The 114,948-nt window shown below is 65.3% G+C and carries 107 protein-coding genes and 6 pseudogenes (2 of these 113 running past the window's edge); 69 read left to right on the top strand and 44 right to left on the bottom strand.

Annotated elements, in window-relative coordinates; genetic code table 11:
• The 8 genes and pseudogenes from NM2_RS01025 to NM2_RS52840 all read right to left on the bottom strand — a co-directional run.
• Nucleotides 1-363, bottom strand: partial view of a Rieske 2Fe-2S domain-containing protein gene (locus tag NM2_RS01025; RefSeq protein WP_067662503.1) — the 5' end (the start) only. Its footprint begins 642 nt before the window's first position; only the first 363 of its 1,005 coding nucleotides appear in the window; it begins with the start codon at nt 361-363; its stop codon lies off the left edge, out of view.
• Between the two features lie 139 nt (nt 364-502).
• Nucleotides 503-721, bottom strand: a complete 219-nt coding sequence (locus NM2_RS51240) for a hypothetical protein (protein ID WP_245717777.1) — start codon at nt 719-721, stop codon at nt 503-505.
• 31 nt (nt 722-752) lie between these two features.
• A pseudogene (locus NM2_RS52855) lies at nt 753-911 on the bottom strand (class I adenylate-forming enzyme family protein); the annotation flags it as partial.
• A gap of 621 nt (nt 912-1,532) precedes the next feature.
• On the bottom strand, nt 1,533-1,724 hold the full coding sequence (locus NM2_RS47060; RefSeq protein WP_281182366.1) for an SDR family oxidoreductase: 192 nt from the start codon (nt 1,722-1,724) through the stop codon (nt 1,533-1,535).
• Between the two features lie 57 nt (nt 1,725-1,781).
• Nucleotides 1,782-2,180 (bottom strand): aldehyde dehydrogenase family protein, encoded by a 399-nt coding sequence (locus NM2_RS52495; protein ID WP_305781653.1) that lies wholly within the window; start codon nt 2,178-2,180, stop codon nt 1,782-1,784.
• Nucleotides 2,181-2,235: 55 nt separating this feature from the next.
• A pseudogene (locus NM2_RS52850) lies at nt 2,236-2,923 on the bottom strand (aldehyde dehydrogenase family protein).
• A pseudogene (locus NM2_RS52845) lies at nt 2,898-3,218 on the bottom strand (aldehyde dehydrogenase family protein); the annotation flags it as partial. The pseudogenes NM2_RS52845 and NM2_RS52850, both read right to left, overlap by 26 nt.
• A gap of 149 nt (nt 3,219-3,367) precedes the next feature.
• A pseudogene (locus NM2_RS52840) lies at nt 3,368-3,514 on the bottom strand (transposase family protein); the annotation flags it as partial.
• A gap of 661 nt (nt 3,515-4,175) precedes the next feature.
• Between NM2_RS52840 and NM2_RS01015 the strand changes: the two are divergent.
• Genes NM2_RS01015 through NM2_RS00975 form a run of 9 tightly spaced genes read left to right on the top strand, consistent with a single transcriptional unit; the run spans nt 4,176 to nt 13,462 of the window.
• The gene (locus tag NM2_RS01015; RefSeq protein ID WP_245717797.1) at nt 4,176-4,994 is read left to right on the top strand and encodes an MlaE family ABC transporter permease; all 819 of its coding nucleotides are present in this window, start codon (nt 4,176-4,178) and stop codon (nt 4,992-4,994) included.
• Nucleotides 4,995-5,849, top strand: coding sequence for an ABC transporter permease (locus tag NM2_RS01010; RefSeq protein ID WP_067662496.1), 855 nt, complete (start codon nt 4,995-4,997; stop codon nt 5,847-5,849).
• Between the two features lie 3 nt (nt 5,850-5,852).
• The gene (locus tag NM2_RS01005) at nt 5,853-7,148 is read left to right on the top strand and encodes an MlaD family protein (protein ID WP_067662493.1); all 1,296 of its coding nucleotides are present in this window, start codon (nt 5,853-5,855) and stop codon (nt 7,146-7,148) included.
• Nucleotides 7,145-8,182, top strand: a complete 1,038-nt coding sequence (locus tag NM2_RS01000; protein ID WP_067662490.1) for an MCE family protein — start codon at nt 7,145-7,147, stop codon at nt 8,180-8,182. Before NM2_RS01005 ends, NM2_RS01000 begins: the two co-directional genes overlap by 4 nt.
• A gap of 39 nt (nt 8,183-8,221) precedes the next feature.
• Nucleotides 8,222-9,238 carry an MCE family protein gene (locus NM2_RS00995; RefSeq protein ID WP_369690287.1) on the top strand — a complete coding sequence of 339 codons (1,017 nt, stop codon included), beginning with the start codon at nt 8,222-8,224 and terminating at the stop codon, nt 9,236-9,238.
• Nucleotides 9,235-10,341 carry an MCE family protein gene (locus NM2_RS00990; RefSeq protein WP_067662485.1) on the top strand — a complete coding sequence of 369 codons (1,107 nt, stop codon included), beginning with the start codon at nt 9,235-9,237 and terminating at the stop codon, nt 10,339-10,341. The genes NM2_RS00995 and NM2_RS00990 overlap by 4 nt, the downstream gene beginning before the upstream one ends.
• 56 nt (nt 10,342-10,397) lie before the next feature.
• Entirely contained in the window at nt 10,398-11,447 is a 1,050-nt protein-coding gene (locus tag NM2_RS00985) for an MlaD family protein (RefSeq protein ID WP_245717776.1), read from the top strand.
• On the top strand, nt 11,444-12,751 hold the full coding sequence (locus tag NM2_RS00980) for an MlaD family protein (RefSeq protein ID WP_084530349.1): 1,308 nt from the start codon (nt 11,444-11,446) through the stop codon (nt 12,749-12,751). The genes NM2_RS00985 and NM2_RS00980 overlap by 4 nt, the downstream gene beginning before the upstream one ends.
• Nucleotides 12,752-12,793: 42 nt before the next feature.
• Nucleotides 12,794-13,462 carry an Rv1363c family protein gene (locus tag NM2_RS00975; protein ID WP_245717775.1) on the top strand — a complete coding sequence of 223 codons (669 nt, stop codon included), beginning with the start codon at nt 12,794-12,796 and terminating at the stop codon, nt 13,460-13,462.
• 17 nt (nt 13,463-13,479) lie between these two features.
• Here NM2_RS00975 and NM2_RS00970 read toward each other — a convergent pair whose 3' ends face one another.
• The gene (locus NM2_RS00970) at nt 13,480-13,647 is read right to left on the bottom strand and encodes a hypothetical protein (protein WP_157120824.1); all 168 of its coding nucleotides are present in this window, start codon (nt 13,645-13,647) and stop codon (nt 13,480-13,482) included.
• A 54-nt stretch (nt 13,648-13,701) separates the two neighbouring features.
• A complete protein-coding gene (locus tag NM2_RS00965) occupies nt 13,702-14,535 on the bottom strand; it encodes a coniferyl-alcohol dehydrogenase (protein ID WP_067662476.1) in 834 nt (277 codons plus the stop codon).
• Nucleotides 14,536-14,949: 414 nt separating this feature from the next.
• Between NM2_RS00965 and NM2_RS00960 the strand changes: the two genes are divergently transcribed.
• Nucleotides 14,950-15,648, top strand: a complete 699-nt coding sequence (locus NM2_RS00960; RefSeq protein WP_245717774.1) for a TetR/AcrR family transcriptional regulator — start codon at nt 14,950-14,952, stop codon at nt 15,646-15,648.
• Between the two features lie 85 nt (nt 15,649-15,733).
• On the opposite strand, the gene NM2_RS00955 is transcribed toward NM2_RS00960, so the two are convergent.
• Nucleotides 15,734-16,498: an SDR family oxidoreductase gene (locus tag NM2_RS00955; protein ID WP_067662473.1), complete on the bottom strand. Its 765-nt coding sequence runs from the start codon at nt 16,496-16,498 to the stop codon at nt 15,734-15,736.
• 357 nt (nt 16,499-16,855) lie between these two features.
• Between NM2_RS00955 and NM2_RS00950 the strand changes: the two genes are divergently transcribed.
• The 8 genes from NM2_RS00950 to NM2_RS00915 are packed head-to-tail and all read left to right on the top strand — an operon-like array spanning nt 16,856 to nt 24,838.
• Nucleotides 16,856-17,848, top strand: a complete 993-nt coding sequence (locus NM2_RS00950) for a dihydrodipicolinate synthase family protein (RefSeq protein ID WP_067662470.1) — start codon at nt 16,856-16,858, stop codon at nt 17,846-17,848.
• A gap of 16 nt (nt 17,849-17,864) precedes the next feature.
• On the top strand, nt 17,865-18,986 hold the full coding sequence (locus NM2_RS00945) for an acyl-CoA dehydrogenase family protein (RefSeq protein WP_067662467.1): 1,122 nt from the start codon (nt 17,865-17,867) through the stop codon (nt 18,984-18,986).
• A complete protein-coding gene (locus tag NM2_RS00940) occupies nt 18,986-19,963 on the top strand; it encodes an acyl-CoA dehydrogenase family protein (RefSeq protein WP_067662464.1) in 978 nt (325 codons plus the stop codon). The genes NM2_RS00945 and NM2_RS00940 overlap by 1 nt, the downstream gene beginning before the upstream one ends.
• Nucleotides 19,960-20,775 carry an enoyl-CoA hydratase/isomerase family protein gene (locus tag NM2_RS00935; RefSeq protein ID WP_067662461.1) on the top strand — a complete coding sequence of 272 codons (816 nt, stop codon included), beginning with the start codon at nt 19,960-19,962 and terminating at the stop codon, nt 20,773-20,775. The genes NM2_RS00940 and NM2_RS00935 overlap by 4 nt, the downstream gene beginning before the upstream one ends.
• Entirely contained in the window at nt 20,772-21,536 is a 765-nt protein-coding gene (locus NM2_RS00930) for an SDR family NAD(P)-dependent oxidoreductase (RefSeq protein ID WP_067662458.1), read from the top strand. Before NM2_RS00935 ends, NM2_RS00930 begins: the two co-directional genes overlap by 4 nt.
• Nucleotides 21,533-23,176, top strand: a complete 1,644-nt coding sequence (locus NM2_RS00925) for an AMP-binding protein (protein ID WP_067662455.1) — start codon at nt 21,533-21,535, stop codon at nt 23,174-23,176. The genes NM2_RS00930 and NM2_RS00925 overlap by 4 nt, the downstream gene beginning before the upstream one ends.
• Nucleotides 23,173-23,985, top strand: a complete 813-nt coding sequence (locus NM2_RS00920) for an acyl-CoA thioesterase (RefSeq protein WP_067662452.1) — start codon at nt 23,173-23,175, stop codon at nt 23,983-23,985. The genes NM2_RS00925 and NM2_RS00920 overlap by 4 nt, the downstream gene beginning before the upstream one ends.
• 10 nt (nt 23,986-23,995) lie before the next feature.
• On the top strand, nt 23,996-24,838 hold the full coding sequence (locus NM2_RS00915; protein ID WP_067662449.1) for an enoyl-CoA hydratase: 843 nt from the start codon (nt 23,996-23,998) through the stop codon (nt 24,836-24,838).
• 203 nt (nt 24,839-25,041) lie between these two features.
• Here the strand turns inward: NM2_RS00915 and NM2_RS00910 are convergent, their stop codons facing one another.
• The 3 genes from NM2_RS00910 to NM2_RS00900 are packed head-to-tail and all read right to left on the bottom strand — an operon-like array spanning nt 25,042 to nt 29,076.
• Nucleotides 25,042-26,652 carry a class I adenylate-forming enzyme family protein gene (locus NM2_RS00910; RefSeq protein WP_067662446.1) on the bottom strand — a complete coding sequence of 537 codons (1,611 nt, stop codon included), beginning with the start codon at nt 26,650-26,652 and terminating at the stop codon, nt 25,042-25,044.
• Complete coding sequence (locus NM2_RS00905) at nt 26,652-27,884, bottom strand: cytochrome P450 (protein WP_245717773.1); 1,233 nt, start codon at nt 27,882-27,884, stop codon at nt 26,652-26,654. Before NM2_RS00905 ends, NM2_RS00910 begins: the two co-directional genes overlap by 1 nt.
• A 7-nt stretch (nt 27,885-27,891) precedes the next feature.
• Nucleotides 27,892-29,076, bottom strand: coding sequence for an amidohydrolase family protein (locus tag NM2_RS00900; protein ID WP_067662440.1), 1,185 nt, complete (start codon nt 29,074-29,076; stop codon nt 27,892-27,894).
• A 165-nt stretch (nt 29,077-29,241) separates the two neighbouring features.
• Between NM2_RS00900 and NM2_RS00895 the strand changes: the two genes are divergently transcribed.
• The gene (locus NM2_RS00895) at nt 29,242-30,279 is read left to right on the top strand and encodes an acyl-CoA dehydrogenase family protein (RefSeq protein ID WP_067662437.1); all 1,038 of its coding nucleotides are present in this window, start codon (nt 29,242-29,244) and stop codon (nt 30,277-30,279) included.
• A 4-nt stretch (nt 30,280-30,283) separates the two neighbouring features.
• Nucleotides 30,284-31,450 (top strand): acyl-CoA dehydrogenase family protein, encoded by a 1,167-nt coding sequence (locus tag NM2_RS00890; protein WP_067662434.1) that lies wholly within the window; start codon nt 30,284-30,286, stop codon nt 31,448-31,450.
• Between the two features lie 28 nt (nt 31,451-31,478).
• On the opposite strand, the gene NM2_RS00885 is transcribed toward NM2_RS00890, so the two are convergent.
• Nucleotides 31,479-32,273: an SDR family NAD(P)-dependent oxidoreductase gene (locus NM2_RS00885; protein ID WP_067662431.1), complete on the bottom strand. Its 795-nt coding sequence runs from the start codon at nt 32,271-32,273 to the stop codon at nt 31,479-31,481.
• A gap of 30 nt (nt 32,274-32,303) precedes the next feature.
• Nucleotides 32,304-33,068 carry an SDR family NAD(P)-dependent oxidoreductase gene (locus tag NM2_RS00880; RefSeq protein WP_067662428.1) on the bottom strand — a complete coding sequence of 255 codons (765 nt, stop codon included), beginning with the start codon at nt 33,066-33,068 and terminating at the stop codon, nt 32,304-32,306.
• Between the two features lie 132 nt (nt 33,069-33,200).
• On the opposite strand from NM2_RS00880, the gene NM2_RS00875 reads away from it, so the two are divergent.
• Genes NM2_RS00875 through NM2_RS00865 form a run of 3 tightly spaced genes read left to right on the top strand, consistent with a single transcriptional unit; the run spans nt 33,201 to nt 37,227 of the window.
• Nucleotides 33,201-34,862 (top strand): thiolase C-terminal domain-containing protein, encoded by a 1,662-nt coding sequence (locus NM2_RS00875; protein WP_067662425.1) that lies wholly within the window; start codon nt 33,201-33,203, stop codon nt 34,860-34,862.
• Nucleotides 34,863-34,878: 16 nt separating this feature from the next.
• Complete coding sequence (locus tag NM2_RS00870; protein ID WP_067662422.1) at nt 34,879-36,078, top strand: acyl-CoA dehydrogenase family protein; 1,200 nt, start codon at nt 34,879-34,881, stop codon at nt 36,076-36,078.
• A 39-nt stretch (nt 36,079-36,117) separates the two neighbouring features.
• Complete coding sequence (locus NM2_RS00865) at nt 36,118-37,227, top strand: acyl-CoA dehydrogenase family protein (protein ID WP_067662419.1); 1,110 nt, start codon at nt 36,118-36,120, stop codon at nt 37,225-37,227.
• 63 nt (nt 37,228-37,290) lie between these two features.
• On the opposite strand, the gene NM2_RS00860 is transcribed toward NM2_RS00865, so the two are convergent.
• A complete protein-coding gene (locus NM2_RS00860; protein WP_067662416.1) occupies nt 37,291-37,485 on the bottom strand; it encodes a hypothetical protein in 195 nt (64 codons plus the stop codon).
• A 98-nt stretch (nt 37,486-37,583) separates the two neighbouring features.
• Between NM2_RS00860 and NM2_RS00855 the strand changes: the two genes are divergently transcribed.
• Both NM2_RS00855 and NM2_RS00850 read left to right on the top strand, forming a co-directional pair.
• Entirely contained in the window at nt 37,584-38,777 is a 1,194-nt protein-coding gene (locus NM2_RS00855; protein WP_067662414.1) for a thiolase family protein, read from the top strand.
• Between the two features lie 41 nt (nt 38,778-38,818).
• Nucleotides 38,819-39,403 (top strand): TetR/AcrR family transcriptional regulator, encoded by a 585-nt coding sequence (locus NM2_RS00850; protein WP_084530398.1) that lies wholly within the window; start codon nt 38,819-38,821, stop codon nt 39,401-39,403.
• A 70-nt stretch (nt 39,404-39,473) separates the two neighbouring features.
• Here NM2_RS00850 and NM2_RS00845 read toward each other — a convergent pair whose 3' ends face one another.
• Nucleotides 39,474-39,719 (bottom strand): hypothetical protein, encoded by a 246-nt coding sequence (locus NM2_RS00845; RefSeq protein ID WP_157120823.1) that lies wholly within the window; start codon nt 39,717-39,719, stop codon nt 39,474-39,476.
• A gap of 58 nt (nt 39,720-39,777) precedes the next feature.
• On the opposite strand from NM2_RS00845, the gene NM2_RS00840 reads away from it, so the two are divergent.
• The 7 genes from NM2_RS00840 (at nt 39,778) to NM2_RS00810 (ending at nt 45,193) form a co-directional block, all read left to right on the top strand.
• Nucleotides 39,778-39,984, top strand: coding sequence for a hypothetical protein (locus tag NM2_RS00840; protein ID WP_157120822.1), 207 nt, complete (start codon nt 39,778-39,780; stop codon nt 39,982-39,984).
• Between the two features lie 42 nt (nt 39,985-40,026).
• Complete coding sequence (locus NM2_RS00835) at nt 40,027-40,224, top strand: ferredoxin (RefSeq protein WP_067662402.1); 198 nt, start codon at nt 40,027-40,029, stop codon at nt 40,222-40,224.
• Between the two features lie 284 nt (nt 40,225-40,508).
• Nucleotides 40,509-41,636, top strand: coding sequence for an amidohydrolase family protein (locus NM2_RS00830; RefSeq protein WP_067662399.1), 1,128 nt, complete (start codon nt 40,509-40,511; stop codon nt 41,634-41,636).
• Between the two features lie 10 nt (nt 41,637-41,646).
• Entirely contained in the window at nt 41,647-42,207 is a 561-nt protein-coding gene (locus NM2_RS00825) for a DoxX family protein (protein ID WP_245717771.1), read from the top strand.
• Nucleotides 42,208-42,218: 11 nt separating this feature from the next.
• A complete protein-coding gene (locus tag NM2_RS00820) occupies nt 42,219-42,506 on the top strand; it encodes a hypothetical protein (protein WP_245717770.1) in 288 nt (95 codons plus the stop codon).
• Between the two features lie 10 nt (nt 42,507-42,516).
• Nucleotides 42,517-44,037, top strand: a complete 1,521-nt coding sequence (locus NM2_RS00815; RefSeq protein ID WP_067662393.1) for a class I adenylate-forming enzyme family protein — start codon at nt 42,517-42,519, stop codon at nt 44,035-44,037.
• The gene (locus tag NM2_RS00810) at nt 44,030-45,193 is read left to right on the top strand and encodes a thiolase family protein (protein ID WP_067662390.1); all 1,164 of its coding nucleotides are present in this window, start codon (nt 44,030-44,032) and stop codon (nt 45,191-45,193) included. The genes NM2_RS00815 and NM2_RS00810 overlap by 8 nt, the downstream gene beginning before the upstream one ends.
• 606 nt (nt 45,194-45,799) lie before the next feature.
• Here the strand turns inward: NM2_RS00810 and NM2_RS00800 are convergent.
• Nucleotides 45,800-47,023, bottom strand: coding sequence for a cytochrome P450 (locus NM2_RS00800; RefSeq protein WP_067662384.1), 1,224 nt, complete (start codon nt 47,021-47,023; stop codon nt 45,800-45,802).
• A gap of 125 nt (nt 47,024-47,148) precedes the next feature.
• On the opposite strand from NM2_RS00800, the gene NM2_RS00795 reads away from it, so the two are divergent.
• Nucleotides 47,149-48,222, top strand: coding sequence for an NHL repeat-containing protein (locus NM2_RS00795; protein ID WP_245717769.1), 1,074 nt, complete (start codon nt 47,149-47,151; stop codon nt 48,220-48,222).
• 6 nt (nt 48,223-48,228) lie between these two features.
• On the opposite strand, the gene NM2_RS47045 is transcribed toward NM2_RS00795, so the two are convergent.
• The gene (locus NM2_RS47045) at nt 48,229-49,131 is read right to left on the bottom strand and encodes a TetR/AcrR family transcriptional regulator (RefSeq protein ID WP_169816079.1); all 903 of its coding nucleotides are present in this window, start codon (nt 49,129-49,131) and stop codon (nt 48,229-48,231) included.
• A 46-nt stretch (nt 49,132-49,177) separates the two neighbouring features.
• On the opposite strand from NM2_RS47045, the gene fabG reads away from it, so the two are divergent.
• The 3 genes from fabG (at nt 49,178) to NM2_RS00775 (ending at nt 52,647) form a co-directional block, all read left to right on the top strand.
• Nucleotides 49,178-49,897 carry a 3-oxoacyl-ACP reductase FabG gene (gene fabG / locus NM2_RS00785; RefSeq protein WP_067662378.1) on the top strand — a complete coding sequence of 240 codons (720 nt, stop codon included), beginning with the start codon at nt 49,178-49,180 and terminating at the stop codon, nt 49,895-49,897.
• A 272-nt stretch (nt 49,898-50,169) separates the two neighbouring features.
• On the top strand, nt 50,170-51,405 hold the full coding sequence (locus NM2_RS00780; RefSeq protein ID WP_067662375.1) for an ABC transporter substrate-binding protein: 1,236 nt from the start codon (nt 50,170-50,172) through the stop codon (nt 51,403-51,405).
• A 30-nt stretch (nt 51,406-51,435) separates the two neighbouring features.
• A complete protein-coding gene (locus NM2_RS00775) occupies nt 51,436-52,647 on the top strand; it encodes a CaiB/BaiF CoA transferase family protein (RefSeq protein ID WP_084530345.1) in 1,212 nt (403 codons plus the stop codon).
• Between the two features lie 56 nt (nt 52,648-52,703).
• Here the strand turns inward: NM2_RS00775 and NM2_RS00770 are convergent, their stop codons facing one another.
• Together NM2_RS00770 and NM2_RS00765 are read right to left on the bottom strand one after the other, a co-directional pair.
• Complete coding sequence (locus NM2_RS00770; protein WP_245717768.1) at nt 52,704-53,402, bottom strand: TetR/AcrR family transcriptional regulator; 699 nt, start codon at nt 53,400-53,402, stop codon at nt 52,704-52,706.
• Nucleotides 53,371-54,204 (bottom strand): alpha/beta fold hydrolase, encoded by an 834-nt coding sequence (locus tag NM2_RS00765; protein ID WP_067662366.1) that lies wholly within the window; start codon nt 54,202-54,204, stop codon nt 53,371-53,373. The genes NM2_RS00770 and NM2_RS00765 overlap by 32 nt, the downstream gene beginning before the upstream one ends.
• 241 nt (nt 54,205-54,445) lie before the next feature.
• Here NM2_RS00765 and NM2_RS00760 point away from each other — a divergent pair, with 241 nt between their 5' ends.
• Both NM2_RS00760 and NM2_RS00755 read left to right on the top strand, forming a co-directional pair.
• Nucleotides 54,446-57,187, top strand: a complete 2,742-nt coding sequence (locus tag NM2_RS00760) for a branched-chain amino acid ABC transporter permease/ATP-binding protein (RefSeq protein WP_067662363.1) — start codon at nt 54,446-54,448, stop codon at nt 57,185-57,187.
• A complete protein-coding gene (locus NM2_RS00755) occupies nt 57,187-57,897 on the top strand; it encodes an ABC transporter ATP-binding protein (RefSeq protein ID WP_067663223.1) in 711 nt (236 codons plus the stop codon). Before NM2_RS00760 ends, NM2_RS00755 begins: the two co-directional genes overlap by 1 nt.
• Before the next feature lie 86 nt (nt 57,898-57,983).
• Here the strand turns inward: NM2_RS00755 and NM2_RS00750 are convergent, their stop codons facing one another.
• A complete protein-coding gene (locus NM2_RS00750) occupies nt 57,984-59,513 on the bottom strand; it encodes an aldehyde dehydrogenase family protein (protein ID WP_084530344.1) in 1,530 nt (509 codons plus the stop codon).
• Between the two features lie 177 nt (nt 59,514-59,690).
• Between NM2_RS00750 and NM2_RS00745 the strand changes: the two genes are divergently transcribed.
• Nucleotides 59,691-60,263 carry a hypothetical protein gene (locus tag NM2_RS00745; RefSeq protein WP_245717767.1) on the top strand — a complete coding sequence of 191 codons (573 nt, stop codon included), beginning with the start codon at nt 59,691-59,693 and terminating at the stop codon, nt 60,261-60,263.
• A gap of 125 nt (nt 60,264-60,388) precedes the next feature.
• Nucleotides 60,389-61,295: pseudogene (locus NM2_RS00740) on the top strand (alpha/beta hydrolase).
• Nucleotides 61,296-61,508: 213 nt separating this feature from the next.
• Here the strand turns inward: NM2_RS00740 and NM2_RS00735 are convergent.
• Complete coding sequence (locus NM2_RS00735) at nt 61,509-62,252, bottom strand: alpha/beta fold hydrolase (protein WP_067662360.1); 744 nt, start codon at nt 62,250-62,252, stop codon at nt 61,509-61,511.
• Between the two features lie 313 nt (nt 62,253-62,565).
• Nucleotides 62,566-62,820: a hypothetical protein gene (locus tag NM2_RS48620; protein ID WP_157120820.1), complete on the bottom strand. Its 255-nt coding sequence runs from the start codon at nt 62,818-62,820 to the stop codon at nt 62,566-62,568.
• 208 nt (nt 62,821-63,028) lie between these two features.
• Here NM2_RS48620 and NM2_RS00730 point away from each other — a divergent pair, with 208 nt between their 5' ends.
• From NM2_RS00730 to NM2_RS00715, 4 genes are read left to right on the top strand one after another with little or no spacing between them, the layout of a single operon-like run.
• Entirely contained in the window at nt 63,029-64,261 is a 1,233-nt protein-coding gene (locus NM2_RS00730; RefSeq protein ID WP_067662357.1) for a cytochrome P450, read from the top strand.
• Nucleotides 64,258-65,055 (top strand): SDR family NAD(P)-dependent oxidoreductase, encoded by a 798-nt coding sequence (locus tag NM2_RS00725; protein ID WP_067662354.1) that lies wholly within the window; start codon nt 64,258-64,260, stop codon nt 65,053-65,055. The genes NM2_RS00730 and NM2_RS00725 overlap by 4 nt, the downstream gene beginning before the upstream one ends.
• Complete coding sequence (locus NM2_RS00720) at nt 65,052-66,770, top strand: thiamine pyrophosphate-binding protein (protein WP_067662351.1); 1,719 nt, start codon at nt 65,052-65,054, stop codon at nt 66,768-66,770. Before NM2_RS00725 ends, NM2_RS00720 begins: the two co-directional genes overlap by 4 nt.
• A gap of 42 nt (nt 66,771-66,812) precedes the next feature.
• Nucleotides 66,813-67,796, top strand: a complete 984-nt coding sequence (locus NM2_RS00715; RefSeq protein ID WP_067662348.1) for a zinc-binding dehydrogenase — start codon at nt 66,813-66,815, stop codon at nt 67,794-67,796.
• A gap of 24 nt (nt 67,797-67,820) precedes the next feature.
• Here the strand turns inward: NM2_RS00715 and NM2_RS00710 are convergent, their stop codons facing one another.
• The gene (locus NM2_RS00710) at nt 67,821-68,504 is read right to left on the bottom strand and encodes a TetR/AcrR family transcriptional regulator (RefSeq protein ID WP_218025817.1); all 684 of its coding nucleotides are present in this window, start codon (nt 68,502-68,504) and stop codon (nt 67,821-67,823) included.
• A 150-nt stretch (nt 68,505-68,654) separates the two neighbouring features.
• Here NM2_RS00710 and NM2_RS00705 point away from each other — a divergent pair, with 150 nt between their 5' ends.
• The 8 genes from NM2_RS00705 (at nt 68,655) to NM2_RS50805 (ending at nt 76,281) form a co-directional block, all read left to right on the top strand.
• Complete coding sequence (locus NM2_RS00705; protein WP_067662345.1) at nt 68,655-69,704, top strand: 2,3-butanediol dehydrogenase; 1,050 nt, start codon at nt 68,655-68,657, stop codon at nt 69,702-69,704.
• Nucleotides 69,705-69,847: 143 nt separating this feature from the next.
• Entirely contained in the window at nt 69,848-70,042 is a 195-nt protein-coding gene (locus NM2_RS00700; protein ID WP_067662342.1) for a ferredoxin, read from the top strand.
• Nucleotides 70,039-71,238 carry an NAD(P)/FAD-dependent oxidoreductase gene (locus NM2_RS00695; protein WP_067662339.1) on the top strand — a complete coding sequence of 400 codons (1,200 nt, stop codon included), beginning with the start codon at nt 70,039-70,041 and terminating at the stop codon, nt 71,236-71,238. Before NM2_RS00700 ends, NM2_RS00695 begins: the two co-directional genes overlap by 4 nt.
• Complete coding sequence (locus NM2_RS00690; RefSeq protein WP_084530342.1) at nt 71,235-72,470, top strand: NAD(P)-binding domain-containing protein; 1,236 nt, start codon at nt 71,235-71,237, stop codon at nt 72,468-72,470. The genes NM2_RS00695 and NM2_RS00690 overlap by 4 nt, the downstream gene beginning before the upstream one ends.
• Nucleotides 72,467-73,681, top strand: a complete 1,215-nt coding sequence (locus NM2_RS00685; protein WP_067662336.1) for a cytochrome P450 — start codon at nt 72,467-72,469, stop codon at nt 73,679-73,681. The genes NM2_RS00690 and NM2_RS00685 overlap by 4 nt, the downstream gene beginning before the upstream one ends.
• 253 nt (nt 73,682-73,934) lie before the next feature.
• Nucleotides 73,935-74,507: an SDR family oxidoreductase gene (locus tag NM2_RS47040; protein ID WP_084530396.1), complete on the top strand. Its 573-nt coding sequence runs from the start codon at nt 73,935-73,937 to the stop codon at nt 74,505-74,507.
• Between the two features lie 77 nt (nt 74,508-74,584).
• The gene (locus tag NM2_RS50810) at nt 74,585-75,484 is read left to right on the top strand and encodes a transposase (RefSeq protein ID WP_218025815.1); all 900 of its coding nucleotides are present in this window, start codon (nt 74,585-74,587) and stop codon (nt 75,482-75,484) included.
• Entirely contained in the window at nt 75,397-76,281 is an 885-nt protein-coding gene (locus tag NM2_RS50805; RefSeq protein ID WP_218025814.1) for a transposase, read from the top strand. Before NM2_RS50810 ends, NM2_RS50805 begins: the two co-directional genes overlap by 88 nt.
• Before the next feature lie 35 nt (nt 76,282-76,316).
• Here NM2_RS50805 and NM2_RS00675 read toward each other — a convergent pair whose 3' ends face one another.
• Nucleotides 76,317-76,949: a TetR/AcrR family transcriptional regulator gene (locus tag NM2_RS00675; RefSeq protein ID WP_084530341.1), complete on the bottom strand. Its 633-nt coding sequence runs from the start codon at nt 76,947-76,949 to the stop codon at nt 76,317-76,319.
• Nucleotides 76,950-77,046: 97 nt separating this feature from the next.
• Here NM2_RS00675 and NM2_RS00670 point away from each other — a divergent pair, with 97 nt between their 5' ends.
• The 5 genes from NM2_RS00670 to def all read left to right on the top strand — a co-directional run bounded on the left by NM2_RS00670 (nt 77,047) and on the right by def (nt 82,331).
• On the top strand, nt 77,047-78,591 hold the full coding sequence (locus NM2_RS00670; RefSeq protein ID WP_067662330.1) for an MFS transporter: 1,545 nt from the start codon (nt 77,047-77,049) through the stop codon (nt 78,589-78,591).
• A gap of 508 nt (nt 78,592-79,099) precedes the next feature.
• Nucleotides 79,100-79,252: a hypothetical protein gene (locus NM2_RS48615; RefSeq protein ID WP_157120819.1), complete on the top strand. Its 153-nt coding sequence runs from the start codon at nt 79,100-79,102 to the stop codon at nt 79,250-79,252.
• Nucleotides 79,253-79,614: 362 nt separating this feature from the next.
• Nucleotides 79,615-80,682 carry an IS110 family RNA-guided transposase gene (locus NM2_RS00660; protein WP_067663208.1) on the top strand — a complete coding sequence of 356 codons (1,068 nt, stop codon included), beginning with the start codon at nt 79,615-79,617 and terminating at the stop codon, nt 80,680-80,682.
• A 35-nt stretch (nt 80,683-80,717) separates the two neighbouring features.
• The gene (locus NM2_RS00655) at nt 80,718-81,641 is read left to right on the top strand and encodes an IS3 family transposase (protein ID WP_157120818.1); all 924 of its coding nucleotides are present in this window, start codon (nt 80,718-80,720) and stop codon (nt 81,639-81,641) included.
• Nucleotides 81,642-81,761: 120 nt separating this feature from the next.
• Nucleotides 81,762-82,331: a peptide deformylase gene (def, locus tag NM2_RS00650; RefSeq protein WP_067662327.1), complete on the top strand. Its 570-nt coding sequence runs from the start codon at nt 81,762-81,764 to the stop codon at nt 82,329-82,331.
• An 858-nt stretch (nt 82,332-83,189) separates the two neighbouring features.
• Here def and NM2_RS00645 read toward each other — a convergent pair.
• From NM2_RS00645 to NM2_RS52835, 3 genes and pseudogenes are all read right to left on the bottom strand, one after another.
• Entirely contained in the window at nt 83,190-84,386 is a 1,197-nt protein-coding gene (locus tag NM2_RS00645) for a cytochrome P450 (protein ID WP_067662324.1), read from the bottom strand.
• A 181-nt stretch (nt 84,387-84,567) separates the two neighbouring features.
• The gene (locus NM2_RS51220) at nt 84,568-85,242 is read right to left on the bottom strand and encodes a zinc-binding dehydrogenase (protein ID WP_245717765.1); all 675 of its coding nucleotides are present in this window, start codon (nt 85,240-85,242) and stop codon (nt 84,568-84,570) included.
• 15 nt (nt 85,243-85,257) lie between these two features.
• Nucleotides 85,258-85,485: pseudogene (locus NM2_RS52835) on the bottom strand (alcohol dehydrogenase catalytic domain-containing protein); the annotation flags it as partial.
• A gap of 468 nt (nt 85,486-85,953) precedes the next feature.
• Here NM2_RS52835 and NM2_RS00635 point away from each other — a divergent pair.
• Nucleotides 85,954-89,313 carry a protein kinase domain-containing protein gene (locus NM2_RS00635; protein WP_369690286.1) on the top strand — a complete coding sequence of 1,120 codons (3,360 nt, stop codon included), beginning with the start codon at nt 85,954-85,956 and terminating at the stop codon, nt 89,311-89,313.
• A 13-nt stretch (nt 89,314-89,326) separates the two neighbouring features.
• Here the strand turns inward: NM2_RS00635 and NM2_RS00630 are convergent, their stop codons facing one another.
• From NM2_RS00630 to NM2_RS00605, 6 genes are all read right to left on the bottom strand, one after another.
• Entirely contained in the window at nt 89,327-90,052 is a 726-nt protein-coding gene (locus NM2_RS00630) for a FadR/GntR family transcriptional regulator (RefSeq protein WP_067662318.1), read from the bottom strand.
• A gap of 415 nt (nt 90,053-90,467) precedes the next feature.
• Entirely contained in the window at nt 90,468-91,250 is a 783-nt protein-coding gene (locus tag NM2_RS00625; RefSeq protein WP_067662315.1) for an enoyl-CoA hydratase/isomerase family protein, read from the bottom strand.
• A gap of 20 nt (nt 91,251-91,270) precedes the next feature.
• Nucleotides 91,271-92,440 carry a thiolase family protein gene (locus NM2_RS00620; protein ID WP_067662312.1) on the bottom strand — a complete coding sequence of 390 codons (1,170 nt, stop codon included), beginning with the start codon at nt 92,438-92,440 and terminating at the stop codon, nt 91,271-91,273.
• Nucleotides 92,437-93,978, bottom strand: a complete 1,542-nt coding sequence (locus NM2_RS00615; RefSeq protein WP_067662309.1) for a class I adenylate-forming enzyme family protein — start codon at nt 93,976-93,978, stop codon at nt 92,437-92,439. The genes NM2_RS00620 and NM2_RS00615 overlap by 4 nt, the downstream gene beginning before the upstream one ends.
• A complete protein-coding gene (locus NM2_RS00610) occupies nt 93,975-94,400 on the bottom strand; it encodes a Zn-ribbon domain-containing OB-fold protein (protein ID WP_245717763.1) in 426 nt (141 codons plus the stop codon). Before NM2_RS00610 ends, NM2_RS00615 begins: the two co-directional genes overlap by 4 nt.
• A complete protein-coding gene (locus NM2_RS00605) occupies nt 94,397-95,263 on the bottom strand; it encodes a hypothetical protein (RefSeq protein WP_067662303.1) in 867 nt (288 codons plus the stop codon). The genes NM2_RS00610 and NM2_RS00605 overlap by 4 nt, the downstream gene beginning before the upstream one ends.
• A 253-nt stretch (nt 95,264-95,516) precedes the next feature.
• Between NM2_RS00605 and NM2_RS00600 the strand changes: the two genes are divergently transcribed.
• The 3 genes from NM2_RS00600 (at nt 95,517) to NM2_RS00590 (ending at nt 97,867) form a co-directional block, all read left to right on the top strand.
• Nucleotides 95,517-96,281 (top strand): SDR family NAD(P)-dependent oxidoreductase, encoded by a 765-nt coding sequence (locus NM2_RS00600; protein WP_067662300.1) that lies wholly within the window; start codon nt 95,517-95,519, stop codon nt 96,279-96,281.
• A complete protein-coding gene (locus NM2_RS00595; protein ID WP_067662296.1) occupies nt 96,278-97,063 on the top strand; it encodes a crotonase/enoyl-CoA hydratase family protein in 786 nt (261 codons plus the stop codon). The genes NM2_RS00600 and NM2_RS00595 overlap by 4 nt, the downstream gene beginning before the upstream one ends.
• A 78-nt stretch (nt 97,064-97,141) precedes the next feature.
• A complete protein-coding gene (locus NM2_RS00590; protein ID WP_067662292.1) occupies nt 97,142-97,867 on the top strand; it encodes a FadR/GntR family transcriptional regulator in 726 nt (241 codons plus the stop codon).
• 114 nt (nt 97,868-97,981) lie between these two features.
• On the opposite strand, the gene NM2_RS00585 is transcribed toward NM2_RS00590, so the two are convergent.
• The 5 genes from NM2_RS00585 to NM2_RS00565 form a co-directional block, all read right to left on the bottom strand.
• The gene (locus NM2_RS00585) at nt 97,982-98,338 is read right to left on the bottom strand and encodes a Rieske (2Fe-2S) protein (RefSeq protein ID WP_067662290.1); all 357 of its coding nucleotides are present in this window, start codon (nt 98,336-98,338) and stop codon (nt 97,982-97,984) included.
• Between the two features lie 63 nt (nt 98,339-98,401).
• On the bottom strand, nt 98,402-99,577 hold the full coding sequence (locus NM2_RS00580) for a thiolase family protein (RefSeq protein WP_067662287.1): 1,176 nt from the start codon (nt 99,575-99,577) through the stop codon (nt 98,402-98,404).
• A complete protein-coding gene (locus tag NM2_RS00575; RefSeq protein WP_067662284.1) occupies nt 99,574-100,743 on the bottom strand; it encodes an acyl-CoA dehydrogenase family protein in 1,170 nt (389 codons plus the stop codon). Before NM2_RS00575 ends, NM2_RS00580 begins: the two co-directional genes overlap by 4 nt.
• 77 nt (nt 100,744-100,820) lie before the next feature.
• A complete protein-coding gene (locus NM2_RS00570; RefSeq protein WP_067662281.1) occupies nt 100,821-101,780 on the bottom strand; it encodes a PDR/VanB family oxidoreductase in 960 nt (319 codons plus the stop codon).
• 31 nt (nt 101,781-101,811) lie between these two features.
• A complete protein-coding gene (locus NM2_RS00565) occupies nt 101,812-102,954 on the bottom strand; it encodes an amidohydrolase family protein (protein ID WP_067662278.1) in 1,143 nt (380 codons plus the stop codon).
• A 225-nt stretch (nt 102,955-103,179) separates the two neighbouring features.
• Between NM2_RS00565 and NM2_RS00560 the strand changes: the two genes are divergently transcribed.
• The 3 genes from NM2_RS00560 (at nt 103,180) to NM2_RS00550 (ending at nt 106,164) form a co-directional block, all read left to right on the top strand.
• On the top strand, nt 103,180-104,670 hold the full coding sequence (locus NM2_RS00560) for an aldehyde dehydrogenase family protein (protein WP_067662275.1): 1,491 nt from the start codon (nt 103,180-103,182) through the stop codon (nt 104,668-104,670).
• Between the two features lie 67 nt (nt 104,671-104,737).
• Nucleotides 104,738-105,958, top strand: a complete 1,221-nt coding sequence (locus tag NM2_RS00555; RefSeq protein ID WP_067662273.1) for a cytochrome P450 — start codon at nt 104,738-104,740, stop codon at nt 105,956-105,958.
• Between the two features lie 5 nt (nt 105,959-105,963).
• Nucleotides 105,964-106,164 carry a ferredoxin gene (locus NM2_RS00550; protein WP_067662270.1) on the top strand — a complete coding sequence of 67 codons (201 nt, stop codon included), beginning with the start codon at nt 105,964-105,966 and terminating at the stop codon, nt 106,162-106,164.
• A 154-nt stretch (nt 106,165-106,318) separates the two neighbouring features.
• On the opposite strand, the gene NM2_RS00545 is transcribed toward NM2_RS00550, so the two are convergent.
• Entirely contained in the window at nt 106,319-107,107 is a 789-nt protein-coding gene (locus NM2_RS00545; RefSeq protein ID WP_067662267.1) for an amidohydrolase family protein, read from the bottom strand.
• 1,003 nt (nt 107,108-108,110) lie between these two features.
• On the opposite strand from NM2_RS00545, the gene ltrA reads away from it, so the two are divergent.
• Together ltrA and NM2_RS00535 are read left to right on the top strand one after the other, a co-directional pair.
• The gene (gene ltrA, locus NM2_RS00540; RefSeq protein WP_067662264.1) at nt 108,111-109,541 is read left to right on the top strand and encodes a group II intron reverse transcriptase/maturase; all 1,431 of its coding nucleotides are present in this window, start codon (nt 108,111-108,113) and stop codon (nt 109,539-109,541) included.
• A gap of 93 nt (nt 109,542-109,634) precedes the next feature.
• On the top strand, nt 109,635-110,864 hold the full coding sequence (locus NM2_RS00535; protein WP_067662261.1) for an IS110 family RNA-guided transposase: 1,230 nt from the start codon (nt 109,635-109,637) through the stop codon (nt 110,862-110,864).
• Nucleotides 110,865-110,887: 23 nt separating this feature from the next.
• Here the strand turns inward: NM2_RS00535 and NM2_RS00530 are convergent, their stop codons facing one another.
• Nucleotides 110,888-111,637 (bottom strand): SDR family NAD(P)-dependent oxidoreductase, encoded by a 750-nt coding sequence (locus NM2_RS00530; RefSeq protein ID WP_067662258.1) that lies wholly within the window; start codon nt 111,635-111,637, stop codon nt 110,888-110,890.
• 229 nt (nt 111,638-111,866) lie between these two features.
• Here NM2_RS00530 and NM2_RS00525 point away from each other — a divergent pair, with 229 nt between their 5' ends.
• From NM2_RS00525 to NM2_RS00515, 3 genes are read left to right on the top strand one after another with little or no spacing between them, the layout of a single operon-like run.
• Nucleotides 111,867-112,298: an SRPBCC family protein gene (locus NM2_RS00525; protein WP_067662255.1), complete on the top strand. Its 432-nt coding sequence runs from the start codon at nt 111,867-111,869 to the stop codon at nt 112,296-112,298.
• A 49-nt stretch (nt 112,299-112,347) separates the two neighbouring features.
• Nucleotides 112,348-113,502, top strand: a complete 1,155-nt coding sequence (locus tag NM2_RS00520) for an acyl-CoA dehydrogenase family protein (protein ID WP_067662252.1) — start codon at nt 112,348-112,350, stop codon at nt 113,500-113,502.
• Nucleotides 113,502-114,548 (top strand): acyl-CoA dehydrogenase family protein, encoded by a 1,047-nt coding sequence (locus NM2_RS00515; RefSeq protein ID WP_067662249.1) that lies wholly within the window; start codon nt 113,502-113,504, stop codon nt 114,546-114,548. Before NM2_RS00520 ends, NM2_RS00515 begins: the two co-directional genes overlap by 1 nt.
• Nucleotides 114,549-114,631: 83 nt before the next feature.
• On the opposite strand, the gene NM2_RS00510 is transcribed toward NM2_RS00515, so the two are convergent.
• Nucleotides 114,632-114,948, bottom strand: partial view of a DUF8020 domain-containing protein gene (locus tag NM2_RS00510; protein WP_067662246.1) — the end only. The gene runs 385 nt beyond the window's last position; 317 of the gene's 702 nt are visible here — the last part of the coding sequence; its start codon lies off the right edge, out of view; its stop codon occupies nt 114,632-114,634.

The raw sequence follows: 114,948 nt of genomic DNA, 5'->3' as shown, positions 1-114,948 counted from the left end.
GCCCTCGGAATCGTGCCAGATGTAGATCGAGTCGTTGCGTTCGGTAACCGGCCACGCCCGCACGTGCCGGACCCGGTTCGGCTTGTCGTGGTAGGGGATGTGCGTATTGCGGCCATCGCCGTTCCACATCCAACCGTGGAAGGGGCACTGAATATCGTTTTCGACGACGCACCCGCCGTGCCCCAGATGGGCGCCCAAATGCTGGCAGTGAGCGTCGAGGACCCGGACTCGGCCATCGTTTCCTCTGAATGCGACGAGTTCGGTGCCGAAATAGTGCAGGGCCTTGACGTCGCCGTTCCCGAGGTCGGCGGACCAAGCGACCTGGAACCAGCCGGTGGGCCGAGCCGACGGAAGATCAGTCATCTCAGACTCCTTTCGAGTGCACCCACCATGGCACCTTTTGACAAAGTTGTCAAAAAGTGAGAGTAAGACTTGCTGTTAGTTAGGAATCTCGGTCGCGTGACGGTAATAACCAGTGTTATAGAGATCTTGTCAGTTTTGACTATTTCGACAAATTCCCGTCCTCGAGGGGCTGGACGCGACGCGCCGGGATGTCCCGGAGGATGTCGTGCTTGACCAGCTTGCCCATGGGACTCCGTGGCAGATTGCTGACGAGTTCGATGTGTTCGACATGTTTGAAGCGGGCGAGTCCGGCGCGCCGGCATGCCTCCACGAGCTCGGCGAGCAGGGGAGGGGCGTCGGGAATCCTTGGCCACGACAACGGCGCAGACTCGCTCGCCGCGGGCGACGGGGAGTCCGACCACCGCGATATCGACGATCTTCGGGATGGCGACCAGTGCGCTCTCGACTTCCAGGGCCGAGATGTTCTCACCGTTTCGGATGATGGTGTCCTCGAGGCGGCCGACGATCCGCACGTGTCCGTCGGACGGCAACGGGGCCCCGCCGCCCATGGCGAACCGCAGGTCCGGAAGCACGGGCTCGTCTCCGTGAGCTTCGTGGGCCGCGATGTAGGCGTGGAAGAACGGGGTCATCACCGATTTATCGGTGTGTACCACCGTCTTGGGGCGCGGGCGTCCACACGATGTTGCCGAGGGAGAGAACATCCCGCTCTGACATATGTGAACTCCGAGCTACTTGACATTAGTGTCAAAAATGACACCTACATCGGCCGACCCGGAATTGCGAGAGGCCGGAGCGAGGCGCGGGCATCTGTGTACCCGACTCGGCACATCGCATCGGTGAACCGGCTCGTCTATCTGTGGTTCCCGTCCGATGCCCTGTCGGGTAGGTGGCATCAGCTTTGGCCGAACCGTATACGTGAGACGGGGCGCCTCCAATTCGTTTGCAGGACAACGCAACAGTGAGGTTGTGGTGAGCCGGGGTGTCGCCGGTGATCGCATTTCGCCGACACCGATCGTCGAGCGGCTGGATCTCGCGGCTGAACCGTATGGCGCTGTGGCGGTGAGCGACTGGATGGCGGCGGCGCCGTCGAGCTCATCGACCTGATCCGGGGTGGTCGAACAGCGGCGCCGACACATCGCACATGTAGGCGTGGTGCGGGCTGTTGCGGCTCAGCTTGTCGCGTAGCCGCCGTTGATGGGGATGGTCTGCCCGGTGACCCAGGATGCGTCTTGTGACGTCAACCAGGCAATCGCCGCCGCGACATCGCTCGCCGTACCCAGTCTGGGGACGATGTAGGCCTTGAGCTGCCGCAACCTCATGTCGGATGACTCGTCCAACCTGGCATTGTTCTGGGTGGCCAACGACAGGGTGTTACAGGTAGATCCCGTTGCGACCCACTTATTTGGCCACCGACCGCATCAGCGCGGGCCCGGCGCCCTTGGACGCCGCGTAGGCGCCCAGGTTGCGATCACCGACACGCGGATTCCGAACTGATCGTGATGCTCCCTCACTCGATCCACCATTGAAGCGTGCAGGCCGGGAGGTTCGCCACCGCGGCGATGGCCACGGGCCACCGACCGGTAATGGGTTCGCATGGAAATCCCTACGCGATGGGTTGGAGACGGACGAAGACGTTTTTGGTCTGGAGGAACTCGTAGAGCCCTGGCTTCTTCCTCGCTGTCGAACGGGGTGATCGACAGCACCGGGCCGAACACCTCGTGTTGGGCGACGCTGCTGTAGGTGTCGACATCGGCCAATAGCGTGGGCTCGATGAAGTAGCCGCCTGCGAGGTCGGGAGCGAGGCTGGAGGGATCCACCGCGTGTCCGCCGACCCCGATTCGAGCGGAATCTCTGCTCGCCGCCTGTGCGACGCTACGCAGAATCCTCGTTGGCCGTCTTGTTCATCACCGGCCCCAAGGTGGTCTCGGGCGCGAACGGATCGCCGACACGGAGTGCGGAGATCGCGGTCGCGGTCGCGGAGACAACCTCGTCATAAACGTCGCGGTGCACCAGCATTCGGGTGGCCAGGACACAACCCTGCCCGGCCATCGTGAAACACGATTGGATCGACATCGCCACGGTCGCTTCGAGATCGGCGTCCGGAAAGACTAGGTTCGCCGATTTGCCGCCGAGTTCGAGGACGACCGGTTTCAGCGTGTGCCGCGCGGCGTCGAGGATTTTGCGTGCCGTCGGTATCCCGCCGGTGAAGGAGATCTTTCCGACGCCGGGATGCCGGACGAGGCGGTCGTCGGCCTCCGGGCAGCACATGCAGAACCCCTTGCGGCAGGCCCGCTTCCAGCACGAGTTCGGCGAACCGAGCGACGGCGTAGGGCGCCAGTTCGGGTGTTTTCAGGACGACGCAATTGCCTGCGGCCAGGGCTGGGGCCACTTTCATCCCGACGGACACCATGGGGCCGTTCCAGGTGAGAATGATGCCGACCACGCCATAGGGTTCGGCGGTGGTGTAGTCGAAGCCGGCATTGAACGCGGGCGTCAAGGGAATGGTGGCGCCTTGCCATCTTGTCGGCCCAGCCGGCGTAGTAGCCGAACCAGGCAGCACACACGTAGGACAGCGCGGTCGAGGTCGCGATGGGGTGGCCGAGCTCTGCGGTAGTGAGTCTGCTCAGCTCGGGAAGGTTGGCCTCGACCAGATCTTCGACGCGCTGCAGAATTCGGCGGCGTTTGTCGGGCGACACGGCGCGCCATGCAGGGTATGCGGCCTGCGCTGCGGCGACAGCCGCGTCGACTTCGTCGGCCCCGCACATCGCGACGGTGCCGTTGACTCGACCGGTGGCGGGTCCGAGTGCCGCAGCACATGCGCGAGCTCGACCGAACTCCCACCCCCGTGCAGCCACTTCGGTGGCCTGGCCCGTGGCGCGGCCGGTGCTCGCCGACCGGGGTACTCCGGGGAGGTGGCAGGCCCGGTAGACGATGTTGGGGATGGGCCCCGTCCAGGCACCGGTCCGGCGAAAGTCCTTTTCCTGCAGTCGAAGTTGTCGCAGAAGAATCGGTGTGCCCGTGATGCGATCACAACTTGGCGACCGGTGGCCGTCGTATCGGACAACCGCCGCCGATAGCGGCTGTGGACCCGTCGAGACAGCGTCGAACAACTCGGGCAGCCAACTGGTTCGTCACCTGTGGCGACCTCGATGCGGACCGTGGAGCCGACATCACGAACCGCACCGACAACAGCCCATCCAGGTGCGGGAACAAGACGCTCGGCACACCGGATCAGAACACCAGCACATGATCAACCATTGAGCGCCCCAACGCATCTCGCACAGGGGGAATCGCCAAGTGCGCGCCGGATCCCTTCTGGCGTCCGGCAGCGGGTCGGTGAGTATGGGCAGCGGATCGCTGCCGGTCACCGCGAAGCCGTGGAGCCGTGCTGTGCGGGGGCGCTGGCGCAGTCCTTCTTGCGGGGTCGCCGCCCGAACGACTGGGCGCTGCGAGCCTATGCCGACGCACATGACCATAGAACGTGATACTCGCTTAATTAGACTGAGGATTGCGTGTGGTGCAAGTCATACTCTACTATCTTGATAGCCGGACTGCGCTGATGAGTGTAGTCCATTATCGCAGATTGCAGGAGGCTTCAGATCATCCACAGGCGGTTGTTGCTTCGTCGTCGACAGGACGCCGACGAGGCCGACCACCGGACCGGGCGGCGAGTATCGGTATCGCTGAGTTCCGGGTGCTCAATGTTCTTGCGTTTCGAAGGGTGATTGATTGTGGAAGGTCCAACGGCGATCCTCGATCGAAGCGATCCGGCGGGTGCGGGACATCGCCAGCCGGATGCGGCGCGGAATGCGCTGGGTGAGATCGCACGGTGGGTCCGAGGCTATTTCCGGCGTCATCCGATCGCATCGCTGGAAACGGTTGGTGGCCAGTGCATGCTGGGCATACGAACGATCCAGTACCTGGTCATCGATACCGTGAGGGTTCGGTTTCCATTCGAAGAGTTCGTCAGTCAGGCGGCGTTCATGGCGTCGACCGCCGCTTTGCCGACGATGTTCGTCGCCATTCCGATCGGCGTGACCTTATCTATTCAATTCGGCCTGCTGGCCGGCCAGGTAGGTGCGACGTCTCTGGCGGGAGCCGCCAGTGGTCTTGCTGTGATCAAACAGGGCGCCCCGATGGTGGCGGCTCTGTTGATGGCGGCCGCTGTGGGATCGGCGATATGCGCGGACCTCGGGTCGCGCAAGATCCGGGACGAGATCGATGCGATGGAGGTCATGGGCATCTCAGTGATCCGTCGGTTGGTCGTGCCGCGGTTTGCTGCGGCGGTTGTGGTCGGTCTCGCCTTGACAGGTCTTGTCTGTTTCGTTGGATTTCTGGCCGGATATCTGTTCAACACGTTCGTGGAGAACGGGACGCCGGGCAGTTTTGTGGCCACTTTCGCGTCCTTCGCTACGGTCGGCGATCTTGTGCTGACGATGATCAAGGCCATTGTATTCGGAGCGATCGTGGCGGTTGTCGCTTGTGACAAGGGGCTGACCACCCGCGGGGGGCCCGCTGGTGTCGCCAATTCCGTGAACGCCACCGTAGTCGCGTCGATCCTGCTTCTGATGATCGTGAACGTCGTTTTCACGCAGATGTATGTCTTGCTGTTCCCGCGGACGGGGTTCTAGATGGCGTCACGCTACTATCCGCCGGGTGTCAAACCGCTGATCACGGCGGTCGCCGAGCAGGGAACCATCGTGATGCGGTTCGGGCACATGGTGACATTCCTTGCGCGTGCAATAGCGTCCGTTCCAACGACGCTGCGCCATTACCCGAAGGAGTTCCTACGGATCCTTTCCGACGTGACCTGGGGAAACGGCTCGATCGTCGTAGGCGGCGGCACCGCGGGTGTGATGGTCGTTCTCGGGGCCTCGGCGGGGGCGATCGTCGGAATCGAAGGCTACAACGCGCTGCATCTGCTGGGGCTGGGACCCGCCACCGGATTGGTGTCATCGACCGCGGCGACCAGGGAACTGGCTCCGATCATGGCCTCACTGGCGTTTTCGGCCCAGGCGGGCTGCCGATTCACCGCACAGCTCGGGGCAATGCGAATCTCCGAAGAGATCGATGCCATGGAAGCGCTTGCCGTCCGGCCCATCCCGTATCTGGTCACGACACGTCTGATGGCATCGGTGGGAGCGGTGATTCCGCTGTATCTCGTATGCCTGGCGATGAACTATATCGCTGTCCAGGTGGTCGTCGAGGTTGCCAACGGCGTGTCGGCAGGCACCTACGAGCACTATTTCCGCTTGGTGCTCAGCGCAACAGATATCGTCTACTCGCTGCTGAAAGCGATCGTGTTCGTGGTCATCACTTCCACCATTCAGTGCTATTACGGATACTATGCATCCGGTGGCCCCCAGGGGGTGGGTATCGGAGCGGGGCTTGCCATGCGGGCCAGCATTTCAACCATGATCGTCATGAATCTGTTGCTGACCATGGCGTTTTGGGGCATCGACGCCGGTGCAAGGCTCGGTGGATAACCCATGCCTATTCTATTCGAGGCCGACGGCCGGGGCCCTTCCGGTACGCAACTCGTACTGCGCGGAATCGGTGCGATAGCGGTCGCGGCGCTGATCGTCACCGCAATGCTGGTGAAGATGGAGGGCGGATTCGACAAGAAAGTCGAGGTTGCCGCCGCGTTGGTCGACGTGGGTGACGGCCTGCCGGCCAAATCCGATGTGAAATTCCGAGGCGTCTTGGTCGGGATGGTCAAGGATGTGACGCCGTCGATAAACGGCAATCCCAACTATGTCTATATCGATTTGAAGCCGGAGTATGCGGTCAAGATTCCGCGGACCGTGACCGCGCGCGTCGTGCCGAGCAACGTCTTCGCGGTCTCGTCCATTCAGCTCGTCGATCACGGCGCCGCGCCGCCTCTGGCGTCGCACGCGGAAATCCCGCAGGACCAGAGTCTTTCGACTGTGCAATTGCAGACCGCATTGACCAAGCTCCGCGACATCGTCGCCGCCACCACCCGGATCGGCACCAACCCCACCGTCGGCATGCTGGCCGCTGTCGCGGCGGCGACCGACCGCCGGGGCGCCGATATCGTGCGTGCCGGGGCACAGTTGGACCGGATCACCCGCGAACTGGACGGGGTCTTGGCCCCGAACGGCGAGCCGGGAACGCTGGACACGTTGACGACCGCCATCCACGGTCTGCAATCGTCGGCCCCCGATCTACTGGATGCGTTACATCACGCCGTCGTCCCGATGCGCACGTTGGCGCAGAAGAGAGATGCCTTGACCAGTCTGCTCTCAGCGGGCTCGAACACGCTCTCGACAGTCGGCACAGCACTCGACAACAACACCGACAAGCTCATCGGCATCACGACCCAACTGTCGCCGGTGGTCGGTGTAATCGCCGCCGGTGGTACGCAATTCGCGCCGATCGTCACCAGGGTCAAGATCATCTCGGACAAGTGGTCCAGCCAGTTCTGGCCGCCGGGAGCAAATACCGGAACCGGTAAGTTCCTGCTCGAATTCACGCCGCACACGACGTACTCGCGAGCCGACTGTCCACGCTACGGTGCCCTGGCCGGTCCGAGCTGTGCGACGGCGCCGGCCACGTACTCGCGGCCGGTGATCCCTGCTGAGGCACTCTCCCCCAGCGATGCCTTCGGCGGCAATGTCGGTCCGGTGGGCAGCCTGCAGGAAAAGAAAATATTGAACGGAATCCTCGGCGACGATGCGAATACGGCCTCCGAAATCCTGCTCGGCCCGTTGGCCAGAGGCAGTACAGTTCATATCGCGCCCGAGGCGGAAAGCGGGTCCCGATGAGTTATCGCAAGCCCTTGATCGGTCTCGCCGTGTTCCTGGCGATCTCCCTAGCCCTCACATGGACGGTCCTCGTTACTCTCCAACGTAGTGTCCAGGGCTCCACGAAATCGTATACGGCAGTATTCACCGACGTGTCCGGCCTTACTGTCGGAGACGATGTTCGGATGGCCGGGGTCCGGGTCGGCCGAGTGGATTCGATTGCGCTCGACGGAACACTCGCGAGGGTCAGCTTTCGCGTACAAGACGATCAAGTAATGTATGGGAACACCAAGGCATCGATCACATATCAGAATATCATAGGCCAGCGTTATCTCGGTTTATCGCTCGGGAATTACAACGATCCGCGAGTATTGCCCAACGGCGGCGAAATACCCCTGTCACATACGGAGCCGTCGTTCGATATCTCCCTGCTGCTGAACGGGTTCGAGCCCCTGTTCAGTGTCCTCGACCCGAAACAGGTGGACAACATCACCACCGCGATCGTCCAGGCGCTGCAGGGGAATGCGGGGTCGGTCACGACCCTCGTCGCCGAGACGTCGAAAATCGCCGAATCCTTCGCCGGTCCGGACCGGATTCTGGGCGATATCATCGTGAATCTCGACACCATCGTTCGCGCTCTCGCACAGCAGAGCGGCAATATCGGCACGGTGATCACGCAGGCTCGTACGATATTCGACCAATTATCGAACAAGCGCGCGCAGTTGATGAATTCGCTGGATTCCATATCATCCGTCGTGGGGCGGGTGTCGACCATCGTCGGGAACGTCCAACCGGATCTACAGCAATTGCTCAATCGGGAGCCTGGCTTCACGAAACACTTCCTGGACAAAAAGGATGCGTTCGACTATTTCGGCTCCAATCTCCCGCTGATGTTGAAGGGCATCGCCCGCGTAAGCCAGGAGGGTGCCTACGTCAATGCATACGTCTGCGATTTCAATGTCACTCTCATGCCCGCGCTGACCACGCTCATTCCCACGATCGTCTCCATGGCGACGCCGGCAGGCCGGCCCACGCACTCTGAAATCTGTAGGTGAACCATGTTCAGGAGTTTAGTTTCGAGGTGTATCCGGACCGTGCGGCGACCGGTCGAGGAGCACAGCAAGCTGAGCCTCGGCCTCATCAGCGTCACAGGAATCGTCGCGGTGCTGGTCGCAGCGCTGCTGATCACATCTGCCGGCGTGGGCGATGTCCGCTACGAAGCCGAATTCGCGCAGGCCGCACAGATCAGCGCCGGGGACGCGGTCACGATCGCCGGTGTCCCGGTCGGAACGGTCGATGGGGCCCGGCTCGAAGGAGATCACATCGTCGTGACGATGAAGATCGGGAAGAATGTGGCGCTGGGCGCCGATACGAAGGCGTCTATCAAACTGACGACCTTGCTCGGATCCCGGTATATCGAACTCCGGCCGATCGGTCGAGGCAGCATTCCGGATCATCGGATCAGAATTTCCAACACCGTTGTGCCCTACGACCTGCCGCAGCTTCTCGAAAATACGACGACGCTGTTCGAGCAGGTCGATGCCGATAAGATCGGCCAGCTGATGACGTCTCTGTCGAACCAGCTGGCGGGTACACCGGCGCTGATACCGCAGGTGCTGCGGAATATCCAGAACCTGTCCTCGGTGCTCGCCGAACGGCGTGGTCAGATCGGATCCCTGCTTGCCAGCACTACACAGGTGACCAATGTTGTCCGCGGACAACAAGCCGACCTCGGTGCCCTGGTCGAGAACGGAACGGCGATGTTGCAGGAGATCGTGTCCCGGCGGGCAATGGTCCAACAACTCTTCGATGCAACGACCAAGCTGGTGGGTCAACTGCACACCATCGCGGTGGAGGACCGTCCGGAGATCGACAAGTTGATCACGAACTTGAATGCGTTCCTTCAGACTCTCGCGAACAACGACCAGCTACTGCGCAACAGTCTGCAGATACTCCCGGTTCCGCTGCGAAATTTCGCGAATGCGACGGGCTCCGGGAACGAGATGGAGTTCAATGCTCCCGCCGGTCCGCTGATCGACTCCTGGATGTGTGCGATCTCCGGTCGTGCCAAGCAACTGAGCATGCCGCCCTACCTGAGGGACTGCAAATGAGGCGCCGGTTTTCGATCACCAAGCTTGCCGTGATCGTAGCTGTGGCCGCAATCGGTTTCTCCGGTGTCCGCGCCGCGACCGCGGACGACCATGAGATGACGATCACCGCGCAATTCGACAATGGCGCCGGGCTGTATATAGGGAACACCGTCGCGGTCCTCGGCCTGCCGGTTGGGAAGGTGACGCAAATCGTTCCGGAGGGTACGTCGGTCGGGGTGACGATGCAGATCGATGCGATGGTGAAGATTCCCGCGACGGCGCAGGCCGTCACGGTATCGACATCGGTGCTGACGGACCGGCACGTCGAGCTCACACCGGTATACCGGGGCGGACCGGTGCTTCGGAACAAGGACTTCCTCGGTCTCGACCGCACCAGGACCCCGGTCGACTTCGACCGGTTGCTGGCCATGGCCGACAAGATGTCGCTCCAGCTCCAGGGCGACCGGAAGGGCGGCGGCCCGATTGCCGGACTGCTCGATGTCGGCGCCGCGATGACCGCGGGCAACGGGAACGACATCAAGTTGGCATTGGGGCAGCTTTCCGTAGCGCTACAGGTCGGCGCCGACGGTGGCGCGGAAACCAGGAATTCGCTTACTGCGACGGTAAACAATCTCTCCGCACTGACCGGTGCGGCCGCGAACAACGACCGCAATATTCGAGAATTCGGGTCGGCGATTCGGCATTCGAGCGACATCCTTGCCCAGGTGAACATAGGGCTGGGTGACACAGGCGCGCAGCTCAACGAAATCCTGACACAGGCTAACGATATCCTGCAGGCAGACCGCGGAAAGTTGAAATCGACTGTGACGAACGCGAACACCGTCATGCGAGCAATGGCGGACTATCGGCGAGAGCTGTCGGAATTTCTCGACCTTGCCCCGCTGTTGATGGACAACGCTTACAATGCATTCGATCTCCAGAAACGTGGTGTGCGAATCCACGCGCTGCTCGACAAGATATTCTTCGACGGGCAACTGGTCAAAGAAGTGTGTAATGTGCTCGGTCTTCGGCAGCTGGGCTGCAGCACCGGGACACTACGGGATTTCGGTCCGGATTTCGGCATTTCGGGAATGCTCGAGTCCATGGCAGGGATGGCGAAATGAGGGGCCGCCGACTTCGTATCGCCACTGCTGGCATATCGGCCGCGATGTTGACCTCGATGACCGCCTGCTCGATGGGGCTGGAGAACCTCCCCCTGCCTGCGCCCGGCGTCGGCGCAAACTCGTACACCCTGTACGCGACATTCACCAACGCGCTCAATCTGCCGACCAAGGCGAAGGTGAAGTTGGCGGGCGCCGATGTCGGTGAGGTCGTGTCGATGAAGGCGCGCGACTACGCCGCAGTCGTGACGATGAGAATTATGGCCGGCGTAGCACTGCCTGTGGGGACCAGGGCTGAACTTCGGTCGGCGACACCGCTCGGCGACGTGTTCGTGGCGGTGGAACCGCCGACCGGCGTGGCACCGAACAGCGCGACCCTGCACCCGGGCGACAGTATTCCCCCCTCCTCGACCTCGGCTGCCGCGACAATCGAAGAACTGCTGACGACATCGTCGCTGCTGGTCAATGGGGGAGTCATCCGGGATCTGACCAATGTGGTCAACGGTCTGGGGGCCGCGGTCGGGAACAAGGGGCAACGCCTCAGTGCGCTGATCGCCGAATCGACCCGGTTGATCAACAGTCTGGCGGCACGGTCCGGCCAGATTCGCGACGCTTTCGTGCAGACCAACCAGCTGGTGGCGACCCTTTCGGGTCAGCAATCGACGATCCACGACGCGATCGCGGCGGCCGGTCCGGCGCTCGACGTCGTAGCCGCCGATACCCAGCAGATTGTCGGCCTCGTCTCGGAGATGGCGAGAATCAGCCAGCAGGTGGCGAAATTCCCGTCCGTGCGGGGGACCGATACACGCAGCATGACCGCCGACATCAACCGGATATCGGCCGAACTCAATGATGCCGCAACCAATCCCAACGCAAGCCTGACGGCAGTCAACAACCTCATGGCGCCGATAATCAAGATCACCGATGGCACCTCGTCGCACGTAAACGTCGATCTGCAGGACCTGGCGATCGGTGCTCTGCCGGATCCGCGGCACCCGGGCGATCTCGGCAGCAGGCTGCCCGACGGTACGGACTGGGGAGCGTTCGTCGGAAGTCTCGACTACACGCTTCTGCAATTGCGGAACCGAGTGTTCGGACCGGGGAAATGACCCAGCAACCGATGGAGGAATCGCGACGGGCGGGATGGGGGGCGAGATTACTGGAGCCGTCGGCCCGGCTGGTCGTCGCCACGGTCCGGTTGACGATGGCTCGGCGACTGACGCTGTCCGCTCTCGCCCTCGCCCTGACACTGGTTCTCGGCCTGACGTATCTGGTGTTCGGGGCACTCCGCGTTGACCCCACCGCGTCGAAGATCTATGTGCGCGTGCACCTTACGGTCTCAGGAGGTGTGTTGCCGAATCAAGACGTGACTTTGCGGGGGGTCGCCGTCGGCCGGGTGCAATCGGTCGAGTTGACCGACCACGGAGTGCTGGCAGTGGCCGCGATCGATTCGAGAGTCAGGATTCCGCGCGCGGGGGAGGTCCGGGTGGCCGGACTTTCTGTCGCGGGCGAACAATATCTGGACTTCAGGCCGACCACCGACGGTGGCCCGTACCTGACCAACGGCTCGGAGATCTCGGCCGGCAAAACATCGACGCCCGTGCCGCTGTCGACCATACTGGGCGATCTGGACGGCACTCTCGCGCAAATCGACCCGGCGAAGCTGAAAACCATCGTCACGGAACTCGGTGTCGGCCCCGACGGCCCGCGAAAATTGGCGGCGATATTCAATGGTGGCATTTTCCTGATCTCGACGCTGGATTCCGTACTGCCGCAAACGGTGAGCCTGCTGCGTCAGAGCAAATTGGTGCTCGGCACCGTCGGGGACGTCGGCCCAGGGCTGCAGGACACCGCGAGGAACCTGTCCAGTCTGCTGCGCGGCGTGGAATCCAAAGACCAGGGGTTTCGCACCTTCCTCGGCCGCACCCCAGCCACCCTGCAATCGATGGATGCGGTTATCGCCGACAACTCGCCGACGATGGCTCAGTTGCTGGGCAGCCTGACAACCGTTGCGCAGCTGGCCTATGTCCACGTTCCCGCGCTCGAGGAATTCTTTTTCCCGACACAGCGCGCCGGGTCGACTCTCGGTGCTATCGCATCAGTGTTCCACGACGGGGGTATCTGGGGCCTGGTCGACATCTACCCGCGCTACACCTGTGATTACCAGCTTCCACGGCTGCCTCCGTCGCAGCCCGATTCGCCGGAGCCGTACCTGCATACGTACTGCCCCAGCCAGGATCCTTCGGTGCTGATCCGCGGCGCGAGAAACGCCCCGCGCCCACCCGGCGACGATACGGCCGCCCCGCCCGCGGGCGTCGTTCCCGACGAGCGTGCGACTCCGACACCGATTGGTCCGCAATCAATTCCGGTGCCGTATGGCGGCCCGAAAGTCCCCGGTACCCCGCCGAGGTGACAGGTACGTCGGTTGAAAACGACTACACAGAGGAGAAGTCAGGTGAGCACGTCCAGCTCGATCGAATCGATTGCCGCAGAATCTGTCCAGAGTGCCGACTCCGAACCCGAACGAGCCGTCGAAGAGACTGCGGACGAGAGGACCGAAGATGCGGAGAGAGCCGAAGAAAGGGAGGAGGCCGAGGAAACGCCTGGGGCCGATGAGGGCAACCGCCCGCCATTGCGCTCGCGACGGTGGGTTCGGTGGACCGGTCTAGCGACTACGGCCGCTGTGGTGGTGGCATCGCTGTCGGCCGCGGTTGTTTTCGGCTGGAAGCTGAAGGAGGACCGCGATGTCGACTCTGCGGCCGATCAGGCCAGAGAGGCTGCGCGACAATACGCGGTCACCCTCACCAGTGTTAATTCCGACCATCTCGATCAGGATTTCACAGCGGTGCTGAACGGAGCCACCGGCGAATTCAAGAATATGTATTCCCAGTCCAGTGCCCAGTTGAGGCAGCTGCTGGCCGACAACAAGGCCACCGCTCATGGAACAGTAGTCGATGCCGGAATCAAGTCCGCCACCAAGAACAGGGTCGAGGTTCTGCTGTTCATCGACCAGACGGTGACAAACACCGTCACCCCGGATCCACGTGTCGATCGCAGCCGAGTGGTGATGACCATGCAACGCGTCGGTGGACGCTGGCTGGCCGATAAGGTTGACCTGCCCTGATCCGGACCGAATCCGCATCAGCGCCATAACTCCTCGTATGGCATGACCGGCAAATTCGGGCTTATTTGCTCATCGATGACGACCCTGGCCAGCTGTCGCGCCTCGGCCGCGGCGGCGAAGGCCTCGGCCGCAGCGCGGCCGGCGCGGAAATGCAGAGGGTCACCATCGTCGAGATACACGGTCATATGGCATTCCATTGTTCACCGACCACATTGCCAGATCTCGGATATCGCCTACGGTTACGTTTGTTGCCCGGCCTCACCGAACAGGCTGGCCAGGTCGAGCTGTCCGGTCTGCACCGCGCCGAAGAATCCACCATCTGTGGTGAATGTTTCACCGTTGACATAGCTGGAACGGGGGCTGTTGAGGAAGACGAGCGGCCACGCTTGTTCCTCGGCTGTCGAGTGTCGCCCGATCGGACCGACGAAAGCATCGACGATTTGGGCGCCGGAGTGCTCCACGAAGTGCGGCATCATCGCGGTGTCGGTCGGACCGGGATTTATGCAGTTCAGTCGGATACCTTCGGTGATGAGGGTCGCGGCCCGCGATGCAACCCAGGCGTTGAGCACCTTCTTCGAAAACGAATAGGCGTCCGGTTCCATGCGCTGGGTGTTTTCCTCGCACCACTTCTTGCCGGCCCCGAATCCGTCGATTGTCACGAGTTCCATCAAGTCCGAGAGCTGGAGCTGCCAGCCCATGGCCGCATTCGAGGCTATGGCCGCAATCGCGCCGCCGGGGGCAATCTTGGGCAGGAGTAGCTCGACGAAATGGCGAGCCCCGACGAAGTTGACCAGCAGCACGTCGACGGGAGGGAAGGCGCCGCCCGGCAGCCCAGCGCAAGAGAAGACGGCGTGGACCGGACCGTTGATTGTGGCTGCCGCCTCGGCAATCGAGTCGGGGTCGCGCAGGTCGGCCTCGATCACCAAATCGACAGGTGCTTGGGTGGGCTTGACGTCAACGCCGGTGACCCGCGCGCCGAGCTGAACGAGGATGCGTGCCGTCGCGGCGCCCATTCCCGACGCCGCGCCGGTGACTACGACGTGTAGTCCGCTGTACCCGAGTGGATCTTTCATCCTTATTTCCTCTGGTTAGAACCGATTGTTCCCTCATAAGGTATCGCACTTCTATAAATTTTAGAACTACACTCTCCAAAAATGTATGCCGGACTGCAAAATTAGTTTCGCCGATTCAGCCCTGGTCCAGGGGGTGGGGACCCGTGAGGCGAGGACGTGGTTGCAGTCGACAGGTCTGGTGCAACCTGCGTGTCAACGGTGGCGGGGCGGCGAGGGCCACTTGCGGGGCGAGCTGAGCGTATGTCGGCTCCGACAGTCCTCGCGGCGCCGGTACGGAACGCAAAAGCCGGACGCTCTTGGCAGTAGAATGCTGTGAGCAATTGGTAAGAACTGCCCTAGAGTACGATGCTCGATGTGGGCAATGTGTTGAGGTAAAGCAAGGACTTCCTGACTGAAGTCGACCTCGAGAGAACGGTGAACGTCATAACGCCCCCGAAGCCGGAGCGGCTGACGCCTGACGGCGAGCAGTCCGAACCTCATATCCCCAGCTGGCAGAAAGACAGTATCGCGCGGTCGCTGCGGAGTGCGCGCGCGCGTGCTCAGGAGCGCAGTGATCGTTTCGTCGCGGCAGCGATCGACCTGCTCAACGAGCGTGACGAGAGCGATTTCACCATTCAGGATGTCGTCGATCGTTCCGAGATGTCGCTGGGCACGTTCTACGCTTATTTCGACGGCAAGGACAGCCTACTGCTGGCAGTCTATGAAACCGTTCTGCGGCGCACGGCCATGCCCCTGCTGCGGGAGCGTTGTGATCGCGAGACGGACCCAGGTTTGCGGATCAAAGCCCTGATGTACGGGATGGTCGAGCTCGCCTCCGTGCCGGGCCGATTGTCGCGGGCACTGAGCATTTTTCATCTGCGGCTGGCCGAGACCCGTCCGAGCGAACTGAAATACGCCCTGGAACCGCTACGCTCGTTCATCGTCGAGTTACTGAGCCAGGGTGCGGCGGCGGGGCGCCTGCGCGACGACGTCGGGCTCGAAACCCAGGCGGCCTTGTTGCAGGAACTTCTGCTCTCCACGACACACTCCACGGTGCTGGCCGGCAGTCCGAGTACCAGTGCTGATGACCTGTGGACCTTCTGGTCGGCCGCGATTCTGCAGGGGGCACGATAAAGGGGGGAATACCGAGGCCAAGCAACACCTCGCCGGTGCCGGCGATCCCGGATTGCCGTCGGCCACCCGCGAGCCCGGTGGCCGGTCAACTGTGGGCGGGGCGGACGTGGATCACATCCTGCATCAGCTCGGACGGCCCGGTAAGGATATTCTGCAGAACATCGGCCACAACTGCCGACGTCAGCAGTTGCGTTCCGCTCATCCGGGTCAGATAGCCGTCGGCTTCCCAGATCGGCCAGGCTCGTTCCAGGTCTCCGGGACCGAAGTTCTCGTGGAATCCGGTGTCGCCGACAGCGCCGAGAATTACCAGCGTCACTCGGATCTGGTCGCGACGCAACTCCCGGCACATCGCCTCGGTGAATCCGTTGAGTCCGCGTTTGGTAGTCGAATACAGCGTCATCAGCGGCATGTGGTCGAGTGTGATCTCCGAGGAGAGATTGACGATGTCACCGCCGCCCGCCGCCTTGAGCAGGGGAATCGCGGCTCGCGTGGTATAGATCGGCGCTAGCAGGTTCGTGTTCACCGACACGGTGATGTCCTCGTCGCTGGCCTCCTCGATGAGCCGGATCCGCGTGACGCCGGCTGAATTCACCAGAACATCGACGCGGCCGAACTGCGCCGCAACCTGGTCGAAGGCTGCGCGAACCTGGGCGCTGTCAGTTACATCGGTCACGATCGGTACCGCGTGCGGCCCGATTTCGTCGGCGACCTCGTCCAGTAGGAGCTTTCGCCGTGCGAGCAGCACGACGGTGGCGCCGTCGTGTGCCAAGCGGACGGCGGTTGCCCTGCCGACGCCTGTCGAAGAGCCGGAGATAACGACGACTTTGCCGTCCATACTGGTCGACCTCATGAGCCTCTACCTACTTGTCGTTCCGAATAGTTGACAGTCGATGCGCACCCGCTCGCTCCGAGACGTGGGCAGCTTGCGACGTATCGAGGACCTCCAGGGCGAGGCGAGGTCGCGAAGGGGACCGCGAGGGTGTTACCTCCCTGCGCAGGTGGGCTGCAGGTGCACTGTCAACGTTCTAGAACGCTACGAGCGTACATCGAGAACCGTCTTTTCCGATGTTATCGGAGAATCTGGCACGTGAAGATGAAGTGACTGTAATAGACACTTGCACGAAACGTAAAGTGCATTCTACTATTGCGAGCATGGAATAGCCGTTGAGTGTGGATCGGCGTGCACCACTTCGGAGGGAGTTTGTCTGTGACCACAGCCAAGGAAGCGAAAGACTGGGCGTGTGAGCATCTGCGGGGGAACTGCAGCTCGCTGTACACGCCGTTCTCCGGTGTGGACGGTGACGATATCGACTACGAGGCGCTGCGTGCCCTGGTGCGCTACTGCCTGGTGGATCTGGACCAAGACGGTCTCTGGTTGACCGGTGGCATCGCCGAGCTCTGGTCGCTGACCACCGACGAGCTCAAAGAAGTGGTGCGAGTGGCTATCGAGGAGGCACGCCGGGTCAAACCCTCGGCTCTGATCCAGATCATGTCGAGCACCGACACCGCCAAGCAGTGCGTCGAGCTGACCCTGCATGCGCAGGAGTTAGGGGCCGATATCTGCTATATCCTCACCCCGTACTTCGAGTGTTCGGGCAAACCCGGCGTGCTGGAGTACATCCGGTATGTCGCGAATCGCACCGACATGCCTCTGGGTTTCTTCAACTCGCACTCCACCGGCCTGGCGCTCACTCCGGACGAGTGTGTGCAGCTATACCACGAGGTTCCGGCGTTGTGCGGGCTGAAGAACGGGCTCCTCGACGCTCGGCACAGCCTAGCCGTGCACAACCTCGCACCCGAAATGGTGCTGTGGGAGACCCTCGATGAGGCCGGGATCCGGCTGGGTATCCCTCATACCGGGGCGCTGGGCTCGGCGCTGTACCTGTACGAGAAGCCGGGGCAACTGCTTTTTCGAGAGTGGATCGCTCTGCTGGTCGAGGGGGATTTCGAGCGCGCCGAGAAGTTCGCGGCGGAAACCGGACTTTCCGATATGCGTGCGGCGAGCCGCCGCTACCAATCTCACCCCGCCAGGCCGCACGCCTTCACCCATTGGGGTGCCGGGTTCAAGTTCGGCGCCTCGCTGCTCGGGCTCCCGGTCGGCGACTTCCCGCATTCGCGGCCACCGCAGACCGCATTTCCCGATGAACTGAAGGATCCGATCCGTGCCGCGTATGCGGCGTCGGGCTTCATCGAGTCCTGAGAACGGAGCTTGCGCAATGCAGGTCGATGAATTCCGCCACGGTGTGCGAGCGTGGCTCGACGACCACGAGCGGGACGTGACTCCCTCAGCAGATGCGGCCGTCAGTGTTGCCGCCCAGCTAGATCATCAGCGCCGGTTGCAGCGAATGCTGTTCGACGACGGCTGGATGAGGTGGGGTTGGGCGCAGCAGGTCGGCGGGCTCGGGGGCTCGCCGACGCTGCGCGCGGTTCTCGGTGAGGAACTCACAGCCCGGGCTGCGGTCCACACCACCTCATGGTCCATGCACGAAGTGCTCGGCCCCGCCGTAGCTCAGTTCGGAGCACCGGACTTGGTCGCGGAGATCTTTCCGCGACTGCTGCGTGGCGACGAGTTCTGGTGTCAGGGCTTCTCCGAGCCCGAAGCAGGCAGCGATCTGGGATCGTTGCGGACGACCGCGGAATTGAATGGTGACGTATGGGTCGTCAATGGTGAGAAGCTGTGGACCAGCTTCGCACACCATGCGACCCGATGCGTCGTGCTCGCGCGGACCGGCCGGCCGGGTTCACGCGGTATCAGTGCCTTCCTGGTCGACATGAACACACCGGGTGTTGCGGCACGTCCGCTACGGACGATGGCAAGGGTCGAGGAGTTCTGCTCGACCTCGTTCGTCGACGTCGAGGTTCCGGCGCATCGGCTGCTGGGCGATGTCGACGGGGGCTGGAAGGTCGCCCAGCACATCCTTTCCTGTGAACGCGGGGCGATCTTCTGGCAGCGTGGCGCGTGGCTCGGTTATCACTTGGGTCTGCTGCTGGACCGTGCGGACGAGACGGGATCGGCGGCCGCCCTGGGCCAGGCTTTCCAGCTGCTGTGGGCGTTTCGGGCAACTTCCAAGGCCACCCAGGAGCGCATCGCCACGGGGCACCTACCCGGGCCCGAAGCCTCTGTCGACAAGATCATGATCGGCGCCGCGGAGCAGGCTGTGTTCGATACGGCCCGCGAATTGCTTTGTGGTGCAATCGAGTCCGGTGATACTCCGGCGGCGCAGTCGTGGCGTCGCGAGTGGGCCTATGCCCGAGCGGCCACCATCTACGGCGGGACCAGCGAGATTCAGCGAGACATTGTCGCGACCCACTTGCTCGAACTGCCGAGGAGCGCCTGATGGACGACGGCGAAGACGCTCTGACGGCCTCGACCCTGCGCCGCCTGGCTCGGGAGTTCGACGGCCCCGAACTGTCGAAGGCGTTGGCCGAGTTCGGTTTCACCGATCTGATCGCGGCTCACCCGAGGTCGGCGGTATCGGTCCTGTTCGAAGCGATGGGCCGGGCGGGAACCATGTCTACGGCCCTGCAGGACGTGCTGCTGCGACCACTCGCCGAGGCGCTCGGGGACATCGATGCCGACTGTGCCGTCGTGCTGCCCGCCATGGGCGCGGAGTACGGTGGCGAGGCGGTCGGGGACACGATGACCGTGCACGGCGTAATCGTCGGACGCCCGGCCGCTGCACTGTTGGTCCCGGTATTCGCCTCCGGCGCGATCTCGTGGATCCGACCCGTCGACCCGGCTCAGCTGTCCAGGCGGTTGGTCGCGGGATTGGACCCCGCACTCGCGATGAGTGAGGTCGCGGCCGATGAGGTAGCTGCCGTAACCCTGCTGGAAGGCCCTGTCGCACAATCGGTGTGGGATGCAGTGCGTACTGCGGGCAGGCTGGCGCTGGGCTATCAGATCGCGGGTGCTGTCGGTGAGATGATCGATCTCGCCGTCGGCCATGCCCGCGATCGGGAGCAGTTCGGCTCCCCGATCGGAGCCTTTCAGGCGGTGCGCAACCGGCTGGTTGACGCGCACGTGGCCAAGGCCGGTGCTGCTGCCGCGCTCGAGCAGGCATGGCAGGCCGACGACCAGTACCTGGCAGGCATGCTGGCCAAATCTCTCGCCGGACGTGCCGCCCGCATCGCGGCGACTCAGTGTCAGCAGGTCCTCGGCGGAATCGGGTTCACAGCGGACCATCCCTTCCATCGCTACCTGTTCCGAACGACGGTATTGGATTCGGTACTCGGTTCGGCTGCCGAGTTGCCCGTCCAGATCGGTCGCCATCTGGTGTCCGAGACCGGCGCGATACCGCGCTTGGTCGAATTGTGAACGGCCACACGCCGGATCCGGCCGTCCCGGAGGCCGCGGTGCGGGTCGAGCGGGATGGAGCTGTCGCCGCGGTGACTCTGACCCGGCCGGAGCAGGCCAACGCGATGGATGGCGAGATCACCGTCGCGCTGCTGGAGACCTTCCGCTCGCTGGCCGGCGACGAGGAAGTCCGGGCTCTGGTGCTCACCGGTGCGGGAACGGTTTTCAGTGCCGGGGGAGCGGTCGACACCATTCGGGCGATGCGCGACGACGCGCGTTTTCGCGGCGCTGTGCTGCGGGCACATCAGGAGCTGTTCTGGACGATGACTCGACTGCCCTTCCCGACGGTCGCGGCGGTCAACGGGCCCGCTGTCGGCGCGGGGAGCACGGTCGCGCTGCTGTGTGATCTCGTCGTGATGTCGCCGGAAGCGTACCTGCGCGATCCGCGCGTGTCGCTCGGATTACTGGACGGTGCGGGCGGATTCGTGCTGTGGCCGTTATTGACCAGCCTGTCGGCGGCGAAAGAGCACCTACTGCTGGGCAGCAAGGTGACGGGTATCGAGGCACACCGGCTGGGGTTGGCCAACCGGGTTGTTCCCGCACCGGAGGTGCTCGCCGAGTCACTGCGGCTGGCGCGGTCTCTGGCCGCGTTGCCGCGCGCGGCGGTGCAACAGGCACGACGCCTGCTGAACATCCACATCGACCGGGCCGCGCCGATGCTCGAAGAGTGTGCGCTGGCAGAGTACGCCTGCTTCGACACCCCGGAGCATTACCTGCTGCTCGAGGAACTGAGCAGCACATTGGCCGAACCGAACGCGAAGGAGTCATCATGAGTCCGGCCCAGTCTGTCGCAGACGCCAGGGTCGCGCTCGTCACTGGCGGCACCAGGGGGCTCGGCCGGGCGGTGAGTGAACGACTCGCCACATCCGGTATCCGCGTGGCAGCGGCCTTCGCAAACGATGTCGACGCCGCAGAGGCTTTGTGTGCGGATTGCCGGGCTGGCGGCGGGATCGTCACCGTGCATCACGCCGATGTGGCCGACCCGGGCGCATGTCGCAGATTGGTCGGCGAAGTACTCGCCCGGCACGGACGACTCGACTATCTCGTGAACAACGCCGGCACAGTGATCGAGCGCCGTTACGCCGAGGTGACGGCCGAGAACTGGGACCGGCAGGTGGCAGTGAATCTGTCGGCGGCGTTCTTTCTCACCCAGGCCGCGCTCGAGCCGATGTCCGCTCAGCGATTCGGCCGGGTGGTCAACATTGGCTCGGTCACCGCCTCGATGGGCAGTCCGGTTCAAATCCCTTACGGCGCTGCGAAAGCCGGTCTCGTAGGATTGACCCGGTCGGTCGCCCGCGCGGTCGCCCGCAAGGGCGTAACCGTCAACTGCGTGATTCCGGGAAGTTTCGACACCGATCTGGCCACCGCCCTCACCTACACCGACCGTGATGCCGTGACCTCGATGATCCCGATGGGGCGGTGGGGGCGGCCGGAGGAACTCGCGCACGCGGTGTGTTTTCTGCTGGACGACCTGGCTTCCTATATCACCGGTGCGATCGTCACCGTGGACGGTGGAATGAGTATGGGCGGATGACGCGAAAGCCATTGCGGCTCACCGCCGCTGACATCGTTGCACCCGGCGTACCGGCACATCTGCGTAGGGAGTACCGGCGGCAGGGCTACCTCACGGATCTGACGCTGAGCGCCGCGCTGGTGCGGACGGTGCGACAGTGGCCCGCCCGGCCGGCGATCATCCAGGCCGGACAGATGCTCACCTATGCCGAACTCGGCGAGCTCGTCGAGCGCGCGGCGGCATGGCTGGCCGGGACAGGGGTGCGACAAGGCGAGGTGGTGTGCTGGCAGACCCCCAACTGGTGGGAAGCTCAGGTCCTGGGCTTGGCGATCTGGCATCTCGGCGCGGTGAGCAGTCCGATCGCCCCGTTCTATCGCGAGCACGAACTACGCCAGGTGATCGAGCAGGTGTGCCCGGCGGCCGTTATCGCGGCCGAGTCGTTCCGCGGGTTCGCGCACGCGGAAGCCTTCGACGACTTGCTGGCCGATGCCGGGTTCGGTGCGATCCCGAGGATCGTGCTGCGCGGATCCCGGCCAGGATGGACGCCTTTCGACGAAGTCGTCTCCACCCAACGGCAGAAGGCGTCGTCGAAGATCGGTGCGGGCGAGCCCGCCCTGGTGTTGTTCACCTCCGGCACGACGTCGAAAGCCAAAGCCGCAGTGCACTCGTCGCAGACGCTGCTTGCCGAGACCCGGCAGCTTGCCGACGCGTGGGGGCTCGGCTGTCGGGATGCCGCCTACATGGCCGCGCCGCTGCAGCACATCACCGGCGTGCTGAACGCGATGACGATTCCACTGCTCGTGGGCGCACGTACGGTGCTCTCCGACCGATGGGACGCCGAACAAGCAGTGCAGGACATGATGCGTCACCGCGTGACCTACTCTGCCGGCGCGACGGTCTTCCTGCAGGAATTGACCGACGCCGCGTGCAATGCCGGAATCCACCTGCCCTTGCGGATGTTCGCCTGCGGCGGCGCCCCGGTGCCGCGCACTGTCATGGAACGCAGTGAGGCACAAGGTATCCCGGCCGCACGGGTCTACGGCATGACCGAGTTGCCCACGGTGACGGTGATGAATCGGGGACATCGGTTCGATTTCCGTGCTGAAACCGACGGCGCTCTGGCGCCGGGCGTGGAAGTACGGGTGGTCGATGACGATCCCCCCTCCGGCCGTCTCGTCCGCGAAGGCGAGCTGCTGGTGCGCGGCCCCGAGCGGATGCTCGGTTACCTCGACCCGCAGGCGAATCGCTCGGCGCTCAACGCGGCGGGCTGGTTCCGGACCGGGGATATCGGCGTTATCGACAGCCGGGGTCTGGTCACCATCACCGGGCGTGTGAAGGATGTCATCAACCGTGGTGGCGAGAAGTTTTCGGCACGTGAAATCGAGGACCTGCTGGCGGCGCATCCGGGGGTGAGTCAAGCAGCGATCGTGCCAGGACGCGACGCGCGCTTCGGTGAAGTCCCCGTCGCGTTCGTGGTGCTGTCAGCCGCGGTCCGAGTCTCCGTCGACGACCTCGCCCGGCACCTGCGTCTCGCCGGTCTGGCTGTCCAGAAGAGTCCGGTCGCTTGGCATTTCATCGATCAGCTGCCGATGACCCCATCGGGCAAGGTCAAGAAATTCGAACTCGTCCGAATAGTGGACGGCACGGGAAGGGCCGGATGAACCTCACTCGTTTTCGCACCATGCTCGACATCGGACGCGACGATTCCGGGCGCGTGGTGTTGCCAGTGCTCGATCGGGATGCCGAACGCGTCTTCGGCGGACAACTGCTCGCTCAGCTGATAACCGCCACACAGAGGGATTCCGGCAAGACTGTGAAGTCGCTGCACGTGGCATTTCCCCGTGCGGCCCGCGGGATACGCCCGCTGTTCCTGGACATGGAGGCCACCCACGACGGCCGCTCGCTCGGCCACCGGCGCGCGGTGGTCTGGCAGGACGATCCCGGTGGCCGCCGGGTCGCGGTGACTGCCTCGATCCTCCTGGATCACCCCGACGAAGGTTACGACCATCAATTCGACCCGGCTGCTGTCGGCGACCCGGCGGCCGCCACACCGACCGACATCCCCGTGGTGCCGGGGGAGGCTCGGATCATCAGCGAGACGGGACTCTACGACGCGAGAACCGCGCCCGCCGAGTTTGCCTTCTGGATGCGGTGTGCGGACTTCACCGACGAAGTGCTGGCGAAACCCGTCGTCGCCTACGTTTCGGACTGGCCATTGATCGGCACCCTGCTCAAGCCTGTGACCGGAGTCAGCCAGGTCGATGCCCATCGCCGAGTCGAGACCGGTGTGGTCACGCACTCGATCTGGTTCCATCAACCGTTCGATGTATCCCGGTGGTTGCGGGTGCAGGTTTGCGGGCAGCGCCTGGTCGGTGGTCGTGGCTTCGGCACCGGCGCGGTCTACACCGAGGCGGGGACGCTGGTGGCGTCCTTCGCCCAGGAGAGCGTCATCAGAGAATCCACCGTGTGAGGAGACAGCAATGACCGCAGAGCATTTCGTCCGGTACGAGGTCGACGACCGGGTGGCGGTGATCACCCTGGACCGGCCAGGCGCCGCCAATGCCCAAACTCCCGGCATCCTGGCCGACCTGGATGACGCGTGGCGCCGCGCCGAGGACGATCCGGTAGTTCGAGTCATCGTCCTGACGACTACCGGGAAGCATTTCTCCGCCGGGCACGACATGTCCGGAAACGATCCCTCCACCGACGAGCGCAGCCTCGCCCCGCGGCGAGTAGACGGCAAGCTCGTGGCCGAAGACTACTACGACTGGGAGACCAGGGGGTATCTCGGCTATGCCAGACGCTGGCGTGACATTCCGAAGCCGAGCATCGCCGCGGTCCAGGGCAAATGTATCGCGGCCGGGCTGATGCTGTGCTGGCCTTGCGATCTGATCGTGGCGGCAGAGAACGCGCAGTTCTCCGACCCGGTCGGCCTGCTGGGCATCATGGGTGTGGAGTATCACGCGCATACCTGGGAACTGGGGGCACGCAAGGCCAAGGAGATGCTGTTCACTGCGGGCTCGGTCAGTGCCGAGGAGGCGCTTCGCAGCGGTATGGTCAATCATGTCGTTCCGCTGGAACAGCTGCGGGAGTTCACCATTGCGCTGGCACACCGGGTGGCGCAGACCGATCCCTGGGCGCTGCGGATGGCCAAGCGCGCGGTGAACCAGACGCTCGACACCCAAGGCTTCTCGACCGCGATCGCCGCATGTTTCGATATACACCATCTCGGCCACACCAGGGCGCTGGCGGCTACCGCCGGGGAGACCGTCGTCATGGCGGATCTGGAACGGATGAAGGCAGCCGGCCGGGCGGGCCGGTGAGCGTCTTCGACTCGCCGGCCGAGTTGTCCGAGTACGTCGGACGCACCCCCGGTGTCAGTGATTGGGTGACCATCGACCAGACGTGAATCAACGATTTCGTGCGTTATCGGCAGTGACCTTTCGGGCACGCGAATTACCCTGTCCCCCAGGGATTTTATTAACCTGGGGGACAGTGCAATTGGGATGACGGTACGGATTCGGGATCATCCGGCGTTCAGAATGCGGACCAGCGCCTGCCGGTCGACTTTCCCGGTAGGGAGCATGGGCAGATCTTCCTCGCCGAGTACGCGCACGACGGTGGGGACCTTGAACGACGACAGGTTCCGCCGTGCGTAGGCAATGACGGCATCGACCGAGAGTTCCGCACCGTGGCTGGGCACGACGACGGCGGCCACCACCTGTCCGCGCACCGGATGCGGTAGATCCACCACGAAGCTGTGCAGGACCTGGTCCATCGCGTCCAGCACGGATTCGACCTCGGCGGGCGAGACGTTCGACCCCGCGGTCTTGATGAGCGCGCTCGCACGTCCTGTGAAGTGCAGGTGGCCCCGCTGGTCGAACCAGCCGCGATCGCCCGTCGGATACCAGCCGTCGGCGGTGAGGACCTCATGTCGTTCGCGCTTGTAGATCCGGTCCATCAATACCAGACCGCGAACGTGGATCTCGCCTTCCTCGCCGGACGGGAGTACACCACCGTCCGGGTCGACGATGCGATGCTCGACGCCGGGCAGTGGTATGCCGAACGAGCCGCGTAGCTCCGGGGGGAGCGGGGTGTCGGGAACCTCCGCCATCGTGTGCGGGCCGCCCGTCTCGGTCATACCCAGCATGTTGGGCATGAGGTCCGGTTCGGCAGGACGCCGCTGTGGTGGGAGCGCCTCCAGGAGTGTGCCCCCGCGGACGCTCGACAGATCGAGGGTGTCGAAATCGGGATGGTCGGCCATCGCCTTGCTGGCCTGCGGCCAGCACGAAATGAACGTCGCGCGTTCGCGTTCCAGCAGTTCGAGTGTCTTGCCCGCCTCGAAGACGTCCTGGGCGAGAATGGTGGCGCCGGTCGACAGGGCCTGCAAGACGACCATGGTCAGGCCGCCCACCCAGAAGAAGGGCATGGGCGAGTAGATCCGATCCGTCGCCGACACCCCGCGATGCCGGGCCAGCAGGTAGGCGTGTCGCACCAGGCCGGCGTGGGTGTGCACGATGGACTTGGGCAACGCCGTCGTCCCGGAGGTGGTCACCAGTACCAGATCGTCGGCCGGCCGGACTTCCCTCTCGGCCGAATCAACCAGGGAGGCATGTGCTTTCGTGGCGTGCGGCCACGCCGATGCCCACGGCCGGTCGCTCGAGGGCCACACATGGATGCGGCGGAGATACGGTGTCTGCGGCACGGCGATCGAGGGGCCGCCGTCGGCCAGGCCGGGTAACGCGTCCTGCAACCGTTCGACCAGGTTGCGTCCGGCGATCGCTTGCCCGGTCAGCAGCACCTGGGTGTCGGTGTGCCGGAGCAGGCGGGCCAGTTCCGCGCCGGGCGCGAAGGTCGACAGCGGCACCGTGAGCGCGCCGATACGGGCCGCCGCCAGCCAGGCCACCAGCCATTCGGTGCAGTTGGGGAACAGGATCCCGACTCGGGTGCCCTTTCCGACACCCGAGGCCAGCAATGCCTCGGCGAGTTCCAGGGAATCGCGGTCGGCCGTCGCGAAGGTCAGTCGCTGCTGGTCTGTCACCAGGAACTCACCGTCTCGATCGGCGCGCCGGGCCGCCAGCAGTTCCGGGATGCTTCCCGGGACGCCCTCCGGCACGGCAGTATTCGGGGCAGCCATCAGCCGACGTGCATCGGGACGTGCGAGTAGCCGGCCACATTGGACATTGTGACCCGCCGTATGCCGTCCCTGTCGATCTCGAAACGAGGCCATCGCCGCCGGAGTTGTTCGAAGGCGACACGGCTTTCCAGGCGGGCCAGCCAGGATCCCAGGCAGCTGTGCGCGCCGTACCCGAATGCGACCGTGGTGTTGCGGCCGCGTGTGATGTCGAAGCGGTCGGGCTGGTCGTAGGCGCGGGGGTCCCGGCATGCCGCACCCGTGACCAGCAGCGTCGGTGAGCCCTCCGGAATCGTGGTGCCGGCGACCTCCACATCGCGGGTTGTGAATCGCCCCTGATACTGCGACGGCGGATGTAACCGCAGGGTCTCCTCGATCGCCGCCGGAATGAGTTCGGGATCGGCAAGCAGCAGCTCCCACTGGTCGGGGTGATCATGAAACGCGACGACGCCGTTGCCGATCAGCTTGGTGACGGTCTCACTGCCCGCCGCCGCCACCAGTACCGCGAAGGTGGCGATGTCGTCGTTGGTGAGCCGGTGGGTCGTACCTTCGTCGTCTTCGTAAGTCGCCGCGATCAGCCGGCTGATGATCAGCTCGTCGGGGGAGGACCGTTTCACCCGGGTCAGCTCGAGCATGTATTCGTGCATCGCGAGCGAGGCGTTGAGCCCGGTCTCGGTGACGTTCGGATTGTTCGGCTCGCGGTGCAGGAAATCGTCGGTCCACAGCCGGATCTGCTGGCGTTCCCCCTCGGGCACGCCGAGCATCGAGGAGATGATCTCGACCGGGAACAGCGCCGCGAAGTCGGCCACGATATCGAAGTCGTCCTTGCCCGCCAGCTGATCCAGGTAGGCCGTGACGACCTCGACCACGAGTGGTTCCAACTCGGTGATCGCGGCCCGCGTGAACACCGGGCGGACCAGCTTGCGCAGCCAATCATGTTCCGGCGGGTCCATGATGATCAACATGTTCGTGCTGTAGCGAGCACGCAGTGACAATGCGTCCAGGGTGACGCCGTAAGCGCTGCTGAAGGTTTCCCAATCCCGATGTGCGGCAACGACATCGTCGTGTCGCGACAGTGCATGGAAGTTCCATTTGTCGTTGTAGTACACGGGCGCTTCGTCGCGCATCCAGCGGTAGGTCTCGTACGGATTGTCGAAGAACACATCCGAGTACGGGTCGAACTCCACCGAGGTACTCCCTTCGGGCAGCGCCGTCGCCGGCAAGTCGTCGTTCACAGGCATCTCAGGCGCCGACCCGCATCAGCTCCGACAGCGTGCCGCCCATGACCCGGGCCAGATCCTCTTGCGGGAGTTCGCGCTGGCGGTCCACGTAGCTCAGAGGGTCGGCCAGGCCCTCGGGGTGCGGATAGTCCGATCCGTAGAAGATGTGATCGAGCGGGACGAGTTCGGCGAGTTCACGTACGTCCTCCTCCCAGAAGGGATTGAAGTAGACACAACGCCGGATCGCATCCAGGGGATGTTCGCCGTAGAGCTGCGGCATCTTCTTGTGCGTCTCCGACAGAGTCTCGAAAAGCCTTGGTACCCAGTTTGTTCCGTTCTCCACCATGGCGACGCGCAGATCGGGGAAGCGGGTCAGGGCACCATGGCAGGCGAAGGCGGCCACGGCGTCCTCGGCCGGGTTGCGAGCCAGGCCGTAGTAGGACCGGAACGGGGCAGGCTGGAACGGCAGGAATTCGCGGTCGCCCTCCCATTCGTTGGAGTACCGGGAATAGCCGCTGTCGGATGCGTGCATGACGACGAGAACGCCGGTCTCGCACACCCGCTTCCAGAACGGGTCGAATTCGGGAAGGGCGAAGGACCGCGAGCCGTGCAGTCCGGAAGCCGGCGCGGGGCGCACCAGAATTGCGCGGGCGCCGCGTTCCACCACCCAGTTCAATTCGTCGATGGCCTGCTCGACGATCGGCAGGGTGACGATCGGTGCGGTGAAGATCCGGCCCTTGTAGTCGAAAGACCATGTCTCGTGCAGCCACTGGTTCAGGGCGTGGATGATCGCATGCGTTGCTTCGGGATACGCGCGGAAGCGTTCTTCCACCAGGCTTGCCAGCGTCGGGTACATCATCGACTTGTCGATGCCCTGCTCGTCCAGCAGCGCCAGCCGGGGCCCCGGCTCGCGGAACGCGTCGATCGACGGGATCGCCTTACCGAGAATTTCGCGAAGGGTCTTGCCGTCGGGGTTGCCCTTGCTGAAGAACTCCTCTTGAGCGCCCGGCGCGGCCACCCGATCGAAGGTCGGGTTGGGGATGTAATCACTGATCTGCCCAAGGGTGGCGATCTTCGTCCGCCCGTCCACCTCGACGTATCGGATCGCGCCCTCGTATTCGGGCGGCAGAAACTTCGTCAGGGCATCACGGGTCTCATACAGGTGATTGTCACCGTCGAAGACCGGAAATCCCACTGAGTGCGCCATCGGAATCCTCCTCCTATCTGCTACTTCGCCCGCGAAGTACAGCTGTTTGTACGAATCACTGTAACAGTTAATACATTCTATGAGAATACACTTACCGTCAGATGTGTAGCCGTATACGCTCTGCTGGGTAATATCGTTCTCGATCATCAGTTCAGGAGGGCTAGGGTGGATCTGCGCTTGACCGACGAACAAGCGGCTGTTCGCGATACCTTCGCGGCCTTGTTCCAACGCGAGGCAACCCCGCGGCGTGTCCGAGAAGCCGAGCGAACCGGCTGGGACGCCGAGTTCTGGCGCCGGTACACCGAACTGGGGGCGTTGGAAATCGGCGTGCCCTCCAGCCTGGGCGGTGGCGACGGGGGCCTGTTGGAGCTGGCGCTGGTCGCCGAGGAAGCCGGCCGACGAGTTGTTCCGATTCCGGTCGTCAGGCCGGCCGTAGCTGCCCGATTGCTCGGACGGGTGGGAGCGAAAGAACTGCTGGCGACGGTGCTGGACGGGACACACCTGGTCTCGGTGGCCACCCATCCCGGCTCGGTGGCTCGGCAATTGCTCGTCGACGGAGCGGTGGCGGATGCGGTGCTGACGCTGGACGACGGATACCTCTGTCACCTCGCCCGCCCCCCGGAACAGCGAGCGGTTCTGCGGCCGAACGTCGGTAGCCTCCCGATGGCGCACTGGACCGCCACCGGCGTCAGCACGACACTCGCGACAGGACCGGAAGCCGAGCGGCTGTTTGCTGTCGCCCTCGACGAAACTCGGATATTGACCGCAGCGGCCCTGGTCGGGTTGGCGGAAGAGTCCGTCGGGATCGGAGCGCGCTATGCATCCGTTCGCCAGGCCTTCGGTCAGGCGATCGGGATGTATCAGGCCGTCTCCCATCCTTTCGCCGATGCGGTCGCCGCTGTCGACGGTGCCCGGCTGTTGGTCTGGAAGGCCTGCTGGGCGCTGGATTCAGGACGACACGACGGGCCGGAGCTGGCCGCCATGGCCTTCGTCTTCGCCGCCGAGACGGCATACGACGCCGCCGCACACAGTCTGCACGTGCATGGCGGGTACGGATTCATGGAGGAATACGACATCCAGCTCTACTACCGGCGGGCCAAAGCCTGGGCTACCGCGTTCGCCGATCCGCGGCGCGAACTGCTGACTGTGGCCGATCGCCGCTTCGAGCCCGCTCGTCGCCGCCTTCCCGCAGGACAGGAGTAGGACCATGGACTTCACCGAACCATCCAACTGGTCGCAAATTCGCAGCGCGGCAGGGGATTTCGTCGAACGCCAGGTCACCCGGGACATGATCGAGATGGAACGCCGCACCGGCGACGGCGTCGCGCGGGAACTGACCCGTAAGCTCGGCGAGCGTGGCTGGGTGGCTCCGACCTGGCCGCAGGCGGAGGGCGGTGCTGGGCTGGATCTGTTCGAAGCCGGAGTGCTGTCGGACACGCTACGACGCGGTGGTGTCCCCACGACAGGTCACGGCACGACCATGCTGCCGGCCAACGCGATCAGGGCACTCGGCTCCGCGGAACTGAAGCAACGAATCCTGCCGGGCGTCGCGGCGGGGGAAATTCTGATCTGCCTGGGCTACACCGAACCCGCGGGCGGCTCCGACGTTTTCGCCTGCGCCACCAGGGCTGTCCGTGACGGTGACGACTGGGTCGTGACCGGTCAGAAGATCTTCACCACCTTCGCGCACGTCGCCGACTACTGCTTTCTGCTCACCCGCACGCAGCCCGGATCGGTGGGTACGCGCGGATTGACGATGCTCTTGGTACCACTCGACTCGCCCGGTATCGAGATCAGGCCGGTGCACACTATCGGCCACGAGCGCACCAACATCGTGTTCTACAACGAGGTGCGGGTGCCGGACGCGAACCGCGTCGGCGAGGCCGACCAAGGGTTCACCGTGATGCGGGTGGCGTTGGAGGCCGAGCAGAATGTCGCACCCACCTCGCGGACCGGCCAGGTTGCCGCCGATGCGCTGGAGTTCGCGCGGACCCACCAGGGGCCCGACGGCGCCGAACTCATCGCCGAACCCGTGGTCCGAGAACGCCTGGCCCGCATGGCTATCGAGGCCGAGGTTGCCGATCTGCTCAACCTGCGGGTGGCCTTCCTGGACTCGGAAGGAGACAAGCCCGGACCGGTGGCGGCGCTGTGGGGTCCGGAGAGCTATGTGCGGGCATCTGCCGCCGCCCTCGATATCGCCGGTACGGTCGGAATGCTCGACTGGACCGATCCGGAGGCGCCGATCGACGGCGCGCTCGCTGCCCATTACCGTAGTGCGGTCGCCACGACCATCTACGGCGGATCCAGCGAGGTGCTGCGCAGCCTGATCGTCGAGCAGCGGCTGGGGCTGCCACGCAGCCGCCCGCGGCGATAATCCCGCGGGCGGCGAATCGGTAACCGGCTCAGAGGAAGTCGCTGCCACCGTCGACGTTGAGGTGGGCACCGGTCATGAAACTGTTGGCGTGCGATGCGCAGAAGGCGATGACGGTGGCCACCTCTTCGGGCAGCCCGAAGCGGCCCAGATCGACCGACATCCCATGCCCCTTCTGCAGTAGTTGGAATGCCGCCGCCGGGTCCTGCTCGGCGATGCCCGCAGAAGCGAGTACCGGGCGCGCCCAATCGGTGAGGATCGGGCCGGGCGCGACGGCATTGACCAGGATGCCGTCCGGAGCAAGCGTGCGAGCCAAGTTCTTGGTCGCACTGAGCAGCGCGCTCTTGGCTGCCGTGTATGCGATCAGCCCTGGCGACTGACGCTGGACCGACATTGCGGTGACGTGGACGATCCGGGCCCATTCCGCATGCCGCAGCAGCGGCAGCGCCGCCCGGACACAGCGGATCGCCGAGATCGCGGCCTGGTCGACCGTCGTCGCCCAAGCCGCGTCGGTCAGATCCTCCAGTCGGCCGGCGCCGGCCGGGCCGACGGTGTTGATGAGCGCATTGAGCGCACCCCAACGCCCCCGAACCTGATCGAACACCGCGTCGACGGCAGCGGCGGAGGTGGTATCGGCCGCGAGTTCGAGCACGTCGGGGCTGCCGGCGGCCCGCAGAGCGCGGGCCGTCTCGGACACCCGGGACTCGTCCCGTCCGACTATGCCGAGCCGACAGCCCTCACGTGCCAGGCAGACCGCCGTGGCGTACCCGATACCGCGGGTTCCACCGACGACCACCGCGCTCGCGCCGGTGAATCCGAGATCCATGGTCGACCGCCTTCCGAGATGCTGTCCGGATCACTTCGGAGCGAAACGTTGCCCGGCGTCCAGCCGGATCGTGCTGCCGTTGAGCATCTGGTTCTCGATGACGGCCGCCGCCAGCGCGGCATATTCCTCCGGTCGGCCCATCCGACGTGGAAACGCCGCATCACGGGTCAGAGTCGTGGCCATGTCGTCCGGGATCCGTGCCGTGACCCCGGTGGCGAACAGGCTCGGCGCGATGGCCGTGGCGCGGATGCCCAGGGTGCCGAGGTCGCGCGCCATTGTCAGGGCCATTCCCGCGATGCCTGCCTTGGCGGCCGTGTAGGCGACCTGCCCGATCTGGCCTTCGAACGCCGCGATCGAGGAGGTGTTGACGATGACCCCGCGTTCACCGTCGACGGGCTCGTTGCGGCTCATGTGCCAGGCCTGCAGTCGGTTGAGGTTGAACGTGCCGATCAGGTTCAGCTCGATCACCGAGCGGAACACGTCCAATGGGTGCGGCCCGCTCTTGGACAGGGTGCGCACCGAGACCCCGCCGCCGGCGGTGTTGACCGCGATGTGCAGTCCGCCCCAGGTCTCGGCCGCCGCGTTCAGTGCCTGCTCCGCGCTGTCCGCGTTGGTGATGTCACATGGATGGAACGACGATCGCGCACCGAGTTCCTCGGCGACCGCGGCGCCGTCGAACCGCTCCAGGTCGAGGATCGCGACCTTCGCGCCGAGTTCGATCAGTAACTCGGCTGTGGCCTTTCCCATGCCCGAGGCCCCGCCGACGACCACGGCCGCCTTGTCCTTGACTCTCATACGCACGCCCTTTCAGAATTGAACATCTCAGGTAATGAGAGTGATACTCTCCCATAGCGTAGTGCATAGTTCTATTATTTTGTTAACAGTAGTGCACTGTCGAGCAGGCAGCTCGCTCTGCCAGGAGGTGTGATGACGGAATCCCCGGCCCGGCGGCCCCTGCCGCAGCCGACGGTCAGTAGTGAGCCGTTCTGGACCAGTGGTGCCGACGGAAAGCTCCGGATCGCCCAGTGCGCGGCGTGCGGTCGGCGGCACCATCCGCCGCAGCCGATCTGTCCTTACTGCCGCAGCGGCGATGTGGCGCCGGCTCCGGTGTCCGGCCGCGCCACCGTCGCCGGATTCACGGTCGATCATCAGCAGTGGCTGCCGGACTTCCCGCCGCCGTACGTGGTTGCGGTGGTCGCGCTGGAAGAGGATGTCACGGTGCGGCTGACGACCAATATCGTCGGCTGCGATCCGGCCGAGGTCGCCATCGGGATGCGGGTGCGGGTCCGGTTCGAGCAACAGCGGGACTACTGGCTGCCGCTGTTCGAACCCGATCCGGACGCCTCCTCCGACCCTGGTGTCGTGCCGGAGCCGGACCGGGCGAGCGTATCGGTGCGCCCGATGGTGTCGGCCTCGAAGTTCGAGGACAAGGTCGCGCTGACCGGAGTCGGCAGCTCGGCGATCGGCCGGCGGTTGCTGGTGGATCCGTTGTCGCTGACCGTGTCGGCCTGCTTGCGCGCGGTCGAGGATGCTGGACTCACTGTCGCGGACATCGATGGTCTGGCCACCTATCCGGGAGGCCACGCCGGCGGTCTGTCCGAGGGCGGCATCACCCCTGTCGAAGAGGCGCTGCGCATCCGGCCCACATGGATCAGCGGTGGTGGAGACTTCCCCGGACCGAGTGGTAGCGTCGTGGCTGCCATGCTGGCCGTCGCGGCAGGTCTGTGCCGGCACGTGCTGTGCTTCCGGACTGTATGGGAGTCGACCCACACCCACCTGGTCCGGACGGGGAAGATCGCTACGGGCGGCGGCCGAGCCACGGGCATGTTCGAGTGGCGATCACCGTTCGGCGCCATGTCCGCCGCGAACTGGATAGGTGTCAATGCGTCGCACTACTTCTGGCGCTACGGCGGTGACCGGGAATCGACACTCGCACCCATCGCGCTCACCGCACGGGCTCACGCCGCACGCAATCCCGACGCGATCTATCGAGATCCACTGACCCTGGACGAGTACCGGGCCGCGCGGATGATCAGTTCGCCTTTCGGCCTCTACGACTGCGATGTGCCGTGCGACGGCGCGATTGCGATCGTCGTGTCCGCGATCGAGACGGTGGCCGACCGTCCCAAACCGGCTGTGCTCGTCGAAGCGGTGGGTACTCAGGTGATCGAGCGGATCTCCTGGGACCAGGGCACTCTTACGCACGAGCCACAGGTGCTGGGCCCGGCGGCGCATTTGTGGTCGCGCACGAATCTGCGGCCCGATGACGTCGACGTCGCCGAGCTGTACGACGGGTTCACCTTCAACGCGGTGTCCTGGCTCGAGGCACTCGGATTCTGCGGACCTGGGGAGGCGGCGGATTTCCTCGCGGGTGGCAAGACGATCGGGCTCGACGGCCCGCTACCGCTCAACACTCACGGTGGACAGCTGTCCGCCGGGCGGACCCATGGATTCGGCTTCCTACAAGAGGCCATCGCGCAATTGCGCGGCGAGGCGACCGGTCGACAGGTGGCGGATGCGCGCGTCGCGGTCGTCACGACCGGGGGTGGCACACCTGGTGGGGCACTGCTGTTGCGGCGAGCCGACTGAGCAACGAGAGGACGCCATGAGACTCGACCATGATCCGGAGACCGAGTGGTTCCGCGCGGAGGTCCGCCGATTTCTCGAAGGTCATCGTCCCGCCGTGAAGACGCAGCACCGCAGCGGTGTGCGCGCCCCGGATCCGGAAGACATACCCGCACTGCGGAAATGGACGGCGCAGCTGTTCGAGGCCGGATATCTCGGCAGTGACTGGCCCACCGAATGGGGCGGCACCGGCCGGGCCGACCCGGTACGAGCCACCGTGGTCGCCGAAGAGATGGCTCGTTCCCGAGTGCCGTCTCCTCTGGGGACCGGTCTGCTGGCGGCCGCGGCACTGATCCACTTCGGAACGCAGGAACAGAAGCAGCGCTACCTGCCTGGAATACGCAGCGGGCGAGAGATCTGGTGTCAGCTGTTCAGTGAGCCGGGCGCCGGCAGTGATCTGGCCAGTCTGACCACTCGTGCCCAGCGCGACGGCGGCTATTTCGTTGTCGACGGGCAGAAGGTCTGGACTACCAACGGACAGCACGCCCAGCTCGGGTTTCTGCTGGCGCGAACCGATTCCGGTGCCCCCAGGCATGCGGGTATCTCGGCATTCGTGCTCGATATGACGAGTCCCGGGGTCGTGGTGCGCCCCCTGCGGGAGATCACCGGTACCAGTGACTTCAACGAAGTGTTCTTCGACGGGGTTCGAATACCGGTCGGCAACGTCATCGCTGAGGTCAACCGCGGGTGGGAGGTGGCGACGATGAGCCTCGTGCACGAGCGCTCGGGCGCGGGCGCTGGGGGAATCACAATGCTACGTGCGGTCGGTGATGCGGTCGCGCTGGCAGCATCACTGCGACGACGGGGTCGCCCGGCGCTATCCGATGGCGCACTGCGACAGGAACTGGGCCGACTGTACGCGGCGGCACGGATCAGCATGCGACTCGGCCAATTTCATCTGTCGCGGGCATTGGACGGAACCGCCGACGCCGCGGATGCGCCGCTGGCCAAGATCTTCTACAGCGAGACCAATCTCGCGCTGGTCGACCTGGGGCTTGCTCTGCAGGGGACCGAATCCCTGCTGACTGAGGACGATCCGGATGCGATCGCCGAGGGCTGGTGGCAGGACGCCTTCCTGTATGCCCGTGCCTTCACCATCGCCGGAGGAACCAACGATGTCCTGCGCAACCTCATCGCCGAGCGGGCGCTGGGGCTGCCCAAGGAACCTCGTGGCGTCTAGGAAATCTCGATTCCCCTCCCTTCATTTCGGAGAACCACAGTGGACTTCAGCCTGACAGACGAACAGCGGATGCTCGTAGAGAGCACCCGGCAGATGCTCGCCCGCCAGTCCCCGATCGCCGGCGTACGGGCCCTGGCCGAAGGCGACGGACCCGGGTTCGATCCGGACGTATGGGAGCGCGGGAGCGCGCTCGGCTGGCCTGCGCTACCGATTCCGGAGGAATTCGGCGGGCTGGGGCGCGACCTCATCGATCTCGCCCTGATCACCGAGGAACACGGCCGATCCGCGCAGCCCGGCCCGCTTGCGAGTCACGCGTTGGTGGCCATCGCGATCACCGAATCGGGCTATGACGATCTGCGATCAGCGGTGCTTCCATCGTTGGCGAGCGGTGAATTCGTAGCTACCTGGGCGTTCGCCGAACCGCGTGAGAGCTGGGAACCCGATGGCGTCCATGCCGAGGTCGACCAGAATTCGGGTGGCTTCCGGCTCAACGGGGTCAAGACCGCCGTGCAGGACGCGGACGCGGCCCAGTTGATCCTGGTCACCGCACGCCTGAACAATCGGTTCGTGCACTGTCTCGTCGATCCGAGAACGAACGGCGTGATCGTGCGCCGCCAGCGCACCCTCGACCTCACGCGGCGCTTCGCGGAGGTTCGCCTGGCGGATGTGCTGGTCCCAGGGGCGTCGGTGCTCGTCGTCGATGACGCGGCCCTGGCCCGCCAGCTACGGTACGGAGCGGTGCTGGTCTGTGCCGACAGTCTCGGTATCGGCGCACGGGTGCTGGAGATGTCGATCGAATACGCCAAACTGCGAGCTCAGTTCGGTCGTCCGATCGGAAGCTTTCAAGCGGTCAAACATCGGTGCGCAAGAATGCGGATGTGGCTTCAGGCGTCACAAGCTGCTACCTATTACGCGGCGATGGCGGTCGCCGCCGACGCCGAGGACGCGGAGGAGGCCACAGGCATCGCCAAGGCATACACGTCGTCGGCGATCGCTGATCTGACGAGCGAGGCCTTGCAACTGCACGGGGGGATCGGCTTCACCTGGGAACACGACTTGCACCTGTACCACCGCCGGGCCAGGGCCAATCAAGTGCTGTTCGGTGATCCTTCGCTGCACTACGAGCGGTTGACGGCGGCACTGGAATAACCGGCAGCCGTGGACTGCCGATGCGGGTCGATTACGCCCCGCCCATGTGCTTTCCCACCCCGATCAGTCCGCCGTCCACCCGGAGATCAGCGTGTCGACACTGGCTCCTGCGGCGGCGAGCGGGGCGCGGGCCAGTTCGAGCTGTTCGGTGTCCAGATCGAGTAGCAGCAGGTGTCCTCTATCCGCCAACGCCCATGCGCAAGCGATTCCCATGGCACCCGCGCCGCCGGTGATCACCAGGACGTCATCGTCCGACATCTATCTTCTCCTCGATAGGCACCGATTCTATCTATCGCTCGCTAGAATAACTGGATCGGCACCGTATCGGGGTCGAACCGGAACGTTTGGGGAACAGAATGAACAACGCTGTCATCGTCGATGTCGTCCGTCTGGCCTCTGGAAAGGGCAAGCCCGGTGGTGCTCTGGCACGCTCGCACCCCGTGGAACTGCTGCGGGTGGTGCTGTCGGAGCTGATGTCACGCAACGATGTCGACCCTGCCGAAGTCGACGACGTCATCGCCGGATGCGTCGAACAGGTCGGTGAACAGAGCTTCAACATCGCGCGTAGCGCCGTGCTGGCTGCCGGTTTCCCGGAAACCGTTCCGGCGACGACCGTCGACCGGCAGTGTGGTTCCAGCCAGCAGGCAGTGCACTTCGCGGCCCAGGGGGTGTTGGCCGGCGCTTACGACATCGTGATCGCGTGCGGTGTGGAGTCGATGAGCCGCGTACCGATGGGTACCGCATCGGCAGGGGCCGACACTTTCGGTCCGAGCGTTGCCGCACGCTATCCCGAGGGCCTGGTCAAGCAGGGCGTCGCCGCCGAGCGGGTCGCGGCCCGATGGAAGCTCGACCGCGAGGCGCTGGACGAATACGCGCTCACCTCTCATCAGCGCGCGGCCGCCGCCGCGGACTCCGGATTCTTCACCGCTGAAATCGTCGCCATGCCGGTCACGAGCGAATCCGGCGACCTCGCCCTGCACACCGTCGATGAAACGGTGCGTCCCACGACGACACTCGAGGCGTTGAGCGGGCTGCGCCCGTCGTTCTACTCCGCCGAGACGACCGCACGTTTTCCGGATATCGACTGGCGGATCACGCCGGGCAATTCCTCCCCCCTCACCGACGGAGCCTCCGCCGCACTGATCATGAGTGAGCAGCGCGCGCTGGGCCTGGGGCTGCGTCCCCGGGCACGATTCCATTCCTTCGCGGTGATCGGCGATGATCCGCTGTACATGCTCACCGCGCCCATACCTGCCACCACGCAGGCACTCTCGCGTGGCGACCTGACCTTGAACGACATAGACGCTTACGAGGTCAACGAGGCGTTCGCGTCGGTGCCGTTGGCGTGGGCGCACGAATTGAACGCCGATCCGGCAAAGCTCAATCCGCGCGGTGGCGCGATCGCTCTGGGGCACGCGCTGGGCTCGTCGGGCACTCGCCTGCTGGGAACGCTGCTGAACCATCTGGAGGAGATAGGTGGACGCTATGGCCTGCAGACAATGTGCGAGGGTGGCGGGATGGCGAATGCGACCGTCATCGAGCGGCTGTGACGGCCGGTGCGGACCGCTCGGACTGGCGAGAGATCGGGCCGATGGAGCTCACGCCAATCCTTGCGGGTGCGGTCCAGTCGTTTCACGAATCCGGCTACCACGGTGCGTCGGTGCGCGAGATCGCGGTCCGGGTGGGGGTCACCGTCCCTACTCTGTACTACCACTACGGGAGTAAGCAGGGCCTGCTGATCGCGTTGCTCGAGAGTTCGATGCAGGAGTTGCTCGACCACGCCGAGCAGGCTGTCGCCGACAGTGACGGCAGCCCGCGGCAAAGGTTCACGAACCTGGTCGAGGCCACCGTCCTGTATGTGACCCGGCGGGTGAGCATCGCGGCACTCGATTCCGAGTTGCGGTATCTGGAGCCGGGCAACCGGGAGCGCTATGCCCGATCGCGCAAACGACTCGAGGAACTGTTCCGCGAAATCATCCAGGACGGTGTCGAACAGGGCGTCTTCGAGGTGAACTATCCCGAGGACACCGTCCGGGCGCTCGCCGGCATGTTCCAGTCCGTCGTTCGCTGGTATCGCCCGGATGGGCCTGCGGCCGCGGAGGTGGTCGCCGAACGCTACTGCGACATTGCGTTGCGGACCGTCGTCGCGGCCAGGTCCATGGCAGCGCCGAGCTGAGTGGCTGCCATGGAGCGACTGAGGTAGGTGCGTGAAGGCCGTCGCTCGGGGCCGCGTCGCGGCAGCTGGATCACGGGCAGTCCGCGCCGAGCTTGGTCACCGCCGCCATGATTGCCGTGCCGGCGTCCGGTGACGAGGCGCCCTCGAGGCCGGTGATCAGTGCGCCGAGGTCGGTTTTCGCCGTTGTCGACGTGAGTTTTCCCTGTGCGGTTCGCAGCTCCCCGAGGTATGCGCTTCTGGCGTTCTGGGCTTGGTCCGGTGGGAGGGTCTGCAGCGGCATCAACCGGCCGAGTGCTCCGGCGGCGATGGGTCGCACAACCTCGCAGTCCGCGTCCGGCAATCTCGGTGTGACCGCCTGTGAGGTGGATGTCGTCGTGGCAGAACTGCGTGCGGACGAGGCGGTGGGCAAGCTCGACGTACTGCTACATCCTGCTGCCGCAAGGCCGAAGGTGGCGGTCAGCGCAAGGGCAGCGATGGCGTTGCGATGGTTCATGACGTTCTCCAACGAGGTGGCGATCGGGCCGATCACAGTGATGAAGCATGTATACCACTGTTTGCAATACTGCAGTGCAGAAAAATAGAATTGGATTGTCGTAAGACGGCCAGCGTGTTTTACTTATTGCATGAAGGTTGTTGTCGATCACACGCTGTGCGAAGCGAATGCGCTCTGCGTCGAGGCTGCTCCGCACGTCTTCGAACTCGATGAGGACGTCCTTCGCATAGCCCGGCCCGTGCCACCATCCGAGCAGGAAAGGGCAGTGCGGTTCGCCGTGGCCTCCTGTCCGAAGCAGGCGCTGCGCGTCATGGAATCGGGACAGTAGGGACGGTTCGTGCTGCCGGGGCGATGAGCATGCTGAGTTGTGTCAGGGCTGCGGCGACCAGGATCTATGGTGGGCATCCGGCTCCTCCGCTGTCGATCGCTCGCCTGCTTCAGCGGTGCAGTCCGTAGCCGATACGGCCTGTACCAGGACTGTCGTTGGCGTCTTCTGCGCTTGATGAAACCAGCATTGCATCTGATGTAAACAGGATTCTACTATTTGGATAGTGAGATAGCTTTGAATGACATAGCTACTCATCGTTCCGATGACTCCAGGAGGTAACCGGCATGCTGCCCGACGACGCAAAGATCATCTCCGTCGACGACCATGTCATCGAGCACCCTCGCGTGTGGCTGGATCGGCTTCCCGCCAAATACCACGAGGTGGCTCCCCGGAATTTGAAGCTTCCGGACGGCAACGACACCTGGCTCTATGAAGGCAAGCAGTCGGGAAATTTCGCCCTCAACGCCGTGGCCGGCAAGCATCCTCGCGACTTCGGTATGGATCCGCGCAGCTATGACGACATGCTGCCGGGCTGCTACAGCATCGAAGACCGGATCAAGGACATGGATGTCGAGGGGGTGTGGGCCCAGCTGTGCTTCCCCAACTTCGGTGGATTCGCCGGCAGCACGTTCTTCGCCGCGAAGGACAAGGATCTCGCGAAGCTGTGCATCAGCGCCTACAACGACTTCATCCTCGACGAGTGGTGCGCCTACGCTCCGAATCGTCAGATCCCGTTGGTGATGGCGCCGTTCTGGGATATCGACGCCGCGGTCGCGGAGATCGAACGAACCGCCGCCAAGGGTGCGAAATCCGTGAGCTTCCTCGAGGCGCCCCACAAGCTCGGGCTGCCCTCATATCACACCGATCACTGGGACCCGATTTTCCGTCTCTGCGAGGAAGCTCAGCTGCCGTTGTCGATGCATTTCGGTTCCGGGGGGATGCCGCAGGGCTTGGCGCCGGACGGGGACCTGTTCATCGGTATAGCGCTGTTCGGGCTGAATTCGATGATGGCTACCGTCGACCTGCTCATGTCCGACGTCTTCTACAAGTTCCCGGGACTGAAGGTGGCGCTGTCCGAGGGGGGTATCGGGTGGATGCCGTACCTGCTGGAGCGGACGGACTACTCCTGGGGCCGACACAAGTACTGGTGCAACATCAATGCGGACAAGCTGCCATCGGAACTGTTCCGTGAGCACATCTACGGCTGCTTCATCTCCGACCGGTCCGGCATCGAGCAGCGCCACCGCATCGGCATCGACAACATCATGTTCGAAAGCGACTATCCGCATTCGGATTCCAACTGGCCACACACCCGCAAACTCCTCGCGGAGCAACTGCTCGATGTTCCCGACGACGAGGCGCGCAAGATCGTCGAGCTCAACGCTCGGTCGCTGTTCCATTTCGAGGGATGAGGCGCCGAACGTGCAGGCGACGGATGTTTATCTGCTGATCGTTCGCGTGATCGTCGGCGGCACCATGGTGATCCACGGCTGGAACCACGCATTCGGCGGGGGCCGGATCGCGGGGACTGCGGGCTGGTTCGCCGGTCTCGGGCTGCGTCCCGGCAGGGTCCACGCGTGGGCCAGTGTCGTGACCGAAATCGGCTGCGGCGCAGCGCTTACCGTCGGCTTCCTGACGCCCCTGGCGGCGGGTGGTCTGTTCGGCACCATGGTCGTGGCCGGTGTGATCGAGCATCGGAGCCATGGATTCTTCGTTTTCCGCAACGGTTACGAATACGTGCTGATGATCGCTGTGGTGCTGGCCGCCACGGCGATCGGCGGCGGCGGCCGGGCCTGCGTCGACTACGCCGTGGGTTTCCGGCTCAGTGCCGCAACAGGATTGGCGGCGTGTCTGGTCATCGGGATCGGCGGAGCAGCGATTCTGCTCGGTCTGTGCTGGCGTCCGCGTCAGCAGAACGCGGCTGTCTCGGGCCGGGCCGAACCGTCCGGCGCGACGGCGGCGGCAACGAAAGGGGAAGTATGAAGGACTTTTCAGTGGGCCAGCGCCTCCGCAGTGCGGTGTGCGGCGGAGAAATCATCGTGGTGCGCCCACCGGGAACACCGGTCGAGCTCTGGTGCGGGGGCTATCCGATGACCGCCCCCGACGCGCGCGTCGATGCCGCGACCGTGGGCGCCGGTCCCGGAATCGTGCTCGGCAAGCGTTATGTCGACGACTCGACCGGGCTCGAAGTGCTTTGCACCAGGGCTGGGATCGGTCCCTTGGTCGTGGACGGTCGGGAACTGACGATCAAAGCGCCCAAGGCGCTGCCGGCGTCGGATTGAGGCGGCCGCGATGAACGTGCTGACATTGCTGGATATGGCGGTCGCGGGGATGACCGATCGGATCGCGCTCGGCAGCCGGATACAGGGCGGGATCACCTACCGGCTGCTGTTCGATCGAGTGCAGGCCGGTGCGGCGGTCCTGCGCGATCTGGCGGTCGAGGAAGTCGTCTACCTGGGGGTGAACGGTGAGGACTTCCCGGTGGCAATGTTCGCGGCCGCGGCGGCGGAAATCCCCTTGGTGCCGTTGAACTATCGCCTCGGCAGACAACCGCTGGCGCAACTGCTGGCCCAGCACCCGAAAGCCCTGGTCATCTCCGACTCGGACCCGCCGACGGACGCTCATGTCATGGCTACCGCGCAGTGGCGGGAGCGATGCGATACGCCGTCACCACCTCCACATCCATGGGTCGACGACGCCAACGCCGCGGCGGTCCTGATCTATACCAGCGGTACCACCTCCGCGCCCAAGGCAGCTGTGCTCCGGCATCGGCATATGACCTCGTACCTGCTCGGCACCGTCGAATTCGGCGGAGCGGGCGAAGAGGAGGCCGTCCTCGTCAGTGTCCCGCCGTACCACATCGCCGGTGTCACCAATCTGCTCAGCAATATCTACGCGGGCAGACGCATCGTGTATCTGGAATCCTTCGACGCCCGAGCTTGGCTCGATCGCGTTCGCACTGAACGGATCACCCATGCGCTGCTGGTGCCCACGATGCTCGCCAAGATCACCGAATACCTCGCCGACGCCGCGCACGCCGATGTTCCCAGCCTGCGATCGCTGGCCTACGGCGGTGCCAAGATGCCACTGCCCATCCTCGAGCGCGCGGTTCGCCTGTTTCCCAATGTCGACTTCGTCAATGCCTACGGTCTGACCGAGACCAGTTCCACGATTGCCGTGCTCGGGCCGGAGGATCACCGGGCCGCACTGAACGGGGATCCCGTCGCGCGCTTGCGGCTCGGCTCGGTCGGACGCGTGCTGCCCGGCATCGAGGTTCAGATCCGCGGCCCCGGCGGCGAGCTGGCGGCGGGAAGATCCGGCGAAATCCACGTCCGTGGCCCGCAGGTTTCGGGGGAGTACCGCGGCATCGGGACTGCGCTGGACGCTGCCGGTTGGTTCCCCACCCGGGACCGAGGCTGGGTGGATGCGGATGGTTTTCTGTTCGTCGAAGGCCGCAGTGACGACACCATCATTCGTGGCGGTGAGAATATCGCGCCGGCAGAGATCGAAGATGCGTTGCTCGAGCATCCGGCCGTGGCCGAGGCGGCGGTCGTCGGTGTGCCGGACGAGCAGTGGGGCCACGAAATCGCTGCGGCGATCGTGCTGCGCGCCGGGCACCGGGTCGAGGCGGACGAGCTCCGCAGCTGGGTGCGATTGCGGTTGCGGAGCTCGAAGACGCCCGCGCACATCGTTTTTCGAGACACATTGCCGCAGACCCCGACCGGTAAGATTTTGCGGCGTGAGGTGCAGGCCGACCTGACCGCGGAGCCCAGTGCCGTACCACACCGACAAGAGGGAGGCTCTGATGCCTGAAGCCCTGATTCTGTCCGCCGCCCGGACACCGATCGGGCGGGCCCGTAAGGGCTCGCTCACCGCGATAGATGCCTACCAGCTCGCGGAGGTGGCGGTGAGCGCGGCCATTGGGCGTGCAGGGATCCCGGTCGAGACGGTGGACGACCTGGTCATGGCGGAGTCGCTGCAGGGCGGCGGGGTCATCGGGCGCAATGTCGCGGTGCGACTGGGGATGTCCGGTCTGCCGGGTGTGGCGGTCAACCGCCACTGTGCCTCGGGTGCCACGGCCGTGCAATTCGCCGCAGCGACGATTCTCTCCGGTATGGGTGATGCCATCGTCGCGGGCGGCACCGAGAGTGCGAGCACGATGCCCAGGTTGACGAAGGTGTTACCCGGTGCCGCTGAACCGGTCCGGTGGGCGCCGGAGAGCCACCCCGACGCTCCCGGCGTCCCGCCGTTCGATATGTCCGTCACGATCGGTGAGAACACGGCCAGATTGTGCGCCATCACCCGCGAGCAGGCCGATGCCTGGTCGGCACGCTCGCACCAGCGCGCGGCCAATGCCATCGCCAAGGGATATTTCGAGGACGAGATCGTCGCGGTTCCGCTCTCGTCCGCAGGGGACGTTTTCGCTGTGGATGAGCATCCCCGCGCCGATGCCACCGCGGAAGTGCTGGCCACACTGAAGCTGCTGCATCCCGAGCTCTCAGGAGCGGTGGTCACGGCGGGAAACTCCGCCGGAGTGAACGATGCCGCCGCCGCACTCGTGCTCGGCAGCAGCAACTTCGCGCGGGCAAACGGTCTGACTCCGTTGGCGAGGATCCTCGGCTGGGCGACGGTCGGAGTGGATGTGGCCGAGACCGGACTCGCACCGGTAGCCGCGATTCCGAAGGCGTTGCGTCGGGCACACCTCACCCTCGGGCAGATCGACCTCTTCGAGATCAACGAAGCGTTCGCCACCATGGCGGTCGCCTGCACCGAGCGGCTCGGCTTGGACGAATCGATCGTCAATGTGAACGGAAGCGGGGTGAGCCTCGGGCACCCGATTGCCGCGACCGGCGCGCGGATGGTGGTGTCGATGGTTCACGAGCTCGCTCGCCGCGACGCTCGCTTCGGCGTGGTGGCCATGTGTGCCGGCGGCGGCATGGGCTCGGCGACGGTGATCGAGAGGATATGAGCGGGGTCCGGACACCCGGACCTCTCGGCCTGGATCGCGAGATCGATGAGTCCGGCAGGTCCCGCCGTCAAGCGTCGTGCCGTCGATGCCGCCGTGCGCGATGCGCTGACCATTGCTGTGCACAACTCTGATCTGTCGGTGGAGATCATCGCCCGTGGCCCAGTCTTCTCGGCGGGCGGCGATTTCGATGAGTTCGGATCCGCACCCGATTCTGTTGCGTCCCATCTGATTCGGGTGGCAGCTGGCGTCGGTCACCTGCTTCATGTGCTGCACGACCGGGTGTCGGGTGTATGGAGCCCGCATCGGTGCGGGAGCCGAATTGCCGGGGGGCGCCGCGCCGCGCACCTTGTTCGGGTTGCCGGAAATCGGCATGGGCCGCATCCCGGGGGCGGGCGGCACCGCCGGTCTTCCCTGGCGAATCGGCCGGCAGCGCACGCTATGGGTTGCTGTGACCGGTGCTCGGATCGATGCGGCGACGGCGCTGTGCTGAGGCCTCGTCGACGCCGTGGAGTAGTGATGCCACATACGCCAGCAGCTCGGACCGATCGTTGCGGGTCGGTTGTCCCCGGTCCGGCACCGTACATCCGGCCCCGGACCGGGAAGTGGTCAGCGGGCTTTCAGTCGGACCGGGAGCTCCTCGTGGCGCCGGACCAGCAGGCTGTTGACCCAGCGCGGCGGGTGATCCGGCTGCAGTGCAATGCTTTTCGTACGTTCGATGAGTGTGGTGAGGACTACGCGCGCCTCGATACGAGCCAGTGGTGCGCCAACGCAGGTATGGATACCACGCCCGAACGCGACATGTCGTCGTGGCACACGCCGACCGAGATCGATCTCGTCGGGGCGTTCGAACTCGGCGGGGTCACGGTTGGCGGCGCCCCACAGCAACAGGACTGTCGACCCGCCCGGGATGGCGACCGAACCGAGCGTGCAATCCCGCGGCACCGAACGCATCAAATACCGGAACGGCGATTCCAAACGCAGTGCTTCCTCGGCGAATGTCGGAATCTGATCGGGATTGCCGCGGAGGTGTTCCTGCAGATCGGGGTTTTCGGCCAGCATCCGCACGGCATTTCCGAGCAGGCTGGTAGTCGTTTCGCCGCCCGCGCTCAGCAGGGTCATCAGCATTCCGACGCCTTCGTGCTCGTTCAGCACGTCGTCGTTGACCGCGCGCGCGACGGCGCCGAGCAGATCCTCACCGGGATCGCTCAATGCGGCCGAGAGTTGCTGGGCGATCCATGCCATCACGTTGTCGCCGCTGGAGGTGACGTCGGTCAGTGCCGAGAGGCCCCGGGTCGAGGCCAACAGCCGGGTCCCGTTGACAGCGGAACTCCACAGATCGTCGAGGTTACTGTCGCGGAAGCCGATGAGGCGGCTGATCACGGTGATGGGCACGAGATTGCCGATGGCGGTCATGAACTCGACGTCCCCGTGCTCGAGCGCGGAGGTGACGAGTTCGCCGGCGAGCGCGGCTACAGCCGGTTCGAGTTCCCGCATCCGTTTGGCGACAAGTTCGGGAAAGACCGCATTGCGGTGCACAGGATGCAGCGGGGGGTCCGCGGTAGCGAGTACCTGACCGTCGGTGCCGCCGCCGAAGGTAAGTCGGGCCGGCAAGCCCGAATCATCGCGGTAGAGCAGGCATTCGATATTCGAGGAGAAGTCGTCCACTCGACTCACTGCCTCAGCCAGGAGTCCGAACGTGCTGACAGTGAATATTCCGGTACCGGGGATCTCCCAGACCGGTGCTTCGGTGTGCAGTCGGCGGTACAGGGGGTAGGGGTTGTCGATCACGTCGGGATCGAGCAGCAGTGTTCCCGGGATCTCATGAGTCATCCGCAGTCCTTCAGATCGGGAAACCGCAGGCCGAACCAGCCGTGCGGTTGGCATTCGTGGAGCCTTGCTTATTTTTCGTACACCACACTAAAATTTTTCCGAGCCGTAGGGAAGAGGTTGAGCGAATGAACGAGGTCTACTTCGAGCAACAGGTGCCGGAGTATCGGGTCCAGGGCGAATGGGCGGATCTTTCCGAGGTGCCGATCGCCCACGCGTCCTGGGCGCATCACGGGCTCGCCGTGACAGGCAGTGGCGAGCTGGTCGGATTCCATGCCGGGCAGCTGGTGTTCTTCGATAGCGGTGGTCGGGTCGTGCGCGCGGCCGAAACCGGGCTCACCGAGGGACACGGCATCACGGCAGTGCGTGAAGGCGAGGACGAGTTCTTGTGGATCAGCGATCCGGGCTTCGTCTTCACATGTGATGGCGGCGACGGGGATGAAGCGTGGGCGCCCTTGTTCGGCAAGGGGATTCGCCACAGTACGCGGGAGCCACGGGTGGTCGAAGTGAACCTCGCCGGCGAGGTCGTCGCCGAATTGCCGGTGCCGCCGCGGGATCCGGCATGGCCGCCGAGCATGATGGGCGCCTACTGCCCGTGTGGCACCGCGGTGGACGAGCAGCGTTTCGGCGGCAGTGGCGATATCTGGGTCGCGGACGGATACGGCTCCGGTGTGGTCCATCGGTTCGATCGCAACCGTCGTCATCTGGCCGCGCTGACCGGCGAGGAGGGCGGTGGGCGATTCGCGTGCCCGCACGCGGTTTTCATCGACCGCCGAGGCGGTAAGGAACCCGAACTCTATATCGCCGATCGCGAGAACAAGCGCGTCCAGGTATACGACCTAGAGGGTCGTTTCCTGCGGACCTTCGGCGAGCAGCGGTTGAGTAGCCCGAGCGGTTTCGCGCAGTGGGGGCAGCTGCTCGTTGTGGCCGAGCTTTATGAGCGGCTGGCCTTGTTCGACGGCCGGGACAACTTCGTCGGTTATATCGGTGACGATTCGCCCGCCCCGGCGGACCGGGGCTGGCCGGACCGTCCGGGCTGGCCCAATGCTCTGGCCGAGGATGGGCACGCCCGGGTGCCGGGCGTGCCGTCCGAGGGGCGGTTCAACTCGCCGCATGCGGTGGCTGTCGACGCGGCGGGGAATCTCTATGTGGCCGAATGGCTCCTCGGTGGCCGCTATACGAAGTTGGCGGTTCGTGCGTGATGCGCCTCAATGCTGTTTCAGCAGTCTGACTTTCAGGCCGTCGAGGATCGCGTCGAAGCCGAATTCGAAGAGCTCGTCACGGGAGAACCGCTCTGAGCGGGTCACGCCCTCCAGGGTCGCGCTGGTGATCGTTTCGGCCATCGCGTCCAGGTCGATTTGACCGGTCATGAACGTGAACAGGGTTGCGAAGCACAGGACAGCGTCCTGTGGACCGAAGCCGCCTTCGCTCAAGATCGCCAGGACTCCTTCGGCGAGCCGAGTGGCCTCGGGAGGGCCTCCGTCGCTGATACGGACGGCTACACCCGGGTTCTGCGTGAACACCCGTCGCGCATCCAGCAGTAGGCGTCGGAGACGCTGCTCCCAGGTACCGTCTTCCGGCCCGGGAATTCGCAGATCCCGCAGCAGGCGGTTGATGACGGCGTCCTGGAGAGCTTCCTTGTTGGGCATGTAGTTGTAGACGGTCATCGGCGGTACGTCGAGTTCTCGTGCCAGTGCCCGCATCGACAGTTCGTCGAGCCCCACGGTGCGCGTCAGACGCAAGGCCGCGGTGACGACGTCGCTCTCGGTGAGCAGCCGAGGCCGACCGCGGGTGCGCGGAGCACGGGGCGAGGTCGGGTCCGAGGTAGCGATGAGTTGAAGTTTACGGTCCGTCGCCCGCCGGATCCGACGGGTATCCCCCACACGGGTCGCAACCGCCCGTACCGGTGTCGTCGACAAGGCCCGCGTGCGGTTGAAGCGAATGCGGGACCTGCCGAGATATTGAATGAAGCGCGATACGAGGACTTTTAGTGAACACGCCAGGTCATGGAGCGTGCCGCGCGCATCCTCAGGTGAGCAGAAGGGATGGGCGACGACGCTCACCGACTGTTCGCCTCCGAAATGGCGATGCAGGTCGTCCTGCGACGTCATCGCTGGCCAGCTCATCAACCGCAACAAGATCCGAGAAGGAGCAGTCATGTCTCTGCTGACAGGCCGAACCGCGGTCGTCACCGGTGGCGCCCAGGGCATCGGGTTCGCCATCGCGCAACGGTTCGCCGCCGAGGGCGCCGAGGTGATCATCGGCGACCTGAACGGCGACGCCGCCGCGCGTGCCGCGGATGAACTCGGTGGCCTCGGCATCGCCTGCGACGTCACCGATGCGTCGGATGTGGACACATTGCTCGCCGTCGTTCCGAACGTGGACATCCTGGTGAACAACGCCGGAATCACGCGGGACGCGACGCTGCGCACGATGACCGAGGATCAGTTCGACCAGGTCATCGCCGTTCATCTGAAGGGCACCTGGAACGGCGTCCGCAAAGCCGCCGCGCTCATGCGGGAACGTAAGTCCGGCGGCGCGATCGTCAACATCTCCTCGTTGTCCGGCAAGGTCGGCATGGTCGGGCAGACCAACTACTCCGCGGCCAAGGCCGGAATCATCGGGCTCACCAAGGCCGCCGCGAAGGAGTTGGCGCACCACGGGGTACGTGTGAACGCGATAGCGCCCGGACTGATCCGGACCGCGATGACCGAGGCCATGCCCGAGAAGGCGTGGGACCAGAAGATGGCCGAGATCCCGATGGGCCGCGCCGGTGAAATCGACGAGGTCGCATCCGTGGCGTTGTTCCTGGCCTCGGACCTCTCCTCCTATATGACCGGGACGGTACTGGAAGTCACCGGCGGACGGTTCATGTGATGCGCACCGACGAGCCGGGCCCGGTCGCCGCGTTGGCCGCGCTGTTCCACAACGGGCTGCCCGCGGCGGGTGCGAGTGATGAGTTGTCGCCGCTGTCCACTACCAGGAGCAGCAGCTGACGCAAACTTGATCGACTTCTAGATTCTAGTAACACTCTCGCTGTACGATCTGAGCGTTCTAGAAAAAAGAAAGGCCGACTTTCGTCGAACATGTCGCGACAGCGACATCCACGAACATCGACCCACCCGGACCCATCTGCCAAAGGAGCCCTGATGCGTACTCGGAAGTGGTCGGCGGCGATGGCGGCGGCGGTCGCAGCCGTACTGATGCTCTCGTCCTGTACGTCCAATCACACGGCCCCGAAGGCCAAAGTCGACGCCGCTCTGCTGACTCCCGCAGGTGGTAAGCACGTCGCTTCCGGTGCGCCGATCAGAATCGGTCTCGTCAACGACGACAGCGGCGCCGGGGCGAGCATGCCCGAGGTTCGGACGGGGGTTCAGGCGGCCTTCGGCTATGTCAATGACTACCTGGGCGGGATCGCGGGCCGCCCGGTTGTCCTGGACAGTTGCGACAGCAAGAGCAATTCGGCGTCGGCGGCCGCATGCGCCAGCCAAATGATCGCCGACCGAGTGGTCGGGGTGTTGCACGGTCCGGAGACCGACTCGGGCACCACGGCTCAGACCCTCATGAACGCCGGCATCCCGGTGATCTCGACCGCGCCCGCCAGCGCCCAGGAGATGGCCGGTAGCCTCTCCTTCTCCTTCAGCGGCGGCGCTTTCGCTTTCGCCGCGGCCCTGGGGCAATGGATGGCGCAGCAGCACTACCACTCGTCCACGCTGTTCGCCGAGGATGCGCCGGGAGGGATGTCGCTCTATCAGATGTCGGCGAACTTCCTGCGCAAACTGGGTATCAACACCACCGTCATCACGGTCGCGCCGGGTACTGCCGACGTCACTCCGCAGATGACCTCGGCCCTGAGCCACCACCCTGATGCGGTCTGGATGCTCGGCGACGCCGGCCTGTGTCTGTCGTTCATGCGCGCCTACCGGGCCTCGGGAAGCACCGCGCAGGTGGGACTGATCGGCCAATGCACCGGGTCGCAGGTGACGGACGTGGTCTCGCTCTCCGGCGCTGTCGGGCCCGCGTATGCGAATCCGCTGGGTGACAACACGGAGGCTCGTCTGTATCGGGGCGTACTCGATGCCTACGCCCCGGGTACGGATCCCAACGGGCTGGCGTATCTCGGCTACACGATGGCGCTGGGCACGATCCGGGCCGTCCACACAGTCACCGGCGAGGTCACCCCTGCCGCCGTTGCCGCCGCCATGCGAGCGGCCAAGGGTGTGCCGCTACCCATCGCGGACGACGTCACCTTCGCCTGCGACGGCAAGCAGATCCCGCCCTTCCCCGCGCCCTGTTCGGACACTGTCTTCATTGCCCGCCTGGATGCCGGGGGCAATCCGACCACGATCGCCAAACTGCACGCCGCCAACCTCATGGGCGGCTGAGACAAGAAGGAGACCATTGTGATCAGACCGATGGATGGGGTTCGCATCTTGGAGGTGGCACAGTTCACCTTTGTTCCGGCCGCGGGGGCCGTCCTCGCCGACTGGGGCGCCGATGTGATCAAGGTCGAACACGCCGAGACCGGCGACGCACAACGCGGCCTGAGCCGGCTGATGGGGATGCCCGTCGGAAGTGGCGCCTTCGCCCCGCTCATGGAGCACCCCAACCGCGGCAAACGCAGCATCGGTCTCGCGCTGGAACGGCCCGAGGCGCTGGAGGTGCTGTATGAGCTGGTGCGTAGCAGCGATGTGTTCTTGACGAACTTCCTTCCGGGCGCTCGCCGTCGGCTCGGCATCGAGTTGGAGGACATTCGCAAGATCAATCCGAACATCATCTACGTGCGTGGTTCGGGCTTCGGTGCCGCCGGGCCGGACAGCGACAAGGGCGGTTACGACAGCACCGCTTTCTGGGCCAGGGGTGGCAGTGCGACGGGCACGACACCGTCCGATTACGACGGCCTGTGCGGAATGCCCGCAGGCGCATACGGCGATTCGCTGGGCGGTATGACCATCGCGGGCGGTATCGCCGGAGCGCTGTTCGCCAGGGAGCGAACAGGCGAGTCGGCAGTCGTCGACGTGTCGTTGCTCGGTGTCGGTGCGTGGGCCAACGCGCTGTCGGTCGGTTTTGCCATGCTGGCCGGCGGGCCCTTGCCGAAGCCCGCAAGCTCCAAGACAGGCCGGACGAACCCGCTGGTCGGGAATTACCGGACCGCTGATGATCGGTGGCTGGTGCTCGCGATGCTACAGCCGGGCCGCTACTGGCCGGAGTTCTGTGCACGGATCGGTCGTGAAGAGCTGGTCACCGACGAGCGGTTCGCCACGGTCGAGGCGCTGATGGGGAATGCGGCCGAGGCGGCGAAGATCGTTCAGGAGGTGATTGCAGCCCGGACACTCGCCGACTGGACGTCCAGATTCGCGGATATGGAGGGCCAATGGGCCATCGCACAGGATGCCTGGGAGGTGAGTCAAGATCCGGCAGTGCGCGCGAACGGTCTGATCGCCGAGGTAACCGACGTCGATGGAGCAACTCGTCAACTCGTCGCGAGTCCGGTGCAGTTCGACCAGGAGCCGGCGCGCATCCAACGCGCGCCGCAGTTCGCCGAACATACCGACGAGATCCTGCGCGAGCTGGGTAAATCCGACGACGAGATGCTCACTCTCAAGATTGCCGGCAGCGTCACCTAGGCCAACCGGACGCGGGTGCGACCGCAGTATCGGTAGCACCCGCGCCCGGAGAGTGTCTACTGCTCGTCGGAAGGTCCGGCGGAGGATCGCTTGCGTACCGCGGGGCGCAGGATGGCGGCAGAACAGAAGGCCCACAGATCTTCCGCGCTCGTTGCGGAACCTCCGCCCAATACCGTGGAATGGGTGGTGGCAAGCAGCAACTCTTGCAATAACGCCGCCTGGGTGTCGAGATCCAGGTCACTGCGTAGTCGACCCGCTTCCGCTACGCCGTTGAGCAGTTCGACGATGAACGATCGCAGCGGCTCCAGAGCCTTCTTCAGGTCGTCCGGCCGGGCCTCGGCAAGCCGTAAGTGGATCGTGCTGAGAGCTCGGGACAGTTTTCCCGGCGCCAAGCCCAGCTCTACCATCGCCTGCATCAGCGCCTTGATCCGCTCCACCGGATCCGCGACTTGCTCGCAACGCTCGCGCAACATCGGCATCGCCGTCTGGCTGAGGATGGTTTCGTAGGCAGCCAGCAGCAGGCTTTCCCTGCCGTCGAAGAATCCGTAATACGTACGCAGTGACATCCCGGAGCGATCGACCACGTCCTGGATCGTCACCTCGCTCTCATCGTGTTCGGCGAGGATTTCTACTGCAGCGGCGACGAACCGGTCGCTGCGTTCTTTGGCCCGCAACCGGGCGTTCTGCAGCGAACGATCCACGCTGCGTTGCTGCCAGACCGGCTCATAGGTGTCCTGCTGCTCGGGAGCTTTCACCTTCAGCTCCTCTCGTCGCGCCATGCCGTCCGCTCCTTCTCTCGAGGTCAACTTCGGCCAGGAAGTCACCGACGACCTGGATGATTCTATCGGGGCGTTCGAGATGGGCCGCATGCGCGGCCCCCTCGACTTCTACGAACCGCGCTCGCTGATTCACCTGGGCGAAATGCGCTGCCTGGGTCCGCCGTATCCGGTCGTCGTGATCGCCGGCCAGCAGTAGTACGCGACAGTCGATGGCCGACAACTTCTCCGGCGGCAGCTCCTTCCGGGTTGCCGCGTCCTCGACCAGGGTGGTGACCAGCGATCGCCAGTGTTCGGGCCCGTGGTGTGCGTCGTGCAGGCGCCGCAATGTCGGCGGCCAGGTGCGATGCAGATAGTCGATGCTCGGCAGGCGACGATGCTCGGGCCGCCCGGTGCCCGGGCTGACCAGCGTCAATGACCGAACGGTCCCGGGCTTTTCCAGCTCGAGCATCAGCGAAATCTCCGATCCGTAGGAAAACCCGACGACGTGTGGCTGGTCGACTCCCAGATGCTCGATCAGCCGGCGGAGGTCTGCGCAGATCGCCGCACCCGTGTAGCCGGATCGGCGGAATTCCGATCGGCCGTGACCGCGGAGATCGGGCATGAGACAGCGAAAACGATGAGAGAGCCGGGCCGCCATCTCCCCCCATTCGAACTCACCGGTGCCGGTAGCGCCGTGTACGAAAAGCACTGGCTCACCTTCACCGACGGCGGAGTATCCGAGACTCAGCCCGTCGTGTTCATAGCTCAGCGCCTCCGGCGTGAGCGCCTTCTCACTCATGATTCCCCATGGTCAACAACCTGACTCCCTCCATAGGACAAGTTTCTATCAGTCTCTCTGCTGATTTCAAGCGCAACACTCATCGGCGTTGACTAGTAGGCTTCTCGCTGTACGATCAGCTCATTCTAGTAAATCGCTAGTCCGACAGGCGAGCGATGTAATGCAAAGCACGAAGAATGGCTATCTGCTCACACAGTGGTGAGTCGCCACGGCGAGAAGTGGATACACCGAAGGTGGGAACATGACGCAGGTCGCGGCGCATCTGCTGCTCGGGCTCGGCAATGGGGCGGTGTTCGCGGCTCTCGCGCTGGCCCTGGTGCTGACATACCGAAGCTCGGGCGTCCTCAATTTCGCTACCGGCGCGGTGGCTCTGTATTCGGCGTACACCTACGCATTCCTGCGCCACGGGCAGCTGTTCATTCCGATCCCCGGACCGCCCAGCACTGTCGACTTGGGTGCCGACCTGGAGGTTGCACCCGCGTTGGCGATTGCGCTGGCAGCAGCGGTGGCGCTCGGGATAGCGAGCTACCTGCTGATCTTCCGGCCGCTGCGGCAGGCTCCTGCGGCGGCGCGTGCGGTGGCCGCCGTCGGACTCATGGTGATGATTCAGGGCGCGATAGCGCAGCGGCTGGGCAGTCAGGTTATCGGCGTCGCCGCGATTTTTCCGGCCAGTCCGGTTCGGATCGGCGGTGCTCTGGTCCAACGCGATCGCCTTTATATGGCGGCAACAGTCCTGGTTCTCGCCCTGGTTCTGGTTCTTGCCATGCGGTACACCCGATTCGGGCTGGCTACCCGCGCTGCCGCCGAGACCGAGGAGGGTGCTGTGGTGACGGGCCTGTCGCCCAACCGGATCGCGCTGGCGAACTGGGCGCTGAGTTCATTGATCGCCGGAGGGGCGGGGATTCTGATCGCGCCGATCGTGCCGCTTCGGCCGGTGGCCTACACGCTGTTCATCGTTCCGGCGCTTGCTGCGGCACTGGTCGGACAGTTCAGCGCCATCGTCCCGGCCGTGGTGGGCGGGCTGGTGATCGGCATGGTTCAGTCCGAGGTCACCTTCCTGCAGGTTGATCACCCCGGCCTCCCGCAAACCGGATTGCCGGAGCTGATACCACTGGTATTGATCTTCTTCCTGCTGATCGTGCGCGGACGCGCGATGCCCACCCGCGGAATGTTGATCACGCATTCGCTCGGGCGGGCGCCACGCCCACGGACGATCGCGGTCCCGGCCGTCATCTTCGGCGCCGTCGCCGTGGTGCTCATCCCGGCCGTTCAGGGCCAATACCGGGCCGCCCTGATTACCAGCGTGATCATCGGTGTCATCTCGTTGTCGATGGTCGTCGTCACCGGCTACACCGGGCAGATCTCGCTCGCCCAGCTGACACTCGCCGGTGCCGGGGCATATTTTCTCAGCGGTCTGACGACGTCGTGGCACCTGCCCTTTCCGGTGGCGCCGCTGCTGGCCGCGCTGGCGACGATGGTACTGGGCGTTGTCATAGGTCTGGCGACACTGCGAGCCCGGGGGATGGGGGTGGCAGTGGTCTCACTGGCGCTGGCCGTCGCTCTCGAGGCCTTCTGGTTCGACAATTCCGCCCTCAACGGAGGTGTCGGCGGCGCGCGAATCGAACAACCGTGGCTGTTCGGTGTCGATCTCGGTGTCGGGGTGGGTGTGCAGCGGGTCGCGTTCGGAGTGCTGTGTGTCGCCGTGCTGGTCGCGGTGGCGGTTGGGGTCGCCGTTCTCCGGCGCAGCAGGCTGGGCGGCGCCATGCTCGCCGTGCGTGCGAACGAGAGGTCGGCAGCGGCCGCGGGTATCGATGTCCGCCTGGTGAAGCTGCTCGCTTTCGGCATCGGCGCGTTCATCGCGGGGCTGGGCGGGAGCCTGCTGGCCTACCAGCAGACGATCGTGTCGGCTCCCACGTTCACCGCCATCGGTGGTGTCGGCCTGTTCGCGGTGGTGTATCTGGCCGGCATGACCTCGGTGTCCGGCGGCATCCTGGCCGGAATCCTCGCGGCAGGCGGCCTGCCGTCGGTCCTGCTGAACAAGGCTGTCGATCTCGGCTCGTGGTACGACGTCCTGACCGGTCTCGCCCTGATCCTGACGGTCATCCTCAACCCGGAGGGGCTGGCCCGCGGAATTCATCGGCTCGGTGAGCGCTGGCACAGCGGATTCGTCATGCGCGCCGGTACCGGTGCGCACAGGCCGGACAAGGGCTCCGTTTCGATTCTCGCGCGCGGGGAACCGACCCGGGCAGACGACCGCCGAACTTTGCTGAGCGTCAAAGGTGCGACCGTCACCTACGGCGGCGTGACGGCCGTCGACAATGTCGACCTCGAGGTCCACTCCGGCGCCATCGTCGGTCTGATCGGTCCCAATGGTGCGGGGAAGACGACGCTCATGGATGCGATCAGTGGTTTCACCCCGATGCGCGGTCATATCACCTTGGCAGGCAAGCCGCTCGCCGGTCTCGCGCCGCACCGGCGTGTCCGGCACGGGCTCGGACGAACATTTCAGGGCATCGAACTCTATGAGGACCTGACTGCGGAGGAGAACATCCGGGTCGGCGACCGGTCGCGCCGGAGCTTGGATGATCTCTTCGGGCTGCTCGGGCTGGACGAGGTACGCCACCGCCCCGTAGCCGAATTATCCCAAGGGCAAAGACAGCTGGTATCGGTCGCCCGCTGTGTCGCCGGTCGCCCGTCGCTGGTCCTGCTGGACGAGCCCGCGGCGGGCCTCGACAGTACCGAGAGCGCATGGCTCGCCGAACGCCTGGCCGCACTCCGCGACACCGGCTTGACCATTCTGCTCGTCGACCACGACATGGATCTGATACTCAACCTCTGCCACCCGATATACGTACTGGACTTCGGTGCCGTGATCGCCTCCGGATCGGCGGACGACATTCGCGCCGACGCCCGAGTCACCGATGCCTACCTGGGTGGTCCACACCGCTCTGCGTCCCCGGCAGCCACCCCGTTGGAGGCGTGATGAACACCGTCCTGGATTGCCGCGGGCTGGATGCCGGCTATGCGGGCCACTCCGTGGTGCGAGATTTCGACCTCGATGTCGGTGCGGGCGAGGTCGTCGCGCTGCTCGGACCCAACGGCGCCGGGAAGACGACGGTCCTGCTGTCCCTGGCGGGCCTGATCCCCCGGCTCGGCGGCGAGGTCTCGCTGCTGGGCCGTGCCCTGCACGGCGGGCGGCCGACCACGGTGAGCAGGCTCGGCATGGTCCTCGTTCCCGACGATCGGGCCCTTTTCACGACCCTGACGAGCCTGGAGAATCTGCAACTCGCGCGCCGCCGGGGCGGGATGGACATCCAGGAGGTGCTGACGCACTTTCCCGCACTGCGCGAGCGCCTCGACGTCAAGGCGGGCATGTTGTCCGGTGGCGAGCAGCAGATGCTTGCCGTAGGACGTGCGCTCATCCAACGGCCGAAGGTTCTGCTGCTCGACGAGATGAGCATGGGGCTGGCACCCACGGTCGTCGAATCACTGCTGCGTGGTCTACGCCGCATCGCGACCGAATCCGGCGTGGCTGTCGTATTGGTCGAGCAGCACGTCACACTTTCGCTCGAGGTGGCCGATCGTGCGGTTGTGCTGACGCACGGAGCCGTGACACTGCGAGGTACGGCGGCCGAACTCGCGGCGGACCCGAATCTACTGCGCCGCAGCTATCTCGGTGCACAACATGGGTGAGCCGGGAAGGCTGGTTCGAAGGCGAAGCGCAGTGCACGGCACAACGCGGTCGAGGACCGCTCCCTCGTCCTCGACCGCGTGATAACTCAGCCCCAGGTCAGCGTTTTGAGCTGGGTGAATTCCTCGATGCCGTGATGGCCCCATTCGCGGCCGACGCCGCTTTGCTTGAATCCTCCGAAAACACCGGTGATTCCCACGCCGGTCGGCTCCTCCGCAGACCAGCCCGGCCCCGCGCCGCCGATCCGCTCGTAATTGCTCACCGCGGTGTCTACAGTTTGAACTTGCACGTTGCCGGCGCGTATCTGGCGGGCAACGTTGAATCCACGGGCGGTGTTGCCGGTGACCACTCCGCCGCCGAGGCCGTAGATCGAATCGTTGGCGATGGCGATCGCCTCCTCCTCGGTGTGGTAGGTGATGACTGTGAGCACCGGACCGAAGATCTCCTCCTGGGCGATGCGCATATCGTTGCGGGCGTTGATGAACAACGTCGGCTCGTAGAAGAACCCCTTCGCCAGATGCGCGGGCCGTTTGCCGCCGAAGACCAGCTCGGCGCCCTCGGCGATCCCGGCTCGGACATAATCCTCCACGCGCAGCCGCTGTTGCTCGCGAATGAGCGGCCCGATCAGCGAGTCGGGCTCTCTGGGATCGCCGACTTTCAGCCACGTCAGCGACTTCCTCGCTCCCTCGACATAGGCGTCGAGCAGGTGGGCGGGCAGCAGCAGCCGGGTGTTCAACGCGCAGCCCTGCCCCGCGTGGATCATCGAGGTCAGCATCCCCATGTCGGCGACGTGCTCTTCCGGCACATCGTCCAGAACGATCGAGGCACTTTTGCCGCCGAGCTCCAGTTGCAGCCGCTTGACCGTCGGAGCGGCGGCGGCCATGATCGCGCGTCCCGTGGGCGTCGACCCGGTGAATGTCACCATGTCGACCATCGGGTGACTGGTCATCTCGGCCCCGATCTCCGCGCCGCCGCTGATGACATTGAGGACACCGGCGGGCAGCTCGGCGTCCTGGGCCGCCTTCGCGATCTCGTACGCATCGAGCGGGGTCCACTGATGGGGTTTGAGCACCACCGTGCAGCCGGCGGCAAGGGCGGGCAGCACCTTCACGATATTGAGGAAGAACGGGAAGTTGAATGGCGTGATCGCCGCGACCACGCCCACCGGCTCGCGCACGACCGCATACCCGGCCATCCCGGTCGGGCCGCCGACCGGCGGGGAGGTCTCCGTCCATTGCACCGCACGTTCCATCGCCTCACCGATCCACTGGGCGATGTTGATCGTGCCGCGAACCTGGATCATATCGGCGAGGAACCCGACCGAACCCGACTCGGCCACCACGAGCTCCTTCAGCGCATCATGACGCTCATCGAGGATCGCTGCGAAGCGGCGAAGTACTGCGGCTCGTTCGCGCACCGAGGTGCGCGGCCACGGCCCGCTGTCGAAGGCCCGCCGAGCGGCTTGGATCGCGGCGTCGGCGGCCTTGAGCCCGGCGTCGGGGACGGTTCCGATGATGCCCTCCGTCGCGGGATCGATGACTTCGATGACTCCCTCCGCCCCCTCGGACGTCCATGTCCCGTCGATGAACATGCTGTCGTAGCTCCACTGGTTTCCCACTGCGCCGATACCTCCGTGATGCGCGGGGCCGCAGAGCTCCCGGCTGGTAGCTGGAGCTTGCTATTGCGGCCGACCGTAGCGTCCTATGTCGAACTCTGGTGAGTTCTATCAACATTTTGCGTGATGCGGGATATCTTTGTATTGGAATGCACTTCTCTTTTTTTGGATGGAGACTCCATGACTGTTCGATCTATCGGGCGCATCGACGGACGCGTGCGCCGGCGGCAGCTGGCGGCCGCCCCACAATGGACACTTCAGCGGCATCGGTTGGTCGTGGTCGCCCCGAAAGTGGTCGAGGTCGTGCGGTATGTGGGAGCCTGGCTCTTCGACCAGGCGATGGCAGGGTGGGATACCGCCGCGCTGGTCTCGGATCCCGCTGATTCCCGGCCGTTGCACATCCTCGGGGTCTGCGCTGTCGACGCTTGTGCGGCGATGGCCGCCTCCGTGCGTCGGCCGAGACCTCAGGCGCTGGCAGTCGCCGCAAGTCTCTATGCGATGGACCCGGAGATACGGCGGACGCTGAACGAAATCCTCGACGAGGGCGGTACCACCGTCATTCTGTGGGGTGACGGGTTCCCTGCCGAGGTCGATGGCCGGCTGGCATCGAGGCAATACCGCTCCAGCGCTGCTGCGCAGGCGTTCAAGGCCGAGGCGCTGGCGGCGGCAGCGGCTCCCGGCGATACGGCGGGAACCGTCGAGATATTCCGAACCAGCGAACTACGGATGCCGGAAGCGCCGAAAGCCTCATGACAGTACGGTTCGTATTCGGGCGCAGCGCCGCACGGCTTCGTAGTACGGTGCAGCACAGTATGATTCGATACCTCAGCCCGCGGGGGCAAGGGCTCACGGGGGCGCTGCGGTCGGTCGCGGGAACGATGAACAGGTCCTTACCGGAGGATCCGTTTCATCCCGACCTGCGCCTGGCCGCACTGCTGTTGCCACGACAGGCCGTCGCTCCGGCGACGGTGCGGCCGATCCGGCGCTCGATCGCGCTGACCGCTCGCCGCGATCGCGGTGATGTAGAGGTTGTGGACCTCGGGCCGGGCGTCCGGATCCGGGTGCATCGGCCCGCGAACCAGCGTGAGAAATCCCCGGCACTGCTGTGGATCCACGGCGGTGGATACGTGATCGGGCAGGCACAGCAGGACGATGCCTTGTGTGCGCGTTTCGCCGCGCGGCTCGGGATCGTCGTCGCGGCCGTGGACTATCCGCCTGGCTCCGGAGCATCCGTACCCAGCGGCGGTCGAGGACTGCTATAGCGCCCTGTGCCGGTTGGTGAGCCGAGTCGACGTCGACCCGGCGCGGGTCGCGATCGGCGGCGCCAGCGCGGGCGGCGGGCTGGCTGCGGCGCTGGCGCTGATGGCCCGCGATCGTGGCGTGGTGGCGCCGGTCCTGCAGTTACTCGTGTACCCGATGCTCGACGATCGGTCCGGCGTGAATGCTCATCCCGACGATCGGTTCTTCCGGTTGTGGAACCGGGCCGCCAACCGTTTCGGCTGGTCCGCTTATCTGGGCGACGCCGATCCGGCGCTGGCGGTCCCCGCTCGCCGCGCCGACCTGGCTGGTGTGGCCCCGGCCTGGATCGGAGTGGGAACCCTGGACCTGTTCCACGACGAAGATCTCGCCTACGCACTGCATCTCACTAACGCAGGCGTGGCATGCCAGACGGTCGTCGTGCCGGGCGCGTTCCACGGCTTCGACGAAATCCTGCCCGGCGCACCGATTTCGCGGTCGTTCTTCGACGACCAATGCGACAGCCTGCGTGCCGCCTACGGCGAATGAGTCAGAGGCTGGACCTGATGATCCGGCTATCGATCGGCCCCTCTCGGCCCGGATCCACCGAGGCGGATCGTGAGTGGTCCGCACACCTGCTGCGCGCGGACCATCCGGTTGTGGGGAGTCACGGCATAGGCCATCGCGTCGGCTCCAGACAGCAACGGGGCATGAGAAGCCGACGCGGGCGTATTGCTCGACCAGACGCGGTGGGCGCGATGGCTACCGGTTGTCCAGCGATGACCAGAATTTCTCCAGTAGGGCTGCGGCCTTGTCCGACGCTTGGTAAGCCCAGAAGTGGCCCGCGCCTTCGAATCGTTCGAACCGTGCGCCGAGGATCGTGGCGACCTCGCGGACCAGGCGCTCCTCGCTGAACGCGTCATCAACCGGGTCGATGATCAATCCGGGTGACATGGTCGGCGACAAGGGACCCCAATCGGCATACGGATTGGGGACAGCCGACCGGTAGAGACCAAGCATGCTCGCAGCCATCTGCTCGTCGGCAGCTTCCGCCATCCGACGAGCGCAATCACTCGGCACTCCCATGGATTCGAAGACCGCCACACGATCGGTCGCCGACGTCGCCAGATAGGCGGCCATCAACTCCTCCCCTTCTCCAGGTGTCTGCATCACCCGGGCGAAGTCGTGCCAGACGAAGTCCGGATGGACAGAGTTGCCCACATCCGCTACCCACGACCGCAGCCGATCACCGTACGCAGTGGCGACCCGGTATGTCAGTTGCGCCCCCCAGTCGTGGCCAACGAGATCGACACGCTCACCTGCGGCGACACGGTCGATCTCCGCAACAAGCCACAACACGTAGTCATCCTTCGTCCCACCGAAACCCGCCGGTCGCGAGCACGCGAAACCGGGAAGAGCGACAGCGACCGACGGGCGTGCGATCTTCGCGCGGATCTCGTCCCATATGGCGGCGGTCTCGGGCACACCATGCACAAATACGATCATCGACCTGTTTTCCTAATCATTTGGTAGGACCGCCGCTCCGGCTGATCGGCCGTAGCGGAGGATGATCGACCGTTGCGCTGCTGGGGGATTTCGCACGTGAATGTCTCCTGATACGACTGGCGTGCAGAGCGGGCTCCCCGCGCACGAAGGTGGTCCGGGGAAACCCTCCACGTCCACCTGAAATGGACATCTGTCCGCTCATGTGGACGGACACAAGTATAGTATGCCGCCTTGCGCATTTCGGATAGGTCGATGTGCAAGATCCGAAAGTCTTCTTCTCATTGGACGTGAGCGGCAATCGTGTACTCGACCGTCAGCTGTAGTGTTCGGTCAGTGCACCGCTGAACAACGGGCCGCACACGGTCGACACGCCCGTTCCGGCTCCGATGAAGCCGACGGAGACCGGAATCCACGAGCGCGACATGAGGTCGCGGATCAGGATGTGCCACGACGCCGACATGCCCAGCGCTGCCGCCTCGCATCCCGGCGCAGCAGAAACAGCGGCCGCGAGTTGGTAGGCGGCGCCGCGTCTTCGGTCACTCGGACTCCCTTCGGAGGGCTCGGTCATGACCCGCATCACATGGACACTTGTCTGGACGGTACTGCAAGAGTTACTTTTGGACAATGGACTACTCGGATTACGTGTGTTCGATTCACTGGCATAGATCACTCTCATGCTCTTATGGGTACAGGAGCACTTGCAGAAAATGTAAGTCTTCTTCTAAATCTGAGGGGCGGTCGCCCTCGCAGATTGTCGCCTGTGAGGAAGACGTCGCATGAGCGGCGCACTAGCCGGAACGTTGCTGCTCGATCCGGAGGTGATCGATGACCCCTATCCCTTCTACGGCAGGCTTCGCGCCGAAGCTCCGGTGTGGGAGGTTCCCGGCACCGGAGTGTTCGCGGTGAGCACATATGAGCTGTTGGCCGAAGCGGCCGGTCGGGTCGGGGACTTCTCGTCGAACCTGCGCTGTCTGCTCTACCGCGACGACACCGGTCTGCCTCGCAGCCTGTCATTCGGGGACATCGGAGTAGGGATGCTCGCGACAGCCGATCCGCCCCTGCACACTGTGCACCGCAAGACGGTATTCCCCGAGTTGGTCTCCAGACGCATGAACGAACTGGAACCCGACATTCTCGATATCGCCGATCAACTCGTGACCAGGGCGCTGGACAGCGAGACCGTCGAGTTCATGTCCGAGATCGGCAATGTCGTCCCGATCACCATGATCAGCCGATTGATCGGCTTCCATGACAGCGATCCGGATCAGCTGTTGTGCGCGGCGTTCGACTCCACGTCGATGCTGGGTTGCACGCTGTCCTACGACGAGTTGATGCAGCTTATTGCGCGTACGGGCGAGATTCAGACGTGGCTCGCCGCTCAGCTCGACACGGCCGTGAAGACGCCCGGCGAGAATCTTCTCGGCGCGGTCGCCCGCGGTGTGACCGGGGGAGTGTTCGGCAACTTCGAGGCCACGGGCATGCTGCACACCCTGTTGAGCGCCGGCGGCGAGTCCACCACGAGCCTGCTCGGCAACGCGGTGCGCATCCTGGCCGAGCATCCCGATCTTCAGGAAGATCTGCGCCGGAACCCGAACCGTATTCCGGCGTTCGTGGAGGAGGTGCTGCGTCTCGAGTCGCCGTTCCGATATCACATGCGTTCCCTCATCGCCGATACCACGCTGGGCGGCGTCGACATCCCCGCCGGTGCCAACGTCCTGCTGTTGTGGGGCGCCGGCAACCGTGACCCGGCCAAGTTCGAGCACCCCGACGAGTTCGATCTCGATCGGCACACGGCGCGCCTGCATTTGGGGTTCGGACGCGGCATTCATCATTGCGTCGGGGCTCCGCTGGCCCGCATCGAGGCGCGCAGCGTGCTCACCGTTCTCCTCGAGCGCACCTGCAGGATCACCCTCGATCCGGATCACGCGCCCAGGTGGGTCAACAGCCTTATGGTGCGCCGCCACGAGGAACTCCCGGTGCGGTTGGTCGCGCGCAGGAGGAGCGCGTGAGTCGACTCGGCGGGAAGGTCGCGCTCGTCACCGGCGGTGCCGCGGGCATCGGCCGCGCCATCGTCGAGCGTTTCGTCGCGGAGGGCGCCTCCGTGGTGGTCGGCGACATCGACGAGGACGGGCTCGCATCGCTGGCCAGCGAGCGTGTCGCGGTGTCCCGATGCGACGTCACGAGCGAGGCCGACCAGGCAGCGCTGGTGCGGCTGGCCGGTGACCGCTTCGGCGGGCTGGACATCGGCGTGGCCAACGCGGGCGTCGGGTGGGCGACCAAGGTACTCGACCACGAACTGTCGGACTGGCAACGCGTCATCGACATCTCCCTCACGGGCGTGTTCCTGACCTACAAGCACGCGGGCCGCGCTATCACGGTGCGTGGCGGCGGGTCGCTGGTCGCCATGGCCAGCCTGAATGCCGTGCAGGCTGGGCGCGGCATGGCGGCGTACTGCGCGGCGAAGGGCGGAGTGAAGATGCTGACCGAGGTGACCGCGCTCGAACTCGGCGAGGCGGGTGTCCGTGTCAACGCCATCGCCCCGGGACTGGTCAGAACCACCTTGACCGATCCCATGTGGCTGATGCCGGGGCTCGTCGACCAGCACCTCGACAACGCGCCGCTCGGGCGATGGTCCGAGCCCAGCGAGATCGCGGGCGTGGTCGCCTTCCTCGTGTCCGATGACGCGTCGTTCATCACCGGCACGCTGCAACTGATCGACGGCGGCTGCCATCTCAACCGTTACCCCAACCTTTTCGCCTCGATTCCGGGCGCGGCCGGTGAACCCAAGGAGCACACGACATGACAACCAACGGCGGCGAACTCGTCGCACGCACTCTCGCCGCCGCGGGCGTGCGCCACGCCTTCGGGATTCACGGCGGCCACTTGGACGCGATGCTGGTCGAGATGGTCCGGTTGGGAATCACGCTGGTAGACACCCGGCACGAGGCGGCCGCAGGCAACGCCGCCGAGGGCTATGCCAGGGTGACCGGCGGGCTCGGCGTGGCATTCGCCACCGCGGGCCCCGGTTTCACCAACATTCTCGCCGCCATCGCCAATGCGCACGCTGACCGCATTCCGCTGCTGGTGCTGACGAGCTCGCCGCCGTTGCGGGAGTCCGAGCTCAATGTCCTGCAGGGCGCCATCGACCAGATAGCGGCCGCCACGCCGATTACCCGCTTCGCCCACCGTGTCACGACGGCGTCACGGGTACCGGATCTGGTGGCTCTGGCCATCCGCCACGCGACGTGCGGGGTGCCCGGCCCGGTGGTGCTCGAGCTTCCCATCGACATCATGTTCCGGCCGGTCGCGGACGAGGCGGTGAGCGTGGCATCCTTACATACGCCCGAGCCGCCGAGTCCTTCTGTGCATGCCATCGACCGCACCGTCGAATTGCTGGCCGCCGCACAGCGCCCGGTCATCGTGCTCGGCGGCGGCGCAGCGTCGTCACCGGGGATGACCGAGGAGCTGACGAGATTCCTCGACCGGACATCGATCCCGGTCATCGCGGCGTCCTGGTCGCCGGGCACGCTGCCCCCGGAGCACCCGTGCCTGCTCGGCGGTCCCGGTGAGCTGATCGCGTTGCCGCTGCTGGTCGAGGCACCCGACCTGGTGCTGGTGATCGGCAAGCGACGGGGCGTGGAGATGGGAGGCCGGACGACGTCGTCCATTCCCGCGTCGGCCACCGTCGTGCAGGTCGACGTCGACGGCATCGAGCCGGGCCGCGTCGGATCGGTCGATCTGGCGGTCCGTTCGGACGCCACGGAGTTCGTCCGGCGGCTGTCCGCCGCGAAGATCGCGGGCGACTGGTCCGAGTGGAACATGCGCGCCAAAGCCGCGCGGGGAGCGCACGAGCTGGTGTACGCCGATGCCGAGCCGATCACCGTCTCCGGACGCATACACCCGTGGATCGCGGCGCGCGAAGTCACCGGCGCCCTGGACGTGGAGAGCGTCGGCATCTTCGACGGCGGCGAGGTGGCCTGCTGGGTATCGATGTTCGCCACCGGCCACCGGGCCGGCTCGTGGTTCGGTCTGGGCGCGATGGGCGGCCTCGGGGTCGGGCCCGGCATGGCGATCGGCGCCGCCACTGCTCGCCCCGGCGCCCGCGTCGTGCTCATGAGCGGCGACGGCGCCATCGGCTTCCACATCCAGGAGCTCGACACGATGGTGCGGCACCATCTACCGATCACCGTGGTCGTGTTCAACAACATGGGCTGGGGCATGTCGCTGCACGGGCAGCAATCGCTCTATGGCGAAGCGACCCGCGTGCTCGTCGACCTGCCCGATACCCGCTACGACCGGATCGCCGAGTCGTTCGGCCTCTACGGCGAGCGGATCGACAAGCCCGAGGAGATCGGCGCCGCCCTGCGACGCGCCCGGGCCACGGGCGGACCCGCGTTGCTCGACCTGGCCATCGCGCCCGAGATCGTTCACCCGGTAATGCAGCAAATGCTGCAGCAGGTGCCCGAGGGCCACACCCAGGTTCCCTACTACGAGACGATCCCGCCGGGGGAGGCGTGACTCGATGACCGCCACCGCCGAACGAGCAGGGGAGCCGATCCGATGAAAGCGGCCGTCGTTGATGACGCGCATAACCTCCAGATCGTCGAAACACCCGATCCCGCTGTGGGATCCGACGATCTGGTGCTCCAGGTGACCGCGTGTGGCATCTGCGGCAGCGATCTGAAGGCCGTGCACAGCCTGCCCGGCGGGACGATCATGGGCCATGAGTTCTGCGGCGAGGTTGCGGCCGTCGGCCGCAACCTCGCCGGGGAGTGGCGGGAGGGGCAGCGCGCGACAGCACTCCCGGTGATCGGGTGCGGCCGATGCGCGGCATGCCTGACCGGCGACGTGGCGCGGTGCGACACAGTCGATCTCATCGGCGTCGGCGGGAGTGCAGGCGCCTTCGCCCAGTACGTCCGGGTCAGCGGCCGGGAGGCATTCCACGTGCCGGACCTGCCGGCCGATGACGCCGCCGCACTCGTCGAGCCGTTGGCGGTCGGCCTGCACGCCGTCAATATCGCCCGGCTCGAACCCGGCGCGCGCGTGGCGGTGATCGGCGCGGGGCCGGTGGGCCTGGCCGTTGTGTCGTGGGCCCGGCTGCTCGGCGCGGGGGAGATCGTGGTGTCCGATCTTGCGTCGCCGCGCCGCGAGGCCGCGGGCGCGTTCGGCGCCACCGACGCGATCGATCCCACATCGCAATTGCTGCCCGGTACTTTCGATGTCGTCTTCGAGTGCGTCGGCATCCCCGGCATGATCGACGTGTGCGTGGCCGCCGCCCGAACCCACGGCACGGTCGTCGTTACCGGCGTGTGCATGGAACCCGACCCGTTCATGCCCCTTGTCGCGCTGCTCAAGGAGTTGACGATGCGTTTCGTAGCGTTCTACCACCGTCGCGAGTTCGCCCATGCCCTGGATGCGCTGGCGCGCGGGCAGATCGATCCGGCGCCGTTCATCACCGACCGGGTCACGCTCGACGGGATCGGCGACGCCTTCGCAGCGCTGTCAGCCAACTCTGGTCAGCGCAAAGTCTTGGTTCGCCCCTGAACGGATCGCCTCGTTCGCAGGTGGTCAGGCCACATTCTCGGTCAGCGCCCCGGCGACGATGCGCAGGGCCTCGCGAATAGCCCCGTCGGCGGGCTGGCCTGCCACCTCGGATTCGTTCCAGGCCCAGTACTCCACCCCGGCGGTCAGCGCGGCGTTGAGCACCGATCCCTGGACCACCATCGGCAGGCTCTCGGGGTCCTGACCGGTACGGGCGGCGAGGATCTGAATGAGTTCTCGCGTCGCCTCGTCGTTTCCCCGCAGCCAGACCGCGCGCAGTCCCGGCTCGGTCCGCGTCAGACGGATCAGTCCCCGCAGCGATTCTTGTCCATCGGGGACGGAGAAGATGCGGGTCGCGCCCGTGTGCAGAGCCTCCAGTAATGGCCGGTCGTTGGGCCACTCGCGCAGGCGAGTGACCAGTTCCTCGATGCCGGCGGTGAGTAGTGGCTGGACGCACTGTTCTTTGGTCGGGAAGTAGCGCCACAGGCTCCGGGTGGACATGCCGGCAGCGTCGGCGATCTCGTCGGCGGAAGTCGCCGCGACGCCCTTGCGCGAGAACAGGCGCACCGCCTCGTAGGCGATCTCCAACTGGGTCGCGCGTCGACGGCGTTCGCTGAGCCGTGGGCGACCGGGCCCCGGACGGTGTCCGCGAACGGATGTCGCGGGCGCGGTGTCGCCATCGTCCATGTCTGCGTGCCCAGCTGTCGTCACATACCCATCGTCCATGTCTGGTGCCTCGCTGTCGTCGACATCTCCAGTTTACCTTTTATGACTCTATGCGACATTATTGTCACTGGACGCCATAAATGGTACTGTTCTATCCGTCGGGGCAGACCGCCCCACCGCACGGAAGGAGCTGACATGCGTGCACTCCGGCTCCATGGCGCCAGGGATCTGCGCCTGGAGGAGGTTCCCGAGCCCGAACTGCGCCCGGGCGCCGTCGAGATCAAGGTCGAGTGGGCCGGAATCTGTGGCACCGACCTGCACAACTACACCCATCCGATGGTCCCGGACGACTACATCCACCCGCTGTTCGGCGAGCACGGCCCGCATGTGCAGGGCCACGAATTCTCCGGCCGAATCACCGCTGTCGCGGACGACGTCCGCAATCTGCCGGTGGGCGCGCTGGTCGCGGTGGAGCCGTTGATGTCCGACGGGACCTGTCCCGCCTGTCTGCGCGGCGAGTACAACCTCTGCGAGAATTTCGGATTCGTCGGCATCATGGGTGGTGGCGGCGGGATGTCCGAATACGTTGTCGTTCCCGGTCATCGGGTCCATCTGATGCCCGAGGGGATCTCTGCCGAGGCTGCCGCGCTCATCGAGCCGCTGTCCGTCGCCTGGCACGCTGTGCGCCGCTCAGGCCTCCGGCCCGGCGACGCTGCTGTTGTCATCGGCGCCGGCCCGATCGGCCTCGGCCTGTTGATGGCTGCCAAAGCGCAGGGCGCGGGCTTCGTCGCCGTCAGTGAGGTCAGCGCCGCTCGAAAACGCCTCGCGGCGGAATTCGGGGCGGACGCGGTCTTCGACCCGACCCGCGACGATGTGGTGGCCCAGGTGCGCGAGGCCGTCCCCGGGGGCGTTCGCGCCTCCTTCGAGGCATCCGGCGCAGGCGATCCGGCCGTCCAGGCGCTGCTGGGTGTCCTGGCTAAAGGGGGAACCGCGATCACCGTGGCATCCGGGCGTCCGCTCGAGTTCGACCCGAACGCCTTGATGACCACCGAGATCAACTACACCGGCAGTTTCGGATACAACGCCCCGGACTTCCCCGGCGTCATCGAGGCCATCCGTGACGGCCGCATCCGGCCCGATGCCATGGTTACCAGCCGCGTCTCCCTCGAGGATGCGCAGCAGCAGGGGTACGAGGAACTGCTCAACCATGGTGACGCCCACGTCAAGATCCTCGTGCACCCCTGACGCGGCGCTACCGGGTGGCGCGGTTCAGTGAGCCTCCCCCGGGTGAACGCCGTTAATTAATTGCGGCGATGTGGACGCCCAGCTTCGGCGCCCGTGTCGCCAGTCCAACCTGCCCTTGAAGTGGCATGACAGGAGGTATTGCTGTGAAAATTGATATCGAATTCGACAGGTGCTGCGGTGCCGGCCAGTGCGTGCTGGTCGCCCCCGAGGTCTTCGATCAGCGCGATGAGGACGGCATCGTCGTCCTGCTGGAGGAGAACCCGGCCGCGGAACAGTACGAGAACGTACGCCAAGCCGCCGCGGTCTGCCCAGCGGCCGCGATCACGGTCCACGAATGAGCGCCCCGTCGCGGATCGCCGTCGTGGGCGCGTCGGCAGCCGGTCTGAGCGTCGTGGAGGGATTGCGGCGCGCGGGCTACACCGGGCGGCTGACCCTCATCGGCGAGGAACAGCATCTCCCTTACGACCGGCCGCCGCTGTCCAAGCAGCTGCTGGCCGGCGAGTGGGACACCGAGCGCCTATTACTGCGCGCCCCCAGGGCCATCACGGCACTCGACCTGGATCTGCGACTCGGCAGCGCGGCCGTCGCCGTGGATACCGACGCCGGCCAGATCAGCCTGGCCGACGGCAGCCGGGTCGGCTATGACGCCCTGGTGGTGGCCACCGGAACCCGGGCCCGCCATCTGCGCGGTACCGAGGGCGTCGCCGGAGTGCATGTCCTGCGCACCCTGGAGGACACCCTCGCCCTGCGCGAGGATCTGGCCGCGAAACCGCACCTGCTGGTGGTCGGTGGTGGGTTCGTCGGCGCCGAGGCCGCCGCCGTGGCCCGCGGCCTGGGCTGCGAGGTCACTCTCGTCACCGACACAGTCCAGCCCATGAGCGACGCCCTCGGGGAGGAGTTGGGGGCCATGCTCGGCGCTGTGCACGGTGAACACGGCGTACGCATCGAGACCGGTGTCCTGGTCGACCAGGTTCTTACAGCCGGCCGGCGAGCCAACGGAGTCCGTCTCGCCGACGGCCGCATCATCGCCGCGGGCGCGGTGCTGGTCGGCATCGGTGCTCAGCCGAATGTGGAGTGGCTCACCGGCAGTAGCGTCCCGGTCGGCAACGGGGTGGAGTGTGACGCGACCCTGTACGCCGGTTCGGGGGTGTGGGCGGCCGGCGATGTCGCCTCCTGGCCGCACCCGCACACGGGTGAGCGCAGGCGGATCGAGCACCGAACCAATGCCGCCGAGCAGGGCCTGGCTGTCGCCCGCAACATCCTCGCCGGGCCCGACCGCGCGACCGCCTTCGACTCGGTGCCGTATGTCTGGTCCGACCAGTACGATCTGAAGGTTCAGATATACGGCCGGACTCGGGGCGCCGACCAGATGCGGATCGTCGAGGGCAGTCTCGACGATCGCAAGCTCGTCGCGCTCTACGGCAGGGACGGCCGAGTATGCGGCGTCGTCGGCGTGAACCTTCCCCGCGCGACCCGCGCCTACCGGAATGCGGTCGCGGAAGCAAACCCTTTCGAAGAAGCGAGTGCGGCATGACGAACCAAATGAATCTCCGGGCCGGTGTGGTCGGTCTGGGCATGATCGGTGGCGGGGTAGCTGTCAGCCTGGCCCGCCGCGGTCGCGTCCCGGCAGTGTACGACGTCCGCCCGGACGCCTCGGCGGATCTGTCCGCCGTCCCCGACCCGCTGGGCTCACCCGCGGAGGTGGCCAAGGAAAGCGACGTGGTGATGGTCGCGGTCGTCAACGCGGACCAGGCTCGCGAGGTCATCGGCGGCGAGAACGGGTTGCTGTCCGCCGCCCACCCGGCGCTGACGATCGTTCTGCAAGCCACCGTCGCGCTGCCGGTCGTGCACGAGCTGGCCGCCTTGTGCGCCGCTAGCGGCGTCGGCTTCCTGGATTGCGGGGTGACTCCCGGCGACAAGGCGGCCGAGAACGGTATGGTCGCCATAATCGGCGGTGACCGGGCCACCGTGGATGCGGCGCGACCGGTGCTGGACGATTGGGCCAAGAAGGTCGTGCATTGCGGCCCGGTCGGTGCCGGCATGGCCACGAAGATCGCCCGCAATGTCATCACCTACGGCAGTTGGCGCACCGTTGCCGAGGCGGCTTCCCTGGCCCGCGCGGCGAGTGTGGACACCGCGCGGCTCGCCGAGGTCATCGACACCGCCGACCCTGAAGGGCGCACTCTGCTTCAACTGCTGCGCTCGCAGGATTCCGACGGGGCCCTGCCCGAAGCGATGGGCCGCAAGATCGAGCCGCTGATGACCAAGGATCTGGCAGCGGCCCGCGATCTGGCCGCCACCCTCGGTGTCGAAGTTCCGTTGGTCGAGGTTGCCCACACCCGGGCCCGGCAGACTCTGCAGCTGGACCAGGAGACGGCCCCGGCCGAGCCGGAGGACCTGCACGAATTCGGCCTTCAGATGATGGACCAGGTCTACGGTCCCGGGTTCAGCGAGGGCGTTCAGGGGAGCAGCGACCCGTTCCTGGACCAGACCGTCGACTACCTTTTCGCTCAGGTCTGGGCCCGGCCCGGCCTGTCGGTCCGGGACCGCAGGCTGCTTACTCTCGGCGTCGCCGCCACCGTCGGCCGTCCCGAACTCATCCAGATAATCGCCGGCGGCGGCCTGGTCAACAGTGAGCTGACCCCCGACCAGCTGCGTGAGGCCGCGCTCCACCTGGCCACCTACACAGGCTGGTGCAAAGCCACCGCGACACATGCCGGCATCACCGCCGCTATCGATTCCCACACCGCGAAGGAGCAGAAATGACCGAGAACCTCATCGACCAACCCGTCACCCGTGACCCCGGCAATCCCCTGGACCCGCCCGCGGAGTACACCCGGCTGCGCGAGGACCAGCCGATCGTCAAGGTGCGCTTTCCCAACGGCCTGACCGGCTGGATGGTCACCCGGTTCGAGGAAGGCAGCCAGGTCTTCACCGATCCCCGCCTGACCGCGCTGCGCCCCCGGCACGACACCCCCGAAGGCGAGGTCGCCGAGGCCGGCGAGGACTCGCCGTTCGACGCCGGATTCGTCCAAATGGACGAGCCCGACCACGGCGCCTATCGGCGGTTGCTCACCGCACGCTTCACCCCCAAGGCAGTCCAGGCCAAGCTCCAGCCCTATATCGACAAGATTGTCGACGAGCACCTCGACGCGATCGCCGAGGGCCCCGAGACCTTCGACTTCGTCGAGGCCATGTCGTTGCCCATCCCGTGCCTGGTGATCTGCGAGCTGCTCGGAGTTCCCTATGCGGATCGCGACGGCTTCCACGAAGCGACCGTGGATCTGATGGATATGGGCAAGCCTCGTGAGGTGCGCGACAAGGGCGCTCACTGGCTGATCGACTACATCACCGCGCTGATCGCCGACAAGCGCCGCACCGGTGCCACCGACGGCATTCTCGCGGAGCTGATCGACAAGGCCGAGGGCGAGGACGCGGTGCTGACCGAACGCCAGCTGATCGGCTTGGGTGTGCTGCTGCTGTTCGCCGGGCATGACACCACGGCCGCCATGATGGGCCTGTCCACGCTCACTTTGCTCACCCACGATCAGCAGCGCAAGGATCTGATCGAGCATCCGGAGAAGATCGGCAGCACGGTCGAGGAGCTGATGCGCTACCTGACCATCGTCCAGTTCGGCCTCGGCCGGGTGGCCAAGGAAGATCTCGAGATCGGTGACGCTCAGATCAAGAAGGGCGACCTGGTCGTTGTTGCCATGAATGCCGCCAACCGTGACCCGCGGGCCTTCCAGGATCCCGACACCCTCGACATCGACCGTAAGATGGTCCGCCACATGGGCTTCGGCTACGGCGTCCATGCCTGCCTCGGCCAGAACGTCGCCCGCGCCGAATTGAAGACGGTCCTGCCCAAGCTCTTCCAGCGCTTCCCGAATCTGCGCCTGGCCACCCCACTCGAAGAGGTCCCGATGGACTTCACCGGCACCAACTACGGCGTCCGCAAACTCATGGTCACCCGCTGAGCCTGGTGTGGCGCCGGCGCGACGTTCCCGGCGCCACAGGGGCGGTACCCGGCTTTTCGACGCTCTGTCGTCAAAATGCCCTCGCGTCGAGGGGATGGCGTTCGAGACGGCATTGGTACCTGTGAAGCGCTCGAGGCCGCCGGGCAACTCGTCTTCCGCATAGATAGCCTCGACCGGACACGCATCGGCGCACGCTCCGCGGTCGATACAGGTCTGCGGGATCGATGTAGAGCATTTCCGCGACTGCATCTTTATGTCACTACCAAGGCCATGGCCGAGGTCCTCACATTCGTTGCGTCGCAAGTGTTTCGGCCAGCTTGGTCGGGTAGCTGGGACGACGGCGGGTTCCGGCTGCGGCGGTTGGACATATTATCACTTAATGAATACGGGTGTCCGCGTGAATGCGGTAGCTCCGGGGGCGATCGCGTCGAGCGGTCCGGACACTTATTATGCCAAGGACACCTCGTTCATCCAGAACGAGGTCGTCACTGGTATTCCCTTGCAGCGGTTCGGCACCGAATCCGAAGTGGCGAGCGCGATCGTTTTCCTGCTGTCGTCCGCGGCGAGCTTCATCACCGGATCCTGCCTCCGCGTCGATGGGGTGCACCGAATGCGCGGCAGGGCTGGTGGGAGTTGCAGCCGGTGCGGAACAACCAGCCGTACAACGGTTTTCATCGCGCCGCACTGCCGGAGATGTTGGCCGAGGTATCCGGAGCCGCCGACATCCGGCACGGTGGGTAGATCGGCCGGAGCGACGTGTGCCGTCGGTCGGTGGTGTCGGGGAACTCGGCAGGCGCTCAACTTGACTCTGTCGGTGATCTTGTAATTCGCTGTGTGTAGCGGCTGGCGGGCTGCAACACTTCGAGGCGCGAATACTGCTGCGTCCCTTGAAGGAACAGGTGAATGTCACTCGGACCCGGTCCGGCTAAGACGGTCCCGCCGCTTACGGCGCGGGTGGCCCGCGCCAGTAATCCCCGCGGTACCACGGCGATGTGGATCCGCGACCGGCTCGAAAGTCTGTGGAGCAACAAGGATTTCGCCGACTGGTATCCGCGCGATGGGCGGCCCGGTCTGTCCCCGGCCCAGCTGGCCACCGTGTGCGTGCTGCAGTACGTGCTGGACCTGTCCGATCGGCAGGCGGCCGAGGCCGTCCGCTGTCGTATCGATTTCAAGTACGCCCTGGGCCTGGAGCTGGACGACCCTGGCTTCCACCACAGCGTGCTCAGCGATTTCCGTGACCGGCTCGCCGAACCCGGCCGCGCCGACCGGCTGCTCGATCTTGCTCTGGCCCGGCTCACCGATGCCGGACTGGTGCGCGAGCGCACCACCCAGCGCACCGACTCCACCCACGTGCTGGCCGCGGTGCGCGGCCTGACCCGGCTCGAGCTGGTCACCGAGGCCGTCCGCGCCGCACTCGAAGAACTCGCCCGTTGCGCCCCGCACATGGTGACCGATGTGGTCGATGAGGAGTGGGGCGCCGGTATGGCCGCCCGGTGCGCCTTGGCAAGAATCCCACCCGGCCCAAGACCAGGATCCTCACCGCCGGTGAGGACGCCTGCCGACTGCTGGAGCATCTGCGAGGGCACGGCCCGGACTACCTGTCCGGCCCCCAGGTCCAGGCTCTGCGGCAGATCGTTCTGCAGAACTATTACCGTGACGAGAAGGGGCGCCTGCGCTGGCGTACCGCCGACGGTGGCGGTCTGCCACCGTCGTCCGTGGCGATCATTTCTCCCTACGATGTCCAGGCCCGCTATGCGCGCCGGGGACAGGTCACCAGGTGGAAGGGGTTTCTGGTCCACCTGACCGAGAGCTGTGCAGACGAGGGCACCAACGTGATCACCGACGTGGCCACCACCCCGGCCACCACCAACGATGCCCAGGCCCTTCCCGGAATCCACACCCGCCTGCAGCGTCGCAGGTTGCTTCCTGCCGAGCACCTGGTCGATGGCGGCTACACCTCCCTGGTCCACGTGGCACAGGCAGCCAGCGAACACCAAGTCACGGTCACCGGGCCGCTGCCGGGCAATCTCACCCGCCAGCACCGCGAGAACCAGGGCTTCGGCAGAGACGACTTCCACATCGACTTCGACCGCCAGCAGGTGACCTGCCCCCAAGGCCAGATCAGCAAAGGCTGGCACGGCCCCTACCCGACGTCATCGCCCACCGCGGCCCCGCTGATCGTGGCACGATTCACCAAAGCCCAGTGCCAGCCGTGCCTGGTCCGCAACCAGTGCACCACCTCCCGCGACAGCGCCCGGAACGTGGGATTTCCCCCGCGAAAACTCCTCGACCTGCAAGCCCAGGCCCGAGCCGAGCAGCAGAGCCCCGCCTGGCAGCGGAGGTATGCGGTGCGTTCGGGAATCGAGGGCACCGTCAACGAATTCGCGCACGGGCACGGCATGCGGCAATGCCGCTACCACGGCCATCGCAAAGCTCACGTCCAGCACGTGCTCACCGCCATCGCCGTGAACGTCGAACGACTCAGCGTAGGACTGCTACCCGACGAGCTATCCCCGGCCCGGCCGCCAACGGCCTTCCAAAACCACCTGGACCACAACGGAATTCCCCGACTACGGTCCTGGCGGGCAGTCACCAGCTGATCTTGCGATTTACAAGATCACCGACAGAGTCAAGCTCAATGCTTGTCGAGCATCCAGTCGGGCAGTGTCGCGAGGACGATGTCGAGTACGAAGTCGTTGGAGGCCACCGGATTGCCGAGTGAGCGCTCGATGACACCGGCGTAGGCGTGGGCGACGAAGGAGGCGTGTAGCTCTACTGACGCTGGGTAGCGTGCGGATCCCGCACGGACGCCATCGATTTCGGGGATCTGACGCACGGAGGTCAGGATGGAGTGTCGGATCGCGTCGAAGAAGTGGTCGCTGAGCAGCACGTAGAGTTCTGGGTGTAGGCGGCCGGTGGCCGCGTCGCGGTAGATCGACCGATTACGGTGGGCGTGTTCGAGTATCGCCCCGAGGCTGTGCCGTACCGCCACGGAGAGGTCGATGTCGGATCGGGTGCTCTCGGCGCGCATCTGTGCACCGATCTCGTCCAGCTCTGTGGTCAGGACTTGCTTCAACAGGTCCACAGGTGATCCGGCGTGGTTGTAGAACGTCCGGCGCGTTACGCCGGCTCGCTCGCACAGCGCTGTGATCGTCACCCGGTCTATGGGCTGTTCCGCCGCCACCTCCAAGATCGCCCGCGACAGTGCGGCCCGGCTTCGTACCGCTCGCGGGTCTGCCCGGCGGTCGCGCCCTGGCCTGCGTTCCATGGCTGCCAGCCTACGAGAGGCGCACCTCACACTCCCGAATTATTTCACACTTGTATATTAGTTGGGGCGAAGTGCCGATGAAACGAGGTTGTGCGTCATGACTCGCGTGAACGCGAATGTTCGGCAGGCGGTGCTGCTGCCCGCGCTGGTGTTGCTGGGGGTGGTCTCGACCGCGGTAGGCAGCTTGGGTGCACCTCTTTTGCCGACGATCGTCGCCGACCTGCACGTGTCGCTGGCGACATCGCAATGGGCACTGACCATTTCACTGATCGCCGGTGCAGTGGCGGCGCCGCTGCTGGGACGACTCGGTGATGGGCGTCGGCGCCGCGAGACGATTCTCTGCGCGTTGGCCGTTGTTGCCTTGGGCTGCGTATTGTCCGCTCTGCCATTGGGTTTCGAGTGGCTGCTGGCCGGTCGCGCCCTGCAGGGTGTGGGGCTCGGGCTGGTTCCGCTCGCGATCACGGCCGCCCGTGACGGTCTGCCGGAACGAAAGCAGGGCTCGGGTATTGCGCTGATCGGCGTCACGACCGCGGCCGGGCTGGGGGTCGGATACCCTGTCGCGGGGCTGATCACCGCTTACGGCGGGCTGGCGGCGGCGTTCTGGTTCGGTGCCGCGCTGACCGTGGTCACTATCGGGATTGCCGCCTGGGTGCTGCCACCCAATCCGGACCGCCGGCCGCGTCGCCTGGATGCCGTCGGCCTCGCACTGCTCACGGTGGCCATCGTGGCCCTTTTGCTGGCGTGTTCACAAGGCCCGCAGTGGGGTTGGACGTCACCGGCATTGGTGTCGGCGGTTGTGGTCGCCGTTCTGGTCACATGCGCCTGGATGTGGTGGGAGCTTCGTCACCGAGCCCCTTTGGTCGATGTCAGACTGCTCCGGCATCCTTCCGTACTCGCAGCCGACGTCATGGTCGTGCTCGTGGGAGCCGGAATCTATCCGCTGCTGTCGCTCGTGGTCCGCTATGCCCAAACCTCGCCGAACGCCGGTTACGGCTATGGTTACTCGGCCGCTCTCGCCGGTGTGATGCTTGTGCCGTATTCGGTGGGGAGCTTCGTTGCGAGTCGGCTGGCGGTGCGAGCCATGCGTCGATTCTCGCTGGAAGCACTCACTGCCGCCAGTAGCGTGGTTCTCATCGCCGCGATGGCGTTGTTCCTCACCACTCGTGCGCATCTCGTGCCGCTGCTGGTGTGTATGGGGTTGGCCGGGTTCGGCATCGGTGTCGTATTCGCCGTCAACCCGGCCCAGATCCACCGGGGAGTGCCGCCGCAGGAGACCGGCAGCGCCAACAGCTTCTACCAGGTTCTGCGATATGTCGGCTACTCTGTCGGCAGCGCTCTGAGTGCGACCCTGCTTGTGGTGCACACCCCCGATGGTTCGAACATACCGACCGAAAACGGTTATGCCGCAGCAGCGTGGGAGGGAATCTTCGCTCTTGTCGTCGCGGTCGCGGCGGCCCTGCTCCTCAGCCTCAACGCACGCAGGCGCAAAGGTGCAGGTGCGGAGCGCTTCTCGGACCGCCCGAGGTGCGGCGGCGAGTTCCGGGCGCGCGCAGGCTTTCCCGACACCAGGAGCTCGCGTGATGGTGGCCGCTTTCCTCATGAAGGGGATCTCACGAAACCGAAAGTCACCCCGCGCGGGTGACCGGTGGACCGCTTGATGTTCGCCGCGGAGGCCGCGTGTTCCGAGGCAGCGGTGGAGTCCCCTGCGCCGTAGGCGGACTCGCAGTGCCAGCGGGTCTCCGGCCAACGCGGTCACCGTGACCAGTGCACCCAGCGGCGCTGGTCCTGGGTTGACGTGGTTACCGGAGGCTAGATCACTTGAATTTAGCGCGCTATACGCTCAACGCATATAGCTGCCTTGTACCGCTACAGTTAGAGTCTCGAGGTGAGCCCCCACCGCCCTGCGGACGGGGTGAAACACAATGATCTGAGTGCCTTCTTTCGCCACGCGAAATCCCTTCTCGCTCAGTCAGTTCAGCGGTGGTAGGCCGTCGCGAGCTGGCGGACGGTCCCATATTCGCGCTGATAGTACGGTGGCTGTCGCGCCCTCCGCAGGCAGCCGTCGGCGGCCACCTCAGTGCGAGCGCACGCCGAAATTGAACCGTTACGGGTTGGGGGCCGCTTCTTTCTAGTGGAAGATGGTTCCCATCATGTCGAAGCGTTATCCGCCCGAGGTTCGTGAGAAGGCTGTGCGTCTGGCTCTCGAGCGTCTGGATGAGTACGGAACTCCGTATGCTGCCGCGCAGGCTCTTGCACCGTTGGTCGATGTGCATTTCGAGACGCTGCGGATTTGGATCAAGTAGGCCCTGGCCGAGGGTGCCCGGCCGGGCAAGCAAGCAGCCTCGAGCCTGTCGCCGGCCGAGCGTGACGAGTTGCAGAAGTTGCGGAAAGAGGTCCGAGATCTCAAGCAGGCCAACGAGATTCTGAAGCTGGCCTCGGCTTTCTTCGCGTCAATGTAAAGATGATCAAACCCGGCGGGGTTCGCTCTTTTCTTCGCTGCCCCGGCTTCAATGCTGGTGGCTTGTCACGATGTGCGGCCCCGCCGGGTTCCAGCCGGTGGGGTTCGTGGCCTGATAGGAGCGCGCTGTATGCCCGATTAACGCGTGCCCGTCCTCACTCGACTGGGAAGTGTCGGTGCCGTTGGAGAGGATGAAACCCGTTGAACCTGGTCGTTATTGGCGTGGATGCCCATAAGCGCAGCCATACTCTGGTGGCTGCCGACATGGTTGGGCGCCGGCTCGCGGAAAAGAAGATCGGAACGACCAGCGAAGACCATTTGAAGGCGGTGGAGTGGACGGCGCAGTGGCCGGGCGCGAAGTTCGCCCTGGAAGACTGCCGCCACGTCACCCGACGACTCGAACGAGACCTTCTCGCAGCAGGTTTCGAGGTGGTGCGAGTGCCGACTCATCTGATGGCCGCGGCACGACGTGGCAGCCGGGAAAAGGGCAAGTCCGACCCGATCGACGCGTTGGCTGTCGCTCATGCGGCACTGCGTGAGCCGGACCTGCCGACCGCCCGCCTGGATGGTCCAGCGCGGGAGGTGAAGCTGTTGTCCGACTATCGCCATGTCCTGGTCACCGAACGAACCGAGCTCATCAATCGGCTGCGCTGGCACCTTCACGAACTCGACCCCGGGCTGGAGATTCCCGCCCGCGGACTGCGCCGCTATTGCGTCATCGACGACCTCGCCGAACGCCTCACCGGTTTCGAGGGCCTGGTCGCCCAGCTTGCGCGGGAGATGACCACTCGCTGCCGCGAGCTGACCAGGCAGATCAACGATCTGGAACGGCAGTTGCGTGAACGGGTCCGGCGGCTGGCGCCGAGCCTGCTGGCCGTTCCCGGATGCGGGGTGCTCTCGGCCGCGGTGATCATCGGCGAAACTGCTGGGGCACAACGATTCCGGAGCAAGGATGCCTATGCGCGGTTCACCGGCACTGCGCCGATCCCGGTGTGGTCAGGTAGCACCTCTGGCAAGGTCAGGCTCAACCGCGGTGGTAATCGCTGGATCAACTGCGCCCTGCATATGATCGCGCTTACCCAAACCCGTGGCCTCGGGCCCGGCAAGGACTACCTCGACAAGCTCACCGGACGTGGCAAGACCCGCGTCGAAGCCATGCGCCTGCTGCGTCGGCGCCTATCCGATGTCGTCTACCGCGCCTTGATCCTCGATGAACGAGCCGTTGCTCAGCCAGCCGATGCACCGATGAAACCGGCCGTGCTGCAGGCGGCTTGACATAGGAGCATCCGGGAACTCGACCCGCGACACCCCTGATCGTCGGTTTCATCGATGAATACCGAAAGGTCTACGGCGTCGAGTCGATCTGCCGTGCGCTCACTGCGCACGGGGTGCAGATCGCGCCCAGGACCTACCGCAAAGCCCGCCGCCGGCCACCCTCGACTCGTGATGTCTCAGATGCGTACGTGGAGAACGCATTACGAGATCTCGTCGGCAAGCCCGAGCAGATGTACGGGCGCCGCAAGATGACCCGTTATCTGCGCCGCCAAGGCTACGGGGTGGCGTTCTGCACCGTCGACCGGATCATGCGCGAGCTCGGAATGAACGGTGTCGTGCGGGGCCGCAAGCAACGCACGACGATTGCGGGCAAGGACGGCGTGCGAGCCGCGGACAAGCTCAACCGCGATTTCACCGCCGAGGCACCGAACCGTGTGTGGGTCGCGGATTTCACCTACGTCTCGACGTGGACCGGGTGGGCGTACAGAATGGCGTTCGTGTTCGACGCCTACTCCCGTGCGATCGTCGGCTGGACCGCCGCGGCGACCAGAACGACCGCGTTGGTGTCCGAGGCGCTCAACATGGCCGTGTGGCGGCGTGATCATTACGGGCATCCGATCGAGCCAGGACTGATCCACCACTCCGACGCCGGGTCGCAGTACACATCGGTGATGTTCACTGAATCACTTGCACTACAAGGTCTCTCGGCATCCATAGGTTCGGTTGGGGATGCCTACGACAACGCGCTAGCGGAATCGATCATCGGACTGTTCAAGACCGAGGTCGTGGGCAGGCACGGCCCGTTCCGCACCCTCGGCGAGGTCGAATTCGCCCTCATGGAATGGGTCGACTGGTACAACAACGCCCGCCTGCATTCCCGGCTGGACTACCTGACCCCGACCGAATACGAAGCCGCGTACTACTCTCAACAACCACCACGCCGACCGGCGCTGGTCTAACACCGAAGCCGGTCCCTTACCCGTGACGGTTCACCCTGCACCCACCGCTACACGCCCGCTACCGCCTCGAATGGCGCTTCGTAGCGAGAGATGAATCCACCTCGTAGGGAAGGAAACACGGTGATCGAAACCCAACCCAGCCACACCATGCGCGAACTCGGGATCGTCCAGGCCGGCGCACCCCTGCTGGCGCAACACGCCGAGCCGTTCGACCTGCCTGCCGAGGCATCGATGGCCCGTACCGCAGTCGACGAACTGAAAGAGGCGATGCGCCGTGTCGGCGGCGTGCATCCGTTCGCCAAGGGAATGGGTATTGCCGCGCCGCAGATCGGCCTCGCACGCCGCGTCGCAGTCGTGCAACCGCCCGAACCTGATGCCGAACCGATCATCCTGCTCAATCCACGCATCGTGGATTCCTCCTCGGAGCAGGACGAGCAGTACGAAGGATGCCTGTCGTTCTTCGACGTCCGCGGACTCGTACCCCGACCGTTACGAATCACCGTGGAAACACACACTTTTGCAGGGGAACTGATCACAACCGAATACCGCGAAGGCATCGCGCGACTCATCCACCACGAGCTCGATCACCTCGACGGGATCCTCTACACCCAGCGCATGCGACCAGGCCTCACACCCATACCAGTCGGCGAATACCGGCAGACCGGCCGATCATGGAGCTACCAAACCTGAACGGACGGGTCTGCCCAAGTGACGGCTCTGGTGCACAGCCAACGGTGCACACTGACGGTTGAAGACAAGATGCCTTGTGCGTGGGGGAGGTGAATGTTGCTGTTGGGCTGTCATTTTCAGGACTGCCGCCGTTGGTGATCGACGTCATCTTCGACGAGGGGGCACGGATTACGATCCGGCGCGAACAACCTGCGGTTTCGGACTGTGCGCGCGTTGTGGCGCGGAGACGATGCAGGCCACAGCTACGGATCTGTCGCTGGCCGGCTGACTGGTGTTCGTGCGAGTGTGCGCGCGGCAGCTGGTTTGCCTAACACCGCAGTGCGACAGGACCCTTCGGGCAATGCCCGCACCGAACGGCTTGTGCACGTGCGAAGGTCAAGCAAAAGTCGATTGCTGCAGACGAAATCGAATTGGCAGCGCATGTTGGCCACATCCAGCTCACCGACGACCAAGAGACTGCAGTCGAGGACGATCAGACTGCGCTCGACAAACTACAGCAGCACGTCGTCGACGTTCCCACTTCGGCATACCGCCAGACCGCCGCTGCCGCGCTATTCAGCTGTAGATCGTCTATATCCGCCACATGCAACCGTCACGTTTTCAGTCTTCAGATCCTGGCGGCACAACTGCGCTCCCCGGCGCTCACCCGAGGTGGGGATAAGTGCTGGACAGGTAGTCGTCGATCTGATGACGCATGCTGGGGTGGATGTCGTACTGGTCGAGTTCGTCGGGCTGTACGTACGATGTGAATAATTCTGCAGTGGTGGGTGTTTCGCGAATCCGGTGGTCGAGGCTATCGCTGACGCGATAGCCTCGACCACCGGGATGTACGCCGAGAGCCGGAGTCTCGACGGTCGCTCAGGCGGTGAACCGGTACCGGGCCAGCCCACGTACCCAGTACGACGGCATCCACTCGGGGGCTGATTCGAGCGGCTGCAGATCCGGGTACCGGGTCAGTAGTGAACCGACTGCCTTGGCGCACATCATGCGGCCCAGGGGCGCGCCGATGCAATGGTGGGCTCCGGTCGCGAAGGACAGGTGCTTGTTGAGGTTCGGACGATCGAGGATGAAGCTGTCGGGATCGTTGAACACCGTGTCGTCGTGGTTCGCGGAACTGATGTAGGAGAACACCATCGCGTCCGCGGGAATCGTGACACCGGCGACCTCGACGTCCTGTGTGGATGTCTGGAACACCATCTGCACCGGTGAGTTCTGCCGGAGGGTTTCCTGCACGGCGGCCATCGCCCGGCTCGGATCGCGCCGGACCTCGTCCAGGATCTCCGGGTGGGTGAAAAGGTTGTAAACCGTCGAGCTGATCAGATGAGACGGAGTCTCGGAGCCACCGAACTGCATCAACGTGACCAGGCTCAATATCTCAGTGGCCGTGAGGGTTTGGGACTCCTCTTCCGCGCGCACCAGATCGGAGACCAGATCGTTGCCGGGATTCTTGCGCCGGTATTCGATCTGATCGGTGAAGTAGGCGCGCAGCTCGGCCACGCTGCGGTGGATCCGGTCGAGTTCTTCCTGCGGCAGCACACCGCGATTCGGCGATTTGAGCAGATCCATCGTCCAGCGTTTGAAATCCTCGCGCACGTCCGGGTCGTCGACCCCGAGCAGGTCCGCGGTGACGTTGACCGGTACGTAGGCGGCATAGTCGGCGACGAGATCGAACTCGGAGCGCACGGGCTCGAGATTGTCGAGGAGCCGATTCACCACCGCCTCGACTTTCGGCTCCATCGCTTTGATCGCGCCCGGCCGGAAGCCGGCGTTGGCAAGCCTGCGGATGCGGGAATGTTCGGGCGGGTCGGTGGCGATGATCGACTTCACCTCCGGTACCGGATCGAACTCACCGAACGCGTTGGCGATGAAGTCCTTCGCGGAGAAGATCTCCGGGTGCTTGAACGCGTTCTCGACATCGGAGTATCGGAAGATCCCCCATGCTCCGACCGACTCGATGTAGTGCACGGGAGCAGTCGCACGCAACTGCTCGTAGTAGGGGTAGGGATTCTGCTGAACGATCGGGGAAAGCGGATCGAAACCCGTCACGGTTGTCATCTTTGACCTCCAAATCGGGACCACGAACGTCGCCGCGATGCGGTCCTGTGCTGGGTTGGATGCGGGAAGTGGTGCGCGTCACGCGCTGAAAAATATAGTAACTATATTCATATTATGTCGCAACCGGGGCGGCTCGGCCGGTGATCGCGGGGTTGGTCTCGGCGGATTCGGGACGGCCTGATCAGTCCATGACGATCACGGCTCGGCCATTGATCTTCCCGGCGTCGAGATCGTCGAAGGCCTGCAGCGCATCGTCGAATCGATATCGCGTCACGTTTGCGCTGATCCGGCCTGCTTGTGCCAGTGCCACGAGGTCGGTCAGATCCTGACGGGTGCCGCTGTAGGGGCGAGTGATCGACGCGCCCCAAGGCAGGGACGTCGCCAGCTGTGAGGTCTCGAATTCGAATACGCCGTCGCTGAGGCCGGGTGCCCGGATCGCCCCGTACGGCGACACCACGGCGGCGGCCAGGGCCAGGGTTTCGGAGTTGCCGACCAGATCCAGCACGAAGTCGGCTCCGTATTCTCCCGTTGCGGACAGTACGTCCGCGCGCACTCCGGCCAGGTTGCTGCGGAATGCGTGATCGACCTTGTCGCGCACGGCATTCAGCGCCGCGTCCTTGATGTCCAGGGCTACTATCTGCACTCCGGTCAGTGTCCGCAGTATTTCGATGGCCATCTGGCCGAGTCCGCCGATGCCGATGACGACGGCGGACGCCCCCGGCCGCAACAGGTCTCGTGCCGCGTTGATCGAGTGATAGGGCACCAGTCCGGCATCGGTCAGGATCGCGGCGAAGGCGGGGTCCAGGCCCGCCGCGGGGATGAGCGCGGCGGCGGGTACCGCCACGAACTCCGCCATACCCCCGTTGATCGAAACGCCGGGCGTCGGTGCGGGAAACATCCGACCGCCCGTGTTCACGCACGCGTTGTCCCGTCCGGCGATGCATTGCCGGCACCTCCCGCACGACCAGACGGGATGCACGACAACCTGATCGCCGAGGGCGTTGCTGCGAACGTCATCTGCGAGCTCGACGATCTGCCCGCAGATTTCGTGCCCGAGCACGGTGCCCGCGGGCACCATCGGCTCACTCGAGGCCCGCATGTGAATGTCGGTTTGGCACACACCGGCGGCGACGACTCGCAGCAGCGCATGACCGGGTTCGAGCTGGGGCCGGTCGATTTCGGCGAGAGATACATCCTGGACACCGGAGTACTGGACGGCACGCACAGCCGCCTCCTGTCTGTAGAACGTCTGGATAAAGCCTGGATAATATGAATATAGTTAATAGATTTAAACCGGGCAACCGGTCCGGGCGCCACACCGCGCCGGGCATGCTGCGACGTCGGACGGTCGTGGCTCGAGGCCCGACGATGGCAGCGGCCGCGACGAGTTCGGGGGCCTGCCCGGTGGATCGGCCGGAAGCCGGAGGCCGAGATCGGGACCTCCAGTCGGGCAAACGGGAGCGGTCGAGGCAGGTGGTGCCGTAGGTTACGGCCGTGGGTGTGTATCGAGATCTGGCCGGCGCGGGCCTCCGGGGGCGGCCGGTGGGCCGGTCGCGGCGGTAGATTCGTGACGGTCGACAAGGATTCGATGGGGAGCGGCGATCGGTCCCCGACACAGTGCGACGAGGCCCGCGTACTCGAGTCGGAGCTGGTGGCAGCCGGATTCGCGGATCCGGTGGAGATCGGTCACGGTGGATTTGGTGCGGTGTACCGATGCGCCCAGCCTGCTTTGGACCGCGTCGTAGCGGTCAAGGTGCTCACTCGGGGTATCGATGACGAGAACCGGGCGCGTTTCCTGCGGGAGCAACGCGCCATGGGCAGGCTCACCGGCCACCCGAATATCGTCACCGTGCTGCAGGTCGGCGCCACCGAGAGCGGGCACCCGTTCCTGGTGATGCAGTACCACGCGCGCGAGTCCTTGGACTCGGTCATCCGCCGCGGCGGGGTGCTCTCGGTGCCGCAGGTTTTGCGGCTGGGGGTCAAACTGGCTGGGGCGGTGGAGACCGCGCACCGCCTCGGCATCCTGCATCGCGACATCAAACCGGGCAATATTCTCCTGACCGAATACGGTGAACCGGCGCTGACCGATTTCGGTATCGCCCACTTTTCCGGCGGGTTCGAAACCACGGCCGGCACGGTCATCGCGTCTCCGGCGTTCACCGCGCCGGAGATACTCGAGGGCCGGCCGCCCAGTCCCGCGTCCGACGTCTACAGCCTCGCGGCGACGTTGTTCTGTGCGCTGACCGGTCACGCCGCATTCGAACGCCGGACCGGCGAACGGTTGGTGACCCAATTCGTGCGGATAACCACCGGCGATGTCCCGGACCTGCGTGAGCGCGGCATACCGGAAGACTTGGCGATGTCGATAGGACGGGCGATGACGGGGCGACCCGACGCCCGCCCGAGCACAGCGGCCGAGTTCGGCGATGTCCTGCGCGCCATCGAAGCCGACCGCGGGTTCGTCGTCGACGAAATGGCACTGCTCACCGAGGGTGGCGAGGTTCTGAAAGAACCGCGGGCGCCCCGAGCGTCCAGGGAGACCCTGCCCACTGGCATTCCCGCGCAATCAGGACGCGGTCCGGCGGGCAACCTTCCCCCGGAGCTGACCAGTTTCGTGGGACGCAGGCGGGAGCTGGCGGCCGCGAGTGACAAACTCGCGCAGGCGCGGCTGGTCACATTGGCCGGGGTCGGGGGCGTCGGTAAGACACGGCTGGCGCTTCGCTTGGCCGCCGACGTGCGCAAGCAGTACCCCGACGGTGTCTGGCTGGTGGAACTGGCCGAACTGAAGGACGAGTCGCTGATAGCGGACGCGCTCGCGTCCTCGTTGGGCTTGGGAAACCAATCCGCTGCCCCGATGCGGGATGTGGTCGTCGAGTACCTCGCTACCCGCCGTGCGCTGGTGGTGCTGGACAACTGCGAGCACATGATCGCCGCGGTGGCGCAGTTGGTCGAAACGCTGCTGCGGTCCTGCCGGTCGTTGAGCATGCTGGCCACCAGCCGCGAGCCGCTGGATATCGAAGGCGAAATGCTGCTGCGGGTGCCGCCGCTGGCTCTGCCCGAACCGGGGGAGGGCGCCGCGGTGATCGCGGCCCCCTCGTACGACGCGGTGACGCTGTTCGAGGAACGCGCGGCCACGGCCGTCCCGGGATTCGAGATCACCGATGAGAATCTCGCCGAGGTCGTGCAGATCTGCCGGGACCTCGATGGTCTGCCGTTGGCGATCGAGCTCGCCACCGCGCGGTTGCGCGCGATGTCGGTGACACAGCTGTCACGGCGCCTGACCGACCGGTACAAGTTGCTGACGCATGCGAACCGTGCCGCTCCGACTCGGCAACAGACCCTGCGGCTGTGCGTGGAATGGAGTTATGAGCTGTGCACCTCGACCGAGCAGCGGGTGTGGGCACAGCTGTCGGTGTTCGCGGGCAGCTCCGAACTCGACGCCGTGGAGGCGGTCTGCGTGGAGCAGGACGCGTCGGTCGACCTGCTGGACTGCCTCGCCTCCCTGGTCGACAAGTCCATCCTGATCCGCGAAGAGCTCGACGGAGTGGTCCGCTTCCGGATGCTCGAGACGCTGCGCGAATTCGGCCGTGAGAAGGCCCGGTCCAGCGGAATTCACGCGATGCTGCGGCGGCGTCACCACGAGTGGTACCGGCAGCTGGTGCTCGACGCCGATGCCCGCTGGCTCGGCGCCGACCAGCTGAGCTGGCTCGCCCTGCTCGGACGGGAACAGGCCAACCTGCGGGAGGCGATGGAGTACGCGCTCTCGGACGAAGTGGGCATGGACGCGGAGTCGGCGCTACAGATCGCGGCGGGCTTGTTCCCGTTCTGGTTGTCCCGCAATCTGCTCAGCGAGGGCCGGTATTGGCTGGATCGCGCGCTGCTCGAGGAGTCCGCCGACACGTCGGTGCATCGCGTGAAGGCCATGTACGCCGACAGCGTCTTGGCGGAGTTACAGGGTGAGTTCACGACGGGCCGCGAACTCGTCGCCGCCGGCGAGGCAATAGCGGCGAAGATGGACCACCCGGTCAGTAGGGCGAGGATGGCGCATGCCGCGGGGTTGCTGGCTCTGTACAGCGGTGACGTGGCACATGCCTGCGCTCGTCTCGAGGACGCGCTCGCGGTATTCACCACGCAGCAGGACCAGGCCACCCGGGTGTGGATTCTGATGATGCTCGGATTGGCGTACGACCTGGACGGGCGTGCCGACCAGGCCATTGCCTGCCAGGAGAAGGTCCTTGCCATTACCGCCGCGGCCGGGGAGTCGGTGTATCGGTCGTATGCGTTGTGGGCCTTGGGAATCACGGTGTTCCGGCAGGGTGGGTTGGAGCAGGCGTCGGAGTTGTTGGGGCAATGCCTGCGGTTGTGCCGGATCGTGGACCAGCCGTTGGTGACCGGTGTCTGTGTCGAGGCCCTCGCCTGGGTCGCCGCGCAGGAGCGCCGCATGGGCGATGCCGCGCTGTTCATGGGTGCCGCCGATGCGCTGTGCGCCGCCGTCGGCAGCACCTCGGTCCTGTTTCCCGAGCTGCGTTGCCACCACGACGATTGTCAGCGCGTGACGCGACAGGCCCTTGGTGATTCCGAATACCGAATCGCCTATCGCCGGGGTTCGCGCATGGAGGTCGAGCGGGTCATAGCGCTCGCGCTCGACCATGACGCCCGGCCGAGTTCAGCCGCTGCCCCCGGGACCGTGCTGACCGTCCTGGAGCGGCGGATCAGTGAATTGGTGGCGCGGGGTCTGAGCAACGATGACATCGCTGCGGAATTGGCGATCTCGCCGGCCGTCACCCGTCGGCATCTGGGCCGGATACGGGCCAAGCTCGGGGTCAGGTCGAAAAAAGAAATCGCGGCGTGGGTGCGGGCGCAGGGCCGGGGTCAGATCTCGAATACGAAGACCACCCGCCGACGTCCCGCTGGTATTCAGCGTTGACCGGCTCCAACTCTCAGGCCCCGTACATCTCCCAGGTCAGCGCCTGTTCCATGACCTTCGGGAACTTTCGCTCGAAGAACGCCCGGGTCTCGGCCATGTGCTGGGTCATCACATCCCGCGCCCTGTCGGAGTCGCAGTCTTCGATGGCTTCGCAGATCTGCTCGTGAATTTCGGCGACATGTTTACGAGAGGTTCGGCTGTAGACCACACCCAGGCGGACGCCATCGATGATCCAGTCCAAGGAGTTCAGGAAATATGTGAGCAGCGGATTGCTCGCGCCCTCGGCGATGAGCTCGTGAAAACGGTGATTCTCGTACAGGAATACCTCTTCGTCGGCCAGTTCTGCCCGCATGACGTCGACAGACTGCCGAATGCCGTCCAAAACGCGCTGGTCGCCATTACGCGCGCACAGGGCGGCGGCGATTGGCTCGATGTACTCGCGGACTTCCAGGACCGATCGAAACGGGGTATCGGCGAACTGCATCAACAGCGCCAGCGTGCTGGCGAGTTGCCGGGAATCGGGGCGGCCGACAGTGGGACCGCCACCCCGGCCGGGCCGAATGTTGATCACGCCCTGCTGCTCGAGGATGCGCAACGCCTCGCGCACGGTGCTTCGTCCTACACCGAAGGATTCATTCATATCCGCTTCGATCGGCAACGGATCCCCAGTGCGAAGGCCGTCGTCACGGATCATTCGGACGATGCGCTGCGCAAGAACCTCCGATCGTTTGGGCGGCATCTCCGATGGGCGTGTCCGCGGCGTGACGTCCCGGAAAAGAGGCATGATCTCGGTGGCATCCTCCTCGCGGACTTCGGCGCCACGGCGGGTGAGACCATCGGATCGCGGAGAACGGGGCCCTGCGTCGTCGGCAGTCTTTCCAGGCATATATTCATCATATATTTATTTTCGGCCCGTACTACTCGGAGCTGGTTGGGTCCGAGTAGTACGTGGAGGCGGCCGGGACTGCCGGACGATGATCCCGAGGCGTACGCATCGAGGTGATCGTTACCCGGTAGGCGTCCCGGCGGTGCAGACAGACGCTCTGATCGCACAGTTGGTGGAGTTGGAGCATGACTCGCGCTTGCGCGACGGTCATGGGATCGGGTGGATAGCGGCACTCGGCCGAGAGCGTATTCGATTCGGGCACGACCGTTCACCTCCCAGTGAATCGCGGAGATCGCTTCTCCGCCAATGCGCGTCGTGCTTCGGATGAGTCGTCGGTCGACATGACGACCGCATGGTGCGAGGAGATGAGGTCCAGGGCGGTTCTGAGATCGTGCCGTTCGCCGAGCCTCGTACTTCGTTTGATCATCTGTACGGCCACAGGTGGCTGACTCGCTATCTCCGATGCCAGGGCGAGTATCGCCGCGTCCAGTTGCGCGTCGGGATATACGCCACTGACCAGGCCGAGGGCCAGCGCTTCCGGCGCGCCGACGGTTCCTCCGGTCCACATCAGCTGCAATGCGCGGGCAGTGCCGACGATGCGGGGCAACAGGTAGCAGCCGCCGTCACCCGGCACCAAGCCGACCCGGATGTATGCCTGGGAAAACCGCGCCGACTCGCCGGCCAGCCGGATGTCGGCGAGCAGAGCCATGTCCATTCCCGCGCCGAAGGCATCGCCGGGTACCGCGGCCAGATACGGCTTGCTCAGCGCCTCGGCGGCGTGCGCGACCCGGTGCACATGCTTGGTCAGCAGGTTCTTCGCGCCCAACGGGGTCTGTTCGATCTGTTGCAGGACCGCGAGGTCGACTCCGGAACAGAACGAACCGCCCGCGCCGGTGACGACGACGACCCGCACGTCCGGATTGCTTTCGGCGTCGACGAGCGCGTCGGCCCACGCGGCGATCATCTCCAGGGTGAACGCGTTCTTACGGTGTGGACGGTTGAGTCGGATGGTGGCGACGTGATCGGCTACGTCGTATTCGATATCTGACATCGTGGCTCTTTCGGTTCGATTCAGTGCGCGCCCAGAATCAGGACGTTGTAGTACTGCGCACCGGAGCCGGCTCCGGCGACCAGGCCGGCCCGGGCGCTCGGCACTTGCCTGTCCCCGCTCTGCCCGCGGATCTGCCGGACGGCCTCGATGATCTTCAAAGTGGGTGCGCCCCAGCCGATATGACTGAACGAAAGCACACCGCCGTCGGTGCAGGTGGGAAGTCCGCCATCGATGCCTATGCCGGCGTCCAGGGCGAACGGTCCGCCATCGCCCTGTGCGCAGAAACCCAGGGCCTCGTATTGCCGGAGAACCTCGGCGGAGTTGACATCGTAGAGTTGCACGAAGTCGAGGTCGTGAGGTCCGAGCCCGGCTGTGGCGAAGGCCCGGCGTGCCGCGTCGGCCCCGATCATCCACACGTCGTCGTACAGCGGCGGGTCCACATACTGCTGGCGCATCCATTCCGCGCCTCCGCCGAGGATCCGGACCGGTGTGGATTTCAGGTCTCGCGCCCGGTCGATCGATGTCACGACCAGCGCGGCAGCCCCCTCATTGGCCAGGCACACCTCCAATCTAGTGAACGGGTCGACGAGCCTGGGCGCGGCCAGTACGTCCTCGGCCGTGTACGGGCCACGACCGGCCATGACCGCGTCGGGATTGGCCGACCCGGTACTGCGGATGGCGGCGGCGACAGCGGCCATGGCCTCGCGCGCATGCGGATACCGGTGTACATAGCGCTGCGCTACGAGCGCGAATTGGGCTGTGGTGAAGGACCCGAACGGTTCGACGAATTCGTTGGCCGGGCGGGTGTAGGAGGCGACCCGGCCGGCTTCGGCGCTCAGGACGCCCGCTTGTCCTCCGGTGATCAACACCGTGTGGCATTGACCGGTGATGATCGCCGCGGCGGCGTCGAGCACGGCGGGAACCCCCTGCGGGTAGGTGTCGCCGATCCACCGGACTGGGATCCCCAGCAGTCCTGCCCAATCGGCGGATCCGGGTTGAAACACCGTGCCGCCCGGGCCGGGCCATCGCGCGCAGATGCCATCGACGTCGGTGCGATCGATTCCGGCGTCGGCGAGTGCTGCTTTGGCCGCGCGCACGCTCGCGGTCAGTGAATTCATCTCCAGTCGCCGAGCCTGCTCGGTCATTCCCACGCCGACGATGGCGATGTCGTGGAAGGGATGTGCGCTCATGAGATGGCGGCCGGCGCACTCAGAACGTGTCGGATCTCGGCTTTGACGGTCTTGCCGACGGCGTTGCGCGGCAGGTCCGGCCAGATCTCGATTCGTTCCGGCACCTTGATGCTCGGAAGTCCGTGCTCGCGGCACCACAGCTTCAGTTCCTCGGGCTCAGGAGCGTGCGGTCCGCTGGCTACGATCACCGCGGCGATGGCTTCGCCCCATTCGGAGTCGTCCAGTCCGACGACGGCGGCCTCGCGCACGCGCTCGTGGAGCGTCAGGATGTTCTCGATCTCGGTCGGTGCGATATTGAAGCCGCCACGGATGATGAGGTCCTTCTTCCGGCCGACGATTTTCAGATAACCGTCCGGTGTCCACTGGCCGATGTCACCGGAGTGCATCCAACCGTCGATGAGCACTTCCGAGGTCCGGTCCGGTTCGCGGTAGTAGCCGGCCATCGTGTGCGGGGTCCCGAACACGATCTCGCCCGGCTGTCCCGCCGCCACGTCGGCGCCCGCCTCGTCGACGAGTCGAACCATCACCGTCGAGGACTCTTTGCCGCAGGTGGAGAACAGTTCTGGGTGTCCGGCCGCCGCCAGTGCGTGATCGCTCTTGCGAAGCATCGTCCCGATCGAGGCGACCTCCGCCATCCCGTACAGTTGGACGAAGATGGGGCCGAAGCGTTCGATCAAGGCCGCGACCCGGTCCGGGGCGATCGGCGCGGAGCCGTATCCGATGGTTCGCAGCGTGGGGATCGAGTCCACGCCGATGTCGGATTCGAGCAGCCGGATGAGCATGGTGGGTACCAGGAATGTGTGCGTGACCTCGTTCGCGCGCACGTCGTCGGCGAATCGCCCGGGCTTGAATCCGCGCGAGTCCGAGAAGCCGATCGCACCGCCGAGCAGGGCGAGGGGTGCGATCGTGATCTGCATACTCGAGTTGTGCGGGATGGCGATCAACCACCGCGAATCGGCCGTCAATTCGTATTCGCTCACCGCCACCGCGGCGTGTTGCAGTGTCGCGCCGACGCTGAACAGAATGCCTTTGGGCCGGCCGGTGGTGCCGCTCGAGTAGACGATGCAGAAGTGGTCGCCCGGGCCCACCGTCCGCTCGATCCCTGGAGCGGCGGCCGAGGCAGTGCTCAGCTGCGATTCGTACTCACCCGCATCATCGATATCGATGACGACGCAGTCGCCGCCTTCGGTGAGCCGTCGCGTCATCGGTGCCAGCTCCGAGTCGGTGAGAACAACTTTCGGGCGGCAGTTGTCGAAGATGTCGGCGTACTCGGGTTCACCCAGACGGAAGTTCAGCCCGACGTAGACGGCTCCCGACTTGGCGCAGCCACCGACCAGTTCGAGTACCTCCGGGCGGTTGGCGACCAGAACGGCGACGCGGTCGCCCCGTTCGACCCCGTAGCGGTCGATCAGCAGGTTCGCCAGCCGGCAGGCCCGGTCGTTCACTTCGGCCCAGGTCCGGGAGCCGGAGTCGCCGAAACTCGCGAGCCCGCCGGGATTCCGGCGGGCATTTCTGCTGAATGCGAGTCCGATATTCATCGCGGATCCTCCATATCGAGGGTTCGGAATGCTGGGAATGTCCAGTGATCGTCGATTTCCAACCAGGTGACCTCGACTCGTGCGCCGATCGGGGTCGGCACATCGGCGGTGGCGACGATGTTCGTGAGCATGTGCCACCCCTCGTCGAGTTCGACGACCGCCAACTCGTAGGGGGCAGGCAACGCCGGGGACGGTGATCGGTGAACGCGGGTGCTGCTGTAGACCGATCCACGCCCGTTGCTGTCCAGGTAATGCCATTTCTCGCTCAGACAGTGCGGGCAGATCAGCTGTGGTGTGAAGAAGCTGCGTGCGCAGTCCTGGCACACCGGACGCACGAGCCGACGTCCGCGGGCGGCTTCCCAGAACGGGGCCGTCAGCTCGTCCGGAGTCGGGAGCGGGCGCTCGAATCGAGGCGCCATCATCGCCCGCCGACGAGTAGGAAGTGGGCCGCAACCGCCACCGGCATGCCGACACTCACGCCACGTTCGCGCGCGGGACCGTTGCAGGCGCTGATCAGCCCCTCGCGGTAGCCGCGAAAGGCATCTCCGATCGGCGCGGTCTCCCCGTCGATGCACGCGCCGGCCAGCCCGGCCTCTTCGGCGGTGCGCAAGCCCACGATGCCCGAGTCGTTCTTGGACTTTCCGCCGTCGTGGCAGATGAAGGCCCACGGATGGGCCTCGATCAGGAATTTCGCACCGCTGCGGCCGGTGTGTCCCGCGGTGACCATGACACTGCGGCCGGCATCTTCGGGCAGCGCCCAGACGATGGAATCGGTGACCACGACACGACGGCCGTCCGGAAGCTCCTCGTATATCTCCCGGCGAATCTTGTTGCCGACCGCGGTGTCGACCGGCTCCCCGTCGCGCAGGAGTTCCGCGGCGGCCCGAACCGCCATGCCGACCGAAACGCCGAGGCGCTCGGCGTGGTAATTCACGTGCGAGATGATTCCGCTGTCGTGCAGATCGCGGCCGTTGCCCATCTCGACGGTCATTCCGTCCGCAGTGGCGGCGGGGATGCCGAGGGCCTCCAGGTACCACAGTCCGGCGATGCCCGCGCCGTCCTTGCCGACGCACGCATCGTGCCCGATGACGCCTCGTGGACGGTGTATCGCACACATCCGCGCGGGCAGGACTCCGATGTAGGACGCGGGCAGAACGACATCGCGCTCGGTGTTTCGTTCGTCCACCCATCGGGCGGAGTCCATGATGACGATGCGGCGTCCGTTGTTTTCCGAGACGACCTCTTGGGGGTGGTCCTTCTCACGCTCGAGCAGGGTGTTTCCCACTGCGCATCTCCTTGCCGACTTCGGTGCCGCGCATCATGCTGCGGCAGAATTTAGCAATAATATAATCATATTTAACTCTGCTTGAGAAGGGGTTCGCACCCCAGGCTTCCGCGGTGAAGGGCTCCGTCTCCGCAGCGGCCGCTGTGATCGCAGGGCTTACGGGACAGCTCTCAAACATGATTATATTAGTTAGATTAAGACAGTGTTCTCCCACGCGATGGGTGAATCGATTCGAGAAGTGAGGAGAAAGTTCGTGAACCTCGAGGGAACATCCGCGCTGGTCACCGGTGGTGCATCCGGCCTCGGCCTCGCCAGTGCCAGGGCACTCGCCAAACGCGGTGCGCACGTGACGATTCTGGATCTGGCAACCTCCGCCGGCGCCGAGATCGCCAGGAGTTTCGACGGATCCGCCGACTTCGCTGCCGCGGATGTCACGGACGAGGCTTCGGTGGCGGCCGCACTCGACCTGGCGCAGTCCCACGGCCCCTTGCGCGCGGTGGTGCACTGCGCCGGGCGTAGTCACACCACACGCATCCTGGACAAACAAGGTCTGCCCAACCCGCTCGAGAACTATGCGGGCGTCATCCACACCAACCTCATCGGCTCATACAACGTCCTGCGGTTGAGCGCGGCTCGAATGGTGCACAACGATCCACTCGACGGGGATCGCGGCGCGATCGTGATGACGGCCTCGGTGGCCGCGTGGGAGGGACAGGTCGGCCAGATCCCCTACGCCTCGTCCAAGGCGGGCGTCGTCGGCATGACCATCGTCGCCGCGCGCGATCTCGCGAGCTACCAGATCCGGGTGGCGACGATCGCTCCCGGCATCTTCGACACGCCACTGCTGGCCCGGCTCCCCGAGCCCGTCCGCGAGAAGCTCGGACAGTCGGTGCCGCATCCCAGCCGCCTGGGCGACCCGGCGGAGTTCGGGGCGCTCGCGGTGCACATCATGGAAAATCCCATGATCAACGGAGAGACGATCCGCCTCGACGGCGCGATCCGGATGGCCGCACGATGAGCGCCCCGGCACCGGACCTGGCACTCGCGATCGACGAACTGCCCAACGGCGTCGTCGTTCTCGCGATCAACCGGCCGCAGGCCCGCAACGCGGTCGATCTGGCCACCGCGCGGGCGATCAGCCGCACGTTCGATCTGCTCGACGATGATCCCGAATGCCGTGTGATAATCCTGACCGGCGCGGGCGGGCACTTTTCGGCGGGTATGGACTTGAAGGCGTTCCGCGCGACGGGCGAGCGACCTGTCGACGCGAAACGTGGCGCGTTCGGTCTGGTGCGCAAACCCCCGAACACTCCGCTGATCGCCGCGGTGGAGGGCGCGGCCGTGGGCGGGGGATTCGAGATCGCGCTGGCGTGTGACCTGGTCGTCGCCGCCGAGAACGCCGTCTTCGGGCTGCCCGAGGTGAAGCGCGGGCTGACCGCCGCGGGCGGTGGGCTGCTGCGGCTGCCGTCGCGAATCCCATATCACCTGGCCATGGAGGCGGTTCTGACCGGGCGGCACCTGAGCGCCGCCTGGTGCGCCGATCGCGGTCTGGTCAATCGGATTGCCCCGGCCGGGCATGCCCGCCGGGTGGCTGTCGAGCTCGCCGAGGAGATCGGCGCCAACGGACCCCTCGCGGTGCGGGCGTCCAAGCGAGTGATCGTCGAGTCCGGCGACTGGGCCTCGGCCGAGGCTTTCGAGCGGCAGGAGGCCATCGTCGATCCGGTGCGTCGTTCGGCCGACGCGCGGGAGGGTGCGGTGGCCTTCGCCGAGAAGCGCGCACCCCTGTGGTCGGGAATCTGACAGGAGCAGCCGATGTGGCTCAGGAATGGGCATGCCGGGAATTCGAAGGACATGACACCTCATGCCTACGAACCTCGGATGCCGCCGAAACGATCCGAAGTGATCGCGCAGCGGATCGTCAAGGAGATCCGCCATCGGGGACTGCGTCCGGGGGATCCGCTCGCAGCGGAGCCGGAAATGTGTTCGGGTTACGGCGTCGGTCGCAGCACGCTTCGTGAGGCGCTGCGAATACTCGAACTCCTCGGTGTCATCGAGGTCCGCGCGGGCCGTGGTGGCGGGCCGGTGGTCGCCGCCCCCAATTCGCGACACCTTGCGAGCACCCTCGCGCTGCTGATGCAGTTCTCCGAGACCACCTTCGCTTCGGTTGTGGAGATGCGGGGGTATATCGAGCCCATCGCCGCATCGTTGTGCGCGGCACACCGCGACGAGAAGACCGTCATCGGCCTGAAGAATTCGGTGGCCAATATGCGGGCCAATCTGGACGAAGAGACCGTGTTTCTGGACGAGAACCACAACTTTCACGGTCTCGTCGCCGAAGGCACGCACAACCCGTTGATTACCTATATCTCGAATTCGCTGGATTGGGTTCTCGACGGTGCGCCGCTGGGGGTTCGGTTCACCAGGAGTGCGCGCCGGTCGGTTCTCGCCGTCCACGAGGTGATCTGCGAGGCCATCGAAGCGGGAAAGCCCGACGAGGCGGGAAATGCTATGGCGCAGCATATTTCGGAGGCTGCGAGGTATTACGAGAGGAAGTTCCCCGACATCATGGGGAAGGTGGTGACCTGGGAGCTCTACGGGCTCTGATCCGGTTCTGCGAAGCCGGTCGTCGACCCCTGACCCACCCACCGCGCAATCGCCGGCCGGACCCATCGCACACGATGGGTCCGGCCGGCGAATCTTGTCGATTTACAGGGTATTTCAGATGTACAGGGCGACGTCGTCACCCTCGACGTCGATCTGGTACACCCGGGCGCGCAGCTTCAACGCCGGTGCGAGCACCGACTTTCCGTCCGACAGGTTGAATTCGAACCCGTGCCACGGGCACCGCACGATCTCACCCTCGCGTCCCCATTCATAGGTGTCCGGCGCGCTCTCGAGCATCATTCCGGTGGGTGCGTGAGTGCACAGCGGCGCACCCTTGTGCGGACAGGTATTACGCATGGCGTGTAAGGAGCCGTCGACATTGAACACAGCGATCTCCACGCCCTCGATATCCAACACCCGGCGCGTGTCGCCGGGAAAATCCTGTAGTTTGCCGATTACATGGCGGGTCATGTCCTACTCCAGTCTTGCTTTTCGGGGAAGCGCGCTTGCGCGAGGGCCGGCCGCGGCGGTGTATCAGAGACGCTCGATCAACATGGCGGTGCCGAGGCCCCCGCCGCAGCAGATCGTCACGAGGCCGAAGCGAGAATCGGTGATCTCCAACCGGTTGACCACAGTGGTCAGCAGGCGGGCGCCGGTGGCGCCCAACGGATGTCCGATCGCGATCGCGCCACCCCAGCTGTTGACGCGGTCCATGTCCGGCCGGAATTCCCGTTGCCAGGCGAGCACCACCGACGCGAAGGCTTCGTTGATCTCGATCGCATCGATGTCACTGATGCTCATGCCGTTTCGCTCGAGGATGCGCCTGGTCGCGGCGATAGGACCGGTCAGCATTTCGACCGGGTCGACGCCGAGCACCACCTGGTCCACCACGCGCGCCCGCGGGCGCAGACCGGTGTCCCGCGCGAACTGCGCGCTGGTGAGCAGCACGGCGGCGGCGCCATCGGAAATTTGCGAGGAATTGCCGGCGGTGACCTTTCCATCCCGGGCGAATACCGGCTTCAGGGCCGCGAGAGCTTCGGGCGTCGACCCGGGCCGGATGCCCTGATCGGCGTCGACCTTCACCCCGTCGGCGTCGATGGGGTGAATCTCACGACCAAGATGCCCGTCGCGAGCGGCCGCCGCCGCGCGCTGGTGCGACAGCGCGGAGAATTCGTCCATCTCGGCGCGGCTGATCCGGTAGGCGTCGGCCAGCCGTTCGGCGGCCTCGCCCTGGGACACCAATCCGTAGCGGGAGTGCAACTCCGCGGTGAATGCCCGGCCCCATTGTTCCTGCGAGCCCTGATTGACTCGGAATCCGTTGCGGCCCATATGTTCCACGCCGGCGGCGATGACCGCCCGGTCGATTCCGGCCCGGATCGACGACGTGGCGAAATGCGCGGCTTGCTGGCCGGAACCGCAGCGGATGTCGACCGTCGTGGCGCCCGTGGTCGCGGGTAGCCCCTTCTGCAGCCAGGCGCTGCGGGCGATACCGGAGGACTGCTCGGCGATCTGGTTCGCGCACCCGGTGATCACATTGTCGATCGCGAGCGGATCGGCGCCAGCTCGTGCCAGCACGCCTTGGTAGCACTGCCCCAGCAGATCGGCGGGATGGACATCGCGGAACACCCCCTTCTCGGCATGGCCTCGTCCCACGGGGGATCGCACCGCATCGACGATCACCGCGTCCTGAGCCGTATCCGGTGCCCTCATGGCGTGACTCGCCCGGCTGCCGTGCTGCCATCGTCGGCCAGGACCTGGCTGACGAGCGCTTTGGAGATGCCGAGCCGCAGAATTTCCGACGACCCCTCGTAGACCCGCATCGGGCGGGCCTGCCGGTACAGCCGTTCGAGCTTGGAGTCACGGACCAGTCCGAACCGGCCGGAGATCTGTACCGCTCGGTCGGTGATGCGGCCGGCGGTCTCGCTGGCGACCAGCTTCGCCATGGAGCTCAGATGCAGGGATGCGGCCGGGTCGACCCGGGCCGCGTCGGCCGCCTTGTAGGTCAGCAGTCGTGCTGCCTCGAGTTCGGCCCATGAGGCGCCGAGCATGTCCGCGACCGCTCCGAGTCTGGCCAGCGGCCGTCCGAACTGGATCCGTGTCCCCGCATGCCGGGCCGCCTCGTTCAGCGCGGCCTGGGCCAGGCCGATCGAGGCGCCCGCGACCGATACCCGGAACACGGCGAGCGTCGCGAGCACGTGGTCCAGGCCTTTGCCGATGTCCCCGATCCGGTTCGCCTCGTCGACCTCCACGTTGTCGAAGTCGAGATCGGCCAGGATGTGCGGCGCGATGATCTCCGGTGTGGGGGTGATCTCCAGCCCGGGGGTCCCGGCGGGCACGAGAAACAGGCTCAGCCCCTGGCCTTCTCGGGCCAGCACGCAGTAGAACCCCGCGGCGCCACCGTTGGAGATGAAGGACTTGTTGCCGTTGAGCATGAGCCGACGCCCATCCTGGCGAACCTCGGTGACGATGTTCTTCAGGTCCGAGCCCGCGTCCCGCTCGGTGAGCCCGAGCCCGGCGAGGACCTCCCCGGAGGCGACCTTGGGCAGCCAGTGGTCGCGCAGGGCGTCGCTGCCCGCTCGCGCCAATCCGAAACTGCCGATCCCCTGTAGTGCGAAAAGAGAATCCAGGTGTGCGGAGGTGCCCATGAGAACCTCGCGCGCAACGCTGACGGCCAGCGGGTCGACGGCGTCGAAGCGTCCTCCCCAGCGGGCCGGGACCATCAGCGTCCACAGGCCGCTGCCGGCCAGCAGTTTGTGCACGCCTTCGTGCACCGTACTCATCGCGTCGGCCTCCACGGCCAACGGTTCGGCCGCGGTCGCCAGGGCGATCGCCTCGTCACGAATATCGAGATATTTCTGATCCAGTTCGAAAACCATTGTCTTCCTTGTCTACCCGGGCGCGGGTCGGCTCCGTCCGATGCATTCGGAACGCGTTGCGCACTCTGGAATGAAATTCACAGGTCCAACTTCAGGCAGCTGCCTTGCGCGCGGGAGACGCACACCATCATGCAGTCACCGCCGGCGCGCTCACTCTCGGTCAACACCACGTCGTGGTGTTCCGGAGTGCCTTCGAGCACCACTACCTCGCAGGTCCCGCAGGTGCCCTCCTCACATGACGCGTCGACATCGATGCCCGCCTCCAGTAAGGCGTCCAGGATGCTCTTGTCCGCGGGCACAATGACGGTGATGCCGGACTGGGCGAGTTCCACTTCGATCGCCCGCGCGCCGCTCAGGTCCGGAAGGTCGGCCCGAAACCGCTCGACGTGCAAAGCTCCTGTCGGCCAATAGGTTTCGCAGTGTCCCTCGATCGCGGCGAGCAGCGGCTCGGGGCCGCAGCAGTAGACGGCGACATCGGGCTCGGGAACCGCCAGCTCGGCGGCCAGATCGAGCAGTCCGCCGGTGTCCTGCGGGTGCATCCGCACCTTGTCGCCGTAGCGGGCCAGTTCGTCACGAAAGGCCATCGAGTCGAGTGAACGCCCCCCGTACAGGAGAGTCCACGGGACCTCCGACGCTTCCGCCGCGGCGATCATGGGCAGCATCGGTGTGATGCCGATACCGCCGGCGACGAATTTGTACGCACCGGCGGGCTCGAGCGGGAAATTGTTGCGCGGTCCGCGGCAGGCGACGGTGGCGCCGGTGTCGAGCTTGTCGTGGATGTAGTCCGAACCTCCCCTGCTGTTCGGCTCGCGCAGCACCGCGACGGTCCAGCAATGGCGGTCGGCGGGATCTCCGCACAGCGAGTACTGCCTGGCCAATCCGTTGCCGAGTTTCATTTCCACATGCGCTCCGGGCGCCCAGAACGGCAGTGCGGCACCCGTTTCGGAGGTCAGCTCCAACGCGACTATGTCGGCTGTCAGCATCCGCCGGTTGCTCACCACCAGGTCGAGGTCGACTTCCGGATCGCTCGCTGTCATCGTCAGGTTCCTCATCGTCGAGGGGGTTCGCTCAATTGATGCGGTCACCGTAGAGCTCCCGCGGGGTGTCGACCTTGATCCGGCGCTGGAGGTCCTCCGGGAGCCCGGCCAGGGCGTTGACCGGATCGTTGTAGTTCCAGTGCGGGTAGTCCGAGCTGAACATCAGCACCTGCTCGGCATTGATCATGTCCATCAGCGCGGTCAGGTGCTCGCGCTTGGGCGGTTCGACGAACGGCTGCGTCGTGAACCGCATATTGCTGTTGAGATAGTCGCTCGGATGGCGCTTGACCCAGGGGATCTCGTCGCGCAATCCGTGCCAGTCCGCGTCGAGCTTCCAGGTCAGTTCCGCGATCCAGGCGATACCCCCCTCGGCGATGACGATCTTCAACTCCGGGAATCGCTCGAATACCCCGTGGCACAACAGACTTGCCGTGTTCGCTTGATGAATCTGACCGAGCAGCGCGTGCCACTCGATGTAGTAGGTCGGAGTGCCGGCCATGCGGGGTGCGCGAGCGTAGACATTCTCGGTTCCGCTGGGATGGACGCAGATGGGCAGCCCGTGACGTTGCGCGGCTTCGTAGATCGGGTAGTAGTGCTTCTCGCCCATCAGGATGTCGTGCAGGGGCATGAAGATCTCGACGATCCCGGGGCGGTCGGCCACCCTGTCGATCTCCTTCACCGCGAGCTCGGGATCCTGTGGCGCGATGACCAGACCGCCCCGATACCGCTGGTCGAACTGCAGCCAGCGCTCACACATCCAGTCGTTGTAAGCGGCGGCGATGGTGGCCGCCACCTGCGGGTCGGGCATGGCTCCGAGGCCCAGCAGGTGTCCCGACAGCAGGATCGCCCGGTCGATCCCGCGGCCGTCGAGCAGCTGTGCGGCGGTGAAGGCGGGATCGGTGGCCGGAGCCATTCCGGGACGGGCGGTGTCGCCGCGCATGCCGCCGGAGGAGTTGATGTAGAGATAGTCGAGCGGGAGGTGGAACTGCGATGTCGCGTACCCCGCTGCCCAATCGTCGGATAGCCCGATGCCCAGGCGCTGCTGCCAGGCCTTGCTCATGTAGGGCACCAGGGTCGCCAGCCCCTTCTCCATATACGGATGGACATCGGAGTCGATGATCGCGAGTTTCGTCCTCTGATCATCGGTCCGTTCGGCGGCATATGCGGTGGTCATGGAGGTTTCCTTGCTTCGGCGACGTTGCGTAAAACATGTGTATGTTATGCACATTACAGTCGAATCTGGGTGATGTCGAGACTCGGGTGCCGTGTGCGTCTGGTCGGATTGCGCGGCTGCCTACGGACTCTTGTCTTGTGCTGAAAATATGACTATGTTATACCTCATTAAAGTGTTGCCTCCGTCACAGTGTGGTGACACGGAGAACGAATTCGAGAGGTCAATATGTCAACTACCGCAGCGCCCGCGGACAAGCTCGATGTCGACGTCCCCGCACTTCAGCAGGTGTTCATCGCGGGGGAGTGGGTCGCGTCCGCCGGCACCGGAACCATCGACGTCGTGATGCCCTCGAACGAGCAGGTCGTGGCCACGGTGCCTTCGCCCGGCGTGGCTGACGCCGACGCCGCTGTGAACGCCGCCCGGGCGGCGTTCGACGACGGCCCGTGGCCGCGTATGACCGCCGATCAGCGGGCGAAGATCTGTCGCGTGTTCGCCGATGAGCTCGAATCCCGGCTGGACGCGCTGAACCGCGCCTGGATGTTCGAGTCCGGGTACACGCGAGCGCACAGCGAGATGATCAACTCCGGTGCCGGACGGGCGATCTGGGGTCACGCCATCGAGATCGCACCCGGCCTCGAGTGGGAGCAGACACGGGCCAATGCCACCAGTGAAGTGCTGGTCCAGCACCAGCCGATCGGAACGGTGCTCGCGATTCTGACCTACAACGGTCCGGTCCCGCTGATGGGCATGAAGGTCATCCCCGCGCTGCTCGCCGGGTGTACCGTCGTGGTCAAGTTCGCGCCGGAGTCCCAACTGACCTCGCGGCTGATCATGGACGCCGCCGCGGCAGCCGGTTTCCCGGCGGGCGTCATCAGCGGCCTTGCCGCCGAACTCGAGACCAGTAAGTACCTCGTCGGCCATCCGGGTATCGACATGGTGCACATGACCGGCGGTACCGCGGTGGCGAAGGAGGTCGTGCGGGAGACCTCGAATCGGCTGGCGCGCACCGGACTCGAGCTCGGCGGAAAGTCGCCCGCGATCCTGGCCGACGATGTCGACATCGACGAGGTGCTGGCGACGCTGGTGCCGGGCGCGATCGGTGGTTGCGGACAGGTGTGTGTGGCACTCACCCGAATTCTGGTCTCCCGCAAGCGATATGACGAGGTCGTCGGCAAACTCGCCGATGCGTTCAAGGCGATCAAGGTGGGCGATCCCTTCGATCCGGACACTGATCTGGGCCCCCTGGCCAACAAGCGCGCTGTCGAGCGCACCGAGCGCATGCTCGCCAGGGCGCTCGAGCAAGGAGCGGTGGTCGCGGCCGGTGGCAAACGGCCGGAAGGGATTACGCGCGGCTACTACTTCGAGCCGACACTGTTGCGCGATGTGACCAGCGATATGGAGATCGCGCAGGAAGAGGTCTTCGGGCCGGTCATCGTCGTCATCGCCTATGACGACATCGACGACGCGGTGCGGATCGCGAACGACACCGAGTTCGGCCTCGCCGCATCGGTCTACGCGGGCGACCGCGACGCCGCGCTCGAGATCGCGCGGCGCATTCGCTCCGGTGGAGTCGCGCTCAACCTGGCCGGTTGTTCGCTGACCGAGCCCTTCGGCGGAGTCAAGCAGTCCGGCTGGGGGCGCGAGTGCGGCGCCGAAGGAATCTTCGAATTCACCGAGATCAAGCAGATCCTGCTCAGCGGCGCGTACTCGGAATAGCGCCGACCCAACTGACCGGCCTCATCCGGGCCGCAGTTGCCGTTCCACAGAAAAGGAGATCGTCCCGATGGCTGACAACCCGCCCGTTCGACCGTTCAAACGCGATATGTTCACCGACTTCGACTTCGAGGACCCGGAATTCAACGAACGCTTCGACGAGGTGCTCGATGAGATGGCCGCCAAATGTCCGGTCGCGCACAGCCGAACCGGACACGGATACAAGGTCATCAACACCTACAAGGATGTGAAGAAGGCCGCGCAGGACTGGCGGACGTTCAGCTCCGCCAAGGGGTACGCGCTGAACCGGCCGGAGGGAACGCCGACCATCCTGCCGGAGGAGTCGGATCCTCCGTACCACGACAAATGGCGGAAGGTGCTCAACCCGTTCTTCTCCCCGACGGCCGTCGCCGAATTCGAGGACGAGATCCGCACGATCGCCAACGAGTTGATAGATACCTTCGAAGGCAAGAAGGACTGCGACTTCGTCCGCGACTTCTCGGCGCACCTTCCGGGCATGGTGTTCTTCCGGTGTGTCATGGGAGTTCCCGAGGCGGACCTGCCCGAACTCTTCGAGGGCATCGACAAGGGCACCTTCGGTCCGCTGGCCGAACGCCCCCAGTACTTCCAGAAGGTGAACGACTACCTCGACGCGTATCTGGCGAAGCGCGGTGACGAGCCGGCTCGCGGCGATGTGGTCGACGTCGTCAACGCGGGGGTTGCACAGGAAGACGGTACCCCCGCTCCTTGGGCGGACAAGGTCGCGATCGTGCTCGATCTCGTCTTCGGCGGGCTCGCCACGACCACACACGCGATGACGGCGGCGGTGAACTACCTCGCTCAGCATCCGGACGTGCGCGCCGAACTGTGCCGGGACCCCGCGCTGATTCCGCAGGCGGTCGAGGAATTCGTTCGCCTGTTCGCGCCCGTCGTGGCGCCGGCGCGCTACGTCACGCAGGATACGACCCTCGGCGATCTGGAACTTCGGAAGGGCGACTGGATCGCGCTGAATTATGCCGCGGTGTCGCGTGATCCGGAAACGACGGATGACCCCACGACGTTGAACATCCACCGGAAAGGCGTGGTGCATTCGGCCTTCGGCATGGGACCGCACCGGTGCCTCGGATCCCATCTCGCCCGGCTCGAACTTCAGGTGACGCTCGAGGAGTTTCTGCGCCGCATCCCGAATTTCCATATCACCGAGGGAACTTCGGCGAAGACGGAAACGGGGCAACTTCGAACGACGACATCGCTGGAGATCACTTTCGGCGATGCAGTAGCGAAAGGCTGATCATCATGAAGCTGAGGATCGATGGTGCGCTGTGCACCGGGCACGGCCGATGCTATTCGGTAGCCGATGATGTGTACGAGCCCGATGAAGAGGGCTATTCGGCGAACCGCGACATCGAACGCGAGGTGCTGCCGGGACACGAGGAGTCGGCGCGGCTGGGGGCCTTCAGCTGCCCGGAAGGCGCGATCGTCCTGAGTGAGGACTGACCGCGGGCTGGTCGGCCGCGGTGCCGGACGATGAGACCGATTGCGGCCGCACGATGATGTGCGGCCGCAATCGGCGTCTGCGGTAACAGCTCCGCTCGAACGACCTCGGCTCGGCGAGCGTTCATGCTCGCCGAGCCGGGGAATGTATCGGAGATCAGCTCGAAATGCCCAGCAGGCGTGCGATATTCAGCCCGAGAATCTGATCGACGTCCGCATCGGGCAGCCCGAGTTCGCGCACGGCCCGGATCTCGCGGGCCTGGTCCGCCATGGGCCAGTCGGAGGCGAACACGACGCGATCGGGCCCGTGCTTCTGGATCACCTTGCGGACCTCGCCCGGATCGAGTTCGGCGAGACTGGGCGGCCACGACGTATCCACGTACACCGGAAGGCCGATGACGGTCTCGGCCGCGGCACGGAACTGCCGATAGCCGCCGAAGTGGCACGCGATGACATCGAGCCGCGGGAAGTTGCGCACCAGATCCGCGAGCATGGTCGGGCTGCAGATGCCGGCGGAGTCCGTTGTGCTGATCGAGCCGACGTGGATGACCACAGCGAACTCACCCTGCATCGCGTCGAACACCGGAGTGAGCCGCGCGTCGTCCAGCGCGTAGTGCTGGAAGAACGGATGGATCTTCACCCCCTTCAGTCCGTGGCGCCGCAGACCGGCGAGATTCTCCTCGGGGGTCAGGTCGGGGTGAATCGAGCCGAAACCGACGAAGTAATCCGGATCGAGCGAGGCCGAGAACTGGTTCGCCTTCTCCACGGCGCCACCGTTGTTGGCGACCGCCAGACAGACCGAACGATCGATCCCCGCATCGGCCATCGACTTCTTCAGCCCGTCCCGGGTCCCGTCGCCCCGCCGCTCGAGGTCGGGCACCGACCCGGCGAGGGCTTTGCGGGCAACCGAGTCGGGCCACATGTGTGTATGCGCGTCAATGATCACAGTTGTTCCTAATCAAGTAGTAGGGATGGGGTGACTGGCCCGAAGGGCCGTCGCACTTGTTCCTCGCGGATGGCCGTCGGGTGATGCCCGAGTTGTTCCCGGCGTTCGACGTCTTCTGAAAGAACGGCGCGCCTGACGGAATCCGGTTGTGTGGTGGTGGGCTTGCGTTGCTCGAGCCCGCCGCAGGATCGACCTCCCGATGGTCTTCCCGAGCCTTCGAGCTCTTCGACAGCTTGAGGTCCTGCGGTGTGCTGGAGTCACGGACGGCTGATGAGATGTCGGACCATCGAGTCCTGTGATTAGGGTGCCGCGTGACTTCGACCCGGCTCGCGCACGGCATGAAACATGAAGGAACGGTGAGGGTTTGAACTTCTACTGCGGAATCGACTGGGCCGAAGCCCACGTGCGCCACGAGGCGTCCGTATTCGAGTGGGGGTGAGAGACCTGCACCTGCTGGCCGTCGCAGCGGCTGGTTGAAGCTGGGGGCAGCCTGATCCGGGAGACGCCGGGGAGGGCGGGAGCAGCCCCGACAACGCCGGGACGTGTCGGCACTGCCAGACGATGCGGGTTCGGTTAGCCAGACGAGAAGGTATACGCGAGAAATCAGTGTCTGACGCCCCTTAACGGCCCACCAGCTCAAATCTGGTGGATATGGGCTGGGCGCGGTGCGTAACCGTCGCCTGTTGGTGGCGGGGAACTTCTGGCCACGATGTGACAACCGGTCAGGAGGCCACGGTGAAGGTCTGCGGCGTAACCGTGGCGATGCCGCAGGGGTAGAGCTGGATGCCTCACTCGTCGATCGAGTACGTGATGAACGTGGGAACCGTCCGGCACCGCCCTCGTCTCCGCGCGGCCAGCGTGGTGGCAGGGCAGGCGCGTCGTCTGCTGAGGGTGTCGGGCGGGGCGGAGGCTTCGTAGTAGTCCGAGGCCGGGAAAGCCGGTCACATGGCGAAGGGAGCCAGCAAGTCTGTGGTGGAAGGACTGGAATGCCGGGAGAGCACTGGTGAATACGAGTGAGCCGTCGATCGTCCTGTTGCGGGCCGAGCGGCGGGTACTGGAGATCCAGACCAAGCTGCACCGTTGGGCGAACGACGATCCTGATCGTCGGTTCGATGATCTGTTCAACCTCGTCACCGATCCCGCGTTTCTGCTGATCGCATGGGAGCGGGTTGCGGGGAACAAGGGCGCACGCTCGTCCGGAATCGACGGTATGACCGTCGGTTTCGTGCGGGAACGGATCGGCGTGGAGAACTTCCTCGCTGAGCTGCGGGACCAGTTGCGTGACCGCAGTTTCCGTCCACTGCCGGTCAAGGAACGACTGATCCCGAAGCCGGGGTCGCGCAAGCGGCGCCGATTGGGGATGCCGACCGTGGCCGACCGCGTGGTGCAAGCGTCGCTGAAGCTGGTGCTGGAACCGGTCTGGGAGGCGGACTTTCAGCCGTGTTCCTACGGATTCCGGCCCAACCGGCGAGCACACGACGCCATCGCCGAGACCGTGTTCCTGGCATCCAAGACTTATGAATGGGTGCTTGAGGGAGACATCGAGGCGTGTTTCGACGAGATCTCGCATCCGGCGCTCATGGACCGGGTGCGGCTTCGGATCGCAGACAGGCGGGTGCTCGCGCTGGTGAAGGCGTTCCTGAAGGCGGGTATCCTCGCCCCGGACGGCTTCGCCAGGGACAGCGTCAGGGGCACCCCGCAGGGTGGGATTCTGTCGCCGTTGTTGGCCAACCTCGCGTTGTCGGTTCTCGACGAGCATATCGCCGGAGCCGCTGGCGGGTTGCGGTCGACGACGAAGCAACGTGAGGTCCGGCGTCGGAAAGGGTTGCCCAACTATCGGATTCATCGATACGCGGATGACTTCGTGATTTTGGTGTCGGGCACTCGCGCGCATGCCGAGGCGCTGCTTCCGGAAGTGGCGGAAGTCTTGTCCACCGTCGGCTTGCGGCTGTCGATGGAGAAGACGTTGATCACCCATATCGACGAGGGCTTCGACTTTCTGGGGTGGCGCATCCAGCGACACCGCAAACGAGGCACCAACCGGCATTTCGTCTACAACTATCCGGCCAAGAAGGCCCTGCGGTCGATCAAGGCCAAAACCAAGGCGATCTGCCGGATCAACGTCAGCTTGCCGCTGGCAGTCCTGCTGCACAAGCTCAACAGTGTGCTGCGCGGCTGGACCACTTACTTCCGGCCCGGGGTGTCGGCCAGGGCCTTCCACTATCTGCGCATGATCGTATGGCGTCAGATCTTCGGATGGCTGCGGCGCAAACACCCCCGCACCGGATGGAAGGACCTGCGCCGCCGCTACTGCGACGGCGCATGGTGGCCCAAGGACGGGGACATTACGTTGTTCAACCCCGGGGCGGTGACGACAACCCGTTACCGACCCCGAGGATCGACGATACCTTTGCCCTGGCCGCTGGCCAGCTGACGATTCGAAAACCCCAGCGGGACTTGTGGAGAGCCGGATGCGGGGCCAACTCGCACGTCCGGTTCGGGAGGGCGGTGCGAAGAAACGGGCCGGGTGAAAGCCCGGAACCGCGCTTCGTGCCGACCCCACCACGACATCGCGATCGTCGACGAGGGCGGCAAGGTCGTGGCACGCACCAGGATCGGCAACGATGCACGCGGATTCGCCGAGTTGCTGACCATGCTGGCCGAGGCCGGTGACACACCCGCCGAACCGATCCCGGTCGCGATCGAAACCGACCACGGGCTGCTGCTGGCCGCGTTGCGCGCCACCAACCGGCCGATCTACCCGATCAACCCGCTCTCGGCGTCGCGCTACCGTTCCCGCCACCAGGTCTCGGGAGCCAAATCCGACGCTATGGACGCAGTCATGCTCGCCGACATACTGCGCACCGACATAGCAGCACACCGGCCGATGCCCGCCGATACCGAACTGGCACAAGCGATCCGAGTGCTGGCTCGCGCTCAGCAGGACGCAGTGTGGTCGCGTCAGCAGGTCGGCAACCAGGTCCGTTCGCTGCTCGAAGACTTCTACCCGGCCGCGCTGGACGCCTTCGCCGGCCTGCGGCCCGGTGGGCTGGCACGCGCCGAGGCCAGGGGCGTACTCACCGCGGCGCCCACCCCTGCTGCCGCGGCGGGACTGACCCGTGCAAAGCTGAGGAAACTGCTGGTCAAGGCCGGGCGTCAACGCAACATCGATACAGACGTGGACCGTCTGCTGGCGGTTTTCGCAACCACCCAGCTGCGGCAGCTGCCGATGGTCGAGAACGCGATGGGCATCCAGCTCACCACGCTGCTGGGCCAGTTCGACGCCGCCTGCCGCGCGGTCGACGAGCTCGCCGAGGCGGCGACCGCCCATTTTGACCGGCACCCGGACGCCAAGATCATCACCAGCTTCCCCGGCCTGGGGCAGCTGACCGGTGCCCGGGTGCTGGCCGAGATCGGCGACGACCCCGACCGATTCACCGATCCGCGCGGCCTCAAGGCCTACGCCGGATCCGCGCCCGTCACCCGCGCCAGCGGTAAGAAAACCGTTGTGCTGCACCGGCATATCAAAAACAAGCGCCTGGCCGCGGTCGGCCCGATCTGGACCCTGGCCTCGCTCACCGCATCCCCGGGCGCCCGCCGCCACTTCGACGCCCGCCGCGCCGCCGGCGACTGGAACCGCCAAGCCCAGCGACACTTGTTCAACAAATTCCTCGGCCAGCTTCACCACTGCCTGCGCACCCGCAACCTCTACGACGAACATCGAGCGTTTCAACCTCCCATCGCCCTCGCGGCTTGACTTTTAACTGCATGAGATGTCTTTCAGAGCCGGCTGACCTCGCCGCCGTCCATGACGACGACGGAACCGGTGACGAAATCGGACAGCGGCGAGGCCAGGTAGGCGACCATCGGCCCGAACTCGTCCGGCGCGCCCATCCGGCCGGCGGGGATCTTCCGCAGCCGTCTGGCCAGTATGTCCGGGGAATCGGTCACCGCGCTCTGGGCGTCGGTGGCGAAAGCGCCCGGTGCGATGGCGTTGACCTGGATGCCCTTCTTGGCCCATTCACCGGCGAGCGCCTTCGTGAACTGGAGTACCGCGCCTTTGGACGACGAGTAGGCCACCAGGGTCGGCTTGCCCTTGATGCCGGACGTGCTGGCGATGTTGATGATCTTGCCCGAGCCCTGCGCCAGCAGGTGCGGGGCGGCGGCGCGGGTCAGGACCGCCGGAGCGCGGACGTTGACGTCGAAGACCTCGTCCCAAACCTGTTGCGGCTGTTCGTCGAATCGTCCGGCGGGGGCGATCCCGGCGTTGTTGACGACGATGTCGAGACGGCCGAAGGCCTCGACCGCCGCTTGCGCGAGTGCTGCCACCGCGTCCATATCGCGCATATCGCAAGGGTGCACCGCGGTCTGTCGCGGAAATCTGGCATGCAACGCTTCCAGGGGCTCACGAGACCGGGCGGCGAGCAGCACCGAAGCGCCCTCGGTGAGCAACGCTTCCGCAGCGGAGGTCCCGAGTCCTCGGCTTGCGCCGGTGACTATCGCGACCTTGCCGTCGAGTCGCAGGTCCATCAATCGATCCTCTCGCTCTGACGCGTGGACGGCTGGCTCTCGCGTGATCGGAGATGCGGCTCCGGGGTTGCGCTCCGACCCTTGTCGAACCAGACATAATATGATTATATTTGGCATGTTAAACGTCGTGAACGGTAAGCACCAGTCCCAGTGACCGCGGGCAGTCGCGCGACGCGGGGCGGCGAGGACGAACAGCCGAATCGGTTGCAGCGCAATGAAGGAGAAGACAATGAGCGTGGAAGTCGCGATCAACGAGACCGCACGTTATCCGCACACCGCGGCGCAGGTGTGGCAGTTGTGCGGTGCCCCGGGGGAGATCAGTGCGTGGCTGCCGGCCGTGCAGAAGTCCTGGATGGAAGGCGATATCCGGTATGCGGAGTTGGCGGGGGGCGCGGGACAAGCGCGCGAGCGCATCACCGAGCACAACGACGAGCGGTACTACTACGTCTACGACTACATCGATGGACCGCTGGTGCTGAAGGACTTCAGTTCACGCTTCGCCGTGTCCGCCGCGGCCGACGGCGGCTGCGAGGTCGTGTGGACCGCGCGGTTCCGAGCCGACAGCGAGTCCGAGGGATCGGAACTGAAACAAGCGGTCGGCGGCATGTATCAGGGCGGCCTGCAGCGGATCGGAGAAGTCCTGCAGCCCGCCGGGGAGTGACCCGAAGCTACCTGATCAGTGACGAGCGCGGCATCCGAAGGAGATCGATGTGAATCCGAATGGGTTGCTACCCAGGGTGTTCGATGATGCAGACCGATACGACTCCCTCCGGCGCGAGGTTCGCGCCTTCCTGCGGGAGTGCCTGGATTCGGGGTCTTTCACCCCCGGAGTGGACACCTGGCTCACCGACTGGGATCCCCAGTTCTCCCGCAGTCTGGCGGCGCGCGGATGGATCGGCATGACGATACCCGTCGAATACGGCGGGCACGGACGTTCGCACGTCGAACGGTTCGTGGTCACGGAGGAACTTCTCGCCGCCGGGGCTCCGGTCGCGGCCCACTGGATCGCGGATCGTCAGATCGCGCCGTCGTTGATGCGATTCGGCACCGAGGAACAGAAGCATCGTTACCTGCCCGCCATCGCGAGCGGTGAGTGCTACTTCGGGATCGGGATGAGTGAACCCGATTCCGGATCCGACCTGGCCAGTGTGCGCACGAAGGCCGTTCGGGTAGCGGGCGGATGGCGGCTGACCGGAACCAAGGTCTGGACATCCGGCGCCCATCGCGCCGACGCGTTCTTCGCCCTCGCGAGGACCTCGCCGAAGGATGCGGCGGCTCGTCATGCGGGCCTGAGCCAGTTCATAGTCGACCTGCGATCGGACGGAATCGACATCCGCCCGATCATCTCCATGACGGGCAATCACCATTTCAACGAGGTGGTGATGGACGCGGTGTTCGTCGCGGACACGATGGTGCTGGGCAATATCGGCGACGGCTGGCGCCAGGTGACCTCCGAACTGGCCTTCGAACGTAGCGGCCCCGAGCGATTCCTGTCCACCTTCGCACTGCTGGCCGCGGGAGCGGAGCAGGCGGGTGCGGGTTGCCGGTTCGGCGACGACATCGGCCGGTTGATGGCTCGCATCACCGGCCTGCATCACATGTCCGCCGCGGTGGCCGGAGCACTACAGCGTGGCGAACGCGCGGACAGCGCGGCTGCCGTGGTCAAGCTGCTGGGGACGGCGACCGAGGGCGATATCGCCGAATGTGCTGATCTGTCGCTGGACCGTGGTGCGGAAACCAGCCGAGGCCGGCGATACCGGGAACTGGTCGACCTGGCCATCCTGCAGCGGCCCGGCTTCACATTGCGGGGTGGTACGACCGAGGTCCTCGAGGGTGTCGTGGCACGGGAACTAGGACTACGCTGATGAATTCGACTCCACTGATCGACCCCGAACTCGTCGCGTTGTTCGACTCGGTCTTCACCGCGCATCGCGACGTGCATACGGCTCCCGGCGGTTGCGTCGAGCTCGATCGGGATCTCTGGAAGGTCCTCGAGGAACTGGGGCTGGCGCGACTGACCGGCGCGGAGTCGCACGGCGGCAGCGGCGCCGACTGGCATGCGGCATCGGCGCTGCTGGGCTCTGCCGCGTCCGCTGCCGTCGCGATCCCGGTTGCCGAGCACGATCTGCTCGCTGGTTGGCTCCTGGAAACCGCTGGTCTGCCGATGACACCGGGCCTGCGGACCGCTTGCCTGACCGATGATTCGGGCTTCTCGCCCTCGGTGGGGTGGGCGCGAAACGCCGATTTCGTGGTCGCGCTTCGACACGATGGAGCCGATTGGGTGGTCGCCGACGTTCCGGCGAAGCACCTGGTTGTGTCCCCGGGACAGAATCTGGCGAATGAGCCGCGCGACACCGTCACGATCGAGGTCGGTGCGGTGACCTGGTCGCAGGTGCCCTCCGATACGGCCGAGATCTTCACTCTCCGTGGGGCGCTGGGGCGGGTGCTCCAGACTTGTGGCGCCATGGACCGGGTTGTCGAGCTGTGCCTCGGTCATGTGGCGAGCCGCGTGCAGTTCGGCCGGTCGCTGGCGAAATTCCAAGCGGTGCAACGACTTGTCAGTGCGATCGCCGCCGAGGCCGCTCTCGCACGGGCGGCCGCCGACGCGGCCGTCGCGCACGTCGCGCGGTCGGGCTGGGGTGATGCCCGTGCGTCGTTCGCCGTGGCGGTAGCCAAGTCGTGTGCGGGTCATGCGTCCTCGACGGTGGTTCGAAATGCCCACCAGATCCACGGGGCGATCGGTACCACCTTCGAGCATGATCTCCATCTGTATACGAACCCGGTTCTGGCCTGGCGGTCCGAATTCGGATCGACCGGCCGATGGGACAAGTTGCTTACCGATGCGGTCGTAGAGGCAGGGCCGGACGGCGCCTGGAGTCTTGCCACGACGACGGGGCCGTCGGCGGGCTGATCGACCCACCGGTCCCGGCCGGGTGGTCCGAACGGACCACCCGGCCGAAACCGTTGCCGTGCAGATGATTCCGCTGGGCTGGGTTATTTCGCCGGGAGTGGCGAATTGATGGTGGTGAAGTATTGCACGGCGGCCATGATCGCGATGGGTGCGGTGACCAGGAGCTGTCCGGCCAGAGTGCCCAGCGCGCCGATGGCGACGATGCCGCCGAGGCAGCCGATGGCGGCGGCGGGGATGAACGGGCCGAACATGCCGATGATGGTGGCGGCGGCGACGGTCGCGCCGGCGATGCCGCCGAGCAGGCATCCGATCGCGCCGCCGCCGACACCGCCGACGAGGGTTCCGATCGAGGCTCCGGTGATGATGGTGCTGCTCATCCGGTTCCAGGCGGCCTGTTCAC

The sequence above is a fragment of the Nocardia miyunensis NBRC 108239 genome, assembly GCF_001613065.1.
In the GTDB taxonomy this organism is placed as follows: Bacteria; Actinomycetota; Actinomycetes; order Mycobacteriales; family Mycobacteriaceae; genus Nocardia; species Nocardia miyunensis.
Note: the sequence above shows the minus strand (reverse complement) of the source record. Positions and strands in the feature narration are given on the sequence as shown.

Excerpts from the sequence above, each read along its gene's own strand:
- NM2_RS00940 (WP_067662464.1), top strand. The coding sequence starts at position 18,986 with ATGGACGACGGCGAAGACGCTCTGACGGCCTCGACCCTGCGCCGCCTG.
- NM2_RS00765 (WP_067662366.1), bottom strand. The coding sequence starts at position 54,204 with ATGAGTGAGAAGGCGCTCACGCCGGAGGCGCTGAGCTATGAACACGAC.
- NM2_RS00715 (WP_067662348.1), top strand. The coding sequence starts at position 66,813 with ATGAAAGCGGCCGTCGTTGATGACGCGCATAACCTCCAGATCGTCGAA.
- NM2_RS00515 (WP_067662249.1), top strand. The coding sequence starts at position 113,502 with ATGAATTCGACTCCACTGATCGACCCCGAACTCGTCGCGTTGTTCGAC.
- NM2_RS01000 (WP_067662490.1), top strand. The coding sequence starts at position 7,145 with ATGAGTTATCGCAAGCCCTTGATCGGTCTCGCCGTGTTCCTGGCGATC.
- NM2_RS00580 (WP_067662287.1), bottom strand. The coding sequence starts at position 99,577 with ATGAGGGCACCGGATACGGCTCAGGACGCGGTGATCGTCGATGCGGTG.
- NM2_RS00910 (WP_067662446.1), bottom strand. The coding sequence starts at position 26,652 with ATGGCTGCCCCGAATACTGCCGTGCCGGAGGGCGTCCCGGGAAGCATC.
- NM2_RS00595 (WP_067662296.1), top strand. The coding sequence starts at position 96,278 with ATGAGCGCCCCGGCACCGGACCTGGCACTCGCGATCGACGAACTGCCC.
- NM2_RS51220 (WP_245717765.1), bottom strand. The coding sequence starts at position 85,242 with ATGGCGGAGTTCGTGGCGGTACCCGCCGCCGCGCTCATCCCCGCGGCG.
- NM2_RS00925 (WP_067662455.1), top strand. The coding sequence starts at position 21,533 with ATGACGCGAAAGCCATTGCGGCTCACCGCCGCTGACATCGTTGCACCC.
- NM2_RS00685 (WP_067662336.1), top strand. The coding sequence starts at position 72,467 with ATGACCGAGAACCTCATCGACCAACCCGTCACCCGTGACCCCGGCAAT.
- NM2_RS00690 (WP_084530342.1), top strand. The coding sequence starts at position 71,235 with ATGACGAACCAAATGAATCTCCGGGCCGGTGTGGTCGGTCTGGGCATG.
- NM2_RS47045 (WP_169816079.1), bottom strand. The coding sequence starts at position 49,131 with ATGACGTCGCAGGACGACCTGCATCGCCATTTCGGAGGCGAACAGTCG.
- NM2_RS00760 (WP_067662363.1), top strand. The coding sequence starts at position 54,446 with ATGACGCAGGTCGCGGCGCATCTGCTGCTCGGGCTCGGCAATGGGGCG.
- NM2_RS00695 (WP_067662339.1), top strand. The coding sequence starts at position 70,039 with ATGAGCGCCCCGTCGCGGATCGCCGTCGTGGGCGCGTCGGCAGCCGGT.
- NM2_RS00550 (WP_067662270.1), top strand. The coding sequence starts at position 105,964 with ATGAAGCTGAGGATCGATGGTGCGCTGTGCACCGGGCACGGCCGATGC.
- NM2_RS00585 (WP_067662290.1), bottom strand. The coding sequence starts at position 98,338 with ATGACCCGCCATGTAATCGGCAAACTACAGGATTTTCCCGGCGACACG.
- NM2_RS00900 (WP_067662440.1), bottom strand. The coding sequence starts at position 29,076 with ATGGCGCACTCAGTGGGATTTCCGGTCTTCGACGGTGACAATCACCTG.
- NM2_RS00625 (WP_067662315.1), bottom strand. The coding sequence starts at position 91,250 with ATGTCAGATATCGAATACGACGTAGCCGATCACGTCGCCACCATCCGA.
- NM2_RS00560 (WP_067662275.1), top strand. The coding sequence starts at position 103,180 with ATGTCAACTACCGCAGCGCCCGCGGACAAGCTCGATGTCGACGTCCCC.
- NM2_RS00830 (WP_067662399.1), top strand. The coding sequence starts at position 40,509 with ATGCTGCCCGACGACGCAAAGATCATCTCCGTCGACGACCATGTCATC.
- NM2_RS00990 (WP_067662485.1), top strand. The coding sequence starts at position 9,235 with ATGAGGCGCCGGTTTTCGATCACCAAGCTTGCCGTGATCGTAGCTGTG.
- NM2_RS00955 (WP_067662473.1), bottom strand. The coding sequence starts at position 16,498 with ATGAGGTCGACCAGTATGGACGGCAAAGTCGTCGTTATCTCCGGCTCT.
- NM2_RS00730 (WP_067662357.1), top strand. The coding sequence starts at position 63,029 with ATGAGCGGCGCACTAGCCGGAACGTTGCTGCTCGATCCGGAGGTGATC.
- NM2_RS00945 (WP_067662467.1), top strand. The coding sequence starts at position 17,865 with ATGCAGGTCGATGAATTCCGCCACGGTGTGCGAGCGTGGCTCGACGAC.
- NM2_RS00875 (WP_067662425.1), top strand. The coding sequence starts at position 33,201 with ATGACGGAATCCCCGGCCCGGCGGCCCCTGCCGCAGCCGACGGTCAGT.
- NM2_RS00735 (WP_067662360.1), bottom strand. The coding sequence starts at position 62,252 with ATGATCGTATTTGTGCATGGTGTGCCCGAGACCGCCGCCATATGGGAC.
- NM2_RS01005 (WP_067662493.1), top strand. The coding sequence starts at position 5,853 with ATGCCTATTCTATTCGAGGCCGACGGCCGGGGCCCTTCCGGTACGCAA.
- NM2_RS48620 (WP_157120820.1), bottom strand. The coding sequence starts at position 62,820 with ATGACCGAGCCCTCCGAAGGGAGTCCGAGTGACCGAAGACGCGGCGCC.
- NM2_RS00755 (WP_067663223.1), top strand. The coding sequence starts at position 57,187 with ATGAACACCGTCCTGGATTGCCGCGGGCTGGATGCCGGCTATGCGGGC.
- NM2_RS01010 (WP_067662496.1), top strand. The coding sequence starts at position 4,995 with ATGGCGTCACGCTACTATCCGCCGGGTGTCAAACCGCTGATCACGGCG.
- NM2_RS00860 (WP_067662416.1), bottom strand. The coding sequence starts at position 37,485 with ATGTCGGACGATGACGTCCTGGTGATCACCGGCGGCGCGGGTGCCATG.
- NM2_RS00745 (WP_245717767.1), top strand. The coding sequence starts at position 59,691 with ATGACTGTTCGATCTATCGGGCGCATCGACGGACGCGTGCGCCGGCGG.
- NM2_RS00855 (WP_067662414.1), top strand. The coding sequence starts at position 37,584 with ATGAACAACGCTGTCATCGTCGATGTCGTCCGTCTGGCCTCTGGAAAG.
- NM2_RS00880 (WP_067662428.1), bottom strand. The coding sequence starts at position 33,068 with ATGAGAGTCAAGGACAAGGCGGCCGTGGTCGTCGGCGGGGCCTCGGGC.
- NM2_RS47040 (WP_084530396.1), top strand. The coding sequence starts at position 73,935 with ATGTCACTACCAAGGCCATGGCCGAGGTCCTCACATTCGTTGCGTCGC.
- NM2_RS00775 (WP_084530345.1), top strand. The coding sequence starts at position 51,436 with ATGGATGGGGTTCGCATCTTGGAGGTGGCACAGTTCACCTTTGTTCCG.
- NM2_RS00670 (WP_067662330.1), top strand. The coding sequence starts at position 77,047 with ATGACTCGCGTGAACGCGAATGTTCGGCAGGCGGTGCTGCTGCCCGCG.
- NM2_RS00835 (WP_067662402.1), top strand. The coding sequence starts at position 40,027 with ATGAAGGTTGTTGTCGATCACACGCTGTGCGAAGCGAATGCGCTCTGC.
- NM2_RS00930 (WP_067662458.1), top strand. The coding sequence starts at position 20,772 with ATGAGTCCGGCCCAGTCTGTCGCAGACGCCAGGGTCGCGCTCGTCACT.
- NM2_RS00915 (WP_067662449.1), top strand. The coding sequence starts at position 23,996 with ATGACCGCAGAGCATTTCGTCCGGTACGAGGTCGACGACCGGGTGGCG.
- NM2_RS00985 (WP_245717776.1), top strand. The coding sequence starts at position 10,398 with ATGACCGCCTGCTCGATGGGGCTGGAGAACCTCCCCCTGCCTGCGCCC.
- NM2_RS00890 (WP_067662434.1), top strand. The coding sequence starts at position 30,284 with ATGGACTTCACCGAACCATCCAACTGGTCGCAAATTCGCAGCGCGGCA.
- NM2_RS00530 (WP_067662258.1), bottom strand. The coding sequence starts at position 111,637 with ATGGACCTGCGACTCGACGGCAAGGTCGCGATAGTCACCGGCGCAAGC.
- NM2_RS00555 (WP_067662273.1), top strand. The coding sequence starts at position 104,738 with ATGGCTGACAACCCGCCCGTTCGACCGTTCAAACGCGATATGTTCACC.
- NM2_RS00970 (WP_157120824.1), bottom strand. The coding sequence starts at position 13,647 with ATGACCGTGTATCTCGACGATGGTGACCCTCTGCATTTCCGCGCCGGC.
- NM2_RS48615 (WP_157120819.1), top strand. The coding sequence starts at position 79,100 with ATGTCGAAGCGTTATCCGCCCGAGGTTCGTGAGAAGGCTGTGCGTCTG.
- NM2_RS00590 (WP_067662292.1), top strand. The coding sequence starts at position 97,142 with ATGCCGCCGAAACGATCCGAAGTGATCGCGCAGCGGATCGTCAAGGAG.
- NM2_RS00720 (WP_067662351.1), top strand. The coding sequence starts at position 65,052 with ATGACAACCAACGGCGGCGAACTCGTCGCACGCACTCTCGCCGCCGCG.
- NM2_RS00810 (WP_067662390.1), top strand. The coding sequence starts at position 44,030 with ATGCCTGAAGCCCTGATTCTGTCCGCCGCCCGGACACCGATCGGGCGG.
- NM2_RS00615 (WP_067662309.1), bottom strand. The coding sequence starts at position 93,978 with ATGAATATCGGACTCGCATTCAGCAGAAATGCCCGCCGGAATCCCGGC.
- NM2_RS00525 (WP_067662255.1), top strand. The coding sequence starts at position 111,867 with ATGAGCGTGGAAGTCGCGATCAACGAGACCGCACGTTATCCGCACACC.
- NM2_RS50810 (WP_218025815.1), top strand. The coding sequence starts at position 74,585 with ATGTCACTCGGACCCGGTCCGGCTAAGACGGTCCCGCCGCTTACGGCG.
- NM2_RS00800 (WP_067662384.1), bottom strand. The coding sequence starts at position 47,023 with ATGACTCATGAGATCCCGGGAACACTGCTGCTCGATCCCGACGTGATC.
- NM2_RS00780 (WP_067662375.1), top strand. The coding sequence starts at position 50,170 with ATGCGTACTCGGAAGTGGTCGGCGGCGATGGCGGCGGCGGTCGCAGCC.
- NM2_RS00630 (WP_067662318.1), bottom strand. The coding sequence starts at position 90,052 with ATGCCGCCCAAACGATCGGAGGTTCTTGCGCAGCGCATCGTCCGAATG.
- NM2_RS00565 (WP_067662278.1), bottom strand. The coding sequence starts at position 102,954 with ATGACCACCGCATATGCCGCCGAACGGACCGATGATCAGAGGACGAAA.
- NM2_RS00610 (WP_245717763.1), bottom strand. The coding sequence starts at position 94,400 with ATGATGGCGCCTCGATTCGAGCGCCCGCTCCCGACTCCGGACGAGCTG.
- NM2_RS00570 (WP_067662281.1), bottom strand. The coding sequence starts at position 101,780 with ATGACAGCGAGCGATCCGGAAGTCGACCTCGACCTGGTGGTGAGCAAC.
- NM2_RS00920 (WP_067662452.1), top strand. The coding sequence starts at position 23,173 with ATGAACCTCACTCGTTTTCGCACCATGCTCGACATCGGACGCGACGAT.
- NM2_RS00705 (WP_067662345.1), top strand. The coding sequence starts at position 68,655 with ATGCGTGCACTCCGGCTCCATGGCGCCAGGGATCTGCGCCTGGAGGAG.
- NM2_RS00620 (WP_067662312.1), bottom strand. The coding sequence starts at position 92,440 with ATGAGCGCACATCCCTTCCACGACATCGCCATCGTCGGCGTGGGAATG.
- fabG (WP_067662378.1), top strand. The coding sequence starts at position 49,178 with ATGTCTCTGCTGACAGGCCGAACCGCGGTCGTCACCGGTGGCGCCCAG.
- NM2_RS00965 (WP_067662476.1), bottom strand. The coding sequence starts at position 14,535 with ATGAAAGATCCACTCGGGTACAGCGGACTACACGTCGTAGTCACCGGC.
- NM2_RS00675 (WP_084530341.1), bottom strand. The coding sequence starts at position 76,949 with ATGGAACGCAGGCCAGGGCGCGACCGCCGGGCAGACCCGCGAGCGGTA.
- NM2_RS00850 (WP_084530398.1), top strand. The coding sequence starts at position 38,819 with ATGGAGCTCACGCCAATCCTTGCGGGTGCGGTCCAGTCGTTTCACGAA.
- NM2_RS00645 (WP_067662324.1), bottom strand. The coding sequence starts at position 84,386 with ATGACAACCGTGACGGGTTTCGATCCGCTTTCCCCGATCGTTCAGCAG.
- NM2_RS00795 (WP_245717769.1), top strand. The coding sequence starts at position 47,149 with ATGAACGAGGTCTACTTCGAGCAACAGGTGCCGGAGTATCGGGTCCAG.
- NM2_RS00980 (WP_084530349.1), top strand. The coding sequence starts at position 11,444 with ATGACCCAGCAACCGATGGAGGAATCGCGACGGGCGGGATGGGGGGCG.
- NM2_RS00885 (WP_067662431.1), bottom strand. The coding sequence starts at position 32,273 with ATGGATCTCGGATTCACCGGCGCGAGCGCGGTGGTCGTCGGTGGAACC.
- NM2_RS00870 (WP_067662422.1), top strand. The coding sequence starts at position 34,879 with ATGAGACTCGACCATGATCCGGAGACCGAGTGGTTCCGCGCGGAGGTC.
- NM2_RS00575 (WP_067662284.1), bottom strand. The coding sequence starts at position 100,743 with ATGGTTTTCGAACTGGATCAGAAATATCTCGATATTCGTGACGAGGCG.
- NM2_RS00815 (WP_067662393.1), top strand. The coding sequence starts at position 42,517 with ATGAACGTGCTGACATTGCTGGATATGGCGGTCGCGGGGATGACCGAT.